Genomic DNA, 114,017 nt, shown 5'->3' on the forward strand with positions numbered 1-114,017 from the left:
GAGACCTGGTGGGGGAAAAGAGAAAGGTGTTCAACCGTCTACGACGGACGGCTGAACAGCCCCTCGGCGTCACTCGGCGGAGCCGGGCACACCTCCGTGCCGCACCGCCCGCACGCCTGCCTGGAAGAGGGCGCTTGCTCTTACTGCGGCGGCAGTTGGCCTCAGCAGTACGGTTCCCAGAGCTCGTACTCCAGGGCGTCGGAAACCGCGGGCGAGGAGTCGCGCAGGCGGGCGAGCAGGGCGCGGTTGTGCTCGCGGATCTCCTCGTCGTACCCGGCCAGCGGGCTGTCCTCGGACAGGTCCAGCAGCCACAGCGGCCGGAGCGTCGCGCCGCGCAGTGCCTTTCCTTCCGCGGTCTCGGTGCCCGCGTGAATCCGGCGCACTCCCGGGAGTCGCGCCGCCATGTAGTAGGTGATGTTGAAGTACTCGGCGGCCGAGGCGAGTTGGTCGTGGTCGAGGCCGAGCCCCCGCAGGTACACGGTGTCGCCGCAACGGTAGTACAGGCAGAAGCCGACGGGCGGTTCGCCGGGGCGCGAGCACAGCACCACTTCGGCGCGCGAACCGGCGAGTTCACCCTGCTTGCGGAAGGACTCGGCCATCGGGGCCACGTCGACCGTTCTGCCGTAGCGCAATAGCGAACGGGCCAGCAGCCGGGCGACGTCCTGCCAGGACTCGGCGAGCGTCCGGTGCTCCACCTCGTATCCGGCCTTCTCGAACTTCCGTATCTCGCTGCGGATACGGCGGGCCCGGTGCGCCGACAGCGACTCCAGCCAGGCGTGGTAACCGCCGGGCGGGATCTCGATCCAGGCGTCGGTCTTCAGCGCGACGGGGGCGGTCCGCACCCCCGCCGCGCGCAGCGCCCCCACGTCCTCGGTGGTCAGGTACATCGCCACGCGGGCGATCTTCGACTCCTCGTGCAGGGGCGAGCGCAGCGCGCGGACCGCGTCGAGCACCTCGGCGGCGGCCTCGGTCCGGTCGGTTCCCTCGCCGGTCAGCAGGTGCGCCAGGTAGCCGCGGCGCTGGCCGATGAGCAGGCCGCCCGGCTCGGGCGCCGGCAGGCCGCGCGCGGTAAGCAGGTCGTGCCACCGCAGGTCTGGGGTGGGCTCGTCGGTCACGGCCGCCACGGGGATCGCGGCCCGGCCGCCGCCGGGGATCTCCACGTGCAGTCCGCCGGAGACCGACCCGGGGTCGAGGGCGCACACCCGTAGCCACAGCGCCGACGAGTAGAACCTGCCGTCGGCCAGCCGGTCCCACTCGGTGTCCCCGAGCCCGCCGATGGCGTCGGCGAAAGTGTCCGTCGTGGCGGTCATGGCGCCTCCCATAGTCTCTGCCCGACCGTGCCCGCGAGTTCGCTGCGCGATCGGACGCTGAGTGTGCCGAACATCTTGCGTAGGTGATAACTGAGCGTGAGTGGCGAGCGGTTGATGCGGGTGGCGATCTGGCTGTTGGTGAGGCCGTCGCTGACCAGGGTGGCGATCACCCGGTCGATCTCCCCCAGGCCGGGCGGCCACGGCTGGACGGCCAGGGCTGGACGGCCGTGGCGCCCGCGGCGGGGCGGGCGGGCTCGTCGGCGTACGGACTCGCCGGGGCGTGCGGACTCGCCGCGGGCCCCCGCCCTCATCGGTTCGGGCAGCGACTCCAGGACGGCCTGCCGGAACAGCGGTTGGGTGAAGAACAGCCGGTCGCCGACGCCGGCATTGACCCCGACATCGGTGGCCTCCTCCACCAGCGGCAGCAGCATCCCGGCGGGCTGCCCGAAGGCCTCCGCCACCGCGCCGAGCTCGAACTCCTTGCCGCTGAGTGCGGCGAGCTGGATGAACAGCCTGCAGCGTGAGGGGATTTCGGCCAGCAGCAGCCGGACCACCCGGTGTACCCGCTCGGGCAGGGCCGTGGAGGTGACCTCGGCCCTCCCGCCGGCGAAGGTGAACGCGTTCTCCTCGCTCAGGCACTGCAGCAGCTCGATGAGCAGCCGGGCGTTTCCTTCCGCGGCGGCGGCGAGCGCCGCGAGCGTGGGTGAGGGCGGAGCGCCGAGCAGGTCGGCGGTGAGTTCCCGCTCCGCGTCTTCGGGCAGCGGGCCGAGGGCCACTCGGGTGTGGGGCAGCGGCGGCTCGGGCAGCAGCGAGAAGACGCGCTCGACTTCGGGCCCCCCGCGGCTGGTTCTGCGGGGCAGGACCCAGACGACGGCGGCCGGGGAGAAATCTGAGATCAACTGAGGGAGCGCTGACGGCAGTTGCGCATCCAGCCTGTGCAGATCGTCGACGGTGACCAGGACGGATGCCGCAGGGTCACTGAGCCCCAGCCAGCCCCGTAACAGGGAGGGAACCGAGACAACCCGGGCCGCCGGGACCCGGATCCCCTTTGCCGCGCCTCGGCCGCCTCGGTCGACAGCAGATGGCTCTTTCCGGTTCCTGAAGGACCTTCCACCCAAAGCAGGCAACAGGTGCCGCCTTCCCCCGTCGACCGGACGCGTTCCGTGGGTGTTCGCCACTCTTGCGGCATGGCCGAAAATAAACGATCCCCCATGGCTGTAGAACTATTCTTTTTCGGGTGTTCGAGCATTCTAGTCCTAACATAGCTGTTCAGTGTCCACAGGGGCCGTTGGTCGACAATTGAGCCGCAATTGAGCCCCAATTGAGTCGCGCTGGAGACTGGGGTGAAACAGTGACCCCTGCGGGTCGAAAGGCCCAGTCACCATCGAGCGCGAGCGGAGACTTCATGTCGGCGGAGCGGGTAACAGCCCAGTACAACGAGGAGTTCCGCACGCCGGGCAGCGACTTGCCCACGGTCGCCCAGCACGTCAAGGACTTCCCGACGCTCACGCCTTGGCATGGCGAGTATTTGGCCAGACCCCTCTTCGTCGCCGAGCGTGAGATTCGCGAGTTCGCCGACGACCTGCAGCACCTCGTCGAAATGCAATTTTCCTTGCCGGACCGGATGTTCGGCGGCGATCTGGACGCATTCCGGTCGGTGCTCGGTATCAGCGACGGCCACTGGGAAGCGATACGGCAGTTCGGTGGTGACGTACTGCCACCCCGCTATGGCCGGGCCGACATGTACCACGACGGCACCTCATTCAAGCTCCTCGAAACCAATCTGGGGAGCGAGGCCGGCGGCTGGGCCCTCGCGAGTGAAATCTCCCGGGCGACGATGGAGGTCGCCGGCTTCGCCGGCTTCGCGCGCCGGAACCGGCTCGGTTACGTGCATCCCGTTCGCGCCGTGGTGGAGGCGCTGCGCCGCTTCGGCGCCCCGGTGGCACCCGGGCGCGAGCCGGTGGTGGCCATGTTGGAATGGCGTGGAGGTCTGAAGGACTACGGCGCGCTCGCGCTCAACTTCCAGTCCGCACTGCGCTCGGCGGGCCTCGACATCCTGGTGGCCGAGGTCTCCGACGTGCACGAACGCGGCGGGGCGCTCTACCTCGGGGACACGAAGATCGACGTGGTCTACCGCACCTTCGTCCCGGACCAGATCGCCGAGGAACCCGACGGCTGGGACCTGGTCGCACCCCTGCTGCGTGCGTACCGGGCGGGCGGGACGCTGCTGTGGACCCCGTTTTCCAGCAACATGTTCGCCAACAAGGCCGGTATGGCGCTGCTCTCGGACCCGGCGCGTCGGCGCAACCTCAGCGACGACGAGTGCCGGCTCATCGACCGGGTGCTGCCCTGGACCCGGCTGATCAACACTGACGTGCTCAAGACCGACACCGACCTCGTCGACGAATGCCTGGAGCGGCGCGAGCAGTTGATCCTGAAGGTCAACGCGCGCGGCGGCGGAGTCGGCGCCGTGGTGGGCTGGGAGACGGACGACACCACGTGGCGGCGGGCTCTGGAGAACTCCGCCGCCGAAGGATGTGTCGTACAACAGAGAGTGATCCCCCGGACTGAGCTTGTGGTGGACCCGGTATCCGGGGAAACCGAGGAATGGCATGCCGCCTATGGCATGTTCTACACCCCGAATGGTTGTGCGGGAGCATATGCCAAGGTGGTGCCGGCCGGATCGGGCAGCATCATCTCCATCGCGGCGCATGCCAAGGCGTGCAGCGCGGCCGTCTTCCATCAGAGCGAGCTGCCCGCCGGGGACGAAGTACCTGCCGCGAGCGAATTGCCTGCCGATGCAGCGAAGTAAAGAGAAGTCATGATGCCGCAGCATTCCCCCGCGCCTTCGGCGTGGCGGCGGATTCAGACGGCCTGGGGTCTGCCGGACCTCGCGGGAAAAGGCCGATTCGTCACGGCCAATCTGATCGACAGCCTGGGAAACGGGCTGGTGGTGGCGTTCACCGTCGTCTTCTTCGTGAAGACGACGTCGCTGTCACTGGTCGCTGTCGGCGCCGCGCTGACCATCGGCCAGCTGCTCGTCCTGCCCTTTCCGCTCTTTATCGGGCGCCTGTTGGACAAATACGGTCCGCGCACCGTGGTCGCTGCGGGTAACTGGATTTCGGTGGCCGGATTCATCGGTTTCCTTTTCTCGCACGCGGCCTGGCAGATCGTGCTGTGGCAGTTCGTGGTGCAACTGGGTTCCACCGCCTTCTGGATGGGCAACAGTCCGCTCACCATGCTGGTTGCCCGGGGCGTCGAGCGGGCCCGCTGGTTCGGCTTCGTCCGTGCCGTGCGCAATGTCGGCGTCGGTTTCGGGGGCGCCGCGTCCGCGGTGGCCCTGAGCATCGGAACCGTCGCCGGGCTGCGGGCGGTCATGGTGATCAACGTGGTCACTTTCGCCGTCGCGGGCTGGCTCGTGATCACCTTGCGGGGCGCGGACACGAGCGAGGTGGCCGGCGCCGGGCCCGCGGAGCGGAAGCCTGCGGAGCCGCAGCCTGCAGAGCCGAAGGCCGCCGAGCCGAAGCCCGTCGAGCCGGAGCAGGCAGCGGGCGAAACCACCGGACAACCCTCGGGCGGCTATCGCACCGTGCTGCAGGACACTCGGTATCTGCGGCTGGTCGCGACGAACATCTCCTTCGTCTTCGCCTCCACAGTGATCACGGTGCTGCTCGCCGTCTACGCGGTGGACAACCTCGAAGTCGGCGCCTGGATCGTCGGCGTGATCGTCGTGCTGAACGCGGTTATGGTCGCGCTGCTCCAGACGCTCGCCAGCCGGTGGATCGAGGCCCGCAGCCCGGTGACGGTGCTGGTGCTGGCCTTGCTGTTCAACGCGGCGGCGTTCGTCGTCTTCGGCACGCTGCTCGTGCTGCCCGGCTGGGCGGCGATCGCCGGGCTGCTGATCGCGATGGTGCTCTACACCGTGGCCGAGATCCTCAGCTCGCCGCCGACCAGCGAACTGAGCGTGGTGATGGCGCCCGAGCACCTGCGGGGCCGCTATCTGGGCGTCTACCAGCTGTCCTGGTCGATCGGCGGTGCCGTCGCCCCGGCGCTGCTCACAGCGCTGTTGGAGGGCGGTGCGGCGCTGCCCTGGGTGTTCCTCACCGCGATCAGCGTGCTGGCCATACCGCTCGTGATCGGGCTCGACCGGCGGCCCGCGGCCACGAGCGAGGCCGCACAGGCCGGGGACGTCGCCCCCGTGGAGCAGTTCGACGGCGACCCCGTCGGCTGAGCCTGCCCGCGCCTGTTGAGCGCGCACCGCGCTCGACGCCGACCGCCGCCCGGCAGCACACCGGGCGGCGGCCGGCGTTTCCCGTGTTCGCCGTTCGTCAGCCTGCGGCCCTGCGGCCTCGCGGCTTCCATGCCGTCCCGGCCGGCACCAGTGCGCCGCCCGCGAGGCCGAGCGCGCCGAGCCGTTCGCCGCCGAGCGCGATGCCAGCCGCGGCGGCACACAGCGGTTCCGTGCCGACCAGCAGGCTGACCCGGAACGGGGACGTACGGCGCACGGCCCACATCTGCACGAAGAACGCGAACAGCGTGCACAGCACGGACAGGAACAGCAGTCCCGTCCACTCCTCGGCGTCGGCGCCAGTTCTCCAGGGCCTCCCCAGCAGCGGCCGGTCTTCGGCGTAGGAAGTGAGGAAGGGCCATGCCTTGTCGAGAGACCGGTGGCGCACATGGATGGCGGGGCGTCCGCCATCGGCCAGGCAGCCGCTGGAGGTGATCGGCTCCTCGCCGGGAGGCAGAGGCAACAGCCACCCGGCCGAGTCCTCGAGCCACGGCTGGCCGCAGGCGTCACACCAGTGCACCGCGGCGTCCTGCCCGGCCTCGCTCTCGTACCAGCCCGGCTCGCCCCGCCGCCCAGTGTCCGAGCTGGTGCGCGCCGACACCAAGTTCCGAACGGCGGGTACTGAGGCGTGCCCTGTACTCGTGGGCGTTCAACAAGAACGCGCGGCATCGCGAGCCTGCCGACGAGTGGCGCCGTGCCTTGGAATGGATGAAGCGGATCTCTCTGCCGGTCAGCGTTCTTACGCGGGCCGACGTGCTCCGGCGAGCCCTCGATGCCATGTGCCGCAAACCGGACGGCAAGGCGGCCGCGGCAAAGACAGCACCGCGCACGAGCGCTGCGTTCAACGAGGCTCTCAACACCGCTGTTGAGAAGGGGTGCTTTGCGGGAGAACCCCCTCAACGGGCTCAGGTGGAATGCACCGGCAGTCAACGCGGAGGTGGATCCGTCTGCCGTTCCCCATCCGGCCCGCAGAGGTCATCCATCTCCGTATCGAGCAGTGCCCCTTGCCGAGGACTGGGTGGAGATGCTCAACCTCTCGGGCGGGGGCGTCATGTCTGGCAGGGAGTGGACCGACGACGGGGAGGAGCACGAGGTGCGTTCGCTCAAGCGGCGCACGGCAACTGCGGGCGCGAGCACGGGAACACGCCCTCACTCGGACGGAACGCGCCTCCGGCCTGGCCAGCGGCCGTACGACCTCCGGCACGCCGGGAGCTCGTTCTGGCTCTACTCCGGTGTGGACCCGGCCGATTGCGCTCGCAGCGCCGGCCAGAGTATCGAGGTTCTCTTCCGACACTAGGAACGGGGAGTTGGCGTGCAAGCCGGACTTCGCCGTGAGTAAGCGGAGTGAAAGGCGCCTGACGGGCGAAAGGCCAGGTCAGGGTCAGGCGCCTTCTTTCGTGCGCCTAGAAGAAGCCCAGCTTCTTCGGTGAGTACGACACCAGAAGATTCTTGGTCTGCTGGTAGTGCTCCAGCATCATCTTGTGCGTCTCGCGTCCGATGCCGGACTGCTTGTAGCCGCCGAACGCCGCATGCGCGGGGTAGGCGTGGTAGCAGTTCGTCCACACCCGGCCCGCCTGGATCGCACGGCCCGCGCGGTACGCGGTGTTGATGTCGCGCGTCCATACGCCGGCCCCGAGGCCGTACAGCGTGTCGTTGGCGGTCTTGATGGCGTCGTCGAAGTCGTCGAACGACGTGACCGAGACGACCGGGCCGAAGATCTCCTCCTGGAAGATCCGCATCCGGTTGTCACCCTCGAAGATCGTCGGCTGGACGTAGTAGCCGCCCTTCAACTCACCGTCGTGCTCGACACGTTCGCCTCCGGTGAGGATCCTGGCACCCTCCTGCCGACCGATGTCCAGGTAGGAGAGGATCTTCTCCAACTGGTCGTTGGAGGCTTGCGCGCCGATCATCGTGTCGGTGTCGAGCGGGTGGCCCGGCTTGATCAGCTCGGTGCGGGCGACCGCCGCCTCCATGAACTCGCCGTAGTGACCGCGCTGGACGAGCGCCCGTGACGGGCAGGTGCAGACCTCGCCCTGGTTGAGGGCGAACATCGTGAAGCCCTCGAGCGCCTTGTCCCGGAAGTCGTCGTTCTGCGCCCAGACGTCGTCGAAGAAGATGTTCGGGGACTTGCCGCCGAGCTCCAGCGTGACCGGCTTGATGTTCTCCGAGGCGTACTGCATGATCAGCCGCCCGGTCGTGGTCTCACCCGTGAACGCCACCTTCGCCACCCGCGGGCTGGACGCGAGCGGCTTGCCCGCCTCCACGCCGAAGCCGTTGACGATGTTGACGACGCCCGGCGGCAGCAGGTCCGCGATCAGGCTCATCCAGTAGTGAATGGACGCCGGGGTCTGCTCGGCGGGCTTGATGACGACCGCGTTGCCCGCCGCCAGCGCCGGGGCAAGCTTCCAGACCGCCATCAGGATCGGGAAGTTCCACGGAATGATCTGCGCGACGACCCCGAGCGGCTCGTGGAAGTGGTACGCGACGGTGTCGTCGTCGACCTCGCCGAGCGAACCCTCCTGGGCGCGGATCGCCCCCGCGAAGTAGCGGAAGTGGTCGATGGCCAGCGGGATGTCGGCGGCCAGGGTCTCGCGTACCGGCTTGCCGTTCTCCCAGCTCTCGGCGACCGCCAGCTTCTCCAGGTTCGCCTCCATCCGGTCGGCGATCTTCAGCAGGATGTCGCCTCGCGCGGTGACGGAGGTGCGGCCCCAGCCGGGCGCGGCCGCGTGCGCCGCGTCCAGCGCGCGCTCCACGTCCTCGGCGGTGCCCCGCGCGACCTCCGTGAACGGCTGTCCGTTCACCGGACTCGGGTTCTCGAAGTACTGCCCACGAGCCGGAGGCACGTACTCGCCGCCGATGAAGTGGTCGTAACGCGCCTGGTAGGAGACGATCGCGCCCTCGGTGCCGGGCGCCGCGTAACGGGTCATGCTGGTCTGCCTCCCGGAGAAGCGCTGCCCGCCGTTGGACAGCTCTCGCCGCGAGGCTAGGAGCGCGGACGTTGCAACGACGTTGCGGACGCGGCAGGTCAGCCCTGCCCGGCCACCGACCGACGCCGCGCCGCGAGTGCTGCGGGGTACGGTCGGCCCGGTGGCGCGGCCTGTTCGCGTTCCAGCTCCTCCAAGCGGGCCCGCACCGTCGCCGTCGGGCGTACGGCGGCCAGCGCGCGCCATACGTCGAGGTCGTCCTCGCCCCACGGGGCACGCGCCCAGTCCGCCAACAGGTCGGGGTCGCGACGGGCGATGAGCGCCGTACGCAGCCCGTCGGCGAGGCGGCGCCGCAACCGCACCACGGCCGGGGCCCCCGAACCCGGCAGCAGAGGACCGCCGTACGCCGCCGCGGCCGCCGTGACCGCACCCGTACCGAGCCGCCGTTCGACGACCGCCACGTCGGACTCGACCGGCGCCGTGAGCCGGTAGGGCCGCGAGCCCAGCAGGCCGGGGCCGAGCAGCCGGCGCAGTCGGGTCAACTCGGCGCGCAGGGTCACCGGCGTCACCGACTCGTCCTCGTACAGCGCGCACAGCAACTCGTCGCCCGACAGCCCCTCCGGGTGCCTTGCCAGCAGCACCAGGATCTCGCTGTGCCTGCGGCTGAGCCTGACCTTCCGGCCGCCCGCGACAAGTTGGGCCTCGTCGCGGCCGAGCGCGGTCAGCTCGACCGTGTCGGCCGCTGCTTCCGCCGGTGCGAGCAGTGCCAACTGGGACTCGGCGGCCCGCGCCACCGCCTGCACGAAACCGAGACTGTGCGGATGCGCCAGCCCGTCCCCGCCCGTGATGTCCACCGCGCCGAGCACCCGCCCCGTGCGCGGATCGTGCACCGGTGCCGCGGCGCACGTCCAGGGCTGGACCCGGCGGATGAAGTGCTCGGCCGCGAACACCTGCACCGGTCGGTCCACGGCGACCGCCGTTCCCGGCGCGTTGGTGCCGACCGAGGTCTCCGACCACCGCGCGCCCGGTACGAAGTTCATCCGCCCCGCCTGCCGCCGCGTCGCCGGATGCCCCTCGACCCACAACAGCCGACCCTGCGCGTCGCACACCGCGAGAAGGTGCTCGCCGTCCGCCGCGAACGTCCCCATGAGCTCCCGGAAGAGCGGCATCACCCGGGCCAGCGGATGCTCCGCCCGGTAGGAGCCCAGGTCGCCGTCCGTGAGCTCCACCCGTGCCGTGCCGTCCGGTGCGACACCGGCCCGTGCCGATCGCCGCCATGAATCGGCCACCACGGAGCGCACCGGTCGGGGCACCGTGCCCGCCTCGGTGAACGCCTCGTGCGCGCGGCGCAGTATCCGCACCCGCTCGACGGGATCGGCTCCTGGTTCGAGGGCCACCCACGGTTCGGACAACTCGGCCTCCCGGTAGGCGATGCGGCTGAGACCATCGTCACTCCCGGTGCGGGCGCGGACAAGCACCGTGACGGAGCTCCTCACGCGGCGCTCATATGGGCGTGGGTCGTCGGGGAGCGGCGGCGGGCACTCCGTCAGGCGAAGTTGACGAGCTTTATGTACCGCGTCCAGTCCCAGTTCGGCCCCGGATCCGTGTGGTCGGTGCCCGGTACCTCGTAGTGGCCGATGATGTGAGCCCGGTCTTTGGGGATGCCGTGCTTCGCGCAGATCGCGGCGGTCAGCTTGGCCGATTCTTCGTAGAGCGCGTTGGTGAAATAGGCGGGCCGGTCCACCCAGCCCTCGTGTTCGATACCGATGCTGCGGGTGTTGTAGTCCCAGTTCCCCGCGTGCCAGGCGATGTCGCGCTCCCTGACGCACTGGGCGACATGCCCGTCGGCTGATCGTACGAGGTAGTGCGCGGACACCTTCTTCTGGGGATTCTGGAAGATGGCCACGGTCGTGGGAAAGGTCTCCTGCGTGACGTGAATGACCACGTAGTCGAGCGGATAGGCCGTCGGCCGAGTGGATGCCGTGTAGTTGGAGGTGCTCGCCGGTGCCCATTCGGCGAGCGGATAGTCGACGGCCGCCGTCTCCGCCGTCGCCTGTGCGCCGGGAAGTAACGCGTAGGGGAGGGCGGCGAGGGCGGCGCCGCCCTTGAGCAGGCGTCGCCGGCTCGGGAACGATCTGGCCCGTTCCATGAAGGAGTTGCCTTTCGGTGATGAGGGGACGAGGTCGGCCGCGCTCAGCGTCGCAGGGTCGCGGCGGTGTCACGCAGCCGCGCATGCAGGCCGCGGTGTGTCTCACGCGCGGGCAGCCACTCCTTGCGGATCTTGGCGACGCACGTGTAGTTGGTGTCGCAGACGTTGGCGAGCGGCGATTCGACCGCCTGGGTCGCGAACTGGTAGGCGTCCAGCTCGCTGAATCCGTAGTCGCGCACCAACCACTGCACCAGGTCGAGCTGCGATATGCGGAACGCGTCCTCCAGCGGGCGTGCCGAGCCGGTCGAGATGATGTGTGAGTCGGACTCGATGCGCGGCCAAGGGGTGGCGACTCCCTTGAGCAACTCGACGATCACCACCGTGTTCATCGCGCACTCGACGGCCACACCACATGTCTCGCCCTCGCCCTGCCGGGCATGCCCGTCACCGAGGCTCAGCAGGGCGCCCTCGACGTTCACCCCGAGGAAGCAGGTGACGCCGGCCCGCATCTCCGGAGTGTCCATGTTCCCGCCGTGCGCGTCGGGCACCAGCGCGGAGCGCACCTCGAGGTTCGCGGGCGCCACTCCGACGGTGCCGTGCATCGGGTCCATGGGCAACTCGAGCCGGATGTCGCTGTCCCGGGCGCTGAACAGGGCGGTGCGCCGCTCCCGGTCGAGCTGCCAGATCCACACGGTCTCCGGCAGAGGAGGCTGCAGCGTGGCCGTGGTGTGCGTGGAGGTGAGCGCGCCGAACAGCGGGACCGTCGTCGAGGCCGCCCAGTCGCGAGCGGGCTCGATCGACACGAAGTGCACCGCCACGGTGTCGCCCGGCTCCGCGCCCTCCACATGGAAGGGGCCGGTCTGCGGATTGAGGAACGGGAACTCGCACACCTCGGACACCAGGTCCTTCTCCGAGCGCACCCGCCCGGCGAAGCAGTCCTCCGTGTACAGATCGAGGACGGTGCCCGGCGCGATGCGTGCCACGGGCGGCGCACCACCGAACGTCCAAGCGTACTCGCCCGGTTCGGGGCGCACGGTCAGGATGCGGGGGTCACTCATGGCTGCACGGCTCCGCTCTGCCGAAGGTCGGGGGACTCGGGGGACTCGGGGGACGACGTCTCGTCGAGGTGGACACGGGCGGTCTCGGCTATGCGCCCGGGATGGCGGCGCGACAGGACGATCAATACCACGACCCCGGCCGCCATCCAGACTCCGACAACCGGTCCCGCATACGAAACGGGCGCGGTGAGTTCGGAGACGAAGTCGAAGACGGGCAGGCCGGCGGCCGTCAGCAGCGCGGGCACGAAGGCGACGATGCCCAGCAGAGGGAAGAGCAGATGCCGCACCGGTTTGAGCAACTCTCGTCTGCGGCGCAGGAAATAGCCCGCACAGGCGAGGTTCACCACGATGTACACGCCGACGACGACCGTGACGATCACCGTCGCGAGCAGCAGGAACGCCGTGACAGGGTCGTAGTACAGACCGAGGCCCAGCACAGCCGCGACCGCCACGCCGCACTGCGCGGCGATGCCGGCGACGGGGGAGCGGTGCCTCGGATGCACGTGCGCGAAGAGTCGCGGGAACACCTTGATCCGGGCCAGGGCGAAGGCCGTGCGGGTGGAGACCGTCGCGCAGGCGTTGGCGTTGGCGATCGTGGAGTTGATCACCGCCAGGAACACCAGCACCCAGAACAGTCCGAAGGAAGCGCGTGCCACGCCTTCCCAGGACGCCGCGCCGGAGGCTCCGAAGCCCCCTAGGCGGTCGGGGCCGAAGTACACCGACATGGCGTACGTGGTGAGGACGTAGAAGAGACCGATCCCCAGCGCCGCGCCGAGGACCGCGCGGTGCATGGTCCGGCGGGGATCCTTCGTCTCCTCGGCGAGCGGTGCCGCCGCCTCGAATCCGGCGAAGGCCAGTACCGTGTAGACCGATCCCGCGAACACACCACTGACGCCTTCGTGTCCCTCGGCCGTGTGAGAGGTCCCGAACACCGACAGTGTGTTGTCCCCCCCGGCCTTGACGATCAGCCATATCGCGAAGACGAGGAAGACCAGCACCTCGAAGACGCCGAGGACGGTGCCGAAGCGGGCCGAGGCGCGCACTCCGAAGTATCCGGCGACCGCGATGATCGCCGCGCCCGCGAGCGACCACGGCCACCACAGGTCGTCCGGGTAGGAAGACCACTCCTGGTGCAGTGTGCCCGCCGTGGTGAACCCGAGTTGCAGGAGCAGCAGCGGGGGCACCAGCGCCTCGACGAACACATAGCCCCAGCCGACGAGAAACCCTACGGCCGGGTGCAGCCCCTGGGCCGCGTACGTGGCCACCGAGCCCGCGGTGGGCAACTGTCGTGCCAGCTCCGCCACACAGGACGCGGTGAAGAGGCAGGCGACGAGGGCTATCAGCACGGAAAGGGGCAGACTGCCGCCCGCGAAGGCCGCGCCCGACGGAATGGACGCGGCGACCGCCGCGGCCGGCGCCATGGCCGTGATGCTCTGGAACAGGACCTCCCGCAGCCCGACAGCCTCGCGCCGCAGTCCCGGAACCGTCTCCCCCGACATCTGAACCCCCCGATCCCCCGATTCGCCCGGACAACCAGCCATCGGCCCGACGGCTGCGCCTCGCGTGAATTACGGTACGGCGCTTGCCGGTTGGGCGGGAGGGCACGGCGTTCGTCGGTGGACAACTCCGGGACTGTGGACAACTCGGTCACCCGTCAGGGGGAAAGGGACCCTGAGTACCGCGCCGTCGACCGCGATGACCGACATGGCCGCCATGGCCGCGCTACGCCCGCTCCGCGAACCCCGCCGGATCGTCGAGCACTGCCCGCACCACCGAGTGGGCGGCCCCCAGCAGTGGTCCCTCGGGCCCCAGCGGTGACACTGACACGGCGCAGGCGGGACCCGCCGTGCGCCGCGCCAACTCGCCCTCCAGCGACGGCAGCAGCCACGGTGCCAGACCGGACAGCGCTCCACCCAGCACGACCGTCTCCGGATCGAGGAGGTTGACCGCGCCCGTGAGCGCGATACCGAGCGCGGTCCCGGCGTCGCGCAGGGCACGCCGTACCTCCGCATCGCCCTGGGCGGCACGCTCGGCCAGCAGCCCGACACGGTCCTCACGCGGCTCCAGACCGGCCGCGCGCAGCACGGCCTCCTCACCCGCGTACTGCTCGAGGCAGCCCCGTCCGCCGCACGGGCAAGGAGGACCGTCCGGCCACACCGGCACATGCCCAAGCTCGCCCGCGAAACCGCGGGTTCCGCGCAGCAACCGTCCGTCCACGACCACGGCCGCGCCGATGCCGATCTCCGCGGACACATGCAGGAAGTCACGTGGTGTGGCATCGCCGAGCCAGAGTTCCGCCAGACCGCCGAAGTTGGCCTCGTTGTCCACGGTCAGCGAGAGGTCCCCGGGCAGTAGCGCTCCGAGATCCGTGTCACGCCAGTCGAGGTTGGGGGCACGAACCACGGTCCGGTCGTCGCGGGCCACCAGGCCGGGCACCGCGACCGCGAGACCCGCGGGCCACAGCCCCTCCCGTTCGGCCTCAGCGACGACCTGCCGCACCAGCGCGGTCAGCTCCTGGAGCACCGGCTCGGGCGGCCGGCCGCGGTTCGTGCCGTGCCGCACCGCCCGTGCCCGTACGTCACCGCGCAGATCGACGGCGCACACCGCCAGATGGTCGACGCCCACCTCCGCGCCTATCCCGGCGGGGCCGTGCCCGCTGACGGCGAGTGCCGAGCCCGGTCGCCCCACCCGTCCGGGCCGCTCGGGGCCCAGCTCTTCGAGGAGTCCCGAGCGGATCAGCTCGTCCACCAGCGTCGAGACCGCCGCCCGTGTCAGACCGATGCGCGAGGCGACGGCGGCACGCGACAGCGGCCCCTCCGCGCTCACGGTGTGCATGACACGGGAGAGGTTGCGGCGACGCATGCCCTGCTGGGTGTCGGGCAGTCGACGGCCGGAACCGGTCGGGTGGGCCTCGTGCAGTGGTGCGGTCATGCCTCCGTCAGTCCTCGTCCGGCCGGTCCCCCTGGGGGGTTGTCCTCGCCCGTGCTCGCTCAGCGCTCGCTCAGTCCTTGTTCGGTTCCCGTTCCAGGAGCGGGGCCGCGTCGGAGAGTACCCCGGCGATCCTGGCGAGCGTCTCCTCGTCCCGGTCCACGGCGTCGAGCACCGGCCCGCGGGCCGTTCCCCAGCGGCGGGCCACCGCTGCCGGGTCCTCGCCGGTCAGCAGGCCCGCGGCCTGCGCGGCGGCGCCAAGCGCGACCAGTTCCTTGGCCTCGGGCACCTGAACCGGACGTCCCGACAGCCGGCGTACGGTCTGCTGCCAGGCCGTCCCCCGGGCGCCCCCGCCGATGAGCAGCAACGGCGCGGAGCGGTCCGCGTCCGGGTCGAGCACCAGGTCGAGGGCGCCGAGGAGCGAGTGGACCGCGCCGTCGTACGCCGCCTGCAGCAGCTGCCCGCCCGTCGTGTCGTGCCTGAGGCCGTGCAGCAGCCCCGAGGCATGGGGCAGGTTCGGGGTGCGCTCGCCGTCCAGGTAGGGGAGCAGCGTCACGCCTGCGCCCGGTTCGACGGCCTCGCGGTCGAGGCCCAGCAGGGCGGCGACGCGATCGACGGCGAGCGTGCAGTTTAGGGTGCAGGCCAGCGGAAGCCAGTCGCCTCGTGCGTCGGCGAAGCCCGCGACGGTGCCGGTCGGGTCGGCGGGGCGCCGTGTCGAGACGGCGTACACCGTGCCGGAGGTGCCGAGGCTCAGTACGGCGGTGCCGGGGCGCAGTCCGAGGCCGAGCGCGGCGGCGGCGTTGTCGCCGGTGCCGGCGGCGACCAGCGTGCCCTTGGAGAAGGGCAGCTCATCGCGGGCGTGCACGGTTCCGGCCACCTCGCCGGGCCGGGCGATGCGGGGGAGCAGCGCCGGGTCGAGCCCGACGTACGCGAGGACTTCTTCGTCGTACCTCTCCGTACCGGATGCCCACCAGCCGGTACCGGAGGCGTCGCCGCGGTCGGTCGTGCCCTCTCCCGTGAGGCGTTCGGTGAGGTAGTCGTGAGGCAGCCGTACGGCCGCGGTCGCGCGGACGGCGTCGGGTTCGTGCTCGGCCAGCCAGGCCCACTTCGTCACCGTGAAGGAGGGGCCGGGCACGCTGCCGGTGCGCTCGGCCCAGGCCTTCGGGCCGCCCAGCTCCTCGACCAGGCGCCGGGCCTGCGGCGCCGAGCGCACGTCGTTCCACAGCAGGGCCGGGCGTACGGGATCGCCCTGGGCGTCGAGGGTGACGAGCCCGTGCTGCTGGCCGCCGATCGACACCGCGGCGGCCTCGTGGGCCGCCTCGCCGCACTGGTGCAGCGCCTCGCGGAGCGCGTCCCACCACTGCCGCGGGTCGCTCTCGCGGCCCGCTCCGGTGGTGACGTTGTGCGGCGCCTGCCCGCGCGCCACCACCTGTCCGGTCGATGCGTCGACGACCAGGGCCTTGGTGGACTGGGTGGATGTGTCCACCCCGACGACGAGCGGACCCTCGGCTGCTGACATCGGGCTCTCCCTCTTCCGCGGCTCCGCGGGATCTGTCCTGGTGGTGGGCTTTCTAGACCTGTGTGGCCCAGGTTTCGCACTTCGTCTCTTCCCAGAGTTGCCTCCGCATACTAATTTGTTAAGCGCCATGACGAAATAGTCGGAGCTAGCAAGGAGCCGCGGCATGAACTACCAGCCCACCCCCGAGGACAGGTTCACCTTCGGCCTGTGGACCGTCGGCTGGCAGGGAAGGGACCCGTTCGGCGACGCCACCCGGCGCGCCCTGGACCCGGTCGAGTCCGTGCAGCGCCTGGCCGAGCTCGGAGCCCACGGTGTGACCTTCCACGACGACGACCTGATTCCCTTCGGGTCCTCGGACAGCGAGCGCGAGTCGCACATCAAGCGCTTCCGCCAGGCCCTGGACGCGACCGGCATGCGAGTGCCGATGGCCACCACCAACCTGTTCACGCACCCCGTCTTCAAGGACGGCGCGTTCACCGCGAACGACAGGGACGTACGTCGCTACGCGCTGCGCAAGACGATCCGCAACATCGACCTCGCGGTCGAACTCGGCGCGCAGACGTACGTGGCCTGGGGCGGCCGCGAGGGTGCCGAGTCCGGCGCGGCCAAGGACGTGCGCGTCGCCCTCGACCGCATGAAGGAGGCCTTCGACCTCCTCGGCGAGTACGTGATCTCCCAGGGTTACGACCTTAAGTTCGCGATCGAGCCGAAGCCGAACGAGCCGCGCGGCGACATCCTGCTTCCCACGGTCGGCCACGCGCTCGCCTTCATCGAGCGTCTGGAGCGCCCGGAGATGTACGGCGTCAACCCCGAGGTGGGTCACGAGCAGATGGCCGGGCTGAACTTCCCGCACGGCATCGCGCAGGCCCTGTGGGCGGGCAAGCTCTTCCACATCGACCTCAACGGCCAGTCCGGCATCAAGTACGACCAGGACCTGCGCTTCGGCGCCGGTGACCTGCGCTCCGCGTTCTGGCTGGTCGACCTCCTGGAGAGCGCCGGGTACGCGGGGCCGAAGCACTTCGACTTCAAGCCCCCGCGGACCGAGGACTTCGACGGGGTGTGGGCGTCGGCCGCGGGCTGCATGCGTAACTACCTGATCCTGCGGGAGCGTACGGCCGCCTTCCGTGCCGACCCCGAGGTCCAGGAAGCGCTGCGCGCGTCGCGCCTCGACGAACTGGCGCAGCCCACCGCGGCGGACGGCCTGACGGGGCTGCTCGCGGACCGCGCGGCCTTCGAGGAGTTCGACGTGGAGGCGGCCGCGGCGCGCGGGATGGCCTTCGAGCGGCTGGACCAGCTCGCCATGGACCATCTGCTGGGCGCGCGGGGCTGATCGTGCCCCGGTGAGGGTCTGGCCCGTCTTCTGGCGGGCCGGACCTCACATTTCGCTGCGCGGACCCGGCGGGGAATGCTCCGGAATCATGCGATCCATGGCATGAGTCCGTATCAACTTCAGCACAGGGGTCGCCTCATGACCGGTTTCGAGGCGAGTCTTGACGGTATGGCCACCCCGCCCTTGCCGCCCCAGCCTCCCCGGCCGCCGGGAAACACGCCCCCTCCGGGAAACGGTGGCTTCGGCCCGCCGCCCGGAGGTTACGGGCCTCCTTCGGGAGGTCAAGGTCCTCCTTACGAGGGCTACGGTCCTCCTCCGGGGGGCGATGGTCCGGAGCCGCCTTCTGGTTTTTCCGGCGGTCCGGGGGGCCATGGTGGAGGGCGGCGCCGCACCCCGCTGTTCCTCGCGCTCGCCGCGCTCGTGGTCGTCGTGGCTGTCGTCGTCGTGGTGCTGATGGCCCGCGGCGGCAGCGACACGCCCGACAAGAAGGGGTCGACCGAGAGTGGCGGCACTCAGGGATCGTCGTCCCCGTCGCTGAGCATTCCGTCTGAGCTGCCCAGCGAGCTGCCTTCGTCCCTGCCTTCGTCCTTGCCCTCGGAGCTGCCGAGCGATCTGCGCAGCATCCTGCCGAGCGACCTGCAGTCGCTCCTGCCGACCTAGGGGAACGGCGCGCTGCCGTAAGCCGCTGAGGTGATGGGCACGCGCGCGTGGACGCCGTTTCGCGACTCACGCACGCGTGCCCGAAGAAAAGGATCCTGAGGTCAGATCCCGTGCGGCAGCCGTACGTACGTGACCGTCGTCTCGATACCGCTGTCCACCAGGCGACCCTGCGCGTCGAACGCGCCCGCCCCGTCGGTCATCCCGAAGTCGTTGTCGTTGATCAGCGCGAGTGTGTCGTGGTCCACGCGCGCGATGCCCTCGATTTTTCCGGGTACCCCCGCGACCGTTCCCAGGTCCACGACCAGACGCTTGGCGAGCACCGGGACGCCGGAGGCGGCCGGATCGTCGAGCTGTTCCAGAGAGGGGGACGTCGTGTCGCTGTCCCAGGAGCCATTAAGGATGTTCGCGCTACGCGTGAGCTCCACCACCTGCAACCGCGCCGCCTTGTCCGTGCGTTCCTCCACCAGCAGCCGATCGCGGCCGACGGCCACCACGGAGGAGATCTTCAGCTCCGACGTGTCGTCCTCGCTGGGGTCGACCACGTTCACCGGGTCGAAGCGGTAGGCGTACTCGGCGGTGACGGCCCGCTGCTTCGGAGAGAAGCGCAGCAGCCGCGTCGTGCGCGAGGCGTCCCCCGCGTCGCCGTCCGGCAGGGAGAGCGGGCTCTGCACGGCCATCACCAGGTCGCCGCCGGGAAGCTGGGCGAGCCCTTCGAAGCCGCGATTGATCTTCCGGTGCAGCAGGATGGCCGGCAGCGCCTCGACCACCGGGTAGTCGGTGCCGGTCAGGTTCAGTCCCTTGGGCACATAACGCGTAAGGACCTTCCCGCGCGCGGAGACATGGATCAACGAGGGACCGTACTCGTCGATGAGCCAGAAACTGCCGTCCGCGGAACGGACGATGCCTTCGGTGTCCACGCCGTTCGGGTTGTACGCGAGGGGGGTCTGCGCGTCATAGGAGTACGGCGCCTCGTCGCGCCCGGCCTGGTTGGACAGCCCGGTGACGGGCTTCCCGGAGGACGTGGTGATCGGGAGCGCGTCCAGCACCTTCACGGTGTCACCGGACACCCTGATCTTCACGATCGCCGGGTCGAAGCCGGGCACCGGGAACGTGCGTCGCTTCTTGCCGTCGACCTTGATCTGCCCATTGGGGCCGCGGTCGGTGACCGTCCAGAACTCGCCCCGGCGCCCGGCCGGGTAGATGTCGCTGCCGATCCCACCGAGGTCCACGCCCCGGTCGTCGCCCACTGTGCCGGGCAGCAGCGCGTTGCTGAACGTGCCCAGGGGGATGTCGCCGAGGGTCGCGGTGCGCGTGACCTTCGGCTGCGACGGGTAGCTCTGAGCGTTCGCGGTGCCGACCGCCACGAGGGCGGCCAGCATCGCGAGCGGTACACCCGCGGCGACGGTTCGGTGGACGCGGCGCCGGCCGACGGCATGCGGGGACATCAGGCCTCCTGAGGCACAAGTTCATTGACAGCGGCCAGAGTTGGCCGCGATGCCGAACTTCGCGCGACTTCAAGATGAACGTGGGGCGTCAACCACTCATCGGGTCGCCGCCCGGGTCTGCCTGCGCCATCGCGAAGGCGGTGGCCGGATCCCCTGCCGCCGGCCCCGCGGGCGTCCAACGGCCCCGCTCCTTGCGGTACGGCCACCATCGGCCGTCACGCCCCAGGCGCAGCTGGGCAGGTGCGCCGACGGCGGTCCAGCGGTTGCGGGTGGCACGCAGTCGCGGCCGCTCGTCCTCGTCCCAGGCCGCCTCCAGGGCGGCACGCGCGCGTGCGAGTGCCTCCGCATCCACGACCCACTCGTCCTCCAGCACGGCCAGCGCGACCACACCCCCGTGGTGCCAGGCAGTTACGGCGAGCGCCAGTTCCTGCCGGTCGCGCCCCGATCCGTCGGCCAGCCGCTCGACGATCGCACCCTCGGTGGCGGACGCAGCAAGCCGAACCGCGTCCTGCTCGACCGTCAACTCCGCCGCCGGTGCTTCCTGCCCGTGAGTCGGCCTGAGCGCCTCGGCGAGCAGCCGGTGGGCCTCGGCCGCGGTCGCGGCGGCGAGGAACTCCAGGGCGGACGGGTCGACGCCAGGTGCGGGCGCGGCCTCGGTGTCCAGGGAGGGCGGCCGACCGGGCACCGCGGGCAGTACCGGAGGAGCGGGCAGGGGCGGCAGAATGTCCCCGGCCGCGTACGCCTCTCCGGCGTCCACGCCCTGCTGAGCGGGTTCCGGGGCGTCCGGCTGTGTCCTTGCGGTCGCGCTGCCGCGCGACTGAAGCTCGTCCAGCAACGTGCGTTCGGCGCGGCCGCGCATCAGCAGCAGGGCGAACGGATCCTGGTCGAGCAGCCGCGCCGTCTGATAGCAGAGCGCCGCGGTGTGCCCGCAGTGGTCCCAGGCCCCGCAGTCGCACTCGGCCTCCAAGTCACCCAAACCCGGAAGCAGCTCCACTCCCGACGCTGCCGCGTCCTCCACCAGATGCGGGGGCATCTCGCGGTCGAGCAGCGCCGCGACATGCCCGGCGCGTTCGACGGCCATGTCGAGGAATCGGTCCCACTGCTCCTCGGACAGTTCCTGAAGCAGCACGTCCGAGCGGTGTGCGGTGCCGTCCCGGTCCCGAACGACGGCGGTGACGCGCCCCGGCCGCACCGACACGGCGCCCACCGCCCCCGTACGCGCGAGTCTGCGGCCCGTCTTCACCGGCTCCGAGTCCAGCGCCGCGTCCTCCAGCGCCTTCAGCCAGGCCCGGCCCCACCACGTCTGCGCGAAGCCCTGCCCCTGTGCGGGCGGCAGCGCCGCGAACGTACGCTCCTCGTTCCCATCCGTCATCGTGCGTCCCCTCGCAGCTCCACCAGGTCGGCCAGTTCGGCGTCGGTCAGCTCCGTGAGCGCCGCCTCTCCGGCGCCGAGGACCGCGTCGGCCAACTGCTGCTTGCGCCGCAGCATCTCGGCGATGCGGTCCTCGATGGTCCCCTCGGCGATCAGCCGGTGCACCTGCACGGGCCGGGTCTGGCCGATGCGGTACGCGCGGTCCGTGGCCTGCGCCTCGACGGCTGGGTTCCACCAGCGGTCGTAGTGCACGACGTGCTCGGCCCGCGTCAGGTTCAGGCCCGTGCCCGCGGCCTTCAACGACAACAAGAAGACAGGGATTTCGCCGTCCTGGAAGCGCTCCACCATCGCCTCGCGCTCATGGACGGGCGTCCCGCCGTGCAGGAACTGCGTCGCGGCGCCGCGCACCGCGAGATGGCGCTCGATGAGGCGCGCCATCCGCACGTACTGCGTGAAGACCAGAACGCTCGCTCCCTCGGAGAGGATGGTGCCGAGCAACTCGTCCAGCAGCTCCAGCTTCCCGGACCTGCCCGGGATCTTCGGCCGGTCCTCCTTGAGGAACTGCGCCGGGTGGTTGCAGATCTGCTTCAGCCCGGTGAGCAGCTTCACGATCAGACCGCGCCGCGCCATGCGGTCCGCGCCCGAGATCTCCGCGAGGGTCTCACGCACCACCGCCTCGTACAGACCCGCCTGCTCCTTGGTGAGCGAGACGGCACGGTCGGTCTCGGTCTTCGGCGGCAGCTCGGGCGCGATACCGGGGTCCGACTTGCGCCGCCGCAGCAGGAACGGCCGGACCAACTGGGTGAGCCGCTCGGCCGCCGCGGGATCCTGAGCGCCTTCGACGGCCTGCGCGTAACGCGTCCGGAAGGAGCCGAGACTCCCGAGCAGACCCGGCGTCGTCCAGTCGAGGATCGCCCACAACTCCGAGAGATTGTTCTCCACCGGCGTGCCGGTGAGCGCCACGCGCGCGCGTGCCCCGACGGTGCGCAACGCCCGCGCCGTCGCCGAGTAGGGGTTCTTCACGTGCTGCGCCTCGTCCGCGACGACCATGCCCCACGGCACCGCGGCCAGTCGCGGCGCGTCGAGCCGCATCGTGCCGTACGTGGTGAGCACGAACTCCCCGTCCACCAGGCCTTCCAGACTGCGCCGCGAGCCGTGGAAACGGCGCACCGGCGTGCCGGGCGCGAACTTCTCGATCTCGCGCTGCCAGTTGCCCATCAAGGAGGCCGGACAGACCACGAGGGTGGGGCCCGCCGCCGACGTGTCGGTCTGCCGGTGCAGATGCAGGGCGATCAGAGTGATCGTCTTGCCCAGGCCCATGTCGTCGGCCAGACAGCCACCCAGTCCCAAGGAGGTCATTCGGGCGAGCCAGTTGAGGCCCCGCACCTGGTAGTCCCGCAGCGTCGCGGTGAGCGCGGCGGGCTGCCCGACCGGCTCCTGTCCCTCCGGGTCCGAGAGCCGCTCCCGCAGCGTCGCCAGCCACCCCGTGGGCCGTACGTCGACCCTGCGGCCGTCGACCTCCGTGGAGCCCGTCAGGGCGGCGCTCAGCGCCTCGACAGGCGTGACCTTGCGGTCCTGTTGCGCCCGGGCGCGGCGCACCTCCTGCGGGTCGACGAGGACCCACTGGTCGCGCAGCCGCACCATGGGGCGGTTCGCCTCGGCGAGGTGGTCCAGCTCCTGTCGTGTGAGTCGCTGATCGCCCAGTGCGAACGACCAGTTGAAGGCCAGCAGTGCGTCCGCGGACAGGAAGGAGGGCGCGGCCGACGCCGCCTTGTCCGGACTCCGCTCGTCGTCCGGCGGGCCGATGACGGCGCGCGCGGTCAGCTTGCGCGCCAACTCCTTGGGCCAGTGCACGTCGACGCCGGCGGACCCCAGCATGCGGGCGCCCTCACCGAGGAGTTCGGTGACCTCCTCGTCGGCGAGTTCGACGGCGTCCGGCACCGCCGCCGAGAGCAACGGGGTGAGCGGGGGCCAGGCGCGGGCCGCACGGCGCAGGGCGAGCAGGACGTCCATCCGCGCGCGAGGGCCGAAGGCCGCCGATCCGGCCCAGACGGCGGAGGCGTCCGCGACAAGACCCGGGTCGTTCACGCTGTGCACCTGCAGCACCCCGCGGAACGGGAGCCGCGTCTCGTCCGCCCCGACCGACGCCAGCCCAGGGACCTCGACGCGCAGCGAGACGCGTACGCCCGCGTCGTGCCCCGCGGCCACGTCGGCGGCCCAGGCGCGCTGCTCCGGCACAAACTGCGGCTCCGGCGCCGCGAAGGCCGCGCCTCCCGCGGCCGGCGACGCGGCGGGGGAGCGGGGCAGCGCGTCGGCGACCGCGTCGAGGAAGGCTCGCAGCAACCGCTCCGGGTCGGGCAGCCGCACCGGCTCACAGCCGTCCACCGGTACGGCGTGCGCGTCGGGCGGCATCGCCGCGGCGAGTTCGCGTACGCGCTCCAGGTCGTCGGCGCGCAGTGGACCGGCACGCCACGCGTCGTGGTCGCTCGCCGTCAGTCCCGGCAGCAGCAGCCCCCGTGCGGCGAATTGGAGGGCGAGCACCGCGGCCGCGCCCCAGAACGTGGTCGCCCGGTGTGCGTGCGCGGCGGCACGCGCGCGCGTGAGGACCGGCAGCGCGGCGCGCACCGGGAGCAGGACGGCGGGCACGGTCACGAGCTCGACACCGTCGTTTCCGGGCAGCGCGACGGTCACGTCGTCGAAGGCGCCGGAAGCCACCACAGGTGGGACGTCGCCGTCGGGCCGCCAGAAGGCGACGCTTCCGGTACGGGACGGATCGGCGGGCATGAACACGGCACAGCATGGGGCCAGTTCGGAGATCTCGGCGGGCGTCGCCGCAGGAATTCTCTGCACAGCGATGTCGCATTCCTCAAATTTGACTACTGGGTCGGAGTCGCCGAGGGTACAGCACCGCATACACCGGGCGGGGACGCTCGGACCGTGAGGTGGCTCTCCCCGGGCCGGGGGTGTACGTAACCCCCCGTCGATGGACGGGGAAAGCCTCAGTGCGGACACGGGTGGTGGCGTCATGGTCGCCAAGGGTCACTGGTTCGTACCTTTCATCAGGTCAGCCCCTTGCCTGAGAAACCGGAGACCCGCCATGCCCCAGACCGCCACAGCCGTCGTGGAAGACCTTCCAGGGGTGGGTGTCGGGCAGAGCCCGGGAAGTGACTTCGCGCCCCTCCTGCGCACCGTCAGGGCCCGGGGTCTCCTGGACCGGCGCCATGGCTGGTACGCACGCGCGATCACCGTGAACGCGCTGGCCCTGGCCGCGGTCGTGACGGGTGTCGCCCTGATCGGCAACTCCTGGTGGGCGCTTGTCCTCGCCCCGCTGCTCGCCGCGTTCTCGGCCCGCACCGCTTTCATAGGTCACGACGCGGGCCACGCGCAGATCACCGGCAACAAGGGGGTCGGCCGCGCGATCGGCCTGGTCCACGGCAACCTGCTCCTCGGACTGAGCTATTCCTGGTGGAACCACAAGCACAACCGCCACCACGCCAACCCGAACCACATCGACAAGGATCCCGACGTCGTCGCCGACGTCCTGGTCTTCACCGGTGAGCAGGCAGAGGTCCGGGTGGGCTTCCGGCGCTGGCTCACCCGCAACCAGGCCTGGCTCTTCTTCCCGCTCACCCTCCTGGAAGGCGTCGCCCTGAAGGTCCACGGCTTCCAGGACCTGCGTCGGCAGCCCCCGCGCGAGCGGGTGGTGGAGGGACTGCTGCTGGTGACCCACGTCGTGGCCTACGCGACCTTGCTGCTCACGTCCATGTCCCTCGGCAAGGCCCTGGCCTTCGCGGCGCTGCACCAGGCACTGTTCGGCCTGCATCTGGGCATGGCCTTCGCGCCCAACCACAAGGGCATGGAAATGCCTGACCCGGACGGGGAGCGCTGGGGCCATCTGCGCCGCCAGGTGCTCACCTCCCGCAACGTCCGCGGCGCCGCCCTGACCGACTGGTTCCTCGGTGGCCTCAACTACCAGATCGAGCACCACTTGTTCCCCAGCATGCCCCGACCCCATCTGAGGCTCGCCCAGCCGCTGGTGCGCGCACACTGTCGGGAATTGGGTATCTCCTACGCGGAAACCGGGCTCGTCGACTCCTACCGGCAGGCCCTGCGCCACATGCACGTGGTCGGCGAACCCCTCAGGACCGAGCAGCCGCGGAAGGTCTCAGGGGGTGAGTGAGACCGGAGGGTCTCAGGGGTGAGTCAGGGGAGCGCCTCAGGGATGTCTCAGGGTCGCGCACTGGAACCGTGAGAGGCGCGGACCCGTTTTCAGGACAGAGAGCGGCAGCAGCCGCGAAGGAGGCGACACATGTCGAAGAACGCGAAGATCGCCGCAGGTGGTGTGGCGGTCGGCCTCATCCTGCTGATCTGGTTGCCCTGGTGGGTCTCCTTCCTGATCGTGGTGGGAGTTCCGGCGGCCGCGTACCTGACGCTGGATCCCTCGCAGCGCCGCAGGCTGCGCCGCATCACTCGCAAGGAACTCGGCCGCTGAGGCGCTGCCGATCGGGTGCGTCTCCCGGCATGCGGGAGGCGGCCCGGTCGCCGCTCGCGGACCGTGCCGTAGGCAGGGTCCGCGAGCGTGCGCGTGCCCCGCTTCGCCCGGGGCGAGGAGCGACCCACTGCACGACCGCTCAACTGGGGCGTACGGCCATCTTGTCGAGGGCCTCCAGGAGACCGGGCAGTTCCGGGCCCCGGCCGACGGGCAGGACCTCTCCGGGCTCCTCGTCGAGGAGGACGAAGGCGATGTCGTCGGTCCGGGCGACCATGGACCATCCGGGGCCGTCCGCGCGCAGGGTCCGGGCGTCGCCGGGGGCGAAGGACGAGCGGACCCGACCCAGGGGCGGCGGGGTGTCCACGTAGGAGCGCGCCTCCGCGAGCACCCGGCGGATACCGGTGCGGGTCTCGCCGCTGTCGCTGTCGCCGTCGGTGCTCTCGGTCTCGTCCTGGTGGGCGTCCTCGGGCTGGGCGGTGTCCTCCGACGTGGCGAAGTCGCCGTCGTCGATCTGTTCCCGCCAGATCGCCCACTGGAGGGCGATCTCGTCCGCTCCGAGGCGCCGTTGGGCCGGTCCCCAGATCGCGGTGTTCGGCGGGGTGAGCGCGGGCCGCTCCGTGAGCTCGGGCGCGGGGTCGTGCGGGGCCGGCACCCCGGGAGCCGCGACGGCGACGTCCAGGGGCCAGCCGGGCAGCGCGGAGACGACCGTGCGCTCGTCGGGCGACAGCTCGTGTTCCATCCCGCAGTCCCAGGACGCGATGGCGACGGCGACCAGCGAGACGTCGTCGATGACGACCGTCCACCGAGCACCCTCGCCATCCTGGCCGAGCACGAGACCGTACCCGTCGGCCAGGGGCGCCAGGTCGAGCGCCGCGCAGGCCTCCGGATAGTCGTCCCCCAGCACGCTGGGGAACTTCGCGGGCGTCAACAGCACCGCTGTCAGTACATACAGCGCGTCGTCGTCCCCGGTGGCGACGGCGCCATCGTCCGTCCCGGCCATCCCAGCCTCCCGATCGCTACGTTTGTCGGCGCACCATAATGCGACCCGGAGGCGCTTGTCACGAGCCCGAAACAGATGCGGACCTGCAGTTATCCGGCTGGACGGGGGCGAAACGCCCGGCCCGCGCCCACCGCGGTCAGACGGCGGGCAGGCCGAGCAGCGTCCGCGCCACCGTCCGAGGCGACTCGTCACGCTCCCGCGCCAGAGCGATGACGGCACGGCAGGCCAGCTCGTTCACCCCGAACGACAGTGCCTCGGGCGACACCCAGGCCGCGGCCTCGTCGATCTGCTCCTGGTCGTCCTCCGCGCAGGCCGACACATAGGCCGCGGCCGCCTCGAAAAGATTGTGTGTACGTTTCTCCGGTCGCCGCTTGGCGGGCCGCTGCGCCTCGGCCTCGTCGGCCGCCTTCCGGCGCCATATCTCGCGGAGTCTGCCGAACATTCCGGTCATCGGGCCACCTTCCCCCTGCGCGGTTGCCATCGCTGATCGTTCACCTGCTGCTACTCAACGTAGAGTTGAAGGCCCGGCGGCAGAAGAGGGACGGTCCGGTGAAGCGTCGCGAATGTTCCCTTCGAGTGAGTCGATCGTGGCCCGCAGCCAGGTGAGTTCGGCCCGGCTCGTGGCCCGGGCGATGGTGAGAATGCCCTGCCGGAAGGGATCGTCGAGCTCTTCGGCGCGCAACGGCCGGTCGCCTTCGTAGAAGAAGCTCGCGGGCTCCTCCAGGAAGGCGAGCCTGCGGCGCAGTACCGCGGCCTGCGCCGCGGGGTCGGCCAGGTGCCTGAGGAAGGCGAGCACCGTGAACCAGCGGTTCTCGTCGGTGATGTCGCGCTGTACGGGTTCCGCGAGGCGGCGGCGCAACTCGCTTCGCCCCTCCTCGGTGAGCGTCAGGACATGACGCGGAGCAGCCACAGAACCGGGCTGCGTCGCCCGTGCCAGCAACCCCGCCTTCTCCAGCCGCTTGATCGCGGGATACAGCGTGCTCTCCGCGACGGGCTTCACGTGGCCGGTCAGCGCGGTGATGCGCTTGCGCAGCTCGTAGCCGTGCAGTGGGGCGTCGTGCAGAAAACCGAGGATGGCCAGCTCAAGCATGCCCCGCATTCTGCCGCACCAGCGGTGTACATCATCCCCTTGGTACATCATCTCCTTGGTACATCGCTTCCCCTATACATCGAGTCCGATGTATTCTCCCGGAGTACGAGAAACGATGAGGCAGACCTGAGGGAGAGCGATGAGGCAGGCCGAGTTCGACGGCAAGGGAAGCTGCATCCGCTGGACGGAGGCGACGGGCGCTGAACCGGCTCGGGTGTACGTACACGGACTGGGGTCGGCCTCGACGGTCTACAACGCCCACATCGCGGCCCGGCCTGAACTGGCAGGGCGCCGGACCCTGTTCGTCGATCTGCCCGGTCACGGCATCAGTGATCGGCCCGCGGACTTCGGCTACACCCTGGAGGACCACGCGGACGCGCTGGCGGCCGCCCTGGACGAGGCCGGTGTCACGGCGGCGGAGCTGGTCGCGCACAGCATGGGCGGCGCGGTGGCCATCGTGCTTGCCCATCGACGTCCCGAGCTCGTGTCCAGGCTGGTCCTCGTGGAGGCGAACCTCGACCCGTATCCACCGGTCAAGGCGGGCAGCAGCGGTATCGCCTCGTACACGGAGGAGGAGTACGTCGAAAACGGTGGCCACGCGCGCGTACTCGACAAAGTCGGCCCCTCGTGGGCGGCGACCATGCGGCTCGCCGACCCGCGCGCGCTGCACCGCACCGCGATCGGCCTTGCGCGCGGCACGGTCCCCACGATGCGCCACCTGCTCGAAGGGCTGACGGCGGACCGTGTCTACCTTCAGGGGGCACTGAGCGGTGAACTGGCGAACAGGGAGGGACTGGAGGCCGCCGGAGTCCGGGTGGTGACCGTTCCCGGTGCGGGGCACAACGTCATGTTCGACAACCCCGATGTCTTCGTGGCCGAGGTCGCCGAAAAGGTCTGAGGCCTCAGCCCCGCCGTGTGGCCAGCGCCAGGAAGCGGGCGTCCTCGTCGACGTACGAGGTCATGGCCCAGCCGGCAGCGGCCAGCAGAGGGCGGAGATTGGCCTCCGCCCTCAGGTCGTCCGGTGTGATCCGGCGCCCCTGGCGCGCGGCGAGCGCGGCCCGGCCGATGGGATGGAACAGCGCCAGCGTGCCACCGGGCCGCACCACCCGCGCCAACTCCCTCAGATTCTCGGCGGGGTTGGGCAGATGCGCGATCAGCCCCGCCCCGAGGGCGGCGTCCAGTGACTCCGTGCGCAGCGGCAGCGCGGCGACGTCGGCGAGCAGCAACTGCCCGTCGCGGTGCCGTCCGGCCCGTACCGCGGCCGCCAGCATGGCCGGGGTCAGATCGGCTCCGACGACCACTCCGGAGGGCCCCACGGCCGCGCGCAGCGGCGGCAGCGCCCGCCCGGTACCGCAGCCCGCGTCGAGCACGCGGTCCCCCTCGCGCAGCCCGAGTTCGCCGACCGCCGCCGCATAGGCCGGCCCGTCATCGGGGAACCGCGCGTCCCAGTCGGCCGCGCGCGCCGTGAAGAACTCCTGGACGTGTGTGTGGTCGTCGCTCATGTTCCGCATGATCTCTCACCGACACGAAGTACGACGCTGTGCACACGTTCGAGCGCCATGCGATCGATCCCGTGCCTGTCTGTGTCATATTTCAACACCTTTCGAAATGCGCCCCCTTTGTGCGCCCCTGACCGGACTAGCGTCCCTGGGCCATGGGACACCTGGACCACGCCGCCTTCGGCTGGCTGACCCCCGTGCTGTCGTACGTGATGGCCTGTATAGGCGCCGCCCTGGGGCTGCGCTGCACGGTCCGCGCGCTCGGCGCCACAGGGCGCTCGCGCCGCAACTGGCTGCTCACCGCGGCCTCCGCGATCGGCACCGGCATCTGGACGATGCACTTCGTGGCGATGCTCGGCTTCAGTGTCAGCGGTACGGAAATGCGCTACAACGTGCCGCTGACCATCGTCAGTCTGCTCGTCGCGATGGTCGTCGTCGGCGCGGGCGTCTTCGCCGTCGGCTACGGCCGCGACCGGGGCCGTGCGCTCGTCCTCGGCGGTCTCACCACCGGACTCGGCGTCGCGAGCATGCACTACCTGGGCATGGCGGCGCTGCGGCTGCACGGCGTCGTGCGCTACGACCCGGTGCTCGTCGGGGTCTCCGTGGTGATCGCCGTGGTCGCGGCCACCGCGGCCCTGTGGGCGGCACTCAACATCAGGTCGCCCGTCGCGGTCGCCGTCGCCTCCCTCGTCATGGGTGGGGCGGTGAGCAGCATGCACTACACCGGCATGATGGCGGTGAGCGTGCGTGTCAGCCCCTCCGGGGAGGCCCTTCCCGGGGCCACGGCGATGCAGTTCATCTTCCCCCTCGCCGTCGGCCTCGGGTCCTATCTCTTCCTGACCTCGGCATTCGTCGCGCTGTCCCCGACGGCCGGCGAGCGCGAGGCATCCGCATCGGCCCAGCGGCCGGTCGAGAGCGTTGCCCGCTAGTGGCGGGCCCGAGCCGCGACGGCTCGGACGACACGCCCCGAACCACTCCGAGCGAGGAGGCCATGCGTACACCCCGTAGGACCCCTGCAGCCGGCGCCGAGCCGTCGGCACCACCCCCGCAGCGCGGTCGCCGCGCCCACGCGGGTCCGCCAGCCGATGAGTACACCGACCCCGACGAGGACGCCACAGGGACGCCGCCAGAGGCATCCGCGCGCGCGGGACGATGGCGCATACGTCCTCGTACGGTGCGGGCCAAGATCGTCTGTCTGCTCATGGTGCCGGTCGTCTCGCTGCTCGCCCTGTGGGCGTACGCCACGGTGAGTACCGCCCAGGATGTCGCGCGGCTGCGGCAGTTGCAGCGTGTGGACTCCACCGTCCGAGCCCCGGTCGACGACGCCGTCGCCGCGCTCCAGGCCGAACGCGCGGCCGCCGTCCGCCATGCGACCGACCCGACCGCCGAGCCACAGAGCGATCTCAAGACGCTGGCGGAACGCACGGACCGCGCGGTGGCGAAGCTGCGACTGGGCGGCCACAACACCGTCGCCGACGGCGCCGACCTGCCCGCCGGAGTCGCTGGAAGGCTCGACGCATTCGTCAACGGGGCCGAGAGCCTGGGGCCCCTGCGCACCGCCGTACTGGAGCGCCGTACCGGATGGGACGAGGCGTACGGGCAGTACACCAGGACCATTTCGGAAGCCTTCGCGGTCGGGGGCGCCCTCACCGGCATCCAGGACGCCGACCTGGGTTCCGACGCGCGCGTACTCCTCGAATTCTCCCGGGCCGGCGAGGCGCTGGCCCAGGAGGACACCGTGCTGTCCGATGCCAGGCTCGCCCACACCCTGGACGGCGAACGACTGCGGCTGTTCACCGGGGCGGTCGCCAACCGCCGCACCCTGACCGACGCCGCCGTCGCGGATCTGCGCGGACCCGAACAGGCCTCCTGGCGCGACCTCGTGACGGGGAGCGCGTACGCCGACGTACGCGCTGTAGAGGACAAGGTGCTCGCGTCGAGGCCTGGCGGAAACGCCGTCGACGCGGCGCCGGAAGCCGACTGGAACACCGCCCACGCGCGCGTGCAGGACGCCATGCGCGCCATCGAGGCGAAGGCGGGCCGGGGTGTCGCGGACCGGGCCGACCCCTTGACCCGCGGTCTGCTGACACCCGCCGGCGCCGCTGTCGTGTTCGGCCTCGCCGCCGTCGCCGCGTCGCTCGTGATCTCCGTACGCATCGGACGCGGCCTCGTCGTCGAGCTCGTGCTCCTGCGCAACAGCGCCCTCGAGATCGCTCGACGCAAGCTGCCCGAGGCGATGCGCAAGCTGCGCGCGGGGGAGGAGATCGACGTCCGCGCGGAGGCTCCGCCAGGACCACCCTCGGAGGACGAGACCGGACAGGTCGCAGAGGCCCTGGGCACCGTGCACCGGGCCGCCCTGCGCGCCGCTGTCGAACGCGCGGAACTGGCCAGCGGGATCTCGGGGGTCTTCGTCAATCTCGCCCGGCGCAGCCAGGTCCTCGTGCACCGCCAACTGAGCCTGCTGGACAGTATGGAGCGCAGGTCCGAGGACCCGAACGAGCTGAGTGACCTCTTCCGGCTCGACCACCTCACCACCCGGATGCGGCGCCACGCGGAGAGCCTGATCATCCTTTCCGGCGCCGCACCCGGCCGGGCCTGGCGCATGCCGGTCTCGCTGACGAACGTGGTCCGCGCGGCCGTGTCCGAAGTCGAGGACTACGCGCGCGTGGAGGTACGACAGCTGCCCGAGGCATCGGTCGGCGGCGCCGCCGTGGCCGACCTCACCCACCTCCTGGCGGAAGTCGTAGAGAACGCCGCCCAGTTCTCCCCGCCGCACACCCGCGTCCGCATCACCGGCGAACCAGTCGGCAACGGCTACGCCGTGGAGGTCGAGGACCGAGGGCTCGGCATGGGCCAGGAGACGCTCGACGAGGCCAATCGTCGCATCGAACAGTCCGAGGCGCTGGACCTGTTCGACAGCGACCGGCTCGGTCTCTTCGTGGTCAGCAGGCTCGCGGCCCGGCACGGCATCAAGGTGCACCTGCGCACATCGCCCTACGGGGGCACCACCGCCGTCGTCCTGCTGCCGACCGCACTGCTGCACGGAGGCGCGGCGGAACGTTCCCCCCGCAAGACAGCCAGCGAAAGGCCCGACGAACGCGAGTACGCGCGTGTGTCGGCCGCCCCGGAGCACGACTCCGTCCAGGCGCCCATCGAGCGGCCCGCACTCGTGCCCCTCGTGCAGACCACTGTCGGACCCCCGGCGCACGGCTCGCCGGAAGCCCCCGTGAACGTCTCGTCCGAAACCCCTGTGAACGGCTCGCCGGAAACGACACCACCTGGAGTCACCACTTTGCGGCTGCACCGCTCTCCGGACGACTCCGAGGGGTCCGACGACCTCCCACGGCGCGTACGGCAGGCGAACCTCGCGCCCCAACTGCGCGCACAGCGAACCGAGGAGCCGACACAAGTGGCGGCCCACCAGCACGACGACACACGCACCCCCGAACTCGTACGGGACCGTATGGCGGCCTACCGCGACGGCTGGGCGCGCGGCGGCGGCAGAACACCCGGTCGGGGCGCCACTCCAGACCCCGATGCGGGCAGCGACAGCAGTGAAGGAGACCCCGCATGATCCAGGACCCGGGCATGAGGGCAGCCCAGCGATCCGGCGAACTCGACTGGCTGCTGGACGACTTGGTGCTGCGCGTCGCCGAAGTGCGGCATGCGGTGGTGCTGTCGAACGACGGACTGGCGGTGGGTTCCTCCACCGGCCTCAGGCGCGAGGACGCCGAACACCTGGCCGCCGTCGCCTCGGGCTTTCACAGTCTGGCCAAAGGCGCGGGGCGTCACTTCGGTGCCGGGGGCGTACGCCAGACGATGGTGGAGATGGACGATGGCTTTCTGTTCGTCGCGGCAGCCGGCGATGGCTCGTGCCTCGCCCTCCTCACCGCGGTCACGGCAGACATCGGTCTGGTGGCCTACGAGATGGCGCGGCTGGTCAAGCGCGTCGGCGAGCACCTCTACACGCCGCCGCGGGTCGCCGCGCAGCCGCCCGCCGCCGGATGACCGAGGGCGGGCGGCGCAGATGACCGAGGACCTCGAAGGCAGCCAGTGGTACGACAGCGAAGCGGGACCGCTCGTCCGTCCCTACGCGATGACGGGCGGCCGAACCAAACCGGGCCCCACCGGAGTGCGCTTCGATCTGATCGCGCTGGTCACCCTCGACAAGGGTGCACCCGGAGTCGACGAGGACTCCCTGCTCGGGCCGGAACACCGGGCCCTCATCGACCTGTGCCGCACGGAGACGCAATCCGTGGCCGAACTCGCCGCGGGCGCGGACCTGCCGGTGGGCGTGGTCAGAGTGCTGCTCGGCGACCTGCTGGAACTGGGCTGCGTCACCATCAGTCGCCCGGTGCCGCCCGCACAACTGCCCGACGAGCGGATCCTCCGCGAGGTGATCGACGGACTGAGGGCGCTCTAGACGAACGACGCGACTCCACACCTCCAGGTGAACCACGCGACTCCGCACACCCCGATGAACGACGCGATTCCACACACGCGCACACATGCACCGACGCATAGCCGGCACCGTTCGACCGACGCCGACCGCTGCCGCCACTCCCGAGAGAAGTGATCGATGGTCTCCGAGAACTCCGACGCCTCGGCCGACGAAACGACCGCCCTGGCCTTGAAGATACTGGTCGCCGGCGGGTTCGGCGTGGGCAAGACCACCCTGGTGGGCGCGGTCAGCGAGATCAGGCCGCTGCGCACCGAGGAACTGCTCAGCGAGGCGGGTCAGTCGGTGGACGACACCGACGGCGTGGACCACAAGGTCACGACGACCGTCGCCATGGACTTCGGACGCATCACCATCCGGTCCGGCCTCTCCCTCTACCTCTTCGGCACGCCGGGCCAGGACCGGTTCTGGTTCCTGTGGGACGAGCTGTCACAGGGTGCGCTGGGGGCCGTCGTCCTCGCGGACACCCGCAGGCTCGAGGACTGCTTCCCCGCGGTGGACTACTTCGAGCACCGGCACATCCCGTTCGTGGTGGCCGTCAACTGCTTCACGGGCGCCCGCGCCTACGGCGCCCAGGACGTGTCCCGCGCCCTCGACCTCGACCGCGGCACGCCCGTGGTGCTCTGCGACGCCAGGGACCGCGACTCCGGAAAGGAAGTACTCATCCGGCTCGTGGAGTATGCCGGGCGGGTGCACACCGCCCGGCTGCTCGACTCCGTCGGTTGAGACCACGGAACATCGGGCCGAGGCCTCCGAAGGAGAGACCTAGGCCGACACCGAGGCCCAAGCCACGACCTTCTCGATACGCACGCGGACGAGGAGTTCACCCGGGACGCCGTTGCGCTTCCCGAACTCCTCGGCCCGATCCTCGCCCATGTAGCGTGCGCCGATCCGAGCTGCCCAGTGACGCAGCTCGTCCAGATCCTCCGACAACTCGGCACGGCCCTCCAGAACCACGAAGTCGAACGGTGGCTGGTCGTCGTCCACGCAGAGGGCGACTCGCCCGTCGCGGGCCAGATTCCGACCCTTCACAGTGTCCTTCGCGGTGTTGAAGAGCACGTGGTCGCCGTCCAGCAGAAACCAGATCGGCGCCACGTGCGGACTTCCGTCGGCGCGGACGGTCGACAGCTTTCCGGTGCGGGTGCCCTGCGAGACGAAGGCCCGCCATTGCTCATCGGTCATCTTCTGTGCCATGCGCCCATCCTCCTTGCCCGGAGGGCGGCCGTGGGGAAGGCTGGCTGGTCGGATCCTCCAGCCAGGGGGAAAGAATCACGGGGAGATGGAGCATGGCGCAGAACACGGGGCTCGGCTGGCTGCTCGACGACCTGACCGAGCGCGTCGAACACGTACGGCACGCGTTGGTGCTGTCCAACGACGGGCTGGTGACCGGCGCGAGCACTGGACTTCGACGTGAGGACGCCGAGCACCTCGCGGCGGTCTCGTCGGGCCTGCACAGCCTGGCGAAGGGCTCAGGTCGGTACTTCGGCACCGGTCAGGTGCGCCAGACGATGATCGAGTTCGACGACGCGGTACTTTTCGTCACCGCCGCGGGCTCGGGCAGTTGTCTGTGTGTCCTCAGCGCCGCGGAAGCCGACATCGGCCAGGTTGCCTACGAGATGACACTGCTCGTCAACCGGGTCGGCGAACACCTCGGCGTGGACGTACGCCAACCGGAACGTTCGTCTTCCGTAGATCTCTGACCTGCGGATACGTCATCGCGGTCAGAGTTATCCACAGGCTCGCCGCGAGATCCGCCGAACCGGCTACGGTTTTTCTCGAAGCAAGCGCCCGACGGCGCGAGCACCTCACTCCACGGGGGAGAACCGTCATGTCCGGCAACACCATCACGCAGTCCACCGTCTCGCAGTCCACCACCTCGCAGTCCACCGCTTCGAGGCCCGCCACATCGTCGCTCGCACGCGCCGCGCGAGAACTGGAGCTCAAGCGCGGCGAGTTCGACCTCGCCCTGCATCTCGGATGCATCCGCACCGTTCCCGACGAGGGAGGAGGCGGACGCCGCGTCCATCGTGCGGAGATCGAGCGGGTGCGCTCCGAGGACGGCTTCCCCGAGGCATTGCGGGAACGCGTCAAGGCCGTCGGCACCACGGAGGGCGCGGCGCTCATGGGCGTGACAGCCGCCAGGTTCACGCGCTTCGCGCGCCTGGGTCTGGTGGTGCCCGTGAAGTTCTACCTGAACCGGTACAGGGCTGTGGTCTGGCTGTACCTGGCCGAAGAACTGCGCCAGTTCGGGGCGGACGAGCAGAACGCCCCGCTGCTGAAGGGCCGAACCCCCGAGGGACTCCGCGACCAGCTGGAAGCCGGCCTGGACCTTCGCCCCCGCAACTGGCGGGGCCGGCACATGGGATTCCTGCTGCGGCAGACCGAGGACCCCTGGGCGCAGGCCGCGATCGTCGCCTCCCTGCTCGACCCCGTTCAGGTGGCCGAGATCGTCAGGGACCCGTACGAGCGCGCGTATCTGAACCGCTTCCGGCCCGAGCGGGCCGCCCACGGCGCCGCGCCGGACACTCCCGCCGCGCACCTCGTCTCGCGCATCATGACCGCCGAGGATCCCGACGAGATCAGCTGGCTCCGTGCGGACCTGGGCCAAGCACTCGTCGAGGCCCGAGCGCTCCGCCCCGCGCCCCGCCCGACCCCGAAGGCCCCGCCGACGCCGGTCTCCCCCTTGAGCGAGGCGGCTCCGGCGGCCTCGCGACCGCGGGAAGCCGCCCTCGACGACCCGGCCCCGAGCGTGGAGCCCGTGCGGCCACGCAGGCTCCTCGGGTGGCTGCGCCGCAGAAACCCCTGACCCTCTTCCTGCATCCTTACAGCGCCCGGAAAAGCCCCTCCTGGACGACCGAGACGAGCAGGCGTCCCTCCAGGTCGTAGATGCGCCCGCGGGCCAGCCCGCGACCGCCCGTCGCGATCGGCGACTCCTGGTCGTACAGGAACCACTCGTCCGCGCGGAACGGCCGGTGGAACCACATCGCGTGGTCGAGCGAGGCCATGTCGAAGCCGCGCTGACCCCACAGCGGCTCCACCGGGATGCGGACGGCGTCCAGGAGGGTCATGTCGCTCGCGTAGGTGAGGGCGCAGGTGTGCACGAGCGGGTCGTCGCCCAGCGGCCCGACGGCACGCATCCACACCGCGCTGCGCGGCTCGGCGTCCTTTATCTCCTCCGGGGTCCAGCGCAGTCCGTCCACGTACCGGATGTCGAACGGCTGGCGGCGCGCCATGCGCTCCAGCGACTCGGGAAGCGCGCCCAGATGCTCGGTGATCTCCTGCGAGACCGTCGGCAGCGACTCCGGGTGCGGTATCTCGCGGGCCGGCGGCAACTGGTGCTCGAAGCTTCCATCCTCAGGTTTGTGAAAGGAGGCGGTCAGATTGAAGATCGTGCGACCCTGCTGCACGGCGGTGACCCGACGGGTGGTGAACGACCGCCCGTCCCTGACCCGTTCGACCTGGTACACGATCGGCACGCCCGGCCGACCAGGGCGCAGGAAGTATGCGTGCAGTGAGTGCACCGGCCGGTCGCCCTCGGCGGTGCGCCCGGCCGCCACCAGCGCCTGGCCGGCCACCTGGCCGCCGAAGACCCGCTGCAGTGATTCGTCCGGGCTGCGGCCACGGAAGATGTTGACCTCGATCTGCTCGAGGTCGAGCAGGTCGACGAGCCTCTCGGCTGGGTTCGTCATGTGTGGGATTCTCCTGTGCTCACAACTGGCCGACGTCGGTGACCTTGACGATGGCACGGCCCTCCGCGTCGGAGGCCACCAGGTCGACCTCCGCGCTGATGCCCCAGTCGTGATCGCCGTTCGGATCGGCGAAGGTCTGACGGACGCGCCACAGACCGTTCTGCGGCTCCTCCACGATCGACAGCAGCTTGGGGCCACGGGCGTCGGGGCCCGTGCCGAGGTCCTCGTACTCGTCCCAGTACTTGTCCATCGCCTCGCCCCAGGCGTCGGCGTCCCAGCCGGATTCGCCGTCCATCTCGCCGAGTTCGTCGACGTTGTCGAGTGCGGCGAGTTCGACACGGCGGAACATCGCGTTGCGGACGAGGACACGGAAGGCGCGCGCGTTCGACGTGACCGGCTTGACCTGGTCGGCCCTCTCCTGGGCCTCCTCGGCCGTCATCTCCTCGGGGTTGGCGAGCTGCTCCCACTCGTCGAGGAGGCTCGAGTCGACCTGGCGCACCAGCTCGCCCAGCCAGGCGATCAGATCCTCCAGGTCCTCGGACTTGAGGTCGTCCGGGACGGTGTGTTCAAGAGCCTTGTAGGCACTCGCGAGGTAGCGCAGGACAATGCCCTCAGTACGGGCGAGCTCGTAGTGGGAGACGAACTCCGTGAAGGACATGGCCCGTTCGTACATGTCACGGATGACGGACTTCGGCGACAACGGATGGTCGCCGACCCACGGGTGGCTCTTGCGGTAGGTGTTGTAGGCGTGGAAGAGCAGCTCCTCCAGCGGCTTGGGGTACGACACGTCCTGGAGCCGCTCCATGCGCTCCTCGTACTCGACGCCGTCCGCCTTCATCGCCGCCACGGCCTCGCCGCGCGCCTTGTTCTGCTGGGCCGCGAGGATCTGCCGCGGGTCGTCCAGGGTGGACTCCACGACGGACACCATGTCGAGGGCGTAGGAGGGGGACTCGGGGTCCAGCAGCTCGAACGCGGCGAGCGCGAAGGTCGACAGCGGCTGGTTGAGCGCGAAGTCCTGTTGCAGATCCACGGTGAGGCGCACGATGCGACCCGTGGCGTCCGGCTCGTCGAGCTTCTCGACGATGCCGCCGTCGAGGAGCGAGCGGTAGATCGCGATCGCCCGCCGGATGTGCCGCAGCTGCTGCTTGCGCGGCTCGTGGTTGTCCTCCAGCAGATGCCGCATCGCCTCGAAGGCGTTCCCGGGCCGGGCGATCACCGCCAGGAGCATGGTGTGGGTGACTCGGAAGCGGGAGGTGAGCGGCTCGGGATCGGAGCCGATGAGCTTCTCGAAAGTGTTGTCCGTCCAGCCGACGAAGCCCTCGGGAGCCTTCTTGCGGACCACCTTGCGGCGCTTCTTCGGGTCGTCGCCCGCCTTGGCGAGCGCCTTCTCGTTCTCGATGACGTGCTCGGGCGCCTGCGCCACGACGAAGCCCGCCGTGTCGAATCCGGCGCGCCCGGCGCGGCCGGCGATCTGGTGGAACTCACGGGCACGGAGCGTGCGCACCCGGTTGCCGTCGTACTTCGTCAGCGCGGTGAACAGCACGGTGCGGATCGGGACGTTGACGCCGACACCGAGGGTGTCCGTGCCACAGATGACCTTCAGCAGACCGGCCTGGGCCAGTTTCTCCACCAGCCGCCGGTACTTGGGCAGCATGCCCGCGTGGTGCACGCCGATGCCGTGGCGTACGTACCGGGAGAGGTTGCGGCCGAACTTGGTGGTGAAGCGGAAATTGCCGATCAGCTCGGCGATCTGGTCCTTCTCCTCGCGCGTGCACATGTTGATGCTCATGAGCGCCTGCGCCCGCTCCACGGCCTGCGCCTGAGTGAAGTGGACGATGTAGACCGGAGCCTGCTTGGTCGCGAGCAGCTCGGTGAGCGTCTCCGTCAGCGGGGTCAGCACGTATTCGTAGGAGAGCGGCACGGGCCGGGTCGCCGAGCGGACCACCGACGTGGGCCGTCCGGTGCGCCGGGTGAGGTCCTTCTCGAACATCGAGACGTCGCCGAGCGTCGCCGACATCAGGATGAACTGCGCCTGCGGCAGTTCCAGGATCGGGATCTGCCACGCCCAGCCGCGGTCGGCCTCGGCGTAGAAGTGGAACTCGTCCATGACGACCTGGCCGACGTCGGCGTGCTTGCCGTCCCGCAGCGCGATGGACGCCAGCACCTCGGCGGTGCAGCAGATGATGGGGGCGTCGGAGTTCACGGAGGCGTCGCCGGTCAGCATGCCGACGTTCTCGGTGCCGAAGATCTTGCACAGCTCGAAGAACTTCTCCGAGACCAGTGCCTTGATCGGCGCCGTGTAGAAGGTGACCTCGTCGCGGGCGAGCGCAGCGAAGTGGGCCCCCGCGGCGATCATGCTCTTGCCCGAGCCGGTGGGCGTCGAGACGATCACGTTCGCACCCGAGACCACCTCGATCAGCGCCTCCTCCTGGTGGGGGTAGAGCGTGAGACCGCGTTCCCCGGCCCACGACTCGAAGGCTTCGTAGAGGGCGTCGGGATCTGGGGTCTGCGGCAGCTGATCGATGAGGGTCACGCCCCCATCTTGCCTGTCGACCCGCTCGATGGGGGAATCGGATGCTCGTCCGAAGATCACGACCGTTACGCTGTGGCGCCGACGAAGCGTCAGCGTATGCGGGCAACTGGACAGCGGCTCAGGAAGAATGGGGCGGGGAACGGCCATGATGGGACCAGCACACTCACTCTCGGGAGCCGCGGCCTGGCTCGGCGTCGGAGCGGCAGCGGCCGCCACCGGTCACACGATGCCCTGGCCGGTTCTCCTCGTCGGCGCCCTGATCTGCGCGGGAGCCGCTCTCGCCCCCGACCTGGACCACAAGGCGGCGACGATCTCGCGGGCCTTCGGGCCCGTCTCACGGACTCTGTGCGAGATCGTCGACAAGCTCTCGTACGCCGTCTACAAGTCGACGCGCAAGCCGGGCGACCCACGGCGCAACGGCGGCCATCGCACGCTGACGCACACCTGGCTGTGGGCGGTGATGATCGGCGCGGGCACCGCGGTCCTCGCGATCACGGGTGGCCGCTGGGCGGTTCTGGCCATCCTCTTCGTGCACATGGTGCTCGCGATCGAGGGACTGCTGTGGCGGGCTGCCCGCGGCTCCAGCAGCGACGTCCTGGTCTGGCTGCTGGCGGCGACCAGTGCCTGGATCCTCGCCGGAGTCCTGGACAAGCCGGGCAATGGTTCGGACTGGCTGTTCACCGCACCAGGCCAGGAGTACCTGTGGCTCGGCCTGCCGATCGTCCTGGGCGCCCTTGTGCACGACATAGGCGACGCGCTCACGGTGTCCGGCTGCCCGGTCCTGTGGCCCATCCCGATCGGCCGCAAGCGCTGGTACCCGATCGGCCCGCCCAAGGCGATGCGCTTCCGGGCCGGCAGCTGGGTCGAGCTCAAGGTGCTCATGCCGGTCTTCATGCTGCTCGGCGGAGTGGGCTGCGCGGCGGCGCTCAACGTCATCTGAGCGAGCGCGTCAGCTCCGCACGCGGGCGAGGACGGAGTGCCGGCCCCGCACGCCTACGGAGGAGTGTCGGCTCCTCGCGCCCGAGCGCGGGGGGCAACCCCTCACGCCGTCCCGTCCTTGCCCGCTCCCTGCCCCGCACCGCCGTACCGCTTCTCGAACTGTGCGATCCGGCCCTCCGAGTCCACGGTCCGGGCCTTGCCCGTGTAGAAGGGGTGGCTCTCCGAGGAGATCTCGACGTCGACGACCGGGTAGGTCTCACCGTCGTCCCACTCGATGGTCCGGTCGCTCGTCGCGGTGGACCGGGTGAGGAACGCGTACCCGGCGGCGCGGTCGCGGAAGACGACGGAGTGGTAGTCGGGGTGCTTGTCCTGCTGCATGGGTGCTCCTTGGGGGAGAGGGGCGGGGGCCGGTCAGCCGGACGCGGTGTCCTCGTCGACGATGTGCATCGCGGCCTCCTCGGCCGAGGCCGCGGCCCCGTCGATGCCGACGTCGGTGGCGATCAAACCGCTCTCGTCGTCCTCGTGCGCTCCTTCATTGGGGGCGACGAGACGACCGGAGCGGCTGGCGCCCACTTCGTTGTCCCAGGCTTCGCCGTCGGTGCCCTGGCAGTCGCCGATGCCGTCCCCGTCCGGCTCGGCGACGTCGGGCATCTCTTCCGCGAGGCGCTGGTCCAGGCTCTCGCCCTGTCGGCGCTCCGCGGCGGTCACCCCGGAGTGCTCCACCGCCCACGGCCGCTCCGGCGGGGACCAGCCCCGGTCGAGCGGGTCACCGACGCCGTCGGAGAGCAGGGTGTCCTCGGAGTCGAGCAGCCCCGCGTCGTCCTGTACCTCGGATCCGTCGGGCTGGTAGACATCGTCTCCCCATCCGTCGACGCTGTTCACGGGTACCTCCAGGTGATGCGGGCGAGCCCGATCCCACCGCGCTCGACGGCGGGCGCGCGGGCCACTCGACACAGGCTTCGCCCTTCGCGAACCGGGTGGTTCCCGGGCGTTCCCCGAGCCGGTGCCGATATCCAGCCTTCCACTCCGGTTCGGCACTGCGCAACGCCACACGGTCCGAGGCGGTACGGGCCCGCCCGCGGAGGCAGGTCCCGGGCGCCGGTGCGACCGCTGCCGCACACGAGCGCGGACCGCACCGGCAGGGCGCCCTCACCCGTGCCAGGACCTCCACAGCGCCGCGTAGGCGCCGTCCGCCGCGACCAGCTCGTCGTGACTGCCCAGCTCACTGATCCGGCCGTTCTCCACGACGGCGATGACGTCCGCGTCGTGGGCGGTGTGCAGCCGGTGGGCGATGGCTACCACGGTGCGTCCGTCGAGGACACGGGCCAGCGAGCGTTCCAGGTGACGGGCCGCGCGCGGGTCGAGCAGCGAGGTCGCTTCGTCCAGGACCAGGGTGTGCGGATCGGCGAGGACCAGCCGGGCCAGGGCGATCTGCTGGGCCTGGGCCGGGGTGAGCGCGAGCCCGCCCGAGCCGACCTCGGTGTCCAGACCGTCGTCCAGCGCCCGTGCCCAACCCTCCGCGTCGACCGCCCCGAGCGCCGCCCACAGCTCGGCGTCAACCGCTCCCGTCCTCGCGAGCAGCAGGTTGTCGCGCAGGGAGCCCACGAAGACGTGGTGCTCCTGGTTGACCAGGGCCACGTGGGAGCGGACCGCCTCGGCGGGCATCCGGGACAGTTCGGCACCGCCGAGCGTGACGCGGCCGTCCCGGGGCGCGTAGATCCCGGCCAGCAGCCTGCCCAGCGTGGACTTGCCCGCGCCGGACGGTCCGACCAGCGCGAGCCGGGTGCCCGGGGCGACCTCCAGGGAGACCTCGCGCAACACGTCCACCCCGGCCCGGTAGCCGAAGCGCACCTCGTCCGCGCGCACGTCCCGCCCGTCCGGGATCGTCTCCGGGTCGCCGGCGTCCGGCTCGATGTCCCGGACGCCGACCAGCCGGCCCAGCGACACCTGGGCGACCTGCAGCTCGTCGTACCAGCGCAGGATCAGGCCCACCGGATCGACGAGCATCTGCGCGATGAGCGCGCCCGTCGTCAGCTGCCCCACACCGATCCAGCCCTGAAGGACGAAGACCCCGCCGATCATCAGGACCGAGCAGAGGATCACCACGTGCGTCACACCGATGACCGGGAAGAGCACCGTGCGCAGGTAGAGCGTGTAGCGCTCCCAGGCCGTCCACTCCTTGATCCGGCGCTCCGACAGCTCGATGCGGCGCTCGCCCAGGCGGTGCGCCTCGACGGTGTGACCCGCGTCCACGGTCTCGGCGAGGGCGGCGGCGACGGCGGCGTAACCGGCGGCCTCGGAGCGGTAGGCGGACGGTGCGCGCTTGAAGTACCAGCGGCAGCCGATGAGCAGGATGGGCACGGCGACCAGTACGGCGGGGGCGAGCGGCGGCGCGGTCACGGCGAGTCCGCCGAGCAGCAGGGCCACCCACACCACGCCGATGGCGAGCTGCGGTACGGCTTCGCGCATCGCGTTGGCGAGCCGGTCGATGTCCGTGGTGATGCGGGACAGCAGGTCGCCCGTGCCGGCCCGCTCGAGGACGCCGGGCGGCAGCCCGACCGACCGTACGAGGAAGTCCTCGCGCAGATCGGCCAGCATCCGCTCGCCGAGCACGGCCCCGCGCAGCCGCACCTCGCGTACGAACACGGCCTGCACGACGAGTGCGACGGCGAACAGCGCGGCGGTGCGCTCCAGGTGGAGCTCCCGCGCGTGGTCCGAGACCCGCTCGACGATCGAGCCCAACAGGTAGGGGCCGGCCATCGACGCCACCACGGCCACCGTGTTGGCGGCGATGAGCAGCAGGAAGGCCCGACGGTGCCGCCGGAAGAGTTCGATCACGTAGGCGCGTACGGTCGCGGGGGCACCGACGGGCAGGGTGTGCGCCGTCGTCGGGGCCGCCGGGTCGTAGGCCGGTGGGGCCAGGCCGATCATGCGGTCTCCTCGATTTCTTCCAGTTCCTTCAGTACGCCGCCCAGGCCGGCCTCGTCTTCTTCCCGCACGTGGCTCCGCGCGGCTCCGTCCTCTGCCCTCGCGCCCGCGTGGCTCCGCGCGGCCCCGTTCTCTTCCCTCGCACCGCTCCGCGCGGCCTCGTCATCGGTCTCCCGGGTCACCACGGCCCGGTACCGCGGCTCACCGCGCACCAGCTCGCGGTGGACGCCGACCGCCACGACCTCGCCCTCGTGCACCAGGACGACCCGGTCCGCGTGGTCCAGGAGCAGCGGTGAGGACGTGAGGACGACCGTCGTGCGTCCGGTGCGCAGGGCGCGCACGCCGTCGGCGATCCGGGCCTCGGTGTGCGAGTCGACCGCGGAGGTCGGCTCGTCGAGGACCAGCACTTCGGGATCCGTGATCAGCGACCGGGCCAGGGCCAGGCGCTGGCGCTGGCCGCCGGAGAGGGAGCGTCCGCGTTCGGTGATGCGGGCCTCCATCGGGTCCACGGCGTCCAACGACCCCTGGGTGAGTGCGTCCAGGACGTCGCCGCACTGCGCGGCGGTCAGGGCGGCCTCGGCGCTGACAAGACCCGAGGAAGGCACGTCGAGCAGCTCGCGCAGCGAGCCGGACAGCAGCACCGGGTCCTTGTCCTGGACGAGGACGGCCGTACGGGCGGAGTCGAGCGGCAAGTCGTCCAGGGGTACGCCTCCGAGGAGCACCGAGGTGCCCTCCTCCGTGGGGTGGCCACCCAGCCGCGCGGCGAGCACACCCGCCGCGTCCGGGTCGCCGCACACCACGGCGGTGAGCCGTCCGGAGGGCGCGAGCAGCCCGGTCGCGGGGTCGTACAGATCGCCGGTCGGCACCTCGGCCGAGCGCGATCCGCCGCTGTCCGTGGCCCGTTCCAGGGACAGCACCCGGGCGGCACGTTTGGCGGAAGGGCGGGAGAAGGAGTAGGCCATCGCGATCTCCTCGAAGTGTCGCAACGGGTATGTGAGCAGCATGACCGCGCTGTACACGGTGACGAGTTCGCCGACCGTGATCCGGCCGTCGCGGGCGAGGTGCACGCCGCGCCAGATGACGGCAATCATCAGCAGACCGGGCAACAGCACCTGGATGGCCGAGATCAGCGACCACATCCGGGCGCTGCGCACGGCCGCGCGGCGGACCTCCTGGGAGGCGCGGCGGTAGCGGTCGAGGAACAGTTCCTCGCCGCCGATGCCGCGCAGCACGCGCAGGCCCGCGACGGTGTCCGAGGCCAGCTCGGTGGCGCGGCCGGCCTTCTCGCGCTGGAAGTCCGCGCGCCGGGTGGCCCGGGGCAGCAACGGCAGTACGGCGAGCGCCAGCACGGGCACACCCACCGCGACGAGTACACCGAGCGCGGGCTGGTAGACGACCAGGCCGGCACAGACCAGCACGACGGTCAGGGCGGCCGCCGCGAACCGCGACAGGGCCTCCACGAACCAGCCGATCTTCTCGACGTCGCCGGTCGAGACCGCGACGACCTCGCCGGCCGCGACACGTCGCGTCAGGGCGGAGCCCAACTGGGCGGTCTTGTGGGCCAGCAGCTGCTGGACACGCGCGGCGGCGGTGATCCAGTTGGTGACCGCGGCTCGGTGCAGCATGGTGTCGCCCAGCGCGATGCAGGCGCCGCAGAGCGCCAGCAGCCCACCGGTCAGGGCTAGTCGGGTGCCGGAGCGGTCGACGACTGCCTGGACGGCGAAGCCGACGCAGAACGGCAGCCCGGAGACGGCCACGAAGTGCAGCAGTCCCCACGCAAGGGCCTTGAACTGCCCGCCGAGCTGATTCCGGCCGAGCCACCACAGGAATCGGGGACCCGAGCGCGCGTCCGGCACACCCGGGTCGGGATAGGGAAGGTCTTGAATCTGCATGACGTCCCAGTGGCTCGTGTAAGGGGTGGGGTCAGGGAGTGGGGCCGGGGCGAAGCCGTGGAGTTCCGGCGACCGACCGACCGTGGGGGCCGGCAGCAAACCGTGAAAGGTTCGCGTCACGGCGCGACCGGAGGCAAGCGGTTTTTCGTCCCAGGACATGGATTCAGGACAGAGAATCGGGACACGCGTTCGGGAGACAGAGGCGGGGGCACGGGCTCCGAGACAAGGCTGGGACGCCTCCGGCCCATCGAAAATGTGCCCGGAAAGACAACACCTGACCGAGAAGTCGGGGGGTAGGGGTTATTCGTCCGATACGTGATGCAACGATGGGGCGCATGCGAAAAGACGGTGCGAGGCGTACGGGGTTCACCGCTGTGGCGTGTGGTGTCCTCGCTGTGTTCCTGTCGGCCTGTGGTGGTTCGGAAGGGGGGAGCGGCGCGGTGAAGGGCCACGGCGGAGCCGGTGCCAAGGGCGAACACGCCCCCGCGCGCCCCGTCGATCTGACCCGGATACCGGAGGTCGGCAACCGCCTGCAGGCCCGGATCCCGTCCAACTCCCACCAGGTGGTGGCGGTCTACGGTGAGGGCAGGGACTCCGCCGACTCCACGGTCGTGCTGTACGCGAAGTCCGGTTCCACCTGGGAGGCGCGGCGTTCGTGGCACGCGCACAACGGGACGAAGGGCTGGACCACCGACCATCGCGAGGGCGACAAGCGCAGCCCCGTCGGGGTGTTCTCGCTCACCGACGCGGGCGGAGTGCTCCACGACCCGGGCGCCCTGCTCCCGTACGACCACTCCGCGGCCTATCAGGCTCCCCGCGACTGGGCCAGGTCGCACTGGCACGACTTCGACTACGTCGTGGCCATCAACTACAACCGCCGCGTGGGTACCCCGCCGGACAACCCGGACCGCCCCCTGGGTCAGTCGAAGGGCGGCAGTATCTGGCTGCACATGGACCATGGCAGCGGTACGTCCGCGTGTGTCAGTGTGCCCAAGCCGGCCATGGAGTATCTCCTGCGGACGCTCGACCCGCATCAGCACCCCGTCATCGTGATGGGGGACAAGGCCGATCTGAAGGTGTAGCGGCCGTGGCCGACCGGACTGCCCCGCGTGGCGGGGTCACCGAGTGCCCATTGCGGGGCGGGCCGACTCCCCCGTAGAACACCGCACATGAGAAGACGGATCGTCATGTCCATGCTCGCCGGAGTGATCCTCTCGGCGAGTACCTTCCTGGGAGCGGGCCCGGCCTCGGCGGCACCGCCGGCGGACGCCGCCCGGCCCGCCGCCACCCCCGCCCGGTCGGCGGATCAGGTCGCCGCCACGCCTCGCGACGCGCCCTCCGAGACGCCCGCCGGGACTGCCGCTGATACAGCTGATAGATACGCCGATGCGCCTTCCGGGACTGCCGCTGATGCGCCCGCCGAGTTCGGCACCGACTGGCACGACCCCCTGACCGCCGCCCCGCCGGTGGCGAAACCGGCCACCAAGTCCTGTGCGGTGACGGTCGCCGAGGCGCAGTTCCGTGACTTCACGCCCTATCGGGGCACGTACACACCGCCGAGCGGCTGCGGCGACCGCTGGAGCAAGGTCGTCCTGCGACTCGACGGCAAGGTCAAGGGGCGTCAGTTCGACCGGCTCGGCTATCTGCACATAGGCGGAGTGGAGGTCTTCCGTACCTCCACTCCGGAGCCTTCTCCCGATGGCATCGAGTGGTCCGTCGAGAAGGACGTGACCAGGTACAGCGACACGTTCCGGCGTGACGGCGACGTCGAGATGCTCATCGGGAACGTCGTCGACGACACGTACACCGGAGTCCTCGACGTGAAGGTGACCCTGACCTTCTACGCGCAGGGCGGCGCCGTGCAGTCCGCCGCGGCCCCCGACCGTGTCCTCACCCTCCAGGACGGCACCCTCACCACCCCGCGCAACAGCGAGCGCATCGTCGCCGAGGTGTACGCGACCGGCTCCGGCGGCGGCTGCGAGGAGTACTGGTACCTGACGGTGCCCGACCCCGCCCCGTACTCCTGCAAGGCGGACCAGGGCCCTTATCGCGAGGTGCAGATCAAGGTGGACGGCCGACTCGCGGGCATCGCCGAGCCGTTCCCGACCGTGTGGACCGGCGGCTGGTCCAACCCCTTCCTCTGGTACGTGATCCCGGGCCCGCGCGCCTTCGACATCAAGCCCATCGAATACGACCTCACGCCCTATGCCGGTCTCCTCAACGACGGTCGTCCGCACCGGATCGACGTCTCCGTCGTGGGCGTCCCCGCGGGTCAGACCGGCTGGAGCACCCCGGTCGACGTCCTCGTCTGGCAGGACGCGAAGCGTGCGCACGTGAGCGGCGCGCTCACCGAGGTCAGGGTGGGCGACCTCACCAACTCCTCGACGGACACGCCCGGTTCGCAAGAGCGGCTCGACACCGCGGGCGGACACCGGCTGACGACCGCCGGATACGTCGACACCTCGCACGGCCGGGTGTGGACCACCGTGCGCCGCACGCTCGCCAACACCTCCGCGCACCGCTGGACCGACGGCGAGAACACGGACGCGCTCAAGGCCACCTGGACCGACGACGAGACGGTCACCGTCGACGGGCGCGGACCGGTGGGCGTGAGGCGCACCCACCGCACGTACACCATGGACGGCACCACGACGCTCGCCGCGGACGACCGGTTGCGGACCGTCCTGACGCTCGGCGACCGGGCCGCGGTCGACGAGACGCGTGGCGGCCGGCGCACCACGTGGTCCCGGCTCGACGACACGTACGCGGGAGACGCGACGTATACCGCGAACGTGCCCCGCGACCAACGGCATGCGGTCGGCACGACGAGCGAGCGCTACCGGCTGTACGGCTCGGACGGCTGCTACGACCGCGTTCTGGTCACCGTGCAGGGAGTGCTGACGCGGGACCGCAGCGACTGCTGAGCCTGTTGGGGCCCCAGGTGGGGAACGGCACGTCCGTTCCAGGATTTACATGGACGTGACACAGAGGTATCCGGCGTCACCGGCAACTCCTCAATAGTGATCGCTACGGAAGGAAGTTTCCGCATACCAGAAGTCTCTTCGGAGGAGTGCCCGTGCCGCCGTCTGTACCGTCCCCGCGACGCGTCGCACGCATACTGCGTACCTCACTGTTCGCGCAGGTCGCCTGCGCGCTCGTACTCGGAATCGTCGTCGGAAGGTTGTGGCCGGACACGGCCACGACCTTCCAGCCGCTCGGCGACGGTTTCGTACGCCTCATCAAGGCGGTCATCTCACCGCTCGTGTTCTGTGTGGTGGTCGTCGGCATCACCAAGGCCGGTGACCTGAAGGCCTTCGGCCGGATCGGGCTCAAGGCCCTGATCTGGTTCGAGGGCGCGTCCACTGCCGCACTGCTTCTCGGGCTGATCGCGGCGAACGTCGTCGGCCCGGGCTCGGGCATGCACGCCGACCCCTCGAAGCTCGACGCCTCGGCCGTCGACGGCAAGACCGGCGGCGGCTCGCTCCCGTCGACCGGCGAGTTCATCCTGAACGCGCTGCCGCAGAGCGCGGTCGGGGCCTTCGCCGAGAACTCCCTGCTCCAAGTCCTCGTCCTCGCCTGCCTGGTGGGCGCGGCACTGCTCCACCTCGGCAACTCCAAGGTGCCCAAGGTGCTGCCCGCCATCGAGCAGGTCCAGGACGTCGTCTTCGCGATCGTGGGCTTCATCATGAAGCTGGCCCCGCTCGCGGTGTTCGGCGCGATGGTCCACCTCGTGGGGGAGTACGGGCTCGGCGTCATCAAGACGTACGGCAAGCTGATCTTCCTGTGCTACGCGGTCGCGTTGGTGTTCCTCGCGCTGCTCGCCGTCGCTCTGAAGGCGGTCACAGGGCTCAGCCTCTGGAAGTTCGTCCGCTACACCCGCGAGGAGATGCTGCTCGCGCTCGGTACCGCCTCCAGCGAGACCGTCATGCCGCGCATGATGCAGAAGCTGCGCCAGGCGGGGTGCCGCGACGATGCCGTGGGCCTGGTCCTGCCCACCGGCTACTCCTTCAACCTCGACGGCGCCTCGATCTACCTGTCGATCGGTACGTTGTTCATCGCGCAGGCGGTGGGTGTGGATCTGAGCCTGGGTCAGCAGATCACTGTCGTCCTGGTTCTCATGCTGACCAGCAAGGGCATGGCGGGTGTGCCGGGTTCCGCCTTCCTCGCGCTGTCGGCGACGGCCTCCTCGCTCGGTGTCATCCCCGCCGGAGCCGTCGCCCTCCTCCTCGGCGTGGACCGCATCATGGACTCGATGCGCGTCGCGACCAACCTCCTCGGCAACTGCGTCGCCGTCTTCGCGGTCTCCCGCTGGGAGGGCGCGCTCGACATGGACCGGGCGAAGAGGATGCTGGACGGCGAGATCGCGTTCGTGGAGGAGGACGACGAGCCGCGGACGCCGGAGTCGACGACGGAAGAGCCGGGGCCCGAGTCGACCAAGGCGGAAGTCCCTGCCCATTCGGTCAAGCCGGAAGTGCCCGCCCAGTCGGCCAAGGAGCCTGCCCCCGAGGTCGGTTGACCGACCCGGGAAGGGGCACCGCCCCGGTGACCCCGGAACGGGCCGCGCGCACCCGCTCCAGCCGTACGGAGTCGGGGCCGCGGCCCGTCGCGTTGTCCGCCGCGTGACGAGGCCGCCCGCGGCAACCCCTCAGCAGCGGTGCTCAAGCCTCGGCATGCCGTCCACCAGCGTGTCCAGCAGTCCCCCGAGCACCTCGCGCTGCTCGTCCGTCAACGGCGCCAGGATCTCCTCCGCGGCCGACCGGCGCGCGCCGCGCAGCTCGCGCAGTGCCTCGCGCCCCTCGTCCGTGACCTCGATCCGGATCACCCTCCGATTGGTGGGATCGGGGACCCGGCGCACCTTCCCGCTCGCCTCCAGGCCGTCGACCAGCGTGGTCACGGCCCGGGGCACCACCTCCAGGCGCTCGGCGAGATCCGCCATGCGCGGCGGTGAGCTGTAGTGCGCGAGCGTGCGCAGCAGCCGGGACTGGGCCGGCGTGATGCCCAGCTCACGCTGCTCAAGGTGCCGCTTCTGGATGCGGTGCACACGTCGGGTCAGCCGCAGCAACTGCTCGGCGAGCAGGCCGTCGGCATCGGGGGTGGTCATACGGGAACAATATCAGGATGCGGTTCATTGTGAGTATAGGTAACAATGAGCTAAGCTCCGCCAGGCATCGTTTCCCTGCCCTGTGTAACCGTCGTCTCACCTCCCGTAGGAGCCCATGCGTCCCGACCAATCCACCTGGACCCCGTCACCCGCCGAGGGCGAACAGCCACGGCAGGTGCGCCGCATCCTGAAGCTGTTCCGGCCCTACCGCGGCCGCCTCGCGATCGTCGGCCTGCTGGTCGGCGCCTCGTCCCTCGTCACCGTCGCGACCCCCTTCCTCCTGAAGGAGACACTGGACGTCGCGATCCCCCAGGGTCGCACCGGTCTGCTGAGCCTGCTCGCGCTCGGCATGATCCTCAGCGCGGTCGTCACCGGCATCTTCGGTGTCCTGCAGACCCTGATCTCCACGACCGTCGGTCAGCGCGTCATGCACGACCTGCGCACCGCCGTCTACGGCCGGCTGCAGCGCATGTCGCTCGCCTTCTTCACCCGGACCCGCACCGGCGAGGTCCAGTCCCGCATCGCCAACGACATCGGCGGCATGCAGGCGACCGTGACCTCCACCGCCACCTCGCTGGTCTCCAACCTCACCAGCGTGGTCGCCACGATCGTCGCGATGGTCGCCCTGGACTGGCGTCTCACCGTGGTCTCGCTGCTCCTGCTGCCGGTCTTCGTGTGGATCAGCCGACGCGTCGGCAACGAACGCAAGAAGATAGCGACCCAGCGCCAGAAGCAGATGGCTGCGATGGCCGCCACCGTCACCGAGTCGCTCTCCGTCAGCGGCATCCTGCTCGGCCGCACCATGGGCCGCGGAGATTCGCTCACCAAGGCGTTCGAGGCCGAGTCCGACAGCCTGGTCGACCTCGAGGTGAAGTCGAACATGGCGGGCCGCTGGCGCATGTCCGTCATCGGCATCGTCATGGCCGCCATGCCGGCCGTCATCTACTGGGCCGCGGGCATGGCCCTCCAGTTCGGCGGCCCGTCCGTGTCGATCGGCACGCTCGTGGCCTTCGTCTCGCTCCAGCAGGGTCTGTTCCGGCCGACGGTCAGCCTGCTGTCCACCGGCGTCCAGATCCAGACCTCGCTCGCGCTCTTCCAGCGCATCTTCGAGTACCTCGACCTGCCCATCGACATCACCGAGCCGGAGCGCCCGGTCCACCTCGACCAGGTCAAGGGCGAGATCCGTTTCGAGGACGTCGAGTTCCGCTACGACGACAAGAGCGGCCCGATCCTCGAGGGCATCGACATCACCGTCCCCGCGGGCGGCAGTCTCGCCGTCGTCGGCCCGACCGGCTCCGGCAAGTCCACGCTCAGCTATCTCGTGCCACGGCTGTACGACGTCACGGGCGGCCGTGTCACGCTGGACGGCGTCGACGTACGGGACCTCGACTTCGACACGCTCGCCCGCGGGATCGGCGTCGTCTCCCAGGAGACCTACCTCTTCCACGCCTCGGTCGCGGACAACCTGCGCTTCGCCAGGCCCGACGCCACCGACGAGGAGCTGCAGGCGGCGGCCAGGGCGGCCCAGATCCACGACCACATCGCGTCACTGCCCGACGGGTACGACACGGTCGTGGGCGAACGCGGCCATCGGTTCTCCGGCGGCGAGAAGCAGCGCCTCGCCATCGCCCGCACGATCCTGCGGGACCCGCCGGTCCTCATCCTCGACGAGGCGACCAGCGCCCTGGACACCCGCACGGAGTACGCCGTGCAGGAGGCCATCGACGCCCTGTCGGCCAACCGGACCACGCTCACCATCGCGCACCGGCTCTCCACCATCCGTGGCGCCGACCAGATCGTCGTCCTGGACTCCGGCCGTGCGGTCGAACGCGGCACGCACGAGGAGTTGTTGGAGCGGGAGGGGCGCTATGCGGCGCTGGTCCACCGGGACGCTGAACTGGAGCCGACAAGATGACGATATGCCGGGTTTATAGGCTTTAGCGGGTTACCGTGCCCGCATGCAGATGAACACTCCGCCACGGAGCACGATTCGACTGACGCGCCGGGGCCGGGTCGCCCTCATCGCGACCGGAGCCGTCGTGGCGGCCACCGCCGTGACGGTGCCGCTGCTCACCCTGACCACGGAGCACGAGGAGACACGGCCCACGTCCCTCGTCATCCCGGAGGGCTGGCGCACCGGCCAGGTCTACGAGGCTGTCGACAAGGCCCTCGCGCTGCCCCTGGGATCCACGAAGAAGTCCCTGGCCAAGGTCAACCTCAAGTTGCCCACCTACGCGGAGGGCAACCCGGAGGGCTACCTCTACCCGGCGACGTACCCCCTCGACAAGACGGCGACCCCCGAGGCCCTGCTGACGCTCATGGTCAACACCGCGAACAAGAAGTTCAGCGGCAGCCCCATCACCGCGGGCGCCCAGCGCAACGCGATGAACCTCTATCAGGTGATCACCATCGCGAGCATCATCCAGGCCGAGACCTCCACCAAGGCCGACATGGGCAAGGTGGCCCGGGTCATCTTCAACCGCCTGGAGCGGGGCATGCCGCTGCAGATGGACGCGACCCTCAACTACGCGCTGAACCGCTTCACGCCGACCACGACCACGAACGACACGAAGCTCGAGAGCCCCTACAACTCGTACCAGCGCATGGGGCTGCCGCCCACGCCGATCTCCAACCCCGGCCAAGCCGCGATGCGTGCCGCGATCAACCCCACCCCGGGCAACTGGCTGTACTTCGTCACGGTCAAGCCGGGCGACACCCGGTTCACGGCCAGCTACGAGGAGCAGCAGAGGAACGTCGCCGAATTCAACCGGCTCCGGAGGAGTGCCTCACCCTCGACCTCGCACTCACCCTCGAACCGGCTTTCGACTCCGGTTCCGGGCTCGCCGTCCGCCTCGGCCCCGAGCTGAGGCCCGCTGCCCGTTGCGACACCGCCCACGAGGTCTCCGAGCCGGCCACGGGGCGTCAGGCGTCTACGGTCACTCCCGCCAGCAATCGCCTGATGTCCCGTACCGCCGCGCGTCCGGCCCGGTTGGCGCCGATCGTGCTGGCGGAAGGCCCGTACCCGACCAGATGGATCCGGGGATCGGCGAGCGCGCGCGTCCCCTCCACGCGGATGCCGCCGCCCGGCCTACGCAGCCGCAGCGGCGTCAGATGATCGAGGGCGGCGCGGAAACCGGTCGCCCACAGGATGACGTCCGCGTCGACGTGACGGCCGTCCGCCCACTCGACACCGTCCGGGGCGATCCGGTCGAACATCGGCTGCCGGTCCAGCACGCCGTCGGCCAGCGCCTGCCGGATCGCGTCGTTCAGCGGCAGCCCCGTCACCGACACGACACTCTTGGGCGGCAGCCCCTGCCGGACCCGTTCCTCCACGAGCGCGACGGCCGCGCGTCCCACGTCCTCGGTGAAGGGTCCCTCACGGAAGACGGGCGGCCGCCGTGTCACCCAGGTGGTCGAGGCCGCGTACGGGGCGATCTCCATCAGATGCTGGGTGCCGGACGCGCCGCCGCCCACGACGACCACCCGCTGCCCGGCGAACTCCTCGGGCCCCGGGTACTGCGCCGTGTGCAACTGCCGCCCCCGGAAGGTCTCCTGGCCCGGATAGCGCGGCCAGAACGGCCGGTCCCAGGTGCCCGTGGCATTGATCAGCGCCCGCGTCGACCACGTACCGTCGGAGGACTCGACCAGCAGTCGCCCGCCGGCACCCTCCCGTACGGCCCGCACGTCCACCGGCCGCCTCACCCGCAGGTCGAAGGTGCGCTCGTAGGTGTCGAAGTACTCCGCGATCACCTCGGAGGACGGCCGCGCCGGGTCGGCGCCCTCCAGCTCCATACCGGGCAGGGAGTGCATCCCGTGCACCTTGCCGTACGTCAGCGACGGCCACCGGAACTGCCAGGCGCCGCCCGGTCGCGGTGCGTGATCCAGCACCACGAAGTCCCGTTCCGGCTCGAAACCGCTGCGCCGCAGGTGATAGGCGCTGGACAGTCCTGCCTGCCCAGCGCCTATGACGACGACATCGACCTCACGGACTTCACGCGCCTGCGCCCCGATGTTGTTCACGCTTCCACCAACTCGACCGGGGCGCGGGATCTTCCCGGACGGCGACGCCTGTGAGCCACCCGACGCGCGACCTGTCGGCAGGGAACCGCGGGAACCGGGAGGGACGGTCCTCAGGAGTCCTTGTAGACGCGGGGCGTGGTGGTGGAGGGGGGCAGACCGCCGTTGAAACGCGTGTCCACGAAGGCGGCGAAGTCGACCTTGCCCGGAATCAGCTTCAGCTCGGTGAAGGTGTCCGCGATCTGTTGCTCCGACGCGATGAGCGGCTTGTCGACGGCGACCGCGATCCGGCTGGCGTTGGTGCGCTTCACCGAGGCGAGCGCCACCTCGTACGGCAGACCGGTGTCCTTCGCCCACACCTTGGCCCAGGCGTCCGGATGCCGGTACACCCAGTCCTGGGCACGCCGCAGCCGCTCCAGGTAGTCCTTGACGGCCGCGGCCTTCTTGGTGTCCTTCAGCGCACTCGGCGCCGCCACCTGGAAGCTGAGCCCGTTGACGACGCCGTCCCCGTCGGCCAGGATCCGGCCCTGCTTGGCATTGAGGACCTGCGAGGTGTACGGGTCCCACACCGCCCACGCGTCCACCTTGCCGCCGGTGAACGCGGCGAGCGCGTCGGCGGGCTGCAGATACTTGACCTTCACATCGCTCAGTTTCAGACCGGCCTTCTTGAGCGAGGCGATCAGCTGGAAGTGCGCGGACGAACCCTGCGCCACGGCGATGGACCTGCCCTTGAGCTCCTCGGGCTTTTGCAGCGACGAGTTCTTCGGTACGAGGATGGCCTCACCCTTGGACGTACCGTGCCAGGCGGCCACCACCGAGACCTTCGAGCCCGCGCCGGCCGCGAAGACGGGCGGGGTGTTGCCGACGCCGCCGATGTCGACGGCCTTGGCGTTGACCGCTTCCAGGAGGGGCGGCCCGGATGTGAACGTCGACCACTTGATCTTGTAGTTGAGGTTCTTGAGTTCTCCGGCGGCCCGCAGCACCGCCTCGGAACCGCCCTTCTGGTCACCGACGTTGAGCGTGAGGGAACCCTTGCCGTCGGTTCCGGCACCTGCGGTGTCGGCGGCCGAGTTCCCGCCGCAGGCGGCCAGAAGCAGGGTCAGAGGGAGGAGGAGAGCGGCGGGGACGAGGTGTCGGCGCATGGCGATTCCGTTCGATTGGTTCAGGTGAGCTGAGGTGAGGTGTGAGGTGAAGTGAGCTGAGGTGAGGTGAGGTGAGGTGTGAAGTGAGCTGAGGTGACGGTGCAGTGAGGGTGAGGCGATGGCGAAGGGGGACTGGTGGGGGAGGAGGAGCTCAGGCGACGGTGTCCACGCCCAGGCGCTCCAGGAGGCCGGCACGCAGTTCGGCGAAGCGGGGGTCGGCGATGTCGCGCGGGCGGTCCAGGTCGACCTGGGTCTCGTAGGCGATGACACCGCCGTCCATGACGAGGACCCGGTCGGCGAGCAGTACGGCCTCCTCGACGTCGTGCGTGACCAGCAGCACGGCACAGCCGCGGCGCCGCCACAGTTCGCCGACCAGCCGCTGTGCCTTGATGCGGGTGAGGGCGTCCAGCGCGCCGAACGGCTCGTCGAGCAGCAGTAGATCGGGTTCGCGGACCAACGCACGGGCCAGTGAGGCACGTTGGGCCTCGCCGCCGGAGAGAGTCTTGGGCCAGGCGTTGGCGCGGTGAGTGAGTCCGACCTCCGTCAACGCCTGCTCGGCGGCCGCGCGTTCGGGCTTGCCGGGCAGCCCCAGCAGGACGTTGCGCCAGACCTTCTTCCACGGCATCAGCCGGGGTGCCTGGAACGCGACGGCCTTGCGCCGCGGGACGAGCACGGTGCCCTCGATGTCACGGTCGAGCCCGGCGAGGATGCGCAGCAGTGTGGACTTGCCGCAGCCGCTGCGGCCGAGCAGGGCCACGAACTCGCCCGGACGTACGTCGAGTTGGAGGTCGTCGATGACGGCGCGCCCGTCGAAGGAGCGGGTGAGTCCCTGCACGCGTACGGCGGAGGCCCGGGTGGTCGGGTGTGGCCGGCCGGTCGCGGTCGTCTGCTGGGCGGTGGCGCCCTTCTGGAGGGTCACCGGCCCGTGAACGTCGGTCGCCATTGCAGCAGCAGCCTTTCGAGGGAACGGACGATGAAGTCGGCGAGCAGGCCGAGGAAGGCGTAGACGATCAGGCAGACCACGATCACATCGGTCCGCAGGAAGTCACGGGCCTGCACCATGAGGAAACCGATCCCGGCGTCCGCGTTGATCTGCTCGGCGAAGACGAGCGCGAGCCAGGCGATACCGAGGGAGTAGCGAAGCCCGGTCATCGCCCCGGGCAGCGCGCCCGGCAGCACGACATGCCGCACGAGCCCCCACCGCGAGAGTCCGAGGGACTCCCCGGCCTCGATGAGCTGGGAATCGACGCCGCGGATACCGGCGTACACGTTCAGATAGAGGGGGAAGGACACCCCCAGCGTGATGATCGCGATCTTCGGGGCCTCGCCGATCCCGAACCAGATGATGAACAGCGGGATCAGTCCCACGAAGGGCACCGTCCGCAGCATCTGGACGCTCGCGTCGACGAGGTCTTCGCCGATTTGGAAGAGCCCGGAGACGAGGGCGAGTCCGGTACCGACGAGGGTTCCGAGCAACAACCCCACCGCGACGCGCTGCAAGGAGACGCCCATCGCGTTGGGCAGCGAACCGTCGGCGATCAGATTGCCGCCGACCCGTGCGATGGTGCCCGGCGAGGCGAGGATGTCGGGGCTCAACACCCCAGTGCTGCTGAGGAGTTGCCACAGCGCGAGCAGCAGGAGCGGGCCGGAGGTGCGGCGCAGCCAACGGGGTACGCGGGTGCGACGGGTGGAGAGGGGGACGATCGGGACGAGGTCGGGTGGCGCCGGCTGGGCCGCACCACTCTTGGATATATCCGATATATCGGGCTCGGAGGGGCCGGGCGGGGCATGGCTGATGCTCATGAGTGCTCCACGGGGAGGAGAGCGGCCGAAGAGGAATACGCCATGGCTCCGCCGCGTCAGCGGCTCAGGCAGAGCCGCGACGTGCGGGTGGAGCGGAGCGAGGGCGTGGTGGAACGGGGGAGTGAAAGGGCGTCAGTGGCCGCGGCGACACGCGGCGGAGGCCACCCGCAGCAGGTCGATGTGACCGCGCGTGGTGAGCATGGCTGAACGCAACATGCCGGTGAAAGTAGCCAGATGGGCCATGCCCGGTCAATGGTGTCTCGCGGAATGGAACGCGTCTACAGCGGAATGGGACGCGTGTACAAGGGTGCGGGCTGTCGGTCGTGTGCGGAAAACCGCGGGCGGGCGAGAATCGGATCATGCCTGATGCCTTCAGCACCCGAGTCCTGAACGTCACCACCGGTTCGGCGGAGACGGTCGTCGACCTCACCCGCGACTGCGAGGCCTTCCTCCGAGAGGCGGCGGCGGGTCGCGACGGCCTCCTGAACATCTTCGTGCCCCACGCCACCGCCGGTGTCGCGATCATCGAAACCGGCGCCGGAAGCGACGACGACCTCCTCGCCGCGCTGCACTCCCTGCTCCCCGCGGACGACCGCTGGCAGCACCGCCACGGCAGCCCCGGGCACGGCCGTGACCACGTACTCCCCGCCCTGGTCCCGCCCCACGCGACGCTTCCCGTGCTGGGCGGGAGGCTGGAACTGGGGACGTGGCAGTCGGTGTGCCTGGTGGACACGAACATCTCTAATGTCAACCGTCAGGTTCGACTGAGCTTCTTGGGCTGACCAAGACCGCTCGCGGAGGTCCTGCCGCCGATTCTCCGTACTCTGCGCGCTCGAACGGAGAGCAACCTGCACGGTGCGGACGTGAACGTGAGTCATAAGGCAGGTCGCCCGCCGCGTTCTGGCTGACCTGACAACGTCACCCCCAGCGGCGAGGCCGCCCGGCTGAACCGAGCGGGGGAACCGTCGCCTGCTGACCATCTGGCGATGATGTTCGGCAGGCCGGCGGGAGGTCGGCCATGGCAGCCGACCAGCCTGAAGAACATCCTCCTGTCGGAGGCCGCGCTGGGCTACTCGGCCGGAGGCCGTTCGGGACGCGCCACTCGAACCGCGACTACCCGCTGACAGGGATCCTGACGCGAGCCAATCGCGAACGACTGCGCTTCGATCGCGAGGCCGGGCTGCACGATTTAGCGGACGACGCCGCCCGGTTCCGCGAGCGGTATGCCGCCCTGGGATGGCAGCCGGCGGCCCTCGAGGCCGAACCTCAGTGCGCGCCCGGCATGGTCCGGCGGCCGACCGGTGAGACCGTCGCGGACCGTTGGTTCGGGGCGCCGGACGTACAGACCCGCAAGGAGATTCTGATCGACTTCGGTGTTCGGATGACCCTCTTCCCTGCCGGCGCACCGGTCCGCTGGGTGCCCAGGCCCTCGGCATGGTCGTGTGATGTCCGGTTCGTGATCACCCGAGGCCGAATAGTGCGAGCGGGCGTTTCGGGTCGCGGGAGTTGGCGCGCAATGCAGCGGCGATGTTGTGGGTGCAGGCGATGCTGGTGAAGGCCAGGAAGTAAATGGCCTGCGTACGTAGCGGCGGTGGAGGCGGCGGCATCCGGCGAGCCAGGCCCTGGTGCGCTCGATGGTCCGGCAGTGGCGTCCCAGCCGCTCGGAGGACTCGATGCCTTTGTGGGCGATGCGATGTCGGATACCGCGGCCGCGTAACCACACCAGCGTCGGCGAACCCTCCGTGCGTCTCGCGTCGGACCGCCCACCACAGCCCACCGCGGTGATCAGCAACAGCGTGGCGACCGCGCCGCCGTGCGCCCTGATACGCGATCGCATCTGGGCGCTCCAGAATTTCTCCCAGCTGGTGCCGCCAGTGAGCTTGAGGGTCAGAGTGGGTGCGCGGGCCGCCTGATCGCGTCGACGCAGCAGCGATCCAAGCCGGACAACGAAGCCGCGAGGCGCGCTCAGGCGGAGTGTGTGCGGCGGGAGTTGGCCCGCAGAAGGAGTGCGGCGCCGACTGCGGCGGCGAGGAGTACGCCGCCCGCGGCCCAGGCCAGCGTGCCGGTGCGGGATGTCCAGGCCGAGTGCTTTGCAGCTTGCTGAGCAGCGCAGGCTTTTCCGGGTGCGGCGGGGGCGATACGCAGACGGGCCCATGATTTGTCGGGACCGGCCTGGTCGGCGTCATGCCGGTGAACGACATAGAGGCCGGGTGCGGAGTCGCATCTGAGGGTGGTGGTGGCGGTCAGGACGGCTTTGGCTCCGCGCAGGACGGTGCGGTCGGTGAACGCGCGGGAGGTGAGGGTGATGTCACCGTCCGATCCCTCGTCGTAGTTGTCAGTGATCGTGATGCGGCTGCCGGCCCGGAAGGTCCGCACGTCCCATTCCGACTGGGGCCACGTGCTGTCGGGAGCCCAGCGTTCCTCCAGGCTGGGCGGGGGCAGTTTCTGGACCTTGTTCCGGCAGACGCGGCGTGCCGCCTCGTCGGAGGCTTCAACGCGTACACGTGCCCAACGGAACGGATGCTCCTCCGGGCCCACGTCTCCGGCGCCGTGCAGCAGGACCGGGTAGGTGCCGGGCCGGGTATCGCAGGCGACGGTCACGGTGGTGGTCAGCAGCGGATCCATCATCCGCAGCTTCCCTGCCCTGATGAACGCGGATGAAGTGATGGTCTCGGCGTAACTGGCCTCGCCGGACTTGGCGTTGACCGTCAGCGTGTCGCCGGGATGCACCGACCGGACGCTTCCGAACGGGAGGGACGACTCGAGCGGGGAGGCCGAGGCCGACCCGGCTGCCAGAAAGGACAGCAGGAGAGGGAGCGCCGCCCACGCGGTCCTGCGGAGTCGGTCCATCGCCTCGCCCATCTCTTATTTGACGACATGTCAGTTGTTACTCGATAGTACAGTGCAATCGAACATGCGTACGATCAAAGGGAGTTCGGGGGTCGCTCACCGTACGGCCCCCTACAAGACGGAAAGGCACCTTGTTGCGTTCCAGACACAGATGGATTTCAGCCCTGGCGCTAGGACTGGGCGTCGGCGTTCTCGGCGCCGGGACAGCATCGGCTGCGACGGGCCATCCGGTACCAGCGCCCTCCGCCACACCGACGGCCTCCGCATCACCGGCGGCTCCCAGCACCGGGCATCAGGTCCCGCCGAAGTCGCCGGCACCCTCGGCGCCGTCGACGGTCGCGGGGGCCGTCGAGCCGACCGACTCCGCCACGCCCTCGGCGTCCTCGACGCAGTCCGCCGAGCCAACCTCCTCTCCCTCCCCCTCGGACGGGCCGAGTCTGAGCGAGGAAGAGAAGTACTGGACGGCGGACCGCATGGACAACGCGGTCCCGATCGACTCCCCGCCGGCCCCCGCTTCGGCCGCGTCGAAGCACGGCATCACGGCGGGCGCCGCCGTCGCGCACCAGCCGCCGCCATCGGGCACCCCCACCCCGGAGCACTTCCTCGGCCACCCGATGGTGGGCACGTTCTTCTTCGACGGCAAGCCGCTCGGCGGCCCGAAGACGTACTGCACCGGCAGTGTCGTACACACGGCCGCCAAGGACATCGTCCTGACCGCCGGACACTGCGGCCGTGGCCTGGAGGGGGCCACCCACCGCATCTTCGTTCCGCAGTACCGCATCGGCAGGTCCGCCGTCGAGCAGCCGTCCGGCGTCTACCCGGTGTCCCGCCTGTACATAGACCCGCGCTACGAGGCGAACACCAAGAAGCCGACCTCCGACTTGGACCTGGCCTTCGCGCAGGTCGACCCCAACACGCGGGGCAAGGTGGAGGACGTCACGGGGGCTTTGACCTTCACCCCGACCAGCAGCTACAACCACAAGGTCACCGTCATCGGCTATCCCGACGACGTGAGTGTCAACCCCGACCACGTGCCGGTCCGCTGCCCCGTCAGCACCTCCCAGCTGCCAGGCTTCCGACAGATGCGCATGACCTGCACCGGCTTCTACGGTGGCGTTTCCGGCGGCCCGTGGATCGAGGACTACAACAGCGCCAACGGCACCGGCAAGGTCATCGGCAACACCGGCGGGTATCACGGCGGTGGCAACGACGCCAACGACGACTGGGTGACCTACTCGCCGATCTACGGCAAGGACGCCCAGGACCTGTTCGCCGACGCCGCCGCGCATCGGAAAGTGGATGACGGCAAGCCGCCGTACCAGCCGTCCGGAGACCCCTGGCTGCCCGGCGCGGCGACCACCTGGCAGCACGCCAACCTGATGGCCTCGGGCGACTTCCGCCAGACCGGCCACAGCGACATGATCGTGGTCTGGTCCGACGGTGAGGTCACGCTCTACCCCGGCAACGGACACGGCGGCTACGATCCCGAGCGGCAGCTGCTGCCCAAGAACTCCACGTGGAAGAACGCCAAGACCATCACGGCGGGCGACTTCACCGGGTCCAACCAGTTCGACCTGCTGGTCCGCTGGGTCGACGGCGAGGTGACACTGTACGGCGACGTCGGCGCCAAAGGACTGAACTGGGCCGGCACCCAGATGATCAAACCCAACGACCTCTGGAAGAACGCGACCCAGATCGCGGCGGGCCGCTTCAACGCCTCCCAGTACGTCACCGACCTGATCGTCCGCTGGGTCGACGGTGAGCTGACCCTCTACACGAACGTCAGCGCCGGCACCTTCGGCCAGGAGCACCAGCTGAAGCCGAAGAACGACACCTGGCGGGACGCCACACTCCTGACGGCCGGTGAGTTCTCCGGTAACCAGAAATGGGACCTCATGGTGCGCTGGACCGACGGCGAGCTCGACAACTACGTCGGTACGACGACCTCGGGCCTCGGCGGCGAGCATCGCATCCTGGACCCCAACGGGCTCTGGAAGCACGACGCGGCCATGACGACCGGCGACTTCACCGGCAACGGCCGTACCGACGACGTCGTCATCCGCTGGTCCGACGGCGAGACCACCATGTACACCGATACCCCCGCCAACCAGCTGGGAACCGAACACATGCTCGTCGCCCCGACCTCCTGAGCCCACCCGAACCACGTAGCCGGCGGCGGGATGGCCTCCGCGCTGACCAAGGCTTCGCTGGATCGCGCAGAGCTCTGAGCACGAGCAGACAGATCCGGACGGCACTGCTTCGTCCTTGAGAACGTCGTCCCCGTCCTCATGTCCGAGGCGAAAGACATGCCCGGCAGCGACGCGTCCGACCGTGACATCGCCACCGACCGGTCGTGGAACCCGCCGGTGACAGAAGCACGGCGAAGCCCCGGGCCCGCGGGCCCGGGGCTTCGTGCTGTCGCCCCTTGGCCGGCGCCTCGGTGCACACGCGACGGGACGCGCAGCCCTGGGTACGTCGCCCGCACCACGCCCCTGTGCCCCGGCACTGGCACCGTCGGCAGCGCACTCCTCCCGCGAGAAGAGCACGCCGCCGGTTTACGCGTGTGTGGGCACTGATCTGCTGTCGGCGCCCGACTTGTTGGTCCAGGCCGGCGCAGCGCCAGGTCGTGGAGGTTGGTGGACATGAACAGGGATAATCCTGTGCGAAAGGTGCGTTTGGGCTTACTTGGGGGCCTGAGTCTTCTCGGGGGGTCATGATCCGGCGGCGGCCGCCCGGTGGGGGGCCGGGGTACGGTGGTGCTACCGAGCGCACCTCGCATGCCGTCATCCGTTTCGGCGTCGTTCTCGGGGAACGGCAAGGCCGGAGCCCTTGTGGACCGGCCGGAAATGAGCCGCCCCATGCCTCCTGGCCAGCGCAATTGCGCCGTCTTCCGCATTCCGTCCCGCGCCCCGCGTTAGCGGATTCCTTCGTTCTCACGCTGTTTTCGAGGCCCTCCGGCACCTCGCTTCACACACCCGCGATGAACAAGAGTGAAATGACAAGGAAGCGCATGAGCCTGATGAGCCTGGGAGTACTTGCCTCCTCCCGCAAGGAGAACGAGTTCCGGTTGCCGTTGCATCCCGGCCACCTCGACCGGATCGCCCCGGACGTACGCGAAAAAATGTTCCTCGAAGAAGGCTACGGCCAACGGTTCGGCGTCGGCGACGACGCTCTGCGACCGCTCGTGGGAGGCCTGCGCTCCCGGGAGCGGCTCCTCGCCGAGTGCGATGTGCTGCTGCTGCCCAAACCGATGCACGACGACATCGCCGAGCTGCACGAGGGCCAAGTGCTGTGGGGATGGCCGCACTGCGTGCAGGACGAGAAGATGACCCAGATCGGCATCGACCAGAAGCTGACCCTCGTCGCCTGGGAGGCCATGAACCACTGGACGTCCACGGGTGCCTTCAGCGTCCATGTGTTCCACAAGAACAACGAACTCGCGGGCTACTGCTCCGTGCTGCACGCCCTGCAACTCGGTGGGCTGACAGGTAGTTATGGCCGCCGCATGCGTGCCGTGGTCATCAGCTTCGGCGCCACGGCGCGCGGAGCGGTCACCGGCCTCGGCGCCATGGGAGTCTCCGACGTCACGGTGCTCACCCAACGCGCCGCGGCGGCCGTGGCCTCGCCGATGCCGTCGGTCGTGATGGGCCACTTCGAGGAGCAGGAGGACGATCCGTCCCGGCTTCGGGCCCTCACGGCGGCCGGTCCCGTGCCGCTCGCGGAGTACCTGGCCGGGTTCGACATCATCGTCAACTGCATCCGGCAGGACACCGACGCGCCGCTGATGTTCGTCACCGACGAGGAACTCGCCCTTTTCCGGCCGGGCACCCTCTTCATCGACGTCGCCTGTGACGCGGGCATGGGCTTCGAATGGGCCCGTCCGACCACCTTCGGCGAGCCCATGCCCGCGGTGGGGCCGGGCTGCCACTACTACGCGGTGGATCACAGCCCGTCCCATCTGTGGAACTCGGCCACATGGGAGATCAGCGAGGCGCTCCTGCCCTATCTCCGCAAGGTCATGAGCGGCCCCGTTGCCTGGGAGGCCGACGCCACGGTCAGAAACGCCATCGAGATTCGCGACGGCGTGATCCAGAACCCGAAGATCCTCTCCTTCCAGCACCGGTCGGCCGTGTACCCCCACGACCTCGAGGTCCCGGCGCTGCGCCCCGCCGCACAGCCGGCCTGACGACGCCTGGGAGAGCCCGCGCGACAGGTCCGCGTGGGCTCGTCCGGCCGGCCTGCCGGGCGATAATGGTACTTTTTGTGTCCGGACGCGCGTGCCGTGCTAAAGTTGACGCCAGTCGTGGTTCCCGTAAACTCCAAGTGCCTTTGATGACTTTATGTCGTCGGGCATTTTTGCATTTCGCGGAGCGTGGACCCCTGGGTATCGCCCGGAAGTCGGATTCGGTTCGTTCTTGCAATTCATTCGGTTCATCGCTGCCGAGAATTCCTCGATACGTGCCATATCGAGGAAGGTTCTCCATGAACCGCTCAGCTCGTACGAGCGACCGTTTTGCCAAGACCCGTCGGCAGGGCGCCCAGGGGCGCCCCGGGGCCCGTTCAGGCGGCGACGGGCGCCGTCCCTCCGCACCGCAGGGCGAGTTCGCGCTGCCGGACACCATCACCCCGGCCCTCCCCCCGGTCGCGGCCTTCGGTGAGCTGGACCTCCCCGTCGAGTTGCTGAACAAGCTCACCAGCCTCGGCGTGAACGAACCGTTCCCGATCCAGGCCGCCACGCTGCCGAACTCCCTCGCGGGACGCGACGTCCTGGGCCGCGGGCGCACCGGATCGGGCAAGACGCTCGCCTTCGGCCTCGCGCTCCTCGTGCGCACGGCAGGACAGCGGGCCGAGGCCCGCAAGCCGCGCGCCCTGATCCTCGTTCCCACCCGCGAGCTGGCCCAGCAGGTCTCCGATGCGCTCACCCCGTACGCCCAGTTGCTGAAGGTGCGGCTGGCCACCGTGGTCGGTGGTATGTCGATCGGGCGGCAGGCCGCCGCGCTGCGGGCCGGGGCCGAGGTCGTCGTCGCGACCCCGGGCCGCCTCACCGATCTCGTCGAGCGCAATGACTGCCGCCTCGACCGGGTGAGCATCACCGTCCTGGACGAGGCCGACCAGATGGCCGACATGGGTTTCATGCCCCAGGTCACCGAGCTGCTGGACCAGGTGCGCCCCGACGGTCAGCGACTCTTGTTCTCCGCCACGCTCGACCGCAACATCGACCTCCTGGTCCGTCGATATCTCCATGACCCGGTGGTCCACTCGGTCGATCCCTCGGCGGGCGCGGTGACCACGATGGAGCATCACGTGCTGCAGGTGCATGGCGCCGACAAGTACGCCACCGCCACCGAGATCGCCGCCCGCGACGGGCGCGTGCTCATGTTCCTGGACACCAAGCACGCCGTCGACCAGTTCACCAGGCACCTGCTGGGCAGTGGTGTGAAGGCCGCGGCACTGCACAGCGGCAAGTCGCAGCCCCAGCGCACGCGCACACTGGCCCAGTTCAAGACCGGTCACATCACGGTCCTGGTGGCGACCAACGTCGCCGCCCGCGGCATCCATGTCGACGACCTCGACCTCGTCGTCAACGTCGACCCGCCCAGTGACCACAAGGACTACCTGCACCGAGGCGGCCGTACCGCCCGCGCCGGTGAGTCCGGCAGTGTCGTCACGCTCGTTCTGCCCGGCCAGCGCCGCGACATGATCCGTCTCATGTCCGACGCGGGCATCCGGCCTCACATCACCCAGGTCCGTTCCGGCGAGGCGGAGTTGAGCCGTATCACCGGCGCACAGGCTCCCTCCGGGGTTCCCATCGGCGGCAGCCGGCCGGTCGCGGAACGACCCGAGCGCGGCGGTGCCCCCTTCCGGGGCCTGGGCACCCGTCCGGGACGCGCCGGTGGCGAGTCCCGCCGGGCCGCCGAGGCGCGTCAGACGGCCGAGGCCCGCAAGGCCGCTCGGGTTCGTCGTGGCGCGTAGTCCCCACGCCTGAAAACCTGCCCGCCTCTCCCGACCTGTCGATCAGGAGGTCGTGGTGGGCGAGCCGGTCGCGTCCCAGCAGCGCAGCGTGGACTGGCGGGCACTGGCCCTGCCGGAGGCGTCGTACATCGGTGCCGACCACGTGTACGCGTTGGGCACGAGCATGTTCGACGAGCTGCTCAGCGGCTGGGACCCGCACGCCCACGGACAGGTCGCCCCGGACGAACTGTGGGCCTACCTGGCCGAGGTTCACACGGAAGAGGGACACACGAGTCACGCGATGACCTGTCTGGAACGCCTCGAACGCATCTCCGACCGGATGGGCGGCGGAAGGACACGGCTGAGGTGTCTGCTCGCGTCGGCCCGGGCCCTGCGGCAGGACGCTCCCGGCACCGCCCAGGAGAACCTGCGTGAAGCGGTGGACCTGGCGCGCTCGCGTGGCCGGCCGTTCGAGACGGCGGTGACCCTTGTCGCCGCCGCCGAAGCGGGCGTGGGGCGGCCCACGCTGCTCCACGAGGCGTACGAACCGTTCGGGGGACACCTGCGCCGCACTGTCGCGCTTCCGCACCAGAACCGCCATGTGCGAGGCCGGGATCACTGCAGGCCACCACCCGAAACGAGGAACTCCTCGCGATCCTGATCGCCGAAGGGCTGACCAACGGCCTGATCGCCACGGTGCCGCGGCTCAGTGAGGACGCGGTCGCGGGCCGGCTGTCCCGGCTGTTCGCACGCACCGGGCCGCGGTCCCGCACCGAAGTGGTCACATCCGTGCTCACCGGTCACCGCACTCGGGACCAAGGTTCACGAGGTCGACGCTCACGGGTGACGAGGGCGGCCAACTTCCCACGATCGAAGGCCACATGGCGGATCGGCCGCACTAGCACATGAGTCGGCCAGGGAACACATGTGTCGCACATAGTCGCGCGACAGGAGCATCCGGTTCCACTCGTGCGTACTATCTCTACACTGCTGCAGGCCGTGGCAGTTGTGTCCTGCGAGTGATTGGCCCATGTCATGTCCGAAGTCAGCTCCACTTCCCAGTCCACAGAACTCACGTCGCAGTACATCGCCCAGGTGACGGGTGACCTTGAGCGCAATGCCAAGGAGCAGGAGCGTGTCGCTGCGGAGGTCGAAGCCCTGCAGGAGCAGTTGCGTGCCCTGCAGCACGATCACACCGTGCTGGTGAACATGCAGGACGCGCTCGGCGGTCCCAGCCCGGCCCCCGGGGCGGAGGCCGCAGCTGTGCCCTCCGTGCCTCACCAGGCCTCTGCCGAACCCAAGCAGAGCAAGGGGAAGAAGGCGGCCGTCACGAGCGCGAAGAAGACGGCGCCCAAGAAGCCCGCCGCCAAGGCCTCATCCGTGAAGGCGTCCACGGCAGCGGCCAAGCCGACCCTCGTCGAGCTGATCCGAGGGCACCTGGAGAAGCAGAGCGAGCCGCGTTCCGCCGCCGAGATCACCACCGCGCTCACGCAGGCCCACCCCGACCGGAGCGTGAAGACCACCGTCGTGCGCACCACCCTCGAAGGTCTGGTGGCCAAGAGCAACGCGCACCGCACCAAGCAGGGCTCGTCGGTCTTCTACACCACGGCAGTCACCTCGGAGCCCGCGCCGGCCGAGCCGCAGCAGGAGGCGGTGTCCGACTGACCATCAGCAGGAGCACCTGACACCTGGCACCTGACATCTGGCACTGGCACCGGGCCGCAGTTCCGGTCCGCGAACAGGGCCGTGCCGTCAGGAGAATTCGTGCTGTACGACCCAGTAGTCGTCTTCCTCGGCCGAGGCGGCGTGACTGCCACCCAGCCGATCTCACTTCCGCCCGATGGGGGCGGAAGGATGAGGAACTCGCCCTTGTGGCCGTACCGCGCACTTGCCGAAGCGCATTGGTGTCACTCCTCGTCCAGCTCGTCGGCGGCACGGGGCGAGGAGGCGGGGATGACGGCGACCGGCTCGACCTCGAACCCGATGACGAAGTAGATGGCCGTGTTCACGGGGGGAGCTCTCCTGTGGCACGGCGGTCTCCAGCACACGGAGACCACCGCGCTCCAGGACGTTCAGCCACTTGGGCCGCCCATGGTCAGGATGAAGCGGATGCCGTTCAGATCCGCGGTCAGGAAGCCGCGCTCGTCGTCCGGACCGGGCCCCTCGCCCAGCGGCACCAGCACCGGGGTGCGGCGGAACTCCCCCAGCAGCGCGGCGAACTCCCGTCGGCGAGCGGCCACCTCGGGACCGTCCAGCACGTCCCGTGGACGCTCCCGCGAAGATGTCACGGGCTCCGGCACGGCCGGTCGGCCCGCCATCTCCGCGTAGTGCGAAAGCCGTGACCTCGGAACGCGCGGCTCTCCCGCCCCGTCCCCCTGCTCACACGATGCGTCCCATCATCACGACCGCACACAACACGTCGCAACGGCGCGCGCGTCACCCCCTGTCACAACGGAACACGGATCAAAAAGACGGGCAACAGGCCCTGGCCGGGGGCTCCGTGGTGCGGGCTTTGTCGCTCTATACGATGAGGCGTCCTGTGGGGGATTGGGGGAGAGACCATTGGGTTGGGCGGTCGACGAGCGTCGCGGTGACACCGGGGACGGCCATGCGGACGGCGACGGGTTCGACGACGACCGGTCGCCGTCCGCCGCGAGTGACGACGCGGGAGTGCGGCCGCGCGGCCCGCTGCGCCGGTTCGCGTGGTTCGTCGGGCGCACGCTGTACGGCGAGTGGTACGGCATCGTCGTGGATCCGTTACGGCAACTCGTGCGCCGTGGGCTGTCCGGACTCCTGCTGGCGTTCGTGGCCGTCTTCGGGGTCATCTTCTTCCACGCGCTCGCCCAACATCCCACCGGTGCGGTGATCGTGCGGCTGATCGGCGGAGTGAAGGCCTGTCTGCCGCTGCCCCTGGCCCTGCTGCGTACTCCGGTGTCGCTGTACGTGCCCGCCCTCGACCTTCCCGTGTGGGCGGGCATCACCCAGCTGTTCTTCGCCTTCGCTCTCGCGGAACTCGCCCTCGGCCGGCCCCGGACACTGGCCATCGCGTACGCCACCACCCTGGCCGGCACCCTCACGGTCCGCGTGATGATCGCGCTCGGCCCGGGCTGGTGGGGGATCGGCCTGCCGCCCGAGATCGGGCAGGTGCTCGACACCGGACCCTCTGCCGCGGTGGTGGGACTGTTCACCTACCTCTCGGTCATCCGGCGCGCGCCCATCGTGTTCGCGCTCACCGGCGGCTCGATGGTGTGGGAGTCGATCGTCAAACCCAATCTGGCAGGCCGTGAGCACCTGATCGCTGTGGGCGCCGCGATCGTCCTGGCGGTGCTGCACGGGCGCTGCCGAAGACTGTGGGATGCCCTCGGCGCCCTGCTTTTCTCGGCATGGTCCCGCAGTGGCCTGGAGCGGCTGTTCCCGCCACGGGGTGAGGGTCGTACGCGGGGTACGGGGAATCGACCGCGCTGAGGGTCCCCGACCGGGGACGGTCGTCCCCGTGATGGCAGGAGCGGTGTGTTCAGAGGGCGCGGTCGAAGAGGTCGAGCAGGGCTGCCCAGTGGCGTTCGGTGGCCTCGGCGTCGTACGCGGCGGTGTCGGCCATGGTGTAGCCGTGGTGCGCGCCGGTGTAGAGCTCGCCGCGGTGGCGGACACCCGCCTCGGTGAGCGCCTTGTCGAGGCGCTCGATCTGCTCGGGAGGCAGGGAGGCGTCCTGGTCGGCGTGGCCGAAGTACAGCTCCGCGGTGACCCGGTCGGCGAGCAGGTGCGGGCTGTCGGGCGCGTCGGTCGCCAGCCGGGCGCCGTGGAAGCCGGCCGCGGCCGCGACCCGCTCGGGGTAGGTGCCTGCGGTGCGCAGGGCCAGGCCGGCGCCCATGCAGTAGCCGGTGGTGCCGACCGGTCCGTCGGCGGCCTGCGGGCAGGCCGCCAGCCAGGACAGATAGGCCTCGGCGTCGCGCATGGCCAGTTCGGGGGTCAACTCCTGGATGATCGGCATGAGTTGCTCGAACAGTGCCGGGCGGTGAGCCGCGTCGATGAAGTCGGGCAGCTCGACCACCGGGGCCGGCCCGTGGCGGTAGAGGAGGTTGGGAACCAGCACGGTGTAGCCGGCCCCGGCGAGCCGGTCGGCCATCTCCTTCAGCCGGGGGCGCAGTCCGATGGCGTCCATGTAGAACAGCACCGCGGGGTGGGCGGCGTTGTCGTCGGGGTGGGCCAGATAGGCGTCGGCCGAGCCGTCCGGGGTGGGGATGTTCACGGAGGTTCCGCGTACTTCACGTACATCGGTCATGGGCGTCCCTCTTCTTCTCTCGGGTGTCTCCAGGGCGTCTTCCGGGCGTTTCGGGGTGCCGCGCGGATCCCCGACGGCCACATGATCGCGACGGTCCCTTTGTGCAGTCTGGCACTCGTGGTGCGGTCTGTTCGGCAGGGGCCCCGCTGTCGCCCCGTGGCCCGGGCCGACGTCCTGCGCAGACGGATTCCCGGCGCGCCGCCGGAGGCGTAAGAGCCTGGTACCGGCAGTCCCAGGAAAGCCGGGCTACTGGTTGTGCGCATCGTCCGGTCGCAGGGTGGAGTCATGACGACCACACTCATCACCGGAGCGAACAAGGGGCTCGGCTACGAGACCGCCCGCCGGCTCGTCGCCGCGGGCCACACGGTCTACGTCGGCAGCCGGGACGCCGAACGCGGACGCCGGGCCGCCGAACAGCTGGGCGCCCGCGCCGTCCAGCTCGATGTCACCGACGACGCGTCGGTGCGGGCCGCCGTGAAGGCCGTCGAGGCCGAGGGCGGGCTCGACGTACTGATCAACAACGCGGGCATCGAGTCGAGGGGCGAGGGCAACTCCGTGATCGGCGCCGCGGACGTGACCGCCGACGTGATGCGGGAGACGTTCGAGACGAACGTCTTCGGCATGGTGCGCGTCACCCACGCCTTCCTCCCGCTGCTCCAGGCCTCGGCCGCCCCGGTGGTGGTCAACGTCAGCAGTGGGCTGGCCTCACTGGCCCGCGTGAGCGATGCGGGCACCCCGGCGTACGCCTACCCGGGCGTCGCCTACCCGGCTTCGAAGACCACCGTCAACATGATCACCGTGCAGTACGCGAAGGCGTTCCCGAACATGCGGATCAACGCGGTGGAGCCCGGCTTCACCAAGACCGACCTGAACGGGAACACCGGCATCCAGACCGTCGAGCAGGGCGCCGAGATCATCGTACGGACGGCGCAGATCGGCCCCGACGGTCCCACCGGGGGCTTCTTCGACGCCGAAGGCACCCTTCCCTGGTAGTCCGATCCGGTAGGTCACCACGTACGTGCGCCGGACCCTGCGACCGAGACTCAGCCCCACCGCCCCACCGAACAAACAGGAGCATCGACATGACCGTGCAGTCACCCCCCGGCGGAACGTTCACCATGGCCAAGGACCTGACGGTCACCCGCATGGGCTACGGCGCCATGCAGCTCGCCGGACCGCACGTGTTCGGGCCGCCGGCCGACCGGGACGCCGCCGTGGCCGTTCTGCGCGAGGCGGTCGAGCGGGGGATCACACACATCGACACCTCCGACTTCTACGGCCCGTACGTCACCAACCAGATCATCAAGGAAGCGCTGCACCCCTACCCGGCCGGCCTGCACCTCGTGACTAAGGTCGGAGCACTGCGGGATGCCGAGGGAGGCTGGCCGAAGGCGCTGTCGCGCGACGAGCTGCGCCAGGCCGTGCACAGCAACCTCGAGAACCTCGGCCTGGACGCACTCGACGTCGTCAACCTGCGGGTCGGAGGGCTCGACGCCCCCGAGCCGGGTTCGCTCGCCGAACCGTTCACCGTGCTCGCGGAGCTCCAGCAGGAGGGGTTGATCAGGCATCTCGGTGTCAGCAACGTCTCCGCCGAGCAGATCAAGGAAGCCCAGTCCATCGCGCCCGTCGTGTGTGTGCAGAACTTCTACAACCTCGCGAACCGCGCGGACGACGCGCTGATCGACTCCCTGGCCGAGCAGGGCATCGCCTACGTGCCCTACTTCCCCATCGGCGGTTTCTCCCCGCTGCAGTCGGACACCCTGCACGCGGTCGCGGGCCGGCTGGAGACCACCTCGGTCGCCGTCGCCCTGGCCTGGCTGTTGCGGCGTTCCCCGAACATCCTGCTCATCCCCGGCACCTCCTCGGTGGCACACCTGCGTGACAACATCGCCGCTGCCGCCCTGGTCCTTCCCGAGAAGGAGCTGGCCGAGCTGAACGGGATCGCGGTGTGAGGACTGCGGGGTCGTTCACGCCCGAGGCGCGGGCGTGAACGACCCCGTGGCGGTGTCCGGCGCGCCGTGTGCCTGCGCCGTGTGCTCGCACCGTTCGATACGAACTTGTTTTTCACGAACATGTTCGTTATGCTTGTGCGGTATGACTCCAGAGAAGTCCGCTCCGATCAGCCGACGGGAACGCCCGGCGAAGCCCGCCCTGACCAGGCAGGGAATCATCGACGCCGCACTGGCGATCCTTCGTGAGGAGGGACTGGGCAAGGTGACGATGCGCCGCATCGCCGCGGCCCTCGACACCGGGCCCGCGTCGCTCTACGTCTACGTCCGCAACACGGGGGACCTGCACGCGCAGATCCTCGACTCCCTGTTGGGGCCGGTGAAGGTGCCCGCGCCGGAGGCCGGGACCTGGCGGGACCGGTTGAAGGCGCTGCTGGTCAGCTATGGAGAGGTGCTCTTCCGGCACCCGGAGATCGCCCGGATGGCGATGTCCACGCAGCCGAGCGGCCCGAACTACCTGGCGCTGGCCGACGCGATCCTCGGCCTCCTCGACGAGGGCGGGGTGTCGGGCCGGGAAGCGGCCTGGGCCATGGACCTCCTGCTGCTGCACCCGACCGCCGTGGCCGTCGAGCACAGCTCCCCGAAGTCCGCCACGCAGGAGGCCGACGAGTTCTCCGCCCTGGCCGCGAAGATCGCCACCGCGGACCCGGCGCGCTACCCCCACATCGCCCGGCTCGGCGACACGCTCGTGTCGGGAGACGGCCCGAGCCGTACCGACTGGGCTCTGGACGTCATCCTCGACGGGGTCCTCGCCGCGGCCTCTCGTGCGTCGGCCGAACAGCGCGGCTGGTGAGAGTGGGGTGTGTGTTTCCCCTGTGTTGCAGGTCGCGCCCGAATGTATGTCTAGGGTTGATCCGTAAGCGCGGGCAAGCAGCGAGGGCCATGACCAGGCCCTCGGAACATGTCTCCGGCGTTACGGACAACGCGAGTTCGGTGCCTCGCACCTGAGAGTGGTTGTCGTGGCGGCAGGCGGTTGAGTGCCGGAGCCCGCGGGGGAGCCGCCCGCGGTCTGTGCCGCGGGTGGGGGAACGACAAGGGGTGTTGATGGAAGGCGCGGATCTTCCAGTGGGGGACCGGTGCGTGCCGGTCCGTGACGTTGCCGATCAGTCGGCGCGGTAGGCGCCTGTGCGGTGGGACGAGAGCCGCGAGGACGTGGGGGGATCGACACAGGCGCAGGACCTGGAGCAACGTCACCGTGGAACGGGTGGCCGCGCGGCGGGACGGGCCGTCCCCTGGGTCATGCGACAGGAACGCAAGGGCATACGACCCCATATCGTCGTCCTGGCGGCGTGGACGTTGCTCTGGTTCCTGCTGGTGCAGAGACACGGGGGGATCTCCTGGCACTACCTGCGCACCGGAGGCGAGCTGCTCTTCGGCGCCGTTCCGGGTGGCGGCCTCGGTATCTACGCCAACCATCCGGAGTTGCAGATCGGCCCCGTGAGCTTTCTGGCGGCCGCGCTGTTCGCCCCGCTGCCACCCCACCTGGCGGAGGTGCTGGCGGAGGCGGTGATGTCCGCGCTCGGCCTCTACATGTTGGTTCTGGTCGGCCGCAGTGCGGCCGACCACAACCGCGGCACGGGACTCAACCACCGCCGACTCCAGCAGCGGGTGCTCGTCGCGGGGGTGGCCTTCATTCCCATGTGGGTCGAAGTGGCGGTCCGCTTCGCCCACTTGGACGACGTACTCGCGCTGTTCTTCACCACCCTGGCCGTACGTGCCCTGGTGCGGGGCCAAGGGCGCACGGTGGGCATCATGCTCGCGCTGGCGGTGGATTCCAAACCCTGGGCGCTGGCGTTCGCGGCTCTGCTGCTCGCGCTGCCGGCCGCGCAACGACGCAACTCCGCGCTCTGGACGGTCGGCCTGGTGGCCGTGGCGTGGCTGCCGTTCTACGTCACCCATCTCAACTCGGCCGCCGCCGCGAGATTCACCATCGCCAACCAGCCCGCCTCGGCGCTGCGTTGGCTGGGCGTCCTGGCCCCGGCCACGCCCTGGTGGGACCGCCCGGCCCAAGTACTCCTGGGACTCGGTCTCGGCGCGTTGGCGGTACGCAGAGGCCGCTGGCCCGCGGTCGTGCTGCTCGGCGCCGATGCCCGCATCGCGCTGGACCCGAGTGTCTACACGTACTACAGCGCCTCGATCCTGCTCGGCACCCTGCTGTGGGACGCGGTCGGGCAGCGTCGCCTGGTGCCGTGGTGGAGCTGGATCGCCCTGCTCTCGCTGTACGGCAGCACCCTGTTGGTGCCCTCGGACCGTGTCTGCGGCCTGATCCGGCTGGCCTTCGCCGCCGGTTCGGCGGGCTACGTCCTGCTGGGGCCCGTGCCACGCCGCCGGCGAACCGTGACGAAGGCTGGTTCTCCGGCGTCCCCCCAGGTGTGACCACCATCCGCAGGGATGAATGGGTTGATGAATGTCACACGGCTAAAAACCTCTCAATTCGGACATACGCCTATTTACCGTGCACCGGGGTCTCTTCCGCCCCTGTAGCGTCGCCGTCATTCGGGAATCGGGATGGGCCCACGCATGGGCTCCCGATGTGACCGCAGACACAGAGCAGGGAATCCTTATGCCGGACACGCACGCACTGCGCCGCGCGCGGCGCGGACTGGCCGCGACCGCGGTCGCCGGGTCGGTGCTCACGGCGCTCTTCGCCGCCACCCCGGCCCAGGCGAGCACCGCCGACGCCACCTCCGAAGCCACCGCCGCCGTCGGCGGCTCCCAGGTGACGTGCACCTCGCAGCGGCCAGGGCTCGCCGCCCAGCTGTCCAAGGACATCGCGGGTGCCCTGCAGGGGCGGGAGCACGCCGCGGCGCTCGCGCTGTACGACCGCACCACGGGGACCTCGTGCGACTTCCGGGCCGACACCGCCTTCGACTCGGCGAGCGTGGTCAAGGTCACGATACTGGGGGCGCTGCTGCGCCAGGCCATGGAGCAGCACAGGGCCCTGACCGCCCACGAGGTGGAACTGACCACCGCCATGATCACCAAGTCGGACAACGACGCGACGAACGCCCTGTGGCACCAGATCGGCCACGCCGGCATCCAACACTTCCTGACCCTGGCCGGGATGGGGGACACCGTCCCCGGGCCCAAGGGCTACTGGGGGCACACCCAGGTCACGGCCGAGGACCAGCTGAAGCTGCTCCGACTGCTCACCTCGGACAACTCCGTCCTCGACCAGGGCGCGCGTACCTACGCCCTCCGGCTCATGAACCGGGTCGTCCCCGAGCAGCGTTGGGGAACGCCCGCCGGGGCCCCCGCGACGGCGACCGTTCAGGTCAAGAACGGCTGGCTGCCGCGCGACACCCACGGCTGGCGGGTGCACAGCGTCGGTGTGTTCACCGGCGGCGGTCACGACTACGGAATGGCCGTGCTCTCCCAGGACAACCGCACGATGGCCGACGGCGTCGCGACCGTCGAGGGCGCCGCCCGCGCCGTCAACCGGGACCTGAACACCTCAACTGCCGCGTAGTTATTCCCCTTTCGCGCCGATCAGTCGGACGTTAGGGTGCGGGCAGCGAGTGTGATCCCTGAGGAGTCGAGACATGCCCGGTCGTCCGAGCGCGCGTTGACGTCGTAGGCCCTGAGTGGCCCGTCATCGCGTGCTGCCCTTGATGCGCGGCACAGCGAGCCTTCCCCCACCTGAACCGTCGGCGTCCTCGACGTGCGCCGGGTGGCGGGCTCTGTCTTGCGCGACCCAAGGGGTTTCCTGTGCCGGACGCTTCCTCTTGTCCGCCGTCCTCGTCCTCTTCGTCTTCCTCTTCCTCCTCCGCCTCATCTCCCTCCCCATCCTCCCCATCCTCCGCGTCCGGCTCGGGGCGTCCTGTTGCGCCGGCCCTCCGGCGCGACGCCGACTTCCGCCGGCTGTGGGTGGGGCAGACGGCCTCCCAACTCGGCGAACACGCGAGTCTGGTGGTCCTTCCGCTGATCGCGGTTCTGACACTCCACGCCGATGCCGGCCGGTTGGGCGTCCTCCGCGCGGTGGGGCAGGCACCGACCCTGCTGCTCGCGCTCCTCGTCGGCGCGTGGGTGGACCGATGGCGGACCCGCACGGTGATGGTGCTGGCGGACCTCGGCCGGGCCCTGGCGCTGGGCGGCGCCGCCCTGGCCGGGCTCCTCGGCGGGCTCGGCCTGCCGGCGCTGCTCGTGGTCGCCTTCACGGTCGGGGCCCTGTCGGTGTTCTTCGACGTGTCGTACCAGGCCTCTCTCGTACGACTGGTGGAACGCGACCGGTTGACGTGGGCCACCAGCGCGATCGAGGGCAGCCGTTCGGCGGCGCAGATCGTCGGCCCCGCCCTGGGCGGCGCGCTCGTGTCCCTTCTGTCGGCGCCGATCGCCGCCGCGTCCTGCGCCCTGTCCTTCGCGGGATCGTTCCTTTCGATCCGGCGGATCCGGCGCCGCGAATCGGTCCCCGAGAGGTCGGGACGGGCCCCTAGGGTCTGGCGGCGGATCCACGAGGGCCTGCGCTTCGTCGCCGCGGACACCTGGCTGCGGACCGTGGGCCTGGCCTCGGCCGCCTTCCAGTTCTCCTTCGCGGCGATGATGACCGGCTATCTGCTCTTCCTGCCACGGGACTTGCACCTGTCGGGCAGCGTCGTGGGGCTGACACTCGCCGCCACGGGGCCGGGCGCGCTCCTGGGTTCTGTGCTGGCCGCCCGGCTCCCGGGCCGGTTCGGTCACGGCGTGGTGCTCGTGTCGGCGGCGGCGCTCGGCGACGGCGTGATGCTGTGCGTGCCCGCGCTGAGCGGCCCCTCCGCGGTGACGATCCCCTCGCTCGTCGCGGTCAACTTCGTGTTCGGGACCTTCGGTCAACTGGTGAACGTCACGGTCATGGCCGTGCGGCAGGCCGTCACCCCGGACGGGATGCAGGGCCGCGTGGCCGCGACGATCACCTTCGTCGGCATGGGGGCCGCCCCGCTCGGCTCACTGCTCGGCGGCTTTCTCGCGGGGGAGTGGGGGCTGCGTACCAGCCTCCTGGTGACGGCCGCCGGCATGATGCTGTCCCCGGTGCTGATGGCCCTGTCCCCGCTCGCCCGCCTGGGACGCGAGCTGCCCCATCGGGACGCGCAGCCGCCCGGCCATCACCCCCTGCCGCCCGGCTGAGCGGTCGCGGAGGCGGTGCTCAGCCGTCGGGGCCGCTCACCTCTGCGTCGTCGACCCGTTCGGGTAGCGGTCGCGCATGGCGGGGCTCGCCGCCGGGCCTGCCGTGAAGACGAAGGCGTCGCTGTCGTCGAGCCGGCGGCCGGTCCTGGCGTCGACGACGACGGGCTCGACCTCCTCGCCGCTGTCCGCGTCGACGAGGATCATGCTGCGGTCCTGCGGCGCCAGCCGGGAGTTGCCCCAGGCGGCCAAGGCGACTATCACCGGGCGCAGCGAGCGACCGAACTCCGTCAGGACGTACTCGTGGCGTACGGGGTTGGTCTGGTACGGCCGACGCTCCAGCAGTTTATCCGCGACGAGGCTCTTGAGCCGGGCCGTGAGCATGCTGGAGGAGATTCCCAGGTTCTCCTGGAACTGGTCGAAGCGGGTGTAGCCGTCGAAGGCGTCGTGGAGGATCAGCAGCGTCCACCACTCGCCCACGTGTTCCACCGTCGTGGACAGCGGGCACTCCCGGTCCTCCAGCCTGATCCGGCTCGCCACGGCGACCATCCTCTCGGTTACTGCTAAAGTCGAAGTCACTAGCTTCCATTTTAGCAGTAACGGGGCGGCGGTGTTCGGCCTGCCCGCACCCGGGAACGGAGCGCACCATGGCCACCCACCCCGGCGAATCCCTCGAGGGCCGTCGCGCCCTGGTCACGGGCGGCACCCAAGGCACTGGCGCCGCCATCGCCCGGCGCCTGGCCCAGGCCGGGGCGACCGTACTCGTCACCGCCCGCAGCCGTCCCGACGAGGTCGAGGAGAAGACGTTCATCGCCGCCGACCTGTCCACGGCCGACGGCGCCGCACGGGTGGTCGGCGAGGTGGAGGCCCGGTTCGGAGGTGTCGACATCCTGGTCAACACCCTCGGCGGCTCCGAGGCGCCCGCCGGGGGCTTCGCGGCACTCGGCGAGGACGACTGGGCCAGGGAACTGAACGTCAACCTGCTGGCCGCCGTCCGCCTGGACCGCGGACTGCTGCCCGGCATGATCGCGGCCGGAAAGGGCGCCATCGTGCACATCACATCGATCCAGCGCCGCATGCCGCTGTGGAACGGAACCCTCGCCTACGCCGCCGCCAAGGCCGCCCTGACCACCTACAGCAAAGGCCTCGCCAACGAGGTCGCCCCGCACGGCATCCGGGTCAACACCGTCTCGCCCGGCTTCGTCCAGACCACCGCCGCCGACAACCTGGTCGCCAGGATCGCCCACGACGCCGGCATCACCCAGGACGCGGCACTGGCCCGGCTCATGGACTCCCTCGGCGGCATCCCCCTCGGCCGTCCCAACCGTCCCGAGGAAGTGGCCGAACTCGTCGCCTTCCTCGTCTCCGACCGCGCCTCGGCCATTGTCGGCGCCGAGTACGTCATCGACGGCGGCACCACCCCCACGGTGTGAACCGCCCTCACTCACAGCACCCGAAAGACGCCACCACCGAGAGGCCCGCCATGCAGCACGACCAGCCCCGAGCCATCGCTCCGGACACCCTGCCCGAGGTGATCACCCGCTACCTCACGGCGCACCGCGCCCACGACACCGCAGCGGCCGTCGCCACGTTCACCCAGGACGCCACGGTGATCGACGACGGCAACACCTACCAGGGCACCGCCGCCATCGAGCGGTGGCTGAACCGGTCGGCGACCGAGTTCACGTACACCATCGATCTCACCGGGGCCGAGCGCACCGACCCGAGCCACTACACCGCCACGCACCACCTCGAAGGCGACTTCCCCGGCGGAACCGTCGACCTGCGCTACCGGTTCACGCTCCGCGGCGACCTCGTGGAACGCCTCGTCATCGAACCCTGAAGCCACTCCCGCTCCTAGCGCGAGGCCAGTTTCCGGAGTATCAGGGCGGAGAGCGGCGTGGGGAGGGCGCGCAGGGTGCGGACCAGGGTTGTCGTGGTCCAGGGGAAGTACGCCTGTGCCGGTTCTCTTTCCAGGGCGCGTACGACGTGTCGGGCCGCGCGGTTCTGGCTGACCTGGAAGGGCTTGGGGAGACCGTCGGCGCCGACGCGGTCGGTTGCGACGAAGCCCGGGTGGACGCTGGTGAACCGGATGCCGTGGGGCGCGAGTTCGACGCGTGCGGTGTCGATGAGGGTGCGGGCAGCGGCCTTCGCGGCGGAGTAGGGGCCCTGGCGGGGGATGCCCATCAGGCCGGCCAGCGAGTTGGTGTGGGCGATCAGGCCTCCGTCGCGCTGGGATTTCATCTGTGCGATCAGCGGGACGAGGTAGTGGACGACGACGTCGTAGTTCAGGGCCGTGATCCGTGCGATGTCGGCCACGGTGACCTGGTCCATGGACATGTCCGGTCCCTGGCCGGCGTTGAGGAGCGCGATGTCGACGGATCCGTACTCCGCGACGCACGCGGCGACCACGGCGGAGGCCGCCCCCGGGTCCAGGGCGTCGGCGGCGATGTCGAGGCAGGCGCTGCCCGCTGCTCGGATCTCCTTGGCCACGGAGGCGAGTTCGGGGGCGCGCCGTGCCGTGATGACCAGCCGGTTGCCGTTGCGCGCGAGTCGGCGTGCCACCTCCGCGCCGATGCCCGAGGAGGCACCGACGATCAGGACGGTTCGGTCGGTGACGCGGGTCATGGTGTCACCTTGCCCGCGGGACGGGCCGTCACAGGAAGTGCCGGCCCTCGCCCCGGTACGTCGGTACGGTGTCGACCACCTCGCCGCCGCTGACCAGGTGGAGTTCGCCGACCCGCTCGCACAGTTCCCCGGCCTTGGCGTGCCGCAGCCACACCCGGTCTCCGATGCGCAGTACCTGCGCGGGCTTGCCGAGCAGCGGGGTCTGCACCTCGCCCGCCGCTTCGGTGGCGGTGACGCGCAGGCCGGGGGGCCAGGCCAGGGTGGGCAGCCGGTCCTTGCCGGGCGGCCCTGACGCGATCCATCCGCCGCCCAGGAGCGTCGCGATCTTCGGGGAGGGGCGGCGTACGACGGGCAGCACGAAGTACGCGGCGGGGACGGGCCGGAAGGACCGGTAGAAGTCGAAGAGCCCGGGACCGTACAGGCCGGAGCCCGCCGCGAGTTCGGTCACGGCGTCCTCCCGCGTGGTGGTCTCCAGGCTGCCGGTGCCGCCGCCGTTGACGAACCGCAGCGGGGTGACGGCGCGTACGGCGGCGACCGCGGCCTCCCGCCGGTGGCGCAGTTCCTCGACGGAGGAACGCTGCATCGCGCGCACGACGGCCCGCCTGAGCAGGGAACCGGGCTGGTTGTCGCCGAGGCCGGCGACCTGGCCCTCGTACCCCATGATCCCGGTCAGTTCGAAGCCCGGACGGGCCGCGACCTCGCGGGCGAACGCGGCCGCCTCCCGCGGAGTGTGCACCGGGGACCTGCGCGGCCCGAGGTGGAGACGGCCGCCCGCCAGTCGCAGGGCGGCGTCCAGCTCCAGGCAGACGCGGACGCGGGTCTGCCGGGGGCCGGTCGCGGCGTCCACGAGGTCGAGGTGCTCGACGCAGTCCACCATCAGGGTGATCCGGGAGGCGAGCCGTTCGTCGGCGGCCAGCCGGCGCAGTGCGGTGGCGTCGGTGGTGGGGTAGCCGACGACGACGTCCTCGAACTCCTCGGCCAGCCACAGGGCTTCGGGCAGCGTGAAGCCGAGGATGCCCTGGAAGCCGGGGCGCGCGAGTGCCCGGCGGATGAGGGCGCGCGAGCGCAGCGACTTGCTCGCGAGCCGTATCGGCTTGCCGCCCGCGCGGCGTTCGAGGTCGACGGCGTTGGCGTCGAAGGCGTCCAGATCGATGACGCCGAAGGGCGGCTCCAGGCCCGCGGTCGCCGCCCGCAACCGGTCGAAGCGCCCCTGTTCCGCGGGGGCGGACCGGGCCGGGGTGGCGGCGGTGTCGGTGGTCATCGGCTGTCTCCTCGCTCGCGCACCACGGCCGTGGCCGGGGCGATGCTCCTACTGCGGCGTTCCGCCATGGCCGCCACCCTGGGGATCACGAAGCGCATCAGCCGGGGGAACACCCCGGCGATGCGCTGAACGCGTCCGCCGACGGCGGGGTGGACGACTTCGACGGGCTTCTTCACGATCGCGTCGACGATGACCGAGGCGACCTTCTCGGGGGTGAGCGGCTTCTCGGCGAAGGTGATCACCGCGCTGGGGTCGGCCATCTCCTGCTCCAGCATCGGCGTCCGGGTGCCCGGCGGGTGGACGATGCTGAACGTCACCGGTCCGCCCCGTTCCTCGATCGCCACGCTGTGGTGGAAGGCGCGCAGCCCGTGCTTGGTCGCGCCGTAGGTGGTGTAACCGGACAGCGGCAGGAACGAGCTCATGCTGCAGACGGTGATGATGTGCCCGCGCCCCTGGGCGCGCATCCGGGGCAGCGCGGTCAGCGTCCCGGTCATCGGGCCGAGCAGGTTGACCTCGACCATGTGGCGGTGCTGTTCCAGGGACAACTGGCGTGCGTATCCCGTGTGGATGATCCCGGCGTTGTTGACGAGAACCTCGACGGGGCCGAGCCGGGCCGCGACGGCGTCGAAGGCCTCCTCCCAGGCGTCCTGGTCACGGATGTCGAGGGGGATCGCGCAGGCGGCGGGACCGAGTCGGTCGGCGAGGCGGGTGGCACCGGCCAGGTCGATGTCGGCGAGGGCGACCCGGTGGCCGCGTCGCACCGCCTCGCGCGCGGTGGCGGCGCCGATCCCACTGGCGGCGCCGGTCACCAGGACCACGCTCATCGCGGCCTCCGCTGACCTGCGCCGCCGCTGCCGTACGAGGTGTCGTCGTGGGCGCCGTACGAAGTGTCGTGGGCGCCGTCGCTCGTTCGATGTCCGTGCATGTGAACTCCCAGGAGGCGGGCGGGGAATGGCCCCGTGGACGGAGTGCGCGCGTCCGTGAGCGGAGGGGTGGGCCGGCTGGCGGGGAAGGCGCGTGCGTCCGCGGTCACGACGGCAGGACGTACGCCTCCAGCCGTGCGCCATTGAGCCCTGCCGCGCGCTCCGGGTCGTCGGTGGGGACGGTGGCGGCGTACAGGGTGTCGCCGCGCGGGCCCGCGACCAGGCAGCTGAGCGTACGTTGGCTGGTGGCGACGCGGTCCAGGATCGTGCCGCCGGGGCCGACCCGGACGCACTCGCCGCGCAGCGCGTTGGCGACCCAGGCCGTGCCGTCCTTGCCCGGTGCGATGCCGTCCGGGGCGATGGGGGTGTCGGAGCGGTCGGCGATCGCCTGGTGGTCGAGCAGGGACGAGACACGCCGGGTGATCCGGCCGCGCAGCCCGGGATGGTTGAGGGACTTCCACAGCCAGGCCGGGACCAGCGGAGCCCAGGGGCGTGGCGGGCCGAGGCGTCCGTCCGGCAGCACGGGCAGTGCGGTGAGCCGCATCGCCAGTGTCTCGGCGACCAGCAGGGTCCGTCCCTCGTCGATGAGGAAGCAGCCGTTGGGGAACACCAACGGCTCGCTCAGGCCCAGCAGTTCGCCCTCCGGTGACAGGCAGGCGATCGGGGCCCGGGGCGGTCCGGGCGGTGCGTAGAGCATGGCGTTGGGTTGCTGTCGGACGAAGCCGTGGTAGTCGAAGCCGAAATTGCCCACGTAGGCGCGGCCCTGCCCGTCGACGAGCATGTCGTTGACCGGGCCGCCGGCGATGTCCCCGAGGTCCGCGTGCACGACCAGGGAGCCGTCCGGCTCCTGGCGGTGGACGCGGCGTCCGTCCATCGAGACGACCAGCATCCGTCCGTCGGGCAGCCAGCCGAGGCCGCCGGCCCGCCCGGGGACCTCCACCACGGTCTCCGGCTTCCCGAGGGTGTCCCAGCGGTGCACCGTCCCGTGGGCGAAGTCGCAGAACCACAGCGCGCCGTCGTGCCAGCGCAGGGACTCCAGCGTGCCGAATCCGTCCAGAACGACAGTGGCTTGCGGTCGCACTTCCGCCTCCTGAGGGGGCTCGTGCCAGGCGTCGGGTTCCGCTACGGTCGCCCACCACGCGGAAGTAAGTCAAGAGTCTTGGACGCTTGACTTACTTCTGGGCGGATCCGCGCTCCGAGCCGACGCGTGGCCCGTGGGTCTGGCTATCCTGGCGGACGAACCCGCAGGTGAAGAGGGGAGATCGTGTGTCCCGTATGGCGGCGAGCGACCGGAGGGCCGAGCTCCTCGAGGCCGCGATCCGGGTCATGACGCGTGACGGCGTGGCCAAGGCCACCACCCGTGCGATCGTCAACGAGGCCGGTATGACCCTCGGGGCCTTCCACTACTGCTTCGACTCCAGGGCGCAGCTCCTCGAACGCGTCACCGAGACCCTCACCGAGCGCTACGTCGCCGAGGTCCGGGGCCTGTTCGCGCCACACAGGGACATCCGCGACAGCGTCCTCGACAGCCTGCACGCGTTCTGGAAGGGTTTCGAGGCCAACCCCGGCGAGCACCAGATCAGTTACGAGCTCACCCAGTACGCGCTGCGCAATCCCGGCTTCGAGAACATCGCCAGGAGACAGTACGAGATCTTCCTGGCCGCCTTCGCCTCCCTGCTCGAACTGGCCGCCGACAACGCCGGGATCGAGTGGACGCAGCCCGTGCCGATCCTCGCGCGGTACGTCCACTCGGTGATCGACGGCCTGAACATGACCTGGCTCGTCGACCGCAACAGCGACCACAGCCAGGCGGTTCTGCACCTGCTCGCCGACCACCTTCTCCAGTACGCCCGACCCTCGGCCGCCTGACGCGTGCGCCGTCGGTGGCTTGGAATGCGCTATGATTGATCTTGAGCAGACCGCCGGAAGTCTCGGTGGCCGGCCTCGCGTTGGTGGTCCAAGGAAAGACGCCCCGCTTCCTGTGGGGAGATGCAGGTGCAAGGCCTGCCCGGCGCTCCACAGAACCCCGCCTCCGGTATTCCGGAGGCGGGGTTCGCTCGTTGCGGCCGGTGCCGTCAGCGGTCCCGAAGGGGCGCGTTCGAGGTGCGGGTCCAGGAGAGGACGCCGGTGAGCGCGATCCGCAGGAGGGCGCGCAGTTCGACGTGCAGGGGGGCTCTGCCGTCGGCGGCCTGCGTCCAGCGGTAGAGAAGCCCCAGGTAGGCGTCGCGCAGCATGTTGCCCGCCACCACCGGGTCGATGTCGCGGGCGATGTCCCCGCGGGTCTGCCCCATCGTGATGACCCGGGTGAAGACGTGCCCCGCGTAGTCGGGCTCCTCGAGGAGGGGCTGGCCCGACCGGACCCAGGCGGTCAGCATCACCCGGGTGAGGTCCGGCTCCGCTTCGTTGAAGTCGGCCAGGGCGGCCATGCACCGCTCCAGCTGGACGGTGGCGTCGTCGTCCTTGTGCGAGAGCGACTTGTCCATGAAGGCCCGTAGGTTGTCCTGGCGCTGCTCCGCCCACGTCGTGACGACGTCTTCCTTGCGCTGGAAGTGATTGAAGAACGTTCCCCGGGCGACATCGGCGCGTTCCGCGATCTGGTCGATCGTCGTGCGTTCGTACCCCTGCTCGGCGAAGAGCTCCAGAGCTGCCGTGTACAGGCGGTCATGCATGCGCTGCCTGCTCCGTTCCCGCCGGCCGGGGGGACGTACGGGCTGGGAATTCTCAACCGTCATCGGCTCTCTCTTTCTCTCGGCTCCGCGCGGACGCCTCCGCGAACCTTCGGAGTCGACGACGGGCATCCCTACCGTCGTGCCAAGAGACCGGGTCCACGGCGACCGTATCGGTATACCGTAGTCCATTAATGCATTGCGGTTCTAGGTGCGGTACGTGACGCGTTGAACGCCGGAGCGGTCGTACCGCGTGCATCGCGGTACGACCGCTCCGGCTGACGGCGACCTGGTCGACAGGGCAGGCCTCAGCGGCTCAGGGACTCGGGCGCCGCCTCCTCGCGGAGGTCGGCCGCGATGGCGGCGGCGCTCTCGTCGCCCAGCAGACGGCTGGTCGGGAGATCCACCCCGAGTTCCCGGTGCAGGATGCGCCTGAGCTGGGTCGCCATCAGCGAGTCGAGGCCCAGGTCGCGCAGCGACCGCCGTGGATCGACCCGGTCGACGGTGGTGCCGAGCATCGTCGCGGTGTGGATGAAGAGGCGCTCCGCGGGCGGCCGGGAGGCGTGCGACCGGCCGGCGCCCGGATTCGGCAGGGGATCCCGCTCGACGGGAGCCCGCTCGACGGGAGGCAGCGCCGCGGGCGGCGGCGCGGTGGCCGCCGTCATCGCGTCGGGTTCGTGGTGCGCCGCGTCGGACCGGCCCGGCGCCCGGACCATCGCGATGCCCTCGAACTCGGCGAGCACGCGCCCGTCCGGCGCGGTGAGCAGGACATCGCAGCGGGTACGGTCCCGGTCGGCTTCGGGGGCCGAGCGGGCCGTGCTCCAGAACTCGCCGCCGGGTGCGTCGGCCAGCAGGACGCGGGCGAAGGAAAGGGGCAGATGGGCCCGCGTCGGGTCGTCCGCCGCCGTGCAGTGCGGCCAGGCTCCCAGCATGGCCAGCAGACCGGCCTCCAGAGCGCCGCTCACCGCGCCCGAGGGCGCGTGCAACCGAGCCACCGCCTCGCCCTCCCGCCGCCACACCTGCCCTACGGTGCGCAGCGCCGGGGCGACGGAGTACCCGCGGGCCTCCGCCCGCCGGTAGAACTCGGCGCCGGGCACGTACTCGCCGCACCGGGTCAGCGCGCCGTCCAGCGGGGCGAGCCCGGGGGCGTGGGCCGGTGTCGCCGCCGCCCGTGCGGTTCCCACGACGCACAGGCCGGGCGCGCCGGACCCCTCGGGGACCACCTCGACCGCGAAGGTGAACTCCCCCTCTCCCGTAGGGGGTTTCCTCTCCCCGGCCAGCGGGTCCCCTGCCCCGGCCGATCGATCCAACCGGATCCGCACCGTGGTCCGCGGAGCGTCGGACAGGAGCGGCAGCCCGTCACCGATGCGGGTGTCGAGCAGCTCGACCGGTCCTTCGCCGACCAGGTCGCGCACCGCCTCGGCGACCGCCTGCAGAAACACCGCGGGCGGCACGGGGGCCAGTCCGCGCACCGACACACCCGTGTCCAGGTCCGCGACGCCCAGCTGCGACAGCCGGACCTGACGTTCGTACAGTCGCACCGGAGCCGTCGACGGGACGCTCTCGACGCGGTGGTCCTCCGCGTCCCACGAGTACAACGGCAGCGGTATTCGGCGGTTGTCGTCGCCGTACCAGCGCCGCCAGTCGACCCGGGCGCCGAGGGAGAACGCCCGGCCCATCGCACGGGCGGTCGCCATCGCCTCGCTCTGCAGCCGGACCAGCGTGGTCACCACCTTCGGCGCCACGCCGGCCGCGCTCTGCACGTCGTCGATCGCCTGGGCGAGCAACGGATGCGGGCTGACCTCCACGAAGATCACGTCCCGGGTCTCGGTGAGTTGCCGCACGGTTTCGGCGAAGCGCACCGGACGGCGCAGATTGTCCACCCAGTAGGCCGCGTCGAGGTCGGCGCCCCGCACGGAAGCGCACCGGACGGTGGAGACCATCTCCGTCCGCGGCGCCGCCGGCTCCACGTCCGCCAGCCGTGCCAGCAGGTCGTCGCGTATCTCGTCCATGAGGGGGGAGTGGGAGGCGACATTGACCTTGACCCTGCGGCACAGGACCTCGCGCCGCTCCAACTCGCCGGCGATCTTGTCCAGTACGGCGGCGTCGCCGGCCAGCACGGTGGCGCTGGGCGAGTTCTCCACCGCCACGCACACATCGTCGCCGTACGCCGCGACGAGCTCGTGCGCCTCGGCGGGGGACAGCTCCGTGGCGAGCATCGCGCCGCGGCCCGCGAGGCGCTGCATCAGGCTGCTGCGGCGGCAGATCACCCGCGCCGCGTCCCGCACGGACAGGGCACCGGCCACGCACGCGGCCACGGCCTCTCCCATGCTGTGTCCGACGACCAGGTCCGGTTCCACCCCCATGCCGCGCCAGTGGGCCGCGAGCGCGACCTCCACGGCCCACAAGGCGGGCTGCACCCTCTCGACGGCGTCGGCGAGCTCCGCACCGTCGTCCAGCAGCAGGTCCACGACCGACCAGCCGAGCTCCTCGCGCACCGCCGCGTCGCACTCCGTCAGTGCCGCGCGGAAGGCGTCGGAGGTCCGCAGCAGTTCCCGGCCCATGCCGCGCCACTGCGAACCCTGCCCGGAGAAGACGAAGGCGACCTCGCGCGGACCGTCGAAGCCCGCCTCGTGCATCCCGCCGTCGGGCGTCGGCTCATCCGCCGCCAGGGCGCGCAGTACGTCGGCCAGGGCGTCGTGCGAGTGGCCGACGGCCCACAGGCGGAAGGGGTGTGCGTCCCGGCCCGTCGCCGCCGAGCGGCAGATGTCGCGCAGCCGTTGGCCGCGGCCGGGCCCGTCCGGCCCCAGATGCGTGGCGTGGCGGGCGGCCAGCCGGCGCAGCGCCGTGGGGGTGCGGGCGCTGAGGACGAGCAGGTGCGGGCCCGTGTCCTCGGCCGACCGCGGTGTGCCGGAGTCCGGGCGCGGTGCCGCTTCGGGGACGTACTCGCCTATCACCGCGTGCGCGTTGGTCCCCGACAGGCCGAACGAACTCACTCCGAGCACCGCGCGGTCGCCCCTGGGAAGCAGTGGCGTGTTGCGGTCCGCCACCGTGACGGGGAAGCCGGGCTCCGTGAGCTGGGGGTGGGGTGACGTCAGGTGGAGCGAGGCGGGCACCGTGCGGTGCTTGGCCACGAGCACCGTCTTGATGAGGCCCGCGATACCGGCGGCGGCCTCGGCATGGCCGATGTTGGTCTTCACCGAGCCCACCAGCAGCGGCGTTCCGGCCTTGTCCTCGGCCCCCAACGCCTCGGCCAGCGCCCGCAGTTCCACGCCGTCACCGACGGTCGTACCGGTGCCGTGCGCCTCCACGTAGTCCACCTGGGACCCGCTCACCCCGGCGCTGCGCCAGGCGGAGCGGACCATCGCCACCTGCCCGGACACCGCGGGCTGCAGGAGAAGCCCGCTGCCGTCGCCGTCGTTGGTCACCGCGCTGCCCAGCAGCAGGGCGTGCACCGGATCGCCGTCCGCGAGGGCGTCGGACAGCCGCTTGAGCAGCACCGTGCCCACGCCCTCGCTGCGCACGAAGCCGTTCGCGGAGCTGTCGCCGAACTTGCACCGGCCGTCCGGCGCGAGCATCCGCCCCTGGGAGTAGGCGACCGCGTCGGTGGGCGTGAGGATCGTGTTGACCCCGGCGGCGACGGCCAGTTCACACTCTCCGGTGAGCAGGCTCTGGCGTGCGCTGTGCAGGGCGACCAGGGAGGACGAGCAGGCGGTGTCCAGCACCAGGCTGGGCCCGCGCAGGTCGAAGGCGTGGGAGACACGTCCGGCGGTGACGGCACGCAGCCTGCTGCCCGCCATGGCACGCACGTCCGCCGTGGCCGACGGCGCCGTCGCGTCGCCGTACTCGGCGGTCGCCTGCCCGACGAACACTCCGGCGCCGCTGCCGCGGACCGTGGAGGGCGGGATGCCGGCGTCCTCGAACGCCTCCCACACGACGTGCAGGAGAAGGCGCTGCTGCGGGTCCATGGTGCGCGCCTCGCGCGGCGAGATCCCGAAGAAGGCGGCGTCGAAGTCGAACACGCCGTCCAGGAAGCCGCCATGACGGGAGATCAGCCGGTCAGGCGTGCCGGGCCGCGGGTCGTACCAGGCGGCCACGTCGAACCTGTCCCGCGGCACCGGTACGACGGCATCGGTATTGCTCTCCAGCAGTTTCCAGAACTCCTCCACCCCTGGTGCCCCGGGGAACCTGCATCCCATGCCGATGATCGCGATCGGTTCGACTGTGTTCACATCCGCGCCTTCCTGACGAGTCAGTAGTCCAAATCTATACCGAAGAACAAACTTGATCCGAAGTCCTTTTGATGAAGGTGTCGTTAAGGGCGGGTCATGGCGGATGGATCCCGCGTAACAAACACCACATGAACGGATTTTGACGGCGCCTTGGCGCACGAGGTGCCCATGGCCCCACCGGCCCTCCCCGGGGGATTCCGGTGACCTCGAGTCGACTATTGAACTCCAGTACATCTATGTGCTTCAGTTGCGACGCGATCCCCACCACCGAGTGCGAAGGAGCAGGCATGCTCACCACCAGGAAGCTGGGCCGTCAGGGGCTGGAGGTCTCAGAGCTCGGCCTCGGCTGCATGGGCATGAGCCAGTGGTACGGCGCCACGGACGACCGCGAGTCGGTCGCCACCGTCCACCGGGCACTGGAACTGGGCTACACCCTCTTCGACACCGCCGAGGCCTACGGTCCCCACGACAACGAGGTGCTGCTCGGCCGCGCCCTCGCGGGCCGCCGTGAACAGGCCCTCATCGCCACGAAGTTCGGCTTCCCGATGAAGCTGAAGGACGGCACGACGGCCGAGGCCGACAGCCGTCCCGAGCACATCGTCGAGGTCGTCGAGGCCTCCTTGAAGCGCCTCGGAACCGACTACATCGACGTGCTCTACCAGCACCGCGTCGACCCGAAGGTGCCGATCGAGGACGTCGTGGGCACCATGGCCGACCTCGTACGGCAGGGCAAGGTCCGCTATCTGGGCCTGTGCGAGGCCGGCGAGAAGACCATCAGGCGCGCCCACGCCGTCCACCCGCTGTCCGTCGTGCAGAGCGAGTTCTCGGTCTGGGAGCGGAACCTGGAGGACGGGGTCCTGCCGCTCCTGCGGGAACTCGGCATCGGCCTCGTCGGCTTCTGCCCGCTCGGCCGGGGCTTCCTGACCGGTGGCGTACAGCGCGCCGAGGACTACCCGGACGACGACTTCCGGCACCACGACCCGCGTCTGCAGGGCGTCAACTACGACCAGAACATGGCGATCGCCGCGAAGATCCGGGAGGTCGCGGAGCGCCACGGCCTCACCCCGGCCCAGCTCGCCATCGCCTGGGCGCTGCACCAGGGCGACGACATCGTCCCCATCCCGGGCACCAAGCGGCGTACGTACCTGGAGGAGAACACCCGCTCCGCCACGGTGGCACTCGGCGTGGACACGCTCGCCGAGATCGACGACGCCGTACGCGCCGATCTGGTCGCCGGCCCCCGCTACAACGAGCGAATGATGGCCTACATCGACCGCTGACTCCTCCCGGCCAGGTTCTCGAGAGCCGTCCTTCGACGTGCCGCTCTCCCCTTTTCCCGCAGCAGAGCCCAGAGCCAGATACAGATCCTCAGGAGCAGCCGTGGACATACCGCACTGGCAGAAACACTGGAACGACCGCCGCGCTCCCTTCGCGGACGAGTGCCGGCAGGCCCGGGACGCCTTGCTGTCCGATCTGAAGCAACCCGGCGTCGCACAACAGCGCGTCCTCGCCGACGTCATCGACATGAGCGCGGGCTCGGTCCACTGGCGGGAGCGGGGCTACGACGCCGTCGCCGCCGACCCCGGCCTCTTCCGCTCGGTGCTGCCCATCATGCGCTACGACGACTTCGTACCGGAGATCGAGCGCGAGACCCGTACCAAGGGCGGAACCCTCACCTGCAGTCCGGTGCTGCGCTGGCTCAAGACCAGCGGGACCACCGGAGTCCCCAAGCTGGTGCCCTACACCCTGCACTGGCTCCTCACCTACCGCATCCCCGCCATGAAGGCGATGTGGGGCACGTATCTGGAGTACCACCCGGAACTGCTCGACCACCCGTACGCGACGCTCGACACCCAGACCGTCCGGGAGGACGTCTTCGACTTCGTGCACGGGATCGGGCACCAGGCCGTCAGCAATCGGCACCCGCAGATCAACAGCCGTGACTGGAATCCGCCGTGGTACGAGTCGCCGTGGTTCGGCCCGGCCGTCCCCAGCGCCCACGAGGGCCGCATGTACCACCGCATCCGGCACCTCGTCGGCAGGGACCTGCACTACATCTCGGCGATCAACCCGAGCACCCTGATCTCCTTGCGGGACCTGCTGGCCGCGCACGGCACGGACCTCGTGCGCGACCTGCGCGAGGGAACGCTGGAGGGCAGGCCGTACACCGAACCCGACGAGCGGGCCGCCCGGCATCTCGAAGACGTCCTGCGCAAGCCGGACTTCAGCCTCAAGGACGTGTGGCCCTCCCTCACCCTCTACACCTGCTGGCTCTCCGCCTCCGCCGGGCTGTACGCGGCCAAGCTGGACGCGGTCTTCCCGGGCGTCGACAAGCTGCCGTTCATGAGCTGCGGCACCGAGGGGGTCACCACCATCCCGGTGGACGACTCGCCGCACAGTCAGCCGCTGGCCGTGGGACAGGCGTACTTCGAGTTCGTACCCGCCGATGTGCCCCTGGGGGAACTCGTCGACAGCGGCGAGCCGGTTCACACGCTGTTGTTCGACGAGGTGGAACCCGGCCGCGACTACCACCTCATCATGACGCAGGGCAACGGTCTCTACCGCCTGTGGACGGGCGACATCTACCGCGTCGACCGGATCGTGGACGGCACCCCGTGGGTCCACTTCGTCCACCGTGACGGCATCTTCCACTCCTTCACCGGCGAGAAGATCACCGAGTCCCAGGTCACCGAGGCCATCCGGCGGGGACTCGCGGCCAGCGGCCTCGGCACCGGTCTCTACATGTGCGGACCGCGGTGGGCGGAACCCCCGTACTACATCGTCGTCACCGAGGCCCCCGAGCCGTCACCGCGACTGGACCGGGCCCTGTCGGCCGACGTCGACAGCGCGCTGCACGAGATCAACATCGAGTACGCGTCCAAGCGGGACAGCGGGCGGCTCGGCGCGCTGGAGGTCGTCACCGTGCCCCACGACGCCATCACCGCCTACATCGAAAGCCGCCGCCAGGCGGGCAACGCCACCCAGTACAAGTACAAGCCGTTCCAGCAGGACATCGACTTCGTCGCCGCCGTATCCGGCCGCATATCCGGCCGCTGAAAGGGGAGTTCGGACGTGATCGAGACCAAGAGGCCGCCGCAGAACATCCGCCGCGAGATCGTGGGCATCCCCGTCGAGGGCGCCGAACTGGCGCTGCACCTGTGGCGGCCGCGCGGACAGGTGAAGGGCGCCGTCTTCTACTTCCACGGACTGCAGTCGCACGCCGGCTGGCTGTGGGAGGTCGGCCCCCAGTTCGCCGACAACGACATCGCCTTCTACGTCCTCGACCGGCGCGGCAGCGGCATCAGCGGCGGCACACGGCACGACCTGCCCGACGTGGACACGGTGATCCGCGACTACGTGACCGCGCTGGAGCACGTACGGGAGACGGTCGGCGAGAGCGTGCCCCTGTCGCTCTTCGGGCACTGCCTGGGCGGCTCCTTCATGGCGGCGCTCATGCACCACCCGGACTTCACCACCCGCTACGACGCGGCCGTCTTCTGCTCGGCATGGCTGGGCAAGCTGCACGCCACCCTCGACGACGAGCAGCTGCGGACCCTGGCGGCCGAGACCGGCCAGGAGCCGTGGGACGCCGGGCTCAGGGCCCAGGACTTCACGGACGAGGCGCGCCACCGGCACTTCATCGACCACGACGACCTGGCGGTACGCGAACTGACCCGGCGCTCCCGGGGCGTGCTGCTCGACCTGGAGCGGCTGTACATGCGGCCCGAGCGGACGCTGCCCGCGGTCCCGGCGGCCTACGTGTCCGGCATCAGCGACCCGATCATCGACCTCGACGACGCGCGGCGCACCTTCCTCGGGATGACCGGGAGCCACGGGGCCCTGCTCCAGTTCGCCACCGACAAGCACTACCTCTTCTACACCGACGTACGGGCCCGGCTCGTCGACTGGGCGTCCACGTTCACCCTCCTCCAGGGGCTGGACCGCCATGCCTGACGCCGCCGAGGCAGTCCTGTACCGGGTCGAGATGCCGATGGCGGTCTCCTTCGACCACCCCGCCAAACGCCGCTCCACCTCCGACAGCCTCCTGCTGCGCCTGGACGTCGACGGAGCGAGCGGCCTCGGGGAGTGCGCCCCCAGGGCGTACGTCACCGGGGAGACCACCGAGACCGTGACCGGCGCCCTTCGCCATGTGCCGCTGGACGAGATCTTCGCGCGGGTCCGCTCGACCGAACCGGCCGTGCTCCTCGCCCGGCTGCGCCACGAGGGAGTCGCCGGGACCTTCGGCCTGCGGGGCGGCGGCAATCTGCTCTGCCTCCTGGAGACCGCGCTGCTCGACCTGCTGGGCAGGCGGCTGGGCCTGGGCGGGGCGGAACTGGTGCCCACCGAAGGGGCACCCGCCGCACGCCGCCCCGCGCTGCCCGTCTCCCAGGTACTCGACCTCAGCCTCGACGTCGAGGAGTTCCTCGACACCCGCGGCCCCTTCCACTTCGTCAAGGTCAAGGCGGCCGACGACTTCGCCCGCGACCTCCGCACCGTCACCGCGATCCGCGCCCGCCTCGGCGACACCGTCCCCGTCATGGTCGACGCCAACATGAGCTGGACCCCGGACGAGGCCCACGGGCAGCTGGCCGCGCTGCACGACGCCGGAGCCGACCTCGTCGAAGAACCCCTGGCCAAGGGGTCCTGGGCGGAACTCTCCCGGCTGCGGGCCCGCACCGGTGTTCGCATCCTGCTCGACGAGTCGGTGTGCACCCTCGACGACGCCCGCACCGCCGTCGAGTCCGGGGCCTGCGACGCCTTCAACGTCCGCGTGGCGAAGAACGGCGGCCCGGTCACCGCCGCGCGACTGATCGAGCTGGCCCGGCGCGCCGGCCTCGGCTTCCAGATCGGCGTCCAGGTCGCCGAGGTCGGACCGCTCATCAACGCCGGCCGCGCCCTCGCCTTCGCACACGGCGACGCGTTCACCGTGGAGGCCGGCCAGTCCGACCGCTTCTTCCCCGAACCGGTCGTCTCACCGCCGCCGGCGGTGTGCCGTACCGCCAACACCATCACCCCGGCTCCCGGGCCCGGCTTCGGCCTCGACCTCAACGAACACGCCGAACCCTGGGCCGTGCTCCGCCGCACCGAGGGCGACACGTCCTGGCGGCCCGTCCCCGCTCCCGCGCCCCGTACGAAGGAACACGCATGACGACGTCCTACTTCTCCGACCTGGTGGTGGAGTTCCTGCACCAGCAGGGCATCGACAAGGTCGCCTTCAACCCCGGCGCGTCCTTCCGCGGCGTGCACGACTCCCTCGTCCACGCGGACAACGCCGAGATCGCCCCCGAGATCGTGATGACCTGCCACGAGGAGATCGCCGTGGCCGTGGCGCACGGCTACCACAAAGCGAGCGGCCGGCACATGGGTGTGTTCGTGCACGCCAACGTCGGTCTCCTGCACGCCTCGATGGCCGTCTTCAACGCCTGGTGCGACCGCGTACCGCTGTTCGTGCTCGGCGGCAACGGCCCCGTCGACGCCGGCAAGCGTCGCCCGTGGATCGACTGGATCCACACCTCGCAGAACATCGAGTCCGTCGTCAAGGACTATGTGAAGTGGTGCGACCAGCCCATCGGCCAGCGGGCCACCGTCGAGTCCCTCTACCGCGCCTTCAAGCTGATGAACACGCCGATGCAGGCGCCGGTGTTCGTGGCGCTCGACTTCGACGTGCAGGAGCAGCCGCTCGAGGACGGCGTACGGCTGCTCCCCGCGCGGGCCACCGAGGCAGCCCGGCTGCCCGCGCTGAACGGCGCCGACCTCGACGACCTGACCGGGCGACTGCTCGCCGCCCGACTCCCGGTCCTGGTGGTCGACTTCTCGGGCCGTGACCCCGGGACCGTCGCGCAGCTGGTCGCGCTCGCCGACGCACTGGGCCTGGCCGTCGTCGACCGCGGCAACCGGCTCAACTTCCCCAACACCCACCAGCTCAACGTCAGCCACACCACGGGCACCCTCCTGTCCGACGCCGACCTCGTCCTCGCCCTCGAGGTGCAGGACCTGGTCGGCGCCCTCGGCTCCTTCCTCACGCTCACCGACCAGGGAGCGCCCGCGAACGGCGCCGACATCGTCACCCTCGGCTTCAACGAGCTGCTCACCAGCAAATGGGCCGCCGACTACCAGCAGTTCGTGCCGGTCACCCGGGCCGTCGCCGCCGACACCGCGGACTCGGTGGCCGCGCTGCGTACGGTCGTCGAGGACCCGGCCGGTCCGTTCGCGGCGCCCGAGTTCACCGAGCGCCGCGAACAGCGTGCCAAGGCCCTCGCCGACCTGCACACCGAAGCCCGCGCCGGCTGGGCGCGCCAGGCCGAGGAGGCGAAGGGCCGCGACCGTATCCATGTGTCCGCGGCCGTCGACGAGATCCACCGTGCGGTCCGCGACGAGGAGTGGATCCTCACCAACACCGGCAGCCTCACCATCGACGGCTGGGTGAAGAAGCTCTGGCCGCTGGAGCGACCCGGCAGCTATCTCGGCCTCAACGGCGGCGGCGGCCTCGGCTACGGTCTCGGCGCGTCGATCGGCGCGGCGCTCGCCCACCAGAGCGACGGCACGCTCTGCCTCGACCTCCAGGCCGACGGCGACTTCCTCTACACGCCCAGCGCGCTGTGGACTCTCGCCGCCTACGACGTGCCGCTCCTGGTGATCGTCATGAACAACCGCCTCTACCTGAACTCCACCCAGCACGCCGAGCGCATCGCCGGCAACCGCGACCGGGACATCGACCGCGCGCACATCGCCACCAGCTTCTACGACCGGCCCGTCGACTTCGTGACACTGGCCCGGTCGTTCGGTGTCCACACCCTGCCGCGGGTGGAGCGCGTCGACGCCGTCGCGCCGACCGTGCGCGAGGCGGTCGCCCACATCAAGGAGCACGGCAAGCCCGTCCTCGTCGAGATCCTCATGGAGTGACCGGACCGGCCCGCCCGGACCGGGCGGGCCACCGCCTTCCCAGCCCGCGACTTCCCAGGAGGCACCCACCATGACGGTGGTCTTCGAATGCATCTACGACGACGAGCGGCACTTCGGACTGGGCGTGCCGGAGGCCGGAGCACCCCTGCGCCTGTATCCCCTGGCCGGTGACACCCTCGCCGCGCTGCTCACCGCGGCGGCCGGCGACGGGGCGGACACCGCCGACCTGCTCACCCGGGGCCGGGCGGCTGTCGACGTACCGGCCGCGGACCGTCACCGGGCGCGGCCGCTGCCGCCGCTGCTGCCCGCGCACGTGGGGGACGCGCTGGTCAGCGGCTTCATGATGACGCACAACGTGAAGGTCGGCGCCGAGGTCCCGGACCAGCCCAACTGGTTCGTCAAGGGGCTCGGTGACGTCCTGAAGGTGCCGGGCGAGGCGCTGTCCGTACCCGGCGACGCCGTGGCCGTGTGCGAGGAGGCCGAGGTGGTCCTCGTCTACGTGGGCGACGAACGGGGGACGCCCCGCTACGCCGGCTACACCTTCGGCAACGACGTCACCGACATAGGCCGCTTCAAACAGCACGCCGGGCACCTGTCGTACGCGAAGCTGTGCGACGCCGGGGTGGCCTCCTGGCTGCACCTCGGCGAACCGCCGCGCACGGTGACGGGCGAGGTCACCGTCGAGCGAGGCGGGGCACCGGCCTGGAAGGGCCCGTTCACCACCGGTGTCGACGCCCTCCACTACGACCTGCCCACGATGATGTCGCGCCTCTTCTCCTACGAGGCCCTGCACCGCCCCGGCCGGGTGCACTACGTCTACATCGGCGCCGACCGCAGCAGCTTCCACGCCGGGTTCCGGATCGGTGACGGCGACCGGGTCACCATCGACGTCGCGAGCCACGGTGTGCGGCTGTCCCACCCGCTGGTGTGGACGCGCCGCCCCGGACAGGACTGAGGCCGTGACCCCGCTGCGCCGACTCAGCGACGCCGAGGCGGCGTTCGCCCGCACCCACGCGCTGATGCACGGCACCACGCAGGTCACCACCCATGTCACGGTGCGCGGCGACCTCGATCCCGAGCGTTTTTGGCGCGGCGCCGAGCGCTGGGCCGCCGAGCTGCCGCTGCTGTCGCTGCGCATCGAGGAACGGTCCGACGGCCTGTGGTTCACCACCGGCCCCGGACCCCGGCCCGGACAGATCCGGCACGGCCCGCTCGGCGCGCCGGACTCGCCCGACGACGTACTGCGCCGGGAGCTCAACGACGTGCTGGAGACCGGTGGTCCACTGTGGCGGCTGCGCCTCGTCCGCGACCCGGGCGCGTCGCACCTCTACTTCACCCGCAACCACGCGATCTCGGACGGCCACTCCACCGGTGCCGTGGTCCGCGCCCTGCTGGACGCGCTGTTCGCCCCGACCGACGGGGTGAGCGTTCACGACGTCCGGACCCTGCCACCGAACGGCGACGCGTTGACGTACCGTCCGCCCGCGCGGCCGGACGTCCCGGTACGGGAATCCGTGCCGCGGCCCGATCCCCTGCCGTTCGCGGCGCACCGGCCGTGGGAGGAGCGGGCCGCGGACTTCGTCCCGCTGGCGTTCACCCGAGAGGAGAGCCTGGCCCTCAAGTCCTGGTGCAGGGAACAAGGAGTGACGGTCAATCAGTTCTTCGCGGTCGCACTGGCCGAGTCGTACGCCGAGGCCACGGGCCGTTCGGAGGTGAATCTGTGCACCGCCGTGTCGCTGCGGCGACGGTACGAGGAGAGCGCCGAACTGCCGGACGTGGGCTGTTTCATCAACGTCCTGACCGTTCCCGTGCGGGTCGGCCGGGGCGATCCGGCCGACGAAGCCCGTGACTACGCCGCGGCGCTGGCGCGGGCGGACGCCGCGTGGCGCCCGCCCCTGAGGGACCACGCGGTGATCCGGCGGGCGGTGGAGGAGACGGCGACCGCCCGGTCGGCCGCCGGGATCTGCATCACCAACGTCGGTGTCGTCGACCCGGCGCTCGGCCCGCACACCGCCCGGGTCACCGGCTATCGCACCGTGGTCAACCGCGTGGGCGCCAACTACGGGATGGTCCTCCATCTCGGCACCCTCGGCGGGGCGTTCACGACGGCACTCGCCTTCGGCACCCCCAGCACCGACCCGGACACGGTGCGCGCCGTGGCGAAGGCACTGCGCGACCGCGCGCTGCGCCCCGGCGCGGCACGCCGGGGTCTGTCGGCGGGGGCTTCCCGATGAGGCGCTCAGGCCTTGACCCCGGTGTCCCCGATATCCCCGGTGTCCTCGGTGCGCAGGACCAGGTCGAGGAGGCCGGGGAAGCGCTCGTCGAACTCGGTGCGGCGCAGCCGGTTGAGTCTCTTGGGTCCGGCGTCGCGCTGCTCCAGGAGGCCGGCCTCGCGCAGTACGGCGAAGTGACGGCTGAGGGTGGCCTTGGTGACCGGTACGTCGAAGCTGCCGCACGCCCTTTCCCAGTCGGCGGCCCCGGCCAACTCCCTTACCAGGGTCTGGCGGACCGGGTCGGCGAGGGCGAGCAGCGCCGCCTCCAGGGGTACGTCGCCCGGGGGAGTGTGGACCGGTGGCGTCCGGTGACTCGCTGCTGCCGTCGCCTGTCGGCTCTCCACGGTCGCCCGCCCGCCCCGTGCCGTCGACTCTCGGCTCTGTGCCGTCATGGCTGGTTGCTCCGTCCCGACTCGCTTGGTCCGTGAGGCGTGCCGTACACGGATTGCAGAGTGTTCGATGATCTGCGTACACTCGGACTGTTCGCTTGTAGACGAACAGTCTACCGGAGCCCGCTGCGTACCGCCCGGCTCCGGCCCCCCACCGCCCTCCGGCACGACGGAAGGAAAACCGTGCCTCAGACCCAACCCCACAAGACCCGGCCGGGACTGACGCTGTTCGCGGCCTGCCTCGGTTTCGTGGTCGTCATCCTGGACGTCAGCGTCGTGAACGTCGCCACCAAGGCGCTCGGCGCGGACTTCGGCGGCAGTCTGTCCGGTCTTGAATGGGTGATCAACGGCTACACCCTCACCTTCGCGGCCTTCCTCCTCACCGCCGGCGCCATGGGCGACCGGTACGACCCCAAGCAGATCTTCATGGCGGGCTTCGCCCTGTTCGCCGTGACGTCCCTGGCCTGCGGCGCCGCCCCCTCGCTGGTCGCCCTCGTCACCGCCCGTGTGGTCCAGGGCGTCGGCGCCGCGATGATCGTGCCGTCCTCGCTGTCGATCGTGAACACCAACTTCCCCGACCCGGCGGAACGCACCCGCGCCGTCAGCCTCTGGGCCGCGGCCGGCGGACTCGCCCTCGCGCTCGGCCCGGTCGTGGGCGGCCTGCTGGTGGACTCGCTCGGCTGGCGCTCGATCTTCTACGTCAACGTCCCCATCGCCGCCGTCGGCATCGTGCTCGTGCGGGCCCACGCCCGGCCCGCCCCCGCGCGCGACGCCTCGGTCCGCCGCTCGCTGGACCTGCCCGGTCAACTGCTCGCCGTCGTCGGCCTGGGCGCGTTCACCGGAGCGATCGTGGAGGCCAACGCGCAGGGCTGGGCCTCGCCCACCGTCCTGACCTGCCTGGCCGTCTTCCTGGTCGCGCTGGTCGGCTTCCTCGCGGTGGAGCGCCGCAGTGGCGACCCGATGCTGCCCCTCCACCTGTTCGGCCGACGGGCGTTCAGTTCCACGTCCCTCATCGGAGTGCTGCTGAACTTCGCCTTCTACGGCCTGATCTTCGTCTTCAGCCTCTTCTTCCAGCAGGTCTGGGACTACTCGCCCATCGTCGCCGGACTCGCGTTCCTCCCGATGACGGCCGCCATCATGATCGCGAACCTGTCGTGCGGTCCGCTGGTCAAGCGCTACGGCGCCCGGACCGTGCTGATCACCGGCAACACCCTCGCCGTCATCGGCTACCTGGCCACGGTCCCCGTCGTCGACTCCGGGGCGTACGCGCAGATGACCGCGCAGTTCGTCGTCGCCGGATTCGGCATCGGCCTGGTCGTCCCCTCCATGACCAACGCCATGCTCGGCTCCGTGGACCCGGCCAACGCCGGTATCGCCTCCGGCGTCCTCAACGCCTCACGTCAGCTGGGCGGCCTCATCGGGGTCGCGGTGATGGGCCTGCTCGTCGGCCAGGCCGCCTCCGACCACTTCCTGTCCGGCCTGCGCGCGGCCCTGCTCTGCGCCGTGGTGGCCCTCGCGATCAGCGCGGTGCTCAGCGCGATCGGCCTGCCCAGGCGGCAGGCGACCACCGCGACGGCACCGGCGGCCGCCGCAGCCAAGGCCGGGTCCGAGCCCGAGCCCGCTCTGAAGACCGCCGACGCGCGCTGACGGCCGCCACTCGGTCGCACGGCCGCCCTACCCCAAGGAGTCCCCGTTCCATGCCTCACCTCGTGCTCGAATACTCCGGCAACGTCCGGGAGCGCATAGACCCGGCCGCCCTCTTCGGGAAGCTGCACACCGAACTGGCCTCCGTCGGAGGCTTCCGCATCCAGGACTTCAAGAGCCGTGCCGTCCGCATGGACCAGTACTTCATCGGCGACGGCACCCGCGAGCAGTCGTTCGTCAACCTCGACGTGCGGACGTTCGGCGGCAAGTCCCCGCAGGCCAGGACGGCGGTGAGCGAGGCCGCCCTGACCGTGCTCGCCGACGCCTTCGAGGCGACCCTGCGCGAGACGGCCTGCGACATCTCCGTCCAGATCACCGAGCTGGACCGCCCGAGCTTCGCCCGGACCCGGTCCGAGGACCACAGCGGCCGTCCCGCGGCCTGACCGGCCCCGCCCCCTCCACGTACAGGAGCAGAACCAGTCATGAGCGCATACGCAGACCAGCGCGTCCTGGTCGTCGGCGGCACCTCCGGTGTCGGCCTCGCCACCGCCCGGGAGTTCGTCACGCAGGGCGCCGACACCGTCATCGCCTCGCGCAGCCCGCAGCGGCTCGACGCGGCCCTCGCGGTGCTCGGCGGGCTCACCGCGTCCGGCGGCGGGGCGGTGAACGGGCAGACCCTGGACATTTGTTCCGAAGAGGAGGTGGAGAAGTTCGCCGCCACCGCCGGGGAGTTCGACCACGTCGTGGTCTCGGCGGGCGAGACCCCCATGGGGCGGGTCGACGCCCTGCCGCTGGCCGACGCGTACGCCGCCATGGACAGCAAGTTCTGGGGCGCGTACCGCATCGCCCGGTCCGTCCGCGTCCGGCCCACCGGGTCGCTGACCCTGCTCGCCGGCTACCTGTCCCAGCGGCCGGGCCGGGCCTCGGCCCTGCAGAGCGCCATCAACGCGGCCCTCGAGGCCCTCGTGCGCGGCCTGGCCCTGGAGTACGCGCCGCTGCGCGTCAACGCCGTCTCGCCGGGGCTGCTGCGGACCCCGCTCTGGGAGGGAATGGACGTCACCGCCCGCGAGCGGATGTACGAGGCGGCGGCGCAGCGCCTGCCCGTGGGGCGCGTGGGGGAGGCGGCCGACGTCGCCCAGGCGGTGCTCTTCGTCACCGGCAACGCCTACGCGACGGGCACCACCGTGTACGTCGACGGCGGCGGAACCATCGCCTGACGACACATGACCTGACGCCCCTTGCCGAACCGCGGCGGGTGCGCCGCGAGGCCCCGTCTCCGGTGTTCGGGAGGCGGGGTTTCCCGCATATGTGACAGATCTCTTCTCCAGCGACCTACCGGCCGGTATACAAGCGATGTTGAGCCTGCAAGGAACGCCGAGTCAGTGTCGACGGAGGAGAGATGATGAACCATCACGTGGTCCGGGGCGACGCCACCCGAAGACGACGACACACCTCCGCGCTGGGAGCCGCCCTCGGTTGCGGTGTCCTTCTCCTCGGTGTCGCCTCCGCGTCTCCCGCCGTCGCGGGCGGACCGCACTCCCACCGGGGAACCGACTACGTGGCGCTCGGCGACTCGTACACCTCCGGACCCCTGATCCCTCGTCAGGTGGACGCCAACTGCGCCCGCTCCGACCAGAACTACCCCTCGCTCGTCGCGACGCGGCGGCCGACCAGCACGTTCACGGACGTGAGCTGCGCCGGCGCGACGACCGACCACATGTGGAAGGCGCAGGGAACCAACGGACCCCAGCTGAACGCCGTCGAGCGCTCCACGGATCTGGTGACCGTGCAGATAGGCGGCAACGACATCGGCTTCAGTTCCATCATCGGCACCTGTGCCGCCTTGAGTTCCAAGGAACCGTCGGGCAACCCCTGTCAGCAGTACTACAACTCCTCGGGTTTCGACCAGCTGACGCGGAAGGTCATCGAGACGGCTCCCAAGATCGCGCGGGTGCTGCGCGCCGTGCACGACAGGGCCCCGCACGCGCGCGTGCTCGTGGTCGGCTACCCGGACCTCCTGCCCGACGACGGCAGCGGCTGCTATCCGTCCGTCCCGTTCGCCGCCAAGGACTTCGCCTACCTGCGTGACGTCGGCAAGCGGCTGAACCTGATGATGCGCACGGTGGCCCTGTTCAGTCGTGCCGAATATGTCGACACGTACAGACCCACCGTCGGACATGACATGTGCAAGGCTCCCGCCGACCGGTGGATCGAGCCGCTGCAGCCCGCTTCACCCGCCGCCCCCGCTCACCCCAACGCCAAGGGCGAGGCGGCCATGGCCGGGGCGGTGCTCCGGCGGCTGTAGCTCCCACGTGGTGCGCGATCTCCATGGATCCCATGGATCCCACGAACTCCATGGACCAGGCATGTTTACAGGAACTGCTCAGGGTCACACGGGTCAGTGAGCACCTGATGCCGAGAGCACCGAGAGGTGAGTTCCATGGCTCGCGACCAGAAAGCCAAGGCCAAGGCCGAGCAGGCCAAGGGCAAGATCAAGGAGACCACGGGTCGTGCCGTGGGCAACGAGCGGATGACGGCCGAGGGGCGCATGGAGAAGGCCAAGGGTGACGCGCGTCAGGCGAAGGAGAAGACCAAGGACATCTTCCGAGGCTGATGCCCGGCCGCTCGTGGGGCGGACGGTTCACGCGGAGCAGCGGGCCCGTCGCATGGAGCGACGGGCCCCCTGCTCCGCTCCGCGTACACCCGCGCCGAGCGGTGGAGGTTCGTAGGCTTTCCCCGCCGAAGATCGTAGGCTTGCCCCTCCGGAGACTGTGTGGGGGAGCCATCTATGACCACGGCCAGGGACCTCTTGATCACCGCCATGGACGTGGACCCGGACCGCCCCGTGGGGCAGGGCGACCTGTCCCTCGCCCTCGCCGGAGCCGAGGTGATCGACCTCCTCGCCGCTGACGCCGTCCACCTGGACGGCGACCGCCTCGTGCCGGCCCCGGAGCCGACGACGGAGGACCGCCTCCTGGCCGAGGCGGCGTCCTCACTCGTACGTCAGGTGCCCTACGAGCCGGTCGAGGACTGGCTGTGGCGCAGGGGACGCGGCCTGGCCGCGGTCCATCTGGCCGCCCTCGAGGCGGACGGTCAGCTGACCCGGCAACGCCAACGCCGACTGCCTTTCGGAGCCGTCCGGATGGTCGTGGTCGACTCGCCCGCCCGACGCCGGGCCCTGCACCGCTGGGCCGCCGACGAGCCCGTCCTCGTCTCCCTCGCGGCGGCCGTCGGGATTCCGGCCGAGCAGGGCACGGACGTACCGGCCGTGACCGACGACGCGGTGACGACCGTGCTGGCCGCCGTCAACGACGCGGTCATGGAACTGGAGGCGGTACGCCAGCGCCGGTCCATCGAGAACTCGGCGTTCGCCAACCTCTGGCGAGGTGCGTGACGCGAGCGGGCGCGCCGCGACACGCCGGTTTCGGAGGATGGCCTCGGGCCGTTGGGCCGGCGCCGGTTTCCGGTAGCGATCACTCGCCCTTGCCCGGCCCGTTCTCGGGCGTGCCGGCGCCGGTGGCTGTTCCCGTGTCGGTGCCCCGGTCCGGGCCGTCGTCGCGGGCCGCGCGCCGGGCCCGTACGGTGCCCGCGACCCGTTGGAACGTCCGCGTCAGCTGGTGCAGCGGGTTGCCCTCCGGGCCGGCGGACGTCTCGTGCGCACCGGACGCCGTCGTCCGGAGGTCTCGGAGCTCGGTCAGCGCCGCATGCGCGAGTTCGGTCGCCTCGCGGTACTGGTCGCGCGACTTCGTCATGGCGTCGAGTGCCTCGGCGTAGACAGCCACCAGCGCCCGCGCCTCCTCCAGCGTCAGCAGCTTCCAGTCCTCCCGGAGGCCGGCGAGGGCGTCCTCCGCCGCTTCCGGCAGCGGCCGGGGCAGCGCCGCGTACCGTACGACCTTCTCCAGGAGCTCCGTCGGCTCCGAGCCGTCGAGGAACACGCTGCGTACGGTGCAGTCCTGCTCGTCGTACCCGGGCCGGGCGGGGGAACCGGGCAGAATCACGGCGCCGCCGCGCGGTACCCGTACGCCCAGGTCGTACAGCGCCCAGTTGACCGCCTGGAACTGCTCGGGCGCGGCGCGGTGTTCCACGACGCGGTGACGCAGACCGGGCGGGAGCAGCCGGGCCAGCGGGAGGCGACCGCGTTCGTCCGTGGTCATCGCCTCGTGGATGACGACGTTGATGCTCCAGCTGTGCTGCGCGGCCTCCTTGAGCAGGCGGCGCAGTGTCTTGTCCTCCTGCGGCAGCGGGTTGATGTCCCGCAGGCGGAGCCCGCCCACGAGGTCGTGGTCCCAGGGGACCTCGTGTCCCGCGGGCCAGAACATGGTCGCGGGAGAGGGCCACGCGAGGTTCCAGGGCCGCTCCGCCTCGGCCACCAGCGTCCAGCGGGTTCCCTCGGCGCCGTGTTCGCGTCCGTCCGTCGTGAGGCGTGCGCGAACCGTGACGGCGTCGTCGACCAGCCAGCGCGCCTCGAAGACATGTCCCTCGGAGTCCGAGGGGTTCTCTGTCTCCAGGTAGTCGTGGATCGTCTCGTCGGCCTTCAGCCTCCGCAGGTTCTCCCTGAGGATCTCCTGCGGGGCGGGCCCGACGTGGCGCCCGCCGGCCAGCCAGACGGTTTCCGGGACGGTGGCGCGGGCGGTGGAGGGCTTGGGCATGAGTCACTTTGCGGTGGGAGGCGGAGTGGCCTCCCAGTATGGTCAGCGCAGGTGGCCGGTCGGGCGGCGAGGCCCGCGTGGATCACGTACATCCCCTATTGCGGAGCTTTGATCCGTTCCAGTGCATTCCGGTGCCTTATGTGTGCTTTTGAGGCACTGGAGGCGTCGCGGTGTCCGTCACGCCGGACGCAGCGCGCTGTGGATCGCGTTCTGTCCGGCGAAGAAGAGGGACTCCTCGCGTATCGAGGCACCAGGGCTGGGGGCGTGGATCATCATGCCGTTGCCGGTGTAGAAGCCGACGTGGCTGACGTTGTCGTAGAAGAAGATCAGGTCGCCGAACTGGATGTCGGTCAGGGGAATCGCCGCACCGGCGGTCGCCTGCCCGTGCACGGTGCGCGGGAGTGCCACCCCGGCGGCCCTCCAGGCGGCCTGGACGAGGCTGGCGGAGTCGTACGAGTCCGGCCCGGTCGCACCCCAGACGCACGGCTTGCCGATCTGCTCGCGGGCGAAGGCGAGGGCCTTGGCGGCCTTCCCGCCGTACGCCGACTCCGCGGCGCCGACCGCTGCGACGGCCGTGTTGACCGCGCCGGTGCCTACGGGCATACCCGCGGCCAGGGGCATCCCGGCGCCGAGGGACATGTCGGCGCCGAGGGGCATCCCCGCACCCATGGACATGTCCGTGGCCGGCGGCATGCCGTTGCCGAGGGACATGTCCGCGCCGGGAGGCATACCCGCGGCCAGGGGCATCCCCGCGCCGAGAGACATGTCCGTGGCCAGCGGCACGCCTCCACCGAGGTACATGTCCGCGCCGAGCGGCGTCCCCGTACCCATCGACATGTCCGCGCCGAGAGGCATACCCCCGGCCAGGGGCATCCCCGCACCGAAGGACATGTCCGCGCCGAGCGCGTTCGACTGCTGTCGCTGCCACGCCTCCGCGGCCTGCTGACGAGCCTGATCCTCCGGAGTGGGCCAGACAGCCTCGGCCGGACGTGACTCGATCGCCGCGGGCCCGGGGTTCCACTGTGCGGCGTGCTTGGACACCAGCTCACGGGCCAGTGCCAGCTTCCGCTGGATCTTCTCCTTGGACGTCTTCAACGAGGACTGCCCCGGCCCGGCGGGCAGCGCGGGCAGCAGGGCCGTGGCGGCCTCCTGCGAGGGTTGCGGCGCAGGCTCCGGCGCGGCCGGCAGCGCGGCGACGGCCCTGGCCGTCAACTCGGCCACGGGCCCGGCGGCCGCCTCGGCGGAGGAGGGGCCCGCGGTCAACTCGAGAACGGGGCGGGCGGTCAACTCCCGCCCACGGTCGGTGAGCCCGTCCTCCGGCCGCTTCGCCGGGCCCGTGGGCCGCGCCTCGGCCGGGGGCTTCGGCATCCGGTTGGCCGGCAGCCTGGCCGGCGCGGACGGACCCAGCTGCGCGCGCGCCGCGTCGAACCAGGTCTTGGTGATGTCGTCGAGGGCGGGGTCGCGGCGCCTGCGCGCGGTTTCCGGCGCCGGGTTGACGCGGCCTCGGCTCCCCGTGGTCATCGCGCGGGTCCCGTTGACGAACCCGACGGCGTTCTCGGCCTGGTCGTAGAGGGAGCTGATCCGCTGCTGCACCTCCTCGCGGCTCGGACCGTCCGCGCCACTGAGGGCGTCCGTCGCGCGTGCGGAGTCGGGCCTGCCAGGGAGGCTGTTGCCTCCAGGGCGCGGGGTTCGTTCCGGCGCCATGGGAGCCGTACTCCTTCCGTACTCCGCCTACCGGGCCGGCTGTCGGGTTCGGGCGGAAGATTCCGGAAGGCATGCCCTACGGCCCTTGCCCGAGCGGGCGGTTGGGCCGATTCACCCCAAGGTCGGTTGGGTCCCGGTTCCGGTTGCCACGAGGGCACCGGATTCGGCGGAGGTCGCGCGACCCGGCGAGGTTCGCCGGAGGGAGTCGTGCGGCCTACAGCCAACTTAGCCAATTTGTGTGCCTGGTGTGAAGATTGGAGCGCGAACTGTCCGATATGTAATTGTGACCTTCGTCTACGTGTCCCGGCCGCGACCAGGATGTCGTACGACCGCCGTGCGCCCCATGGTCGCCGCGAGCGTGCGCAACCGACGCCAGTCCAAAGGGGGTTGGGCCTCCGGCACACCGGGCCGTTCCCTGGGGACGCGGACGCGTAGGGCGCCGGGTTCGACGCGGCAGTGGACCGGGGCGGGCAGCACCAGGGCCTCGCCGTCGATGCCGGCCTCGATCTCCGCACGGTCGGCGTCGATGACCACCTCACGGGTGGTCAGGACCGCGAGTCCGTCCGGCGCGGGGTCCAGTACGAGCACGGCGGCCTCGGCCGCGCTGTCCACCGTGATGCCGAGGACACCGAGCAGCCCGGAATCGAGCCGTTCGCGGCGGCCGAGACCGGCCGGATCGTCGGTGCGGTAGGGGTTGTTGCTCACCAGTACGGCCTGCGGGGCGTCGAGCGTCGTGTCGCCGGCGCGCGCGGTCAGTCGCGGCCCGCGCTGGCGGGTGAGCAGGTCGGGCAGGAGGTCCAGGATGGTGCCGATCTTGTCGTCGCGGTACGCGGGACTCTGCACGACCGCCGCGTACGCGCCGAAGGAGGCGTTGTTGACGAACGGGTGGCCGCCGGCGAAGCCGAGGTCCACGCGGAGTTCGACGCCGTCGGTGAGGGCGTCCAGGCAGGTCGCCGGGTCGTCGCGGTCCAGGCCGAGGTCCATGGCGAAGTGATTGCGGGTGCCGGCGCAGACCACCAGGAACGGCAGACCGTGTTCTGCGGCGACGGCCGCCACCAGCGCCTGGGTACCGTCACCGCCGGCGACGCCCAGCAGATCCGCGCCGTCCGCGACGGCGGCCCGGGCCAGCGCGGTGACGTCCTGGTGCTGGTCCGGGTCCAGGAGCACGACCTGCGCGCCGAGCCGCTCCGCCTTCTCCCGCAGTCCGAACTTCGCCACCTTGCCGCCGCCGGAGTGCGGGTTCATGAGGAGGAAGGGGCGCCGCGGCGGTGGTGCCCTGCGCTCCTTCGGGCGCGGGGCGCGCGTCCGGTCGCTCCGCAGGGCGTACCGGCCGCTCCAGACGGCCACGGCCCACAGTGCCAGCGACACGGGGACGGCCCAGAGCAGGCGGGTCACGGCGAACAGGGTGATCACGGCGCCGGGCGCGACGGCCGCCAGCACGGCCGCCACCCAGCGGAGCGGGCCGCGCCGGGTCAGCGCCCACCACAGCGCCGCCGCCGTGACGGCCACACCGAGGAGCGCGGCCAGGAGCAGCAGTACGCCGTCCACGCCTCCGTAACCGAGCGGCAGCAGCACCGCCAGCGCGGCCGCGACCAGCGCGGCCCTGGCCGCCCACCGTTTCCCGTGGCCGACCTGCGCGCTCGTGTCCACACCCATCGCTCCTCCACGGACGTCGTAGAAGTCCGGCCCTGGTGGGCCCGGCCGCACGGAGGCCTGGTTCGGTGGGTCGTCGGCTGTGTGCGGGGTCGGCCATCGACGACACAGTCGTATGCAACCGTCGGGTCAGGCCCCGCGCAACCGCCACGCTCCGCCGGGCCCGCGCCGACCGGGACCGGTCCGGGCGCTTCTCACCGAACCCTTGGTCCACCCCTCGGGGCCGGGACCGTCGCGGCTGATGCACGATGGGCGGCGGCGGGGCCCGGGAGCACGCCGGGGTGTGGCGGGGAGGGACAGTGGTGATGAGTGGGCAGCGCGGCCGTGTCCTGGTCGTGGACGACGACGCGGCGATCCGCCGCTCGCTGGAGCGGGGCCTGAGGCTCGGCGGATTCACCGTGGACCTGGCGGACGGGGGCCGGCCGGCCCTGGCGGTGGCCCGGCGGACGCCGCCGGACGTGATCGTGCTGGACATCTCGATGCCCGGCCTCAGCGGCATCGAGGTGTGCAGGGCACTGCGGGACGAGGACAACGACGTACCCGTGCTGATGCTCTCCGCACTCGACGAGACCGCCGACCGGATCGCGGGCCTGCAGGCGGGCGGCGACGACTACCTCGTCAAGCCCTTCGCCCTGCAGGAGCTCGTCCTGCGACTGGAGGCACTGCTGCGGCGCAGGCCGCCACGGGACAGCGGCACCGTACGGGCCGGCGGGCTGCTCATGGATCCCGCCGCCCGCGGGGTGAGCCTCGACGGGAGGCCGGTGGAACTGACCCGCCGCGAGTTCGAACTCCTCCACTTCCTCGCCCGCAACGCCGGCATCGTGCTCAGCCGGGACCAGCTCCTCGAACGCGTATGGGGCTACGACTTCGAGGTCCGCACCGACGCGGTGGACACCTTCGTCAGCTATCTGCGCCGCAAACTGGAGACGTCGGGGCGCTCCCGGATCATCCACACCGTACGAGGCGTGGGCTTCGTCCTGCGCGACGACGACCCGGGGGAGCGGCCGTGAGACTGTCCACGCGGATCGCCCTGGCCGTCGGAGCCACCGTGCCCGTACTGGTACTGGCCACCGGCTGGCTGCTGCTGCGGCTGGTCGCCGCGGATCTGCACGATCAGCAGGACACGCATCTGCGTGAGCGTGCGGTGGCCGTCGCCAAGGACGCCCGGGGGCTGCTGCGCGCGAGCGCCGCCGACCGGTCGGCGGCGGTGGAGCAGGCCCGCGAACGCCGGGTGTTCACCTCGGCCCTGGATGTGGGCGTACGGCTGATCGGCCCCGAGGAGACCTTCACGGGCGGCCCGCAACCGGCGGCCGACGTGGCGCTGCCCGCCAGGGCGCCCGTGCCGGTCACCCTTCGTGCCGACGGCAGGAGCTGGCGGATCCTGTCGACCCGGGTGACCGGGTCCCACCCCGGTGTGCGCGGCACCCTGTGGCTGTTCGCGTCCGACACCGCCGCCGACACCCAGGTGCGCCTGGTCCGACGGCGCGCGGTGACCGTCGCCCTGCTCGCCGCACCGCTGTCCGGGCTGCTCGCCTGGGCCGTCGCCACCCGGGCGAGCACACCGCTGCGCCGTCTGCAACGCCGGGCGAGCGGCCTCGACCCCCGTTCCAGTTCCACCCGCCTCGATCACACCCCGACGCGGATCGCCGAGGTGGACGACCTCGCACACACCCTGCAGACCGTCCTGGCACGCTACGACGAGCAGGCGTTCAGGACCGCCGAGGCGCTGGCCACCGCCCGCTCCTTCGCCTCGGCGGCCTCGCACGAACTGCGCACCCCGCTGATGAGCATGCAGACCAACCTGGAGATCCTCACCGAACATCCGGAACTCGCCGGACCCGACCGCGACGAAGTGCTGCACGACCTGAGCCGCGAACACGCACGCCTCCTCGGGGTCCTCGTCATGCTGCGCGACCTCGGCCGCGGGGACCTCGTCGAGGCGGACGCCTTCGGCCCGGTCGACCTCGCCGACCTCGTCGAAGCGAGCACGGAGGAACAGCGGCGCCGCCATCCGCGCGCACGGGTGGCCGGTCACTGCGCACCGGGGCTGCGCGTACACGGCTGGGAGGCGGGACTGCGGAGCCTGGTGGACAACCTGCTCGTCAACGCCCTGGTTCACGGACACACGGACGGGCAGCCCCCACAGGTCGAGGTGACCTTGCGCGCGAGCGGCGCCGACGCGCTGCTCGTCGTCGAAGACCGGGGTCCTGGGATCCCGCCCGCGCTGCGCACCGAGGTCTTCGAACGCTTCCGCCGCCGCCCGGACAGCCCCGGCTCCGGCCTCGGACTGACCCTGGTCGCCCAGCAGATCGCCCTGCACCGGGGCGGGATCCGGGTACTGGACCGGCCCACGGGTCCGGGCACGCGCGTCGAGGTCACCCTGCCGCTGAGCGACGGCACCGCGGACACGGAGGCCACGCTCCCGCTCCCGCGCAACTGGATGATCACGACCGCCGACCGGCCACAAGAATTCCACAAAGACGGCTCCTAGCTTTCCCGGCGAGAGGGCAGTCGCCCGTGAACGCGGAGGAGTTCGTCATGCCAAGCACCAGGAAGACCGTGATCTCGGTCGTCTCGTTGGTCGCCGCCGGGTCGTTGTTCGGCGCCGCCGGCGCCGCCACGGCCGACGCCGCGACTCCCGCGCCGTCCGGCACCCCCACGGGCGACGGCGCTGCGGCGCTCTGTAAGCGCGCGCCGAAGATCGACCGCCGGATCGACCGGATCCTCACCCGGCTGCGCGCGGACGCTTCCCGGCGTGGCTCCATCGCCCGTCTCGAGCAGCGGGTGGCGAACGCCAAGTCCGCGGGGCACACCCAGATCGAGACCTACCTGAACGACCGGCTCACCGTCCGGCGTTCCCTGGTCCCCACCCTGGAGACCCGCCAGAAGGACCTGGCCGACGTCGAGAAGTGGTGCGGCGCCCACGACAACGGTCGTACGAACTGATGCGCGCGCGTCACACCGCGCCGGCCGTACTGGCCGCCCTGCTCTTCCTGGCCGGATGCGGCCACGGCGGGAGCGCACAGAGCACGCAGGGTACGCACGGCACACAGACCGCACAGGGCACGCAGACCACTCGGCAGCCCGCACCCACCTCCTCCGCGGACCTCGGTCACCTGCGGAAAATCGTCGACGACGCCGATTCCGCGGTGAGCGCGGCGGAGTCGGACATGGCCCGGGAGTGAGGTCAGCGTTCCGCCGGCGGGGGCGATCCGGTGGGATGGAGCCGGTGCTGGCCGTCGACGGGGCGGGTGGCGAAATGCGGTCGATGTGGATGGTGGGAGGCGGTGCGTTCGATGATCAGGAGGGCGGCGTCGTCGCCGGGGTGGTCGCCGACATGTGCCAGGAGGTCGTCGTGGATGTGCCGCATCAGGGCGTCGGGGCTGGAGACAGGAAAGGAAGCGACCCGCTCGAGGAGCGGGTAGAAGACGCCCGACGGTGAGCGGGCTTCGATGACGCCGTCGGTGTAGAGCAGGAGGATGTCACCCGTTTCGAAGGTGAACGGGTCGGGTCGGTGACTCGCGGCGGGCAGCTCGCACATGCCCAGCGGGGGGAGGGGGTGGCGCGGGTGCAGGACCGTGACCTCGCGGTTGCGCAGCAGCAGAGGCGGTGGATGACCGCAGGTGATCATCCAGGCGTCCGGCCCCTCGTCGGGGATGTCGAGCACGAGCGCGGTGATGAAGTGCTCGCCCGGGTCGTGCTCGGTGTCGGCCACGTCCTCCAGGTCGCGGCACACGCTGACCTCCAGTGCCGCCGTGAGTTCGGGCAGGGTGGCGTACCGGTGAGCGCCCTCTCGGAACGAGCCGAGCACCACCGAGGCCTCGCCGATGGAGGCCAGACCCTTGCCGCGTACGTCCCCGATGATCACCCGCGTGGAGGGATGGGCGGCGCGGGAGACCGCGAACAGGTCGCCGCCGATCTGCGTCTCGTCCTCGGCGGCCAGATACAGCCAGGCCACGCGCAAGGGCCCGATCCGGCGGGGCGGCGGTCTCAACAGGACCCGCTGCGCCGTCTCGGCCACCGACCGTGCCCGGCTCAGCTCCCGGGCACGCCGCTCGCGTACATGGCACACGAAGACCACCAGCGCGGAGAGCACGGTCAGGGCGATGATCTGCGAGACGTGGTTGGCGGTGGTCAGCCCGCCGTGGAACACCGCGATGAAGACCTGGGCGGCCACGGCCAGCACTCCCACGACCGCGGTCAGCCGTGGCCCGGCCAGGGAGGCGGTGAGGGCGGGGGCGATGACCAGCAACGGACCCAGGTGGACGCTGGTCGGGGAGTGGAGGTCCACCACAGTGATCACTACGATCAGCGCGAGTGGGATTGCCACCAGTCCGCGGCCCGACGGCTGCTCCACGAGGCGGTCCACTGACACACGCCGGACATCCACAAATACCATTTTGCCCCCGATTCCGAAGCCTGTGCTCCCCGGCAACGAGGCATAAGATCGGCTTATGGGGTCATAGATCCAACCCGGCTACTGACTAAGGTTTGCCTTAGTTTAGGCTTCCCGGCGAGCCACCTTGCCACCGTTCGAAGGGAACCTGATCATGCCTCGCCCTCTGCGGGTAGCCATTGTCGGAGCCGGCCCCGCCGGGATCTACGCTGCCGACGCGCTGCTGAAGTCCGCAGTTGCGGTCGAGCCCGGTGTGTCCATCGACCTCTTCGAACGGATGCCGGCCCCCTTCGGTCTGATCCGTTACGGCGTGGCCCCCGACCACCCGCGGATCAAGGGCATCATCACGGCCCTGCACCAGGTGCTCGACAAGCCCCAGATACGTCTCTTCGGCAATGTCGACTACCCGGGGGACATCAACCTCGACGACCTGCGCACCTTCTACGACGCCGTGATCTTCTCCACGGGGGCGACGGCCGACCGCGCCCTCGACATACCCGGCATCGGCCTCGACGGCTCGTACGGTGCCGCGGACTTCGTCTCCTGGTACGACGGTCACCCGGACGTGGCACGGACCTGGCCGCTCGAAGCGGAGAAGGTCGCCGTCCTCGGCGTCGGCAACGTCGCGCTCGACGTCGCCCGCATCCTCGCCAAGACCGCCGACGAACTGCTGCCGACCGAGATCCCGCAGAACGTCTACGACGGCCTCAAGGCCAACAAGGCCCTGGAGGTCCACGTCTTCGGCCGCCGCGGTCCGGCGCAGGCGAAGTTCAGCCCGATGGAGCTGCGGGAACTGGACCACTCCCCGAACATCGAGGTCATCGTCGACCCCGAGGACATCGACTACGACGAGGGCTCGATCGCGACCCGGCGCGGCAACAAGCAGGCCGACATGGTCGCCAAGACCCTGGAGAACTGGGCCATCCGCGACATCGGTGACCGC

General features: G+C 70.6%; 99 protein-coding genes, 2 pseudogenes and 1 riboswitch (1 of these 102 running past the window's edge). Of the genes and pseudogenes, 54 read left to right on the top strand and 47 right to left on the bottom strand.

Going from position 1 to position 114,017, the window contains the following annotated elements; all coding sequences use genetic code 11:
• Positions 1-161: 161 nt before the first annotated feature.
• Positions 162-1,310, bottom strand: coding sequence for a GNAT family N-acetyltransferase (locus tag AQJ27_RS24025; protein ID WP_067372532.1), 1,149 nt, complete (start codon positions 1,308-1,310; stop codon positions 162-164).
• Positions 1,307-2,209 (bottom strand): helix-turn-helix domain-containing protein, encoded by a 903-nt coding sequence (locus AQJ27_RS57940; RefSeq protein ID WP_067372536.1) that lies wholly within the window; start codon positions 2,207-2,209, stop codon positions 1,307-1,309. The genes AQJ27_RS24025 and AQJ27_RS57940 overlap by 4 nt, the downstream gene beginning before the upstream one ends.
• Positions 2,210-2,715: 506 nt before the next feature.
• Here AQJ27_RS57940 and AQJ27_RS24035 point away from each other — a divergent pair.
• Both AQJ27_RS24035 and AQJ27_RS24040 read left to right on the top strand, forming a co-directional pair.
• Positions 2,716-4,122 carry a glutathionylspermidine synthase family protein gene (locus tag AQJ27_RS24035; RefSeq protein ID WP_067372539.1) on the top strand — a complete coding sequence of 469 codons (1,407 nt, stop codon included), beginning with the start codon at positions 2,716-2,718 and terminating at the stop codon, positions 4,120-4,122.
• Positions 4,123-4,131: 9 nt separating this feature from the next.
• Positions 4,132-5,541, top strand: a complete 1,410-nt coding sequence (locus AQJ27_RS24040) for an MFS transporter (protein WP_235613573.1) — start codon at positions 4,132-4,134, stop codon at positions 5,539-5,541.
• 97 nt (positions 5,542-5,638) lie between these two features.
• Here AQJ27_RS24040 and AQJ27_RS52445 read toward each other — a convergent pair.
• From AQJ27_RS52445 to xylB, 8 genes and pseudogenes are all read right to left on the bottom strand, one after another.
• Positions 5,639-5,911: pseudogene (locus AQJ27_RS52445) on the bottom strand (EamA family transporter); the annotation flags it as partial.
• 1,090 nt (positions 5,912-7,001) lie between these two features.
• On the bottom strand, positions 7,002-8,525 hold the full coding sequence (gene exaC / locus AQJ27_RS24055) for an acetaldehyde dehydrogenase ExaC (RefSeq protein ID WP_054228929.1): 1,524 nt from the start codon (positions 8,523-8,525) through the stop codon (positions 7,002-7,004).
• Between the two features lie 98 nt (positions 8,526-8,623).
• Positions 8,624-9,934: a helix-turn-helix domain-containing protein gene (locus AQJ27_RS24060; protein ID WP_201264335.1), complete on the bottom strand. Its 1,311-nt coding sequence runs from the start codon at positions 9,932-9,934 to the stop codon at positions 8,624-8,626.
• 134 nt (positions 9,935-10,068) lie between these two features.
• On the bottom strand, positions 10,069-10,671 hold the full coding sequence (locus AQJ27_RS24065; RefSeq protein ID WP_067372548.1) for an N-acetylmuramoyl-L-alanine amidase: 603 nt from the start codon (positions 10,669-10,671) through the stop codon (positions 10,069-10,071).
• Between the two features lie 44 nt (positions 10,672-10,715).
• On the bottom strand, positions 10,716-11,729 hold the full coding sequence (locus tag AQJ27_RS24070) for an acetamidase/formamidase family protein (protein WP_067372550.1): 1,014 nt from the start codon (positions 11,727-11,729) through the stop codon (positions 10,716-10,718).
• Complete coding sequence (locus tag AQJ27_RS24075; RefSeq protein WP_067372553.1) at positions 11,726-13,228, bottom strand: APC family permease; 1,503 nt, start codon at positions 13,226-13,228, stop codon at positions 11,726-11,728. Before AQJ27_RS24075 ends, AQJ27_RS24070 begins: the two co-directional genes overlap by 4 nt.
• A gap of 223 nt (positions 13,229-13,451) precedes the next feature.
• Positions 13,452-14,660 carry an ROK family transcriptional regulator gene (locus tag AQJ27_RS24080; protein WP_067372556.1) on the bottom strand — a complete coding sequence of 403 codons (1,209 nt, stop codon included), beginning with the start codon at positions 14,658-14,660 and terminating at the stop codon, positions 13,452-13,454.
• Between the two features lie 70 nt (positions 14,661-14,730).
• On the bottom strand, positions 14,731-16,176 hold the full coding sequence (gene xylB, locus AQJ27_RS24085) for a xylulokinase (protein WP_067372559.1): 1,446 nt from the start codon (positions 16,174-16,176) through the stop codon (positions 14,731-14,733).
• Between the two features lie 163 nt (positions 16,177-16,339).
• On the opposite strand from xylB, the gene xylA reads away from it, so the two are divergent.
• Entirely contained in the window at positions 16,340-17,506 is a 1,167-nt protein-coding gene (gene xylA / locus AQJ27_RS24090; RefSeq protein WP_054228923.1) for a xylose isomerase, read from the top strand.
• A 429-nt stretch (positions 17,507-17,935) separates the two neighbouring features.
• Positions 17,936-18,166: a hypothetical protein gene (locus tag AQJ27_RS58770; protein WP_235613572.1), complete on the top strand. Its 231-nt coding sequence runs from the start codon at positions 17,936-17,938 to the stop codon at positions 18,164-18,166.
• A 101-nt stretch (positions 18,167-18,267) separates the two neighbouring features.
• On the opposite strand, the gene AQJ27_RS24100 is transcribed toward AQJ27_RS58770, so the two are convergent.
• The 3 genes from AQJ27_RS24100 to AQJ27_RS24110 all read right to left on the bottom strand — a co-directional run bounded on the left by AQJ27_RS24100 (position 18,268) and on the right by AQJ27_RS24110 (position 23,832).
• Complete coding sequence (locus AQJ27_RS24100) at positions 18,268-19,611, bottom strand: esterase-like activity of phytase family protein (protein ID WP_067372562.1); 1,344 nt, start codon at positions 19,609-19,611, stop codon at positions 18,268-18,270.
• 88 nt (positions 19,612-19,699) lie between these two features.
• Positions 19,700-20,983, bottom strand: a complete 1,284-nt coding sequence (locus tag AQJ27_RS24105) for an SWF or SNF family helicase (RefSeq protein ID WP_067372565.1) — start codon at positions 20,981-20,983, stop codon at positions 19,700-19,702.
• Entirely contained in the window at positions 20,980-23,832 is a 2,853-nt protein-coding gene (locus AQJ27_RS24110; RefSeq protein WP_067372568.1) for a DEAD/DEAH box helicase, read from the bottom strand. Before AQJ27_RS24110 ends, AQJ27_RS24105 begins: the two co-directional genes overlap by 4 nt.
• Positions 23,833-24,079: 247 nt before the next feature.
• Here AQJ27_RS24110 and AQJ27_RS24115 point away from each other — a divergent pair, with 247 nt between their 5' ends.
• Positions 24,080-25,162: a fatty acid desaturase family protein gene (locus tag AQJ27_RS24115; RefSeq protein WP_067372570.1), complete on the top strand. Its 1,083-nt coding sequence runs from the start codon at positions 24,080-24,082 to the stop codon at positions 25,160-25,162.
• A gap of 129 nt (positions 25,163-25,291) precedes the next feature.
• Positions 25,292-25,474 carry a hypothetical protein gene (locus AQJ27_RS24120; protein ID WP_067372573.1) on the top strand — a complete coding sequence of 61 codons (183 nt, stop codon included), beginning with the start codon at positions 25,292-25,294 and terminating at the stop codon, positions 25,472-25,474.
• A gap of 139 nt (positions 25,475-25,613) precedes the next feature.
• Here the strand turns inward: AQJ27_RS24120 and AQJ27_RS24125 are convergent, their stop codons facing one another.
• From AQJ27_RS24125 to AQJ27_RS24135, 3 genes are all read right to left on the bottom strand, one after another.
• Complete coding sequence (locus AQJ27_RS24125; protein WP_067372575.1) at positions 25,614-26,474, bottom strand: hypothetical protein; 861 nt, start codon at positions 26,472-26,474, stop codon at positions 25,614-25,616.
• Between the two features lie 136 nt (positions 26,475-26,610).
• Complete coding sequence (locus tag AQJ27_RS24130; protein ID WP_067373421.1) at positions 26,611-26,916, bottom strand: hypothetical protein; 306 nt, start codon at positions 26,914-26,916, stop codon at positions 26,611-26,613.
• Positions 26,917-26,979: 63 nt separating this feature from the next.
• Entirely contained in the window at positions 26,980-27,564 is a 585-nt protein-coding gene (locus AQJ27_RS24135) for a PadR family transcriptional regulator (RefSeq protein WP_096239946.1), read from the bottom strand.
• Positions 27,565-27,703: 139 nt separating this feature from the next.
• Here AQJ27_RS24135 and AQJ27_RS24140 point away from each other — a divergent pair, with 139 nt between their 5' ends.
• The gene (locus tag AQJ27_RS24140) at positions 27,704-28,462 is read left to right on the top strand and encodes an alpha/beta fold hydrolase (RefSeq protein WP_067372579.1); all 759 of its coding nucleotides are present in this window, start codon (positions 27,704-27,706) and stop codon (positions 28,460-28,462) included.
• A 4-nt stretch (positions 28,463-28,466) separates the two neighbouring features.
• Here AQJ27_RS24140 and AQJ27_RS24145 read toward each other — a convergent pair whose 3' ends face one another.
• The gene (locus AQJ27_RS24145; RefSeq protein ID WP_067373424.1) at positions 28,467-29,066 is read right to left on the bottom strand and encodes a class I SAM-dependent methyltransferase; all 600 of its coding nucleotides are present in this window, start codon (positions 29,064-29,066) and stop codon (positions 28,467-28,469) included.
• Positions 29,067-29,218: 152 nt separating this feature from the next.
• Between AQJ27_RS24145 and AQJ27_RS24150 the strand changes: the two genes are divergently transcribed.
• The 5 genes from AQJ27_RS24150 to AQJ27_RS24170 all read left to right on the top strand — a co-directional run bounded on the left by AQJ27_RS24150 (position 29,219) and on the right by AQJ27_RS24170 (position 34,248).
• On the top strand, positions 29,219-29,992 hold the full coding sequence (locus AQJ27_RS24150) for an MHYT domain-containing protein (protein ID WP_067372582.1): 774 nt from the start codon (positions 29,219-29,221) through the stop codon (positions 29,990-29,992).
• A 62-nt stretch (positions 29,993-30,054) separates the two neighbouring features.
• Positions 30,055-32,637, top strand: coding sequence for a sensor histidine kinase (locus tag AQJ27_RS24155; RefSeq protein ID WP_067372584.1), 2,583 nt, complete (start codon positions 30,055-30,057; stop codon positions 32,635-32,637).
• Positions 32,634-33,071, top strand: a complete 438-nt coding sequence (locus tag AQJ27_RS24160; RefSeq protein WP_067372586.1) for a roadblock/LC7 domain-containing protein — start codon at positions 32,634-32,636, stop codon at positions 33,069-33,071. The genes AQJ27_RS24155 and AQJ27_RS24160 overlap by 4 nt, the downstream gene beginning before the upstream one ends.
• A gap of 19 nt (positions 33,072-33,090) precedes the next feature.
• Positions 33,091-33,486, top strand: a complete 396-nt coding sequence (locus tag AQJ27_RS24165; protein ID WP_067372588.1) for a DUF742 domain-containing protein — start codon at positions 33,091-33,093, stop codon at positions 33,484-33,486.
• A 156-nt stretch (positions 33,487-33,642) separates the two neighbouring features.
• Positions 33,643-34,248 (top strand): GTP-binding protein, encoded by a 606-nt coding sequence (locus AQJ27_RS24170; RefSeq protein WP_060902484.1) that lies wholly within the window; start codon positions 33,643-33,645, stop codon positions 34,246-34,248.
• A gap of 39 nt (positions 34,249-34,287) precedes the next feature.
• Here the strand turns inward: AQJ27_RS24170 and AQJ27_RS24175 are convergent, their stop codons facing one another.
• Positions 34,288-34,716 carry a PPOX class F420-dependent oxidoreductase gene (locus AQJ27_RS24175; protein WP_067372595.1) on the bottom strand — a complete coding sequence of 143 codons (429 nt, stop codon included), beginning with the start codon at positions 34,714-34,716 and terminating at the stop codon, positions 34,288-34,290.
• Between the two features lie 92 nt (positions 34,717-34,808).
• Here AQJ27_RS24175 and AQJ27_RS24180 point away from each other — a divergent pair, with 92 nt between their 5' ends.
• Positions 34,809-35,222: a roadblock/LC7 domain-containing protein gene (locus tag AQJ27_RS24180; protein ID WP_067372598.1), complete on the top strand. Its 414-nt coding sequence runs from the start codon at positions 34,809-34,811 to the stop codon at positions 35,220-35,222.
• A 128-nt stretch (positions 35,223-35,350) separates the two neighbouring features.
• Positions 35,351-36,328: a DUF6397 family protein gene (locus tag AQJ27_RS24185; protein ID WP_079065212.1), complete on the top strand. Its 978-nt coding sequence runs from the start codon at positions 35,351-35,353 to the stop codon at positions 36,326-36,328.
• Between the two features lie 16 nt (positions 36,329-36,344).
• On the opposite strand, the gene AQJ27_RS24190 is transcribed toward AQJ27_RS24185, so the two are convergent.
• Positions 36,345-37,211: an acyl-CoA thioesterase gene (locus tag AQJ27_RS24190; RefSeq protein ID WP_067372601.1), complete on the bottom strand. Its 867-nt coding sequence runs from the start codon at positions 37,209-37,211 to the stop codon at positions 36,345-36,347.
• A gap of 19 nt (positions 37,212-37,230) precedes the next feature.
• Positions 37,231-39,744 carry a DEAD/DEAH box helicase gene (locus tag AQJ27_RS24195; protein ID WP_067372605.1) on the bottom strand — a complete coding sequence of 838 codons (2,514 nt, stop codon included), beginning with the start codon at positions 39,742-39,744 and terminating at the stop codon, positions 37,231-37,233.
• Positions 39,745-39,889: 145 nt separating this feature from the next.
• On the opposite strand from AQJ27_RS24195, the gene AQJ27_RS24200 reads away from it, so the two are divergent.
• On the top strand, positions 39,890-40,684 hold the full coding sequence (locus AQJ27_RS24200; RefSeq protein WP_067372608.1) for a metal-dependent hydrolase: 795 nt from the start codon (positions 39,890-39,892) through the stop codon (positions 40,682-40,684).
• 101 nt (positions 40,685-40,785) lie between these two features.
• Here AQJ27_RS24200 and AQJ27_RS24205 read toward each other — a convergent pair whose 3' ends face one another.
• From AQJ27_RS24205 to AQJ27_RS24220, 4 genes are all read right to left on the bottom strand, one after another.
• On the bottom strand, positions 40,786-41,061 hold the full coding sequence (locus tag AQJ27_RS24205) for a type B 50S ribosomal protein L31 (RefSeq protein WP_067372611.1): 276 nt from the start codon (positions 41,059-41,061) through the stop codon (positions 40,786-40,788).
• A gap of 33 nt (positions 41,062-41,094) precedes the next feature.
• Positions 41,095-41,565 carry a DUF5709 domain-containing protein gene (locus tag AQJ27_RS24210; protein WP_067372614.1) on the bottom strand — a complete coding sequence of 157 codons (471 nt, stop codon included), beginning with the start codon at positions 41,563-41,565 and terminating at the stop codon, positions 41,095-41,097.
• A gap of 267 nt (positions 41,566-41,832) precedes the next feature.
• Positions 41,833-43,614, bottom strand: coding sequence for an ABC transporter ATP-binding protein (locus AQJ27_RS24215; protein ID WP_067372617.1), 1,782 nt, complete (start codon positions 43,612-43,614; stop codon positions 41,833-41,835).
• Positions 43,611-45,503 carry an ABC transporter ATP-binding protein gene (locus AQJ27_RS24220; RefSeq protein ID WP_067372620.1) on the bottom strand — a complete coding sequence of 631 codons (1,893 nt, stop codon included), beginning with the start codon at positions 45,501-45,503 and terminating at the stop codon, positions 43,611-43,613. The genes AQJ27_RS24215 and AQJ27_RS24220 overlap by 4 nt, the downstream gene beginning before the upstream one ends.
• A 335-nt stretch (positions 45,504-45,838) precedes the next feature.
• Here AQJ27_RS24220 and AQJ27_RS24225 point away from each other — a divergent pair, with 335 nt between their 5' ends.
• The 3 genes from AQJ27_RS24225 to AQJ27_RS24235 all read left to right on the top strand — a co-directional run bounded on the left by AQJ27_RS24225 (position 45,839) and on the right by AQJ27_RS24235 (position 50,019).
• A complete protein-coding gene (locus AQJ27_RS24225) occupies positions 45,839-46,585 on the top strand; it encodes a hypothetical protein (RefSeq protein ID WP_067372623.1) in 747 nt (248 codons plus the stop codon).
• Positions 46,586-46,672: 87 nt separating this feature from the next.
• Entirely contained in the window at positions 46,673-48,427 is a 1,755-nt protein-coding gene (locus tag AQJ27_RS24230) for a peptide-N4-asparagine amidase (RefSeq protein WP_235613571.1), read from the top strand.
• Between the two features lie 152 nt (positions 48,428-48,579).
• Positions 48,580-50,019 carry a cation:dicarboxylate symporter family transporter gene (locus AQJ27_RS24235; RefSeq protein ID WP_067373431.1) on the top strand — a complete coding sequence of 480 codons (1,440 nt, stop codon included), beginning with the start codon at positions 48,580-48,582 and terminating at the stop codon, positions 50,017-50,019.
• Between the two features lie 129 nt (positions 50,020-50,148).
• On the opposite strand, the gene AQJ27_RS24240 is transcribed toward AQJ27_RS24235, so the two are convergent.
• A complete protein-coding gene (locus AQJ27_RS24240; RefSeq protein WP_067372629.1) occupies positions 50,149-50,604 on the bottom strand; it encodes a MarR family winged helix-turn-helix transcriptional regulator in 456 nt (151 codons plus the stop codon).
• Between the two features lie 115 nt (positions 50,605-50,719).
• Between AQJ27_RS24240 and AQJ27_RS24245 the strand changes: the two genes are divergently transcribed.
• The gene (locus tag AQJ27_RS24245) at positions 50,720-52,519 is read left to right on the top strand and encodes an ABC transporter ATP-binding protein (protein ID WP_060895163.1); all 1,800 of its coding nucleotides are present in this window, start codon (positions 50,720-50,722) and stop codon (positions 52,517-52,519) included.
• 43 nt (positions 52,520-52,562) lie between these two features.
• Positions 52,563-53,471 (top strand): endolytic transglycosylase MltG, encoded by a 909-nt coding sequence (mltG, locus tag AQJ27_RS24250; protein WP_067372632.1) that lies wholly within the window; start codon positions 52,563-52,565, stop codon positions 53,469-53,471.
• Between the two features lie 55 nt (positions 53,472-53,526).
• On the opposite strand, the gene AQJ27_RS24255 is transcribed toward mltG, so the two are convergent.
• The 5 genes from AQJ27_RS24255 to AQJ27_RS60840 form a co-directional block, all read right to left on the bottom strand.
• Positions 53,527-54,624, bottom strand: a complete 1,098-nt coding sequence (locus AQJ27_RS24255) for an NAD(P)-binding domain-containing protein (RefSeq protein WP_201264330.1) — start codon at positions 54,622-54,624, stop codon at positions 53,527-53,529.
• Positions 54,625-54,734: 110 nt separating this feature from the next.
• A complete protein-coding gene (locus AQJ27_RS24260; protein ID WP_067372635.1) occupies positions 54,735-55,763 on the bottom strand; it encodes an ABC transporter substrate-binding protein in 1,029 nt (342 codons plus the stop codon).
• 151 nt (positions 55,764-55,914) lie between these two features.
• The gene (locus tag AQJ27_RS24265; protein ID WP_067372638.1) at positions 55,915-56,706 is read right to left on the bottom strand and encodes an ABC transporter ATP-binding protein; all 792 of its coding nucleotides are present in this window, start codon (positions 56,704-56,706) and stop codon (positions 55,915-55,917) included.
• On the bottom strand, positions 56,679-57,566 hold the full coding sequence (locus AQJ27_RS24270; RefSeq protein ID WP_067372641.1) for an ABC transporter permease: 888 nt from the start codon (positions 57,564-57,566) through the stop codon (positions 56,679-56,681). The genes AQJ27_RS24265 and AQJ27_RS24270 overlap by 28 nt, the downstream gene beginning before the upstream one ends.
• Before the next feature lie 132 nt (positions 57,567-57,698).
• Positions 57,699-57,809 carry a putative leader peptide gene (locus AQJ27_RS60840; RefSeq protein ID WP_425275224.1) on the bottom strand — a complete coding sequence of 37 codons (111 nt, stop codon included), beginning with the start codon at positions 57,807-57,809 and terminating at the stop codon, positions 57,699-57,701.
• A 116-nt stretch (positions 57,810-57,925) separates the two neighbouring features.
• Between AQJ27_RS60840 and AQJ27_RS24275 the strand changes: the two genes are divergently transcribed.
• Positions 57,926-58,348: a secondary thiamine-phosphate synthase enzyme YjbQ gene (locus tag AQJ27_RS24275; RefSeq protein WP_067372644.1), complete on the top strand. Its 423-nt coding sequence runs from the start codon at positions 57,926-57,928 to the stop codon at positions 58,346-58,348.
• A gap of 678 nt (positions 58,349-59,026) precedes the next feature.
• On the opposite strand, the pseudogene AQJ27_RS58775 reads toward AQJ27_RS24275, so the two are convergent.
• The 3 genes and pseudogenes from AQJ27_RS58775 to AQJ27_RS24285 form a co-directional block, all read right to left on the bottom strand.
• Positions 59,027-59,280: pseudogene (locus AQJ27_RS58775) on the bottom strand (hypothetical protein); the annotation flags it as partial.
• 251 nt (positions 59,281-59,531) lie between these two features.
• Entirely contained in the window at positions 59,532-60,296 is a 765-nt protein-coding gene (locus tag AQJ27_RS24280) for a hypothetical protein (RefSeq protein ID WP_159064394.1), read from the bottom strand.
• A gap of 412 nt (positions 60,297-60,708) precedes the next feature.
• Positions 60,709-60,891 (bottom strand): hypothetical protein, encoded by a 183-nt coding sequence (locus tag AQJ27_RS24285; RefSeq protein WP_067372650.1) that lies wholly within the window; start codon positions 60,889-60,891, stop codon positions 60,709-60,711.
• Here AQJ27_RS24285 and AQJ27_RS24290 point away from each other — a divergent pair.
• From AQJ27_RS24290 to AQJ27_RS24310, 5 genes are all read left to right on the top strand, one after another.
• Positions 60,890-62,566 (top strand): trypsin-like serine peptidase, encoded by a 1,677-nt coding sequence (locus AQJ27_RS24290; RefSeq protein WP_235613570.1) that lies wholly within the window; start codon positions 60,890-60,892, stop codon positions 62,564-62,566. The two genes, AQJ27_RS24285 and AQJ27_RS24290, sit on opposite strands and share 2 nt — an antisense overlap.
• Positions 62,567-63,426: 860 nt before the next feature.
• Complete coding sequence (locus AQJ27_RS24295) at positions 63,427-64,602, top strand: N(5)-(carboxyethyl)ornithine synthase (RefSeq protein WP_067372653.1); 1,176 nt, start codon at positions 63,427-63,429, stop codon at positions 64,600-64,602.
• Between the two features lie 296 nt (positions 64,603-64,898).
• Positions 64,899-66,389, top strand: a complete 1,491-nt coding sequence (locus tag AQJ27_RS24300; RefSeq protein WP_067372657.1) for a DEAD/DEAH box helicase — start codon at positions 64,899-64,901, stop codon at positions 66,387-66,389.
• A 55-nt stretch (positions 66,390-66,444) separates the two neighbouring features.
• Positions 66,445-67,029, top strand: a complete 585-nt coding sequence (locus tag AQJ27_RS24305; RefSeq protein WP_067372660.1) for a hypothetical protein — start codon at positions 66,445-66,447, stop codon at positions 67,027-67,029.
• Positions 67,030-67,403: 374 nt separating this feature from the next.
• Complete coding sequence (locus tag AQJ27_RS24310) at positions 67,404-68,033, top strand: hypothetical protein (protein ID WP_067372663.1); 630 nt, start codon at positions 67,404-67,406, stop codon at positions 68,031-68,033.
• Between the two features lie 407 nt (positions 68,034-68,440).
• Here AQJ27_RS24310 and AQJ27_RS24315 read toward each other — a convergent pair whose 3' ends face one another.
• Positions 68,441-68,656, bottom strand: a complete 216-nt coding sequence (locus AQJ27_RS24315; protein ID WP_159064395.1) for a hypothetical protein — start codon at positions 68,654-68,656, stop codon at positions 68,441-68,443.
• A 382-nt stretch (positions 68,657-69,038) separates the two neighbouring features.
• Here AQJ27_RS24315 and AQJ27_RS24320 point away from each other — a divergent pair, with 382 nt between their 5' ends.
• The gene (locus tag AQJ27_RS24320) at positions 69,039-69,833 is read left to right on the top strand and encodes a hypothetical protein (RefSeq protein ID WP_235613583.1); all 795 of its coding nucleotides are present in this window, start codon (positions 69,039-69,041) and stop codon (positions 69,831-69,833) included.
• 49 nt (positions 69,834-69,882) lie between these two features.
• On the opposite strand, the gene AQJ27_RS24325 is transcribed toward AQJ27_RS24320, so the two are convergent.
• Positions 69,883-70,647: a dienelactone hydrolase family protein gene (locus AQJ27_RS24325; RefSeq protein WP_067372670.1), complete on the bottom strand. Its 765-nt coding sequence runs from the start codon at positions 70,645-70,647 to the stop codon at positions 69,883-69,885.
• A 285-nt stretch (positions 70,648-70,932) separates the two neighbouring features.
• On the opposite strand from AQJ27_RS24325, the gene AQJ27_RS24330 reads away from it, so the two are divergent.
• The 6 genes from AQJ27_RS24330 (at position 70,933) to AQJ27_RS24355 (ending at position 77,756) form a co-directional block, all read left to right on the top strand.
• Positions 70,933-71,640, top strand: coding sequence for an SDR family NAD(P)-dependent oxidoreductase (locus AQJ27_RS24330; RefSeq protein ID WP_067373446.1), 708 nt, complete (start codon positions 70,933-70,935; stop codon positions 71,638-71,640).
• A gap of 89 nt (positions 71,641-71,729) precedes the next feature.
• The gene (locus AQJ27_RS24335; protein ID WP_067372673.1) at positions 71,730-72,599 is read left to right on the top strand and encodes an aldo/keto reductase family oxidoreductase; all 870 of its coding nucleotides are present in this window, start codon (positions 71,730-71,732) and stop codon (positions 72,597-72,599) included.
• Positions 72,600-72,741: 142 nt separating this feature from the next.
• Positions 72,742-73,449: a TetR/AcrR family transcriptional regulator gene (locus AQJ27_RS24340; RefSeq protein WP_067372676.1), complete on the top strand. Its 708-nt coding sequence runs from the start codon at positions 72,742-72,744 to the stop codon at positions 73,447-73,449.
• A 446-nt stretch (positions 73,450-73,895) separates the two neighbouring features.
• On the top strand, positions 73,896-75,032 hold the full coding sequence (locus AQJ27_RS24345) for a hypothetical protein (protein ID WP_067372679.1): 1,137 nt from the start codon (positions 73,896-73,898) through the stop codon (positions 75,030-75,032).
• 187 nt (positions 75,033-75,219) lie between these two features.
• The gene (locus tag AQJ27_RS24350; RefSeq protein ID WP_067372682.1) at positions 75,220-76,125 is read left to right on the top strand and encodes a serine hydrolase; all 906 of its coding nucleotides are present in this window, start codon (positions 75,220-75,222) and stop codon (positions 76,123-76,125) included.
• Between the two features lie 239 nt (positions 76,126-76,364).
• Positions 76,365-77,756: an MFS transporter gene (locus tag AQJ27_RS24355; protein ID WP_079065213.1), complete on the top strand. Its 1,392-nt coding sequence runs from the start codon at positions 76,365-76,367 to the stop codon at positions 77,754-77,756.
• Between the two features lie 36 nt (positions 77,757-77,792).
• Here the strand turns inward: AQJ27_RS24355 and AQJ27_RS24360 are convergent, their stop codons facing one another.
• The gene (locus tag AQJ27_RS24360) at positions 77,793-78,302 is read right to left on the bottom strand and encodes a winged helix-turn-helix transcriptional regulator (protein WP_201264329.1); all 510 of its coding nucleotides are present in this window, start codon (positions 78,300-78,302) and stop codon (positions 77,793-77,795) included.
• A 98-nt stretch (positions 78,303-78,400) separates the two neighbouring features.
• On the opposite strand from AQJ27_RS24360, the gene AQJ27_RS24365 reads away from it, so the two are divergent.
• Together AQJ27_RS24365 and AQJ27_RS24370 are read left to right on the top strand one after the other, a co-directional pair.
• Positions 78,401-79,186 carry an SDR family oxidoreductase gene (locus tag AQJ27_RS24365; protein ID WP_067372688.1) on the top strand — a complete coding sequence of 262 codons (786 nt, stop codon included), beginning with the start codon at positions 78,401-78,403 and terminating at the stop codon, positions 79,184-79,186.
• A gap of 50 nt (positions 79,187-79,236) precedes the next feature.
• Positions 79,237-79,596 (top strand): nuclear transport factor 2 family protein, encoded by a 360-nt coding sequence (locus AQJ27_RS24370; RefSeq protein WP_067372691.1) that lies wholly within the window; start codon positions 79,237-79,239, stop codon positions 79,594-79,596.
• 14 nt (positions 79,597-79,610) lie between these two features.
• On the opposite strand, the gene AQJ27_RS24375 is transcribed toward AQJ27_RS24370, so the two are convergent.
• The 4 genes from AQJ27_RS24375 to AQJ27_RS24390 form a co-directional block, all read right to left on the bottom strand.
• A complete protein-coding gene (locus AQJ27_RS24375; RefSeq protein WP_067372695.1) occupies positions 79,611-80,381 on the bottom strand; it encodes an SDR family NAD(P)-dependent oxidoreductase in 771 nt (256 codons plus the stop codon).
• A gap of 28 nt (positions 80,382-80,409) precedes the next feature.
• A complete protein-coding gene (locus AQJ27_RS24380) occupies positions 80,410-81,642 on the bottom strand; it encodes an amino acid deaminase/aldolase (RefSeq protein ID WP_067372698.1) in 1,233 nt (410 codons plus the stop codon).
• Entirely contained in the window at positions 81,639-82,466 is an 828-nt protein-coding gene (locus AQJ27_RS24385; RefSeq protein ID WP_067372701.1) for an SDR family NAD(P)-dependent oxidoreductase, read from the bottom strand. Before AQJ27_RS24385 ends, AQJ27_RS24380 begins: the two co-directional genes overlap by 4 nt.
• Before the next feature lie 205 nt (positions 82,467-82,671).
• Entirely contained in the window at positions 82,672-83,646 is a 975-nt protein-coding gene (locus tag AQJ27_RS24390) for an SMP-30/gluconolactonase/LRE family protein (protein ID WP_079065214.1), read from the bottom strand.
• A gap of 194 nt (positions 83,647-83,840) precedes the next feature.
• Here AQJ27_RS24390 and AQJ27_RS24395 point away from each other — a divergent pair, with 194 nt between their 5' ends.
• Complete coding sequence (locus AQJ27_RS24395; protein ID WP_054228878.1) at positions 83,841-84,434, top strand: TetR/AcrR family transcriptional regulator; 594 nt, start codon at positions 83,841-83,843, stop codon at positions 84,432-84,434.
• A 206-nt stretch (positions 84,435-84,640) separates the two neighbouring features.
• Here AQJ27_RS24395 and AQJ27_RS24405 read toward each other — a convergent pair whose 3' ends face one another.
• Together AQJ27_RS24405 and AQJ27_RS24410 are read right to left on the bottom strand one after the other, a co-directional pair.
• Positions 84,641-85,234 carry a TetR/AcrR family transcriptional regulator gene (locus AQJ27_RS24405; protein ID WP_079065215.1) on the bottom strand — a complete coding sequence of 198 codons (594 nt, stop codon included), beginning with the start codon at positions 85,232-85,234 and terminating at the stop codon, positions 84,641-84,643.
• A gap of 305 nt (positions 85,235-85,539) precedes the next feature.
• Positions 85,540-89,463, bottom strand: coding sequence for a type I polyketide synthase (locus AQJ27_RS24410; protein ID WP_067372707.1), 3,924 nt, complete (start codon positions 89,461-89,463; stop codon positions 85,540-85,542).
• Between the two features lie 287 nt (positions 89,464-89,750).
• Here AQJ27_RS24410 and AQJ27_RS24415 point away from each other — a divergent pair, with 287 nt between their 5' ends.
• The 7 genes from AQJ27_RS24415 (at position 89,751) to AQJ27_RS24445 (ending at position 98,600) form a co-directional block, all read left to right on the top strand.
• Positions 89,751-90,743: an aldo/keto reductase gene (locus AQJ27_RS24415; RefSeq protein ID WP_067372710.1), complete on the top strand. Its 993-nt coding sequence runs from the start codon at positions 89,751-89,753 to the stop codon at positions 90,741-90,743.
• A 100-nt stretch (positions 90,744-90,843) separates the two neighbouring features.
• A complete protein-coding gene (locus AQJ27_RS24420; RefSeq protein WP_067372713.1) occupies positions 90,844-92,520 on the top strand; it encodes a GH3 family acyl-acid amido synthetase in 1,677 nt (558 codons plus the stop codon).
• A gap of 15 nt (positions 92,521-92,535) precedes the next feature.
• Entirely contained in the window at positions 92,536-93,417 is an 882-nt protein-coding gene (locus AQJ27_RS24425; RefSeq protein ID WP_067372716.1) for an alpha/beta hydrolase, read from the top strand.
• The gene (locus tag AQJ27_RS24430) at positions 93,410-94,612 is read left to right on the top strand and encodes a mandelate racemase/muconate lactonizing enzyme family protein (RefSeq protein ID WP_067372719.1); all 1,203 of its coding nucleotides are present in this window, start codon (positions 93,410-93,412) and stop codon (positions 94,610-94,612) included. Before AQJ27_RS24425 ends, AQJ27_RS24430 begins: the two co-directional genes overlap by 8 nt.
• A complete protein-coding gene (locus AQJ27_RS24435; RefSeq protein ID WP_067372722.1) occupies positions 94,609-96,366 on the top strand; it encodes a thiamine pyrophosphate-binding protein in 1,758 nt (585 codons plus the stop codon). The genes AQJ27_RS24430 and AQJ27_RS24435 overlap by 4 nt, the downstream gene beginning before the upstream one ends.
• 70 nt (positions 96,367-96,436) lie before the next feature.
• Positions 96,437-97,321, top strand: a complete 885-nt coding sequence (locus AQJ27_RS24440) for an FAH family protein (protein WP_067372725.1) — start codon at positions 96,437-96,439, stop codon at positions 97,319-97,321.
• 4 nt (positions 97,322-97,325) lie between these two features.
• Positions 97,326-98,600: a phthiocerol/phthiodiolone dimycocerosyl transferase family protein gene (locus tag AQJ27_RS24445; RefSeq protein WP_067372728.1), complete on the top strand. Its 1,275-nt coding sequence runs from the start codon at positions 97,326-97,328 to the stop codon at positions 98,598-98,600.
• Positions 98,601-98,605: 5 nt separating this feature from the next.
• On the opposite strand, the gene AQJ27_RS24450 is transcribed toward AQJ27_RS24445, so the two are convergent.
• A complete protein-coding gene (locus tag AQJ27_RS24450) occupies positions 98,606-99,031 on the bottom strand; it encodes an ArsR/SmtB family transcription factor (protein WP_079065217.1) in 426 nt (141 codons plus the stop codon).
• Positions 99,032-99,211: 180 nt separating this feature from the next.
• Here AQJ27_RS24450 and AQJ27_RS24455 point away from each other — a divergent pair, with 180 nt between their 5' ends.
• The 6 genes from AQJ27_RS24455 (at position 99,212) to AQJ27_RS24475 (ending at position 104,066) form a co-directional block, all read left to right on the top strand.
• On the top strand, positions 99,212-100,675 hold the full coding sequence (locus tag AQJ27_RS24455; protein WP_067372731.1) for an MFS transporter: 1,464 nt from the start codon (positions 99,212-99,214) through the stop codon (positions 100,673-100,675).
• A 50-nt stretch (positions 100,676-100,725) separates the two neighbouring features.
• Positions 100,726-101,115: a 5-carboxymethyl-2-hydroxymuconate Delta-isomerase gene (locus AQJ27_RS24460; RefSeq protein WP_067372734.1), complete on the top strand. Its 390-nt coding sequence runs from the start codon at positions 100,726-100,728 to the stop codon at positions 101,113-101,115.
• 39 nt (positions 101,116-101,154) lie between these two features.
• Positions 101,155-101,889 (top strand): SDR family oxidoreductase, encoded by a 735-nt coding sequence (locus AQJ27_RS24465; protein WP_067372737.1) that lies wholly within the window; start codon positions 101,155-101,157, stop codon positions 101,887-101,889.
• 185 nt (positions 101,890-102,074) lie between these two features.
• Positions 102,075-102,977, top strand: coding sequence for an SGNH/GDSL hydrolase family protein (locus AQJ27_RS24470; RefSeq protein ID WP_067373456.1), 903 nt, complete (start codon positions 102,075-102,077; stop codon positions 102,975-102,977).
• A 135-nt stretch (positions 102,978-103,112) separates the two neighbouring features.
• A complete protein-coding gene (locus AQJ27_RS52470; RefSeq protein ID WP_079065218.1) occupies positions 103,113-103,286 on the top strand; it encodes a CsbD family protein in 174 nt (57 codons plus the stop codon).
• Between the two features lie 174 nt (positions 103,287-103,460).
• Entirely contained in the window at positions 103,461-104,066 is a 606-nt protein-coding gene (locus AQJ27_RS24475; RefSeq protein ID WP_067372740.1) for a GOLPH3/VPS74 family protein, read from the top strand.
• Between the two features lie 79 nt (positions 104,067-104,145).
• On the opposite strand, the gene AQJ27_RS24480 is transcribed toward AQJ27_RS24475, so the two are convergent.
• From AQJ27_RS24480 to AQJ27_RS24490, 3 genes are all read right to left on the bottom strand, one after another.
• The gene (locus tag AQJ27_RS24480; RefSeq protein ID WP_067372743.1) at positions 104,146-105,321 is read right to left on the bottom strand and encodes a hypothetical protein; all 1,176 of its coding nucleotides are present in this window, start codon (positions 105,319-105,321) and stop codon (positions 104,146-104,148) included.
• A 177-nt stretch (positions 105,322-105,498) separates the two neighbouring features.
• On the bottom strand, positions 105,499-107,025 hold the full coding sequence (locus tag AQJ27_RS58780; protein ID WP_235613569.1) for a C40 family peptidase: 1,527 nt from the start codon (positions 107,023-107,025) through the stop codon (positions 105,499-105,501).
• 8 nt (positions 107,026-107,033) lie between these two features.
• Positions 107,034-107,204, bottom strand: a riboswitch (cyclic di-AMP (ydaO/yuaA leader).
• 115 nt (positions 107,205-107,319) lie between these two features.
• Positions 107,320-108,681: a diacylglycerol/lipid kinase family protein gene (locus AQJ27_RS24490; protein ID WP_067372746.1), complete on the bottom strand. Its 1,362-nt coding sequence runs from the start codon at positions 108,679-108,681 to the stop codon at positions 107,320-107,322.
• Between the two features lie 302 nt (positions 108,682-108,983).
• On the opposite strand from AQJ27_RS24490, the gene AQJ27_RS24495 reads away from it, so the two are divergent.
• Genes AQJ27_RS24495 through AQJ27_RS24510 form a run of 4 tightly spaced genes read left to right on the top strand, consistent with a single transcriptional unit; the run spans position 108,984 to position 111,863 of the window.
• Positions 108,984-109,688: a response regulator transcription factor gene (locus AQJ27_RS24495; RefSeq protein ID WP_067372749.1), complete on the top strand. Its 705-nt coding sequence runs from the start codon at positions 108,984-108,986 to the stop codon at positions 109,686-109,688.
• A complete protein-coding gene (locus tag AQJ27_RS24500; RefSeq protein ID WP_067372752.1) occupies positions 109,685-111,169 on the top strand; it encodes a sensor histidine kinase in 1,485 nt (494 codons plus the stop codon). Before AQJ27_RS24495 ends, AQJ27_RS24500 begins: the two co-directional genes overlap by 4 nt.
• A 47-nt stretch (positions 111,170-111,216) precedes the next feature.
• Entirely contained in the window at positions 111,217-111,624 is a 408-nt protein-coding gene (locus AQJ27_RS24505) for a hypothetical protein (protein ID WP_067373459.1), read from the top strand.
• The gene (locus AQJ27_RS24510) at positions 111,624-111,863 is read left to right on the top strand and encodes a hypothetical protein (protein ID WP_067372755.1); all 240 of its coding nucleotides are present in this window, start codon (positions 111,624-111,626) and stop codon (positions 111,861-111,863) included. The genes AQJ27_RS24505 and AQJ27_RS24510 overlap by 1 nt, the downstream gene beginning before the upstream one ends.
• A gap of 2 nt (positions 111,864-111,865) precedes the next feature.
• Here AQJ27_RS24510 and AQJ27_RS24515 read toward each other — a convergent pair whose 3' ends face one another.
• The gene (locus AQJ27_RS24515) at positions 111,866-113,053 is read right to left on the bottom strand and encodes a PP2C family protein-serine/threonine phosphatase (RefSeq protein WP_341866093.1); all 1,188 of its coding nucleotides are present in this window, start codon (positions 113,051-113,053) and stop codon (positions 111,866-111,868) included.
• Positions 113,054-113,228: 175 nt separating this feature from the next.
• Here AQJ27_RS24515 and AQJ27_RS24520 point away from each other — a divergent pair, with 175 nt between their 5' ends.
• Positions 113,229-114,017, top strand: the 5' portion of a protein-coding gene (locus tag AQJ27_RS24520; protein WP_067372762.1) for an FAD-dependent oxidoreductase. It continues 576 nt past the right edge of the window; the window shows 789 of its 1,365 coding nt (coding positions 1-789); the start codon lies at positions 113,229-113,231; its stop codon lies off the right edge, out of view.

It is taken from the genome of Streptomyces olivochromogenes, from assembly GCF_001514115.1.
GTDB classification, from domain to species: Bacteria; Actinomycetota; Actinomycetes; order Streptomycetales; family Streptomycetaceae; genus Streptomyces; species Streptomyces olivochromogenes.

Coding starts and splice junctions, on each gene's coding strand:
- AQJ27_RS24025 (WP_067372532.1), bottom strand. CDS start 1,310: ATGACCGCCACGACGGACACTTTCGCCGACGCCATCGGCGGGCTCGGG.
- AQJ27_RS24035 (WP_067372539.1), top strand. CDS start 2,716: ATGTCGGCGGAGCGGGTAACAGCCCAGTACAACGAGGAGTTCCGCACG.
- AQJ27_RS24040 (WP_235613573.1), top strand. CDS start 4,132: ATGATGCCGCAGCATTCCCCCGCGCCTTCGGCGTGGCGGCGGATTCAG.
- exaC (WP_054228929.1), bottom strand. CDS start 8,525: ATGACCCGTTACGCGGCGCCCGGCACCGAGGGCGCGATCGTCTCCTAC.
- AQJ27_RS24065 (WP_067372548.1), bottom strand. CDS start 10,671: ATGGAACGGGCCAGATCGTTCCCGAGCCGGCGACGCCTGCTCAAGGGC.
- AQJ27_RS24070 (WP_067372550.1), bottom strand. CDS start 11,729: ATGAGTGACCCCCGCATCCTGACCGTGCGCCCCGAACCGGGCGAGTAC.
- AQJ27_RS24075 (WP_067372553.1), bottom strand. CDS start 13,228: ATGTCGGGGGAGACGGTTCCGGGACTGCGGCGCGAGGCTGTCGGGCTG.
- AQJ27_RS24080 (WP_067372556.1), bottom strand. CDS start 14,660: ATGACCGCACCACTGCACGAGGCCCACCCGACCGGTTCCGGCCGTCGA.
- xylB (WP_067372559.1), bottom strand. CDS start 16,176: ATGTCAGCAGCCGAGGGTCCGCTCGTCGTCGGGGTGGACACATCCACC.
- xylA (WP_054228923.1), top strand. CDS start 16,340: ATGAACTACCAGCCCACCCCCGAGGACAGGTTCACCTTCGGCCTGTGG.
- AQJ27_RS24100 (WP_067372562.1), bottom strand. CDS start 19,611: ATGTCCCCGCATGCCGTCGGCCGGCGCCGCGTCCACCGAACCGTCGCC.
- AQJ27_RS24105 (WP_067372565.1), bottom strand. CDS start 20,983: ATGACGGATGGGAACGAGGAGCGTACGTTCGCGGCGCTGCCGCCCGCA.
- AQJ27_RS24115 (WP_067372570.1), top strand. CDS start 24,080: ATGCCCCAGACCGCCACAGCCGTCGTGGAAGACCTTCCAGGGGTGGGT.
- AQJ27_RS24120 (WP_067372573.1), top strand. CDS start 25,292: ATGTCGAAGAACGCGAAGATCGCCGCAGGTGGTGTGGCGGTCGGCCTC.
- AQJ27_RS24125 (WP_067372575.1), bottom strand. CDS start 26,474: ATGGCCGGGACGGACGATGGCGCCGTCGCCACCGGGGACGACGACGCG.
- AQJ27_RS24130 (WP_067373421.1), bottom strand. CDS start 26,916: ATGTTCGGCAGACTCCGCGAGATATGGCGCCGGAAGGCGGCCGACGAG.
- AQJ27_RS24135 (WP_096239946.1), bottom strand. CDS start 27,564: ATGCTTGAGCTGGCCATCCTCGGTTTTCTGCACGACGCCCCACTGCAC.
- AQJ27_RS24140 (WP_067372579.1), top strand. CDS start 27,704: ATGAGGCAGGCCGAGTTCGACGGCAAGGGAAGCTGCATCCGCTGGACG.
- AQJ27_RS24145 (WP_067373424.1), bottom strand. CDS start 29,066: ATGAGCGACGACCACACACACGTCCAGGAGTTCTTCACGGCGCGCGCG.
- AQJ27_RS24150 (WP_067372582.1), top strand. CDS start 29,219: ATGGGACACCTGGACCACGCCGCCTTCGGCTGGCTGACCCCCGTGCTG.
- AQJ27_RS24155 (WP_067372584.1), top strand. CDS start 30,055: ATGCGTACACCCCGTAGGACCCCTGCAGCCGGCGCCGAGCCGTCGGCA.
- AQJ27_RS24160 (WP_067372586.1), top strand. CDS start 32,634: ATGATCCAGGACCCGGGCATGAGGGCAGCCCAGCGATCCGGCGAACTC.
- AQJ27_RS24165 (WP_067372588.1), top strand. CDS start 33,091: ATGACCGAGGACCTCGAAGGCAGCCAGTGGTACGACAGCGAAGCGGGA.
- AQJ27_RS24170 (WP_060902484.1), top strand. CDS start 33,643: ATGGTCTCCGAGAACTCCGACGCCTCGGCCGACGAAACGACCGCCCTG.
- AQJ27_RS24175 (WP_067372595.1), bottom strand. CDS start 34,716: ATGGCACAGAAGATGACCGATGAGCAATGGCGGGCCTTCGTCTCGCAG.
- AQJ27_RS24180 (WP_067372598.1), top strand. CDS start 34,809: ATGGCGCAGAACACGGGGCTCGGCTGGCTGCTCGACGACCTGACCGAG.
- AQJ27_RS24185 (WP_079065212.1), top strand. CDS start 35,351: ATGTCCGGCAACACCATCACGCAGTCCACCGTCTCGCAGTCCACCACC.
- AQJ27_RS24190 (WP_067372601.1), bottom strand. CDS start 37,211: ATGACGAACCCAGCCGAGAGGCTCGTCGACCTGCTCGACCTCGAGCAG.
- AQJ27_RS24200 (WP_067372608.1), top strand. CDS start 39,890: ATGATGGGACCAGCACACTCACTCTCGGGAGCCGCGGCCTGGCTCGGC.
- AQJ27_RS24205 (WP_067372611.1), bottom strand. CDS start 41,061: ATGCAGCAGGACAAGCACCCCGACTACCACTCCGTCGTCTTCCGCGAC.
- AQJ27_RS24215 (WP_067372617.1), bottom strand. CDS start 43,614: ATGATCGGCCTGGCCCCACCGGCCTACGACCCGGCGGCCCCGACGACG.
- AQJ27_RS24220 (WP_067372620.1), bottom strand. CDS start 45,503: ATGCAGATTCAAGACCTTCCCTATCCCGACCCGGGTGTGCCGGACGCG.
- AQJ27_RS24225 (WP_067372623.1), top strand. CDS start 45,839: ATGCGAAAAGACGGTGCGAGGCGTACGGGGTTCACCGCTGTGGCGTGT.
- AQJ27_RS24230 (WP_235613571.1), top strand. CDS start 46,673: ATGAGAAGACGGATCGTCATGTCCATGCTCGCCGGAGTGATCCTCTCG.
- AQJ27_RS24240 (WP_067372629.1), bottom strand. CDS start 50,604: ATGACCACCCCCGATGCCGACGGCCTGCTCGCCGAGCAGTTGCTGCGG.
- AQJ27_RS24245 (WP_060895163.1), top strand. CDS start 50,720: ATGCGTCCCGACCAATCCACCTGGACCCCGTCACCCGCCGAGGGCGAA.
- mltG (WP_067372632.1), top strand. CDS start 52,563: ATGCAGATGAACACTCCGCCACGGAGCACGATTCGACTGACGCGCCGG.
- AQJ27_RS24260 (WP_067372635.1), bottom strand. CDS start 55,763: ATGCGCCGACACCTCGTCCCCGCCGCTCTCCTCCTCCCTCTGACCCTG.
- AQJ27_RS24265 (WP_067372638.1), bottom strand. CDS start 56,706: ATGGCGACCGACGTTCACGGGCCGGTGACCCTCCAGAAGGGCGCCACC.
- AQJ27_RS24270 (WP_067372641.1), bottom strand. CDS start 57,566: ATGAGCATCAGCCATGCCCCGCCCGGCCCCTCCGAGCCCGATATATCG.
- AQJ27_RS60840 (WP_425275224.1), bottom strand. CDS start 57,809: ATGGCCCATCTGGCTACTTTCACCGGCATGTTGCGTTCAGCCATGCTC.
- AQJ27_RS24275 (WP_067372644.1), top strand. CDS start 57,926: ATGCCTGATGCCTTCAGCACCCGAGTCCTGAACGTCACCACCGGTTCG.
- AQJ27_RS24290 (WP_235613570.1), top strand. CDS start 60,890: ATGGACAACGCGGTCCCGATCGACTCCCCGCCGGCCCCCGCTTCGGCC.
- AQJ27_RS24285 (WP_067372650.1), bottom strand. CDS start 60,891: ATGCGGTCCGCCGTCCAGTACTTCTCTTCCTCGCTCAGACTCGGCCCG.
- AQJ27_RS24295 (WP_067372653.1), top strand. CDS start 63,427: ATGAGCCTGATGAGCCTGGGAGTACTTGCCTCCTCCCGCAAGGAGAAC.
- AQJ27_RS24300 (WP_067372657.1), top strand. CDS start 64,899: ATGAACCGCTCAGCTCGTACGAGCGACCGTTTTGCCAAGACCCGTCGG.
- AQJ27_RS24310 (WP_067372663.1), top strand. CDS start 67,404: ATGTCCGAAGTCAGCTCCACTTCCCAGTCCACAGAACTCACGTCGCAG.
- AQJ27_RS24325 (WP_067372670.1), bottom strand. CDS start 70,647: ATGACCGATGTACGTGAAGTACGCGGAACCTCCGTGAACATCCCCACC.
- AQJ27_RS24330 (WP_067373446.1), top strand. CDS start 70,933: ATGACGACCACACTCATCACCGGAGCGAACAAGGGGCTCGGCTACGAG.
- AQJ27_RS24335 (WP_067372673.1), top strand. CDS start 71,730: ATGACCGTGCAGTCACCCCCCGGCGGAACGTTCACCATGGCCAAGGAC.
- AQJ27_RS24340 (WP_067372676.1), top strand. CDS start 72,742: ATGACTCCAGAGAAGTCCGCTCCGATCAGCCGACGGGAACGCCCGGCG.
- AQJ27_RS24345 (WP_067372679.1), top strand. CDS start 73,896: ATGCGACAGGAACGCAAGGGCATACGACCCCATATCGTCGTCCTGGCG.
- AQJ27_RS24350 (WP_067372682.1), top strand. CDS start 75,220: ATGCCGGACACGCACGCACTGCGCCGCGCGCGGCGCGGACTGGCCGCG.
- AQJ27_RS24360 (WP_201264329.1), bottom strand. CDS start 78,302: ATGGTCGCCGTGGCGAGCCGGATCAGGCTGGAGGACCGGGAGTGCCCG.
- AQJ27_RS24365 (WP_067372688.1), top strand. CDS start 78,401: ATGGCCACCCACCCCGGCGAATCCCTCGAGGGCCGTCGCGCCCTGGTC.
- AQJ27_RS24370 (WP_067372691.1), top strand. CDS start 79,237: ATGCAGCACGACCAGCCCCGAGCCATCGCTCCGGACACCCTGCCCGAG.
- AQJ27_RS24375 (WP_067372695.1), bottom strand. CDS start 80,381: ATGACCCGCGTCACCGACCGAACCGTCCTGATCGTCGGTGCCTCCTCG.
- AQJ27_RS24380 (WP_067372698.1), bottom strand. CDS start 81,642: ATGACCACCGACACCGCCGCCACCCCGGCCCGGTCCGCCCCCGCGGAA.
- AQJ27_RS24385 (WP_067372701.1), bottom strand. CDS start 82,466: ATGAGCGTGGTCCTGGTGACCGGCGCCGCCAGTGGGATCGGCGCCGCC.
- AQJ27_RS24395 (WP_054228878.1), top strand. CDS start 83,841: ATGGCGGCGAGCGACCGGAGGGCCGAGCTCCTCGAGGCCGCGATCCGG.
- AQJ27_RS24405 (WP_079065215.1), bottom strand. CDS start 85,234: ATGCATGACCGCCTGTACACGGCAGCTCTGGAGCTCTTCGCCGAGCAG.
- AQJ27_RS24415 (WP_067372710.1), top strand. CDS start 89,751: ATGCTCACCACCAGGAAGCTGGGCCGTCAGGGGCTGGAGGTCTCAGAG.
- AQJ27_RS24430 (WP_067372719.1), top strand. CDS start 93,410: ATGCCTGACGCCGCCGAGGCAGTCCTGTACCGGGTCGAGATGCCGATG.
- AQJ27_RS24435 (WP_067372722.1), top strand. CDS start 94,609: ATGACGACGTCCTACTTCTCCGACCTGGTGGTGGAGTTCCTGCACCAG.
- AQJ27_RS24440 (WP_067372725.1), top strand. CDS start 96,437: ATGACGGTGGTCTTCGAATGCATCTACGACGACGAGCGGCACTTCGGA.
- AQJ27_RS24450 (WP_079065217.1), bottom strand. CDS start 99,031: ATGACGGCACAGAGCCGAGAGTCGACGGCACGGGGCGGGCGGGCGACC.
- AQJ27_RS24460 (WP_067372734.1), top strand. CDS start 100,726: ATGCCTCACCTCGTGCTCGAATACTCCGGCAACGTCCGGGAGCGCATA.
- AQJ27_RS24465 (WP_067372737.1), top strand. CDS start 101,155: ATGAGCGCATACGCAGACCAGCGCGTCCTGGTCGTCGGCGGCACCTCC.
- AQJ27_RS24470 (WP_067373456.1), top strand. CDS start 102,075: ATGAACCATCACGTGGTCCGGGGCGACGCCACCCGAAGACGACGACAC.
- AQJ27_RS52470 (WP_079065218.1), top strand. CDS start 103,113: ATGGCTCGCGACCAGAAAGCCAAGGCCAAGGCCGAGCAGGCCAAGGGC.
- AQJ27_RS24475 (WP_067372740.1), top strand. CDS start 103,461: ATGACCACGGCCAGGGACCTCTTGATCACCGCCATGGACGTGGACCCG.
- AQJ27_RS24480 (WP_067372743.1), bottom strand. CDS start 105,321: ATGCCCAAGCCCTCCACCGCCCGCGCCACCGTCCCGGAAACCGTCTGG.
- AQJ27_RS58780 (WP_235613569.1), bottom strand. CDS start 107,025: ATGGCGCCGGAACGAACCCCGCGCCCTGGAGGCAACAGCCTCCCTGGC.
- AQJ27_RS24490 (WP_067372746.1), bottom strand. CDS start 108,681: ATGGGTGTGGACACGAGCGCGCAGGTCGGCCACGGGAAACGGTGGGCG.
- AQJ27_RS24495 (WP_067372749.1), top strand. CDS start 108,984: ATGAGTGGGCAGCGCGGCCGTGTCCTGGTCGTGGACGACGACGCGGCG.
- AQJ27_RS24505 (WP_067373459.1), top strand. CDS start 111,217: ATGCCAAGCACCAGGAAGACCGTGATCTCGGTCGTCTCGTTGGTCGCC.
- AQJ27_RS24510 (WP_067372755.1), top strand. CDS start 111,624: ATGCGCGCGCGTCACACCGCGCCGGCCGTACTGGCCGCCCTGCTCTTC.